The 111771-nt window shown below is 72.2% G+C and carries 112 protein-coding genes (1 of these 112 only partly in view); 58 read left to right on the forward strand and 54 right to left on the reverse strand.

Annotated elements, in window-relative coordinates:
• Positions 1–966, reverse strand: a 966-nt coding sequence (locus tag ADK55_RS30195; protein ID WP_053683184.1) for a DMT family transporter, incomplete at its 3' end; no start/stop codon positions are given.
• 74 nt (positions 967–1040) lie between these two features.
• Here ADK55_RS30195 and ADK55_RS30200 point away from each other — a divergent pair.
• On the forward strand, positions 1041–1940 hold the full coding sequence (locus tag ADK55_RS30200; RefSeq protein WP_053683186.1) for a LysR family transcriptional regulator: 900 nt from the start codon (positions 1041–1043) through the stop codon (positions 1938–1940).
• Positions 1941–1969: 29 nt separating this feature from the next.
• Here the strand turns inward: ADK55_RS30200 and ADK55_RS30205 are convergent, their stop codons facing one another.
• Entirely contained in the window at positions 1970–2428 is a 459-nt protein-coding gene (locus ADK55_RS30205; protein WP_107089351.1) for a pyridoxamine 5'-phosphate oxidase family protein, read from the reverse strand.
• A gap of 91 nt (positions 2429–2519) precedes the next feature.
• Between ADK55_RS30205 and ADK55_RS30210 the strand changes: the two genes are divergently transcribed.
• From ADK55_RS30210 to ADK55_RS30245, 8 genes are all read left to right on the forward strand, one after another.
• Complete coding sequence (locus ADK55_RS30210; protein WP_053683190.1) at positions 2520–3134, forward strand: cysteine hydrolase; 615 nt, start codon at positions 2520–2522, stop codon at positions 3132–3134.
• A 615-nt stretch (positions 3135–3749) separates the two neighbouring features.
• On the forward strand, positions 3750–4619 hold the full coding sequence (locus ADK55_RS30215; RefSeq protein ID WP_053683192.1) for a HipA family kinase: 870 nt from the start codon (positions 3750–3752) through the stop codon (positions 4617–4619).
• Positions 4616–4999 (forward strand): DUF3037 domain-containing protein, encoded by a 384-nt coding sequence (locus ADK55_RS30220; RefSeq protein ID WP_053683194.1) that lies wholly within the window; start codon positions 4616–4618, stop codon positions 4997–4999. Before ADK55_RS30215 ends, ADK55_RS30220 begins: the two co-directional genes overlap by 4 nt.
• A gap of 173 nt (positions 5000–5172) precedes the next feature.
• Positions 5173–5934, forward strand: a complete 762-nt coding sequence (gene fabG / locus ADK55_RS30225) for a 3-oxoacyl-ACP reductase FabG (protein WP_053683196.1) — start codon at positions 5173–5175, stop codon at positions 5932–5934.
• A 34-nt stretch (positions 5935–5968) separates the two neighbouring features.
• The gene (locus ADK55_RS30230) at positions 5969–6730 is read left to right on the forward strand and encodes an SDR family oxidoreductase (RefSeq protein ID WP_053683198.1); all 762 of its coding nucleotides are present in this window, start codon (positions 5969–5971) and stop codon (positions 6728–6730) included.
• 152 nt (positions 6731–6882) lie between these two features.
• The gene (locus tag ADK55_RS30235) at positions 6883–8466 is read left to right on the forward strand and encodes an ABC transporter substrate-binding protein (protein WP_053683201.1); all 1584 of its coding nucleotides are present in this window, start codon (positions 6883–6885) and stop codon (positions 8464–8466) included.
• Positions 8467–8577: 111 nt separating this feature from the next.
• On the forward strand, positions 8578–9246 hold the full coding sequence (locus ADK55_RS30240; RefSeq protein ID WP_053683420.1) for a uracil-DNA glycosylase: 669 nt from the start codon (positions 8578–8580) through the stop codon (positions 9244–9246).
• 97 nt (positions 9247–9343) lie between these two features.
• A complete protein-coding gene (locus tag ADK55_RS30245) occupies positions 9344–9892 on the forward strand; it encodes a hypothetical protein (RefSeq protein WP_199826665.1) in 549 nt (182 codons plus the stop codon).
• Between the two features lie 52 nt (positions 9893–9944).
• Here ADK55_RS30245 and ADK55_RS40240 read toward each other — a convergent pair whose 3' ends face one another.
• Together ADK55_RS40240 and ADK55_RS30255 are read right to left on the reverse strand one after the other, a co-directional pair.
• A complete protein-coding gene (locus ADK55_RS40240) occupies positions 9945–10328 on the reverse strand; it encodes a hypothetical protein (protein WP_234350320.1) in 384 nt (127 codons plus the stop codon).
• A 301-nt stretch (positions 10329–10629) separates the two neighbouring features.
• A complete protein-coding gene (locus ADK55_RS30255; RefSeq protein WP_053683205.1) occupies positions 10630–11151 on the reverse strand; it encodes a DinB family protein in 522 nt (173 codons plus the stop codon).
• 84 nt (positions 11152–11235) lie between these two features.
• Here ADK55_RS30255 and ADK55_RS30260 point away from each other — a divergent pair, with 84 nt between their 5' ends.
• Positions 11236–12141, forward strand: a complete 906-nt coding sequence (locus tag ADK55_RS30260; protein WP_053683207.1) for a Gfo/Idh/MocA family protein — start codon at positions 11236–11238, stop codon at positions 12139–12141.
• Here the strand turns inward: ADK55_RS30260 and lnt are convergent.
• The 4 genes from lnt to ADK55_RS30280 all read right to left on the reverse strand — a co-directional run bounded on the left by lnt (position 12086) and on the right by ADK55_RS30280 (position 16168).
• On the reverse strand, positions 12086–13630 hold the full coding sequence (gene lnt / locus ADK55_RS30265) for an apolipoprotein N-acyltransferase (RefSeq protein WP_053683208.1): 1545 nt from the start codon (positions 13628–13630) through the stop codon (positions 12086–12088). The two genes, ADK55_RS30260 and lnt, sit on opposite strands and share 56 nt — an antisense overlap.
• 54 nt (positions 13631–13684) lie before the next feature.
• Positions 13685–14152 (reverse strand): nuclear transport factor 2 family protein, encoded by a 468-nt coding sequence (locus ADK55_RS30270; protein ID WP_053683211.1) that lies wholly within the window; start codon positions 14150–14152, stop codon positions 13685–13687.
• Between the two features lie 360 nt (positions 14153–14512).
• Complete coding sequence (locus tag ADK55_RS30275) at positions 14513–15391, reverse strand: undecaprenyl-diphosphate phosphatase (RefSeq protein ID WP_053683213.1); 879 nt, start codon at positions 15389–15391, stop codon at positions 14513–14515.
• Positions 15392–15439: 48 nt separating this feature from the next.
• Positions 15440–16168: a TVP38/TMEM64 family protein gene (locus ADK55_RS30280; RefSeq protein WP_053683215.1), complete on the reverse strand. Its 729-nt coding sequence runs from the start codon at positions 16166–16168 to the stop codon at positions 15440–15442.
• Positions 16169–16782: 614 nt separating this feature from the next.
• Here ADK55_RS30280 and tuf point away from each other — a divergent pair.
• The 3 genes from tuf to ADK55_RS30295 all read left to right on the forward strand — a co-directional run bounded on the left by tuf (position 16783) and on the right by ADK55_RS30295 (position 19787).
• A complete protein-coding gene (gene tuf, locus ADK55_RS30285) occupies positions 16783–17961 on the forward strand; it encodes an elongation factor Tu (protein ID WP_053683217.1) in 1179 nt (392 codons plus the stop codon).
• A 102-nt stretch (positions 17962–18063) separates the two neighbouring features.
• Positions 18064–18912: a patatin-like phospholipase family protein gene (locus ADK55_RS30290; protein ID WP_053683219.1), complete on the forward strand. Its 849-nt coding sequence runs from the start codon at positions 18064–18066 to the stop codon at positions 18910–18912.
• A gap of 83 nt (positions 18913–18995) precedes the next feature.
• Positions 18996–19787: a spermidine synthase gene (locus ADK55_RS30295; protein WP_053683424.1), complete on the forward strand. Its 792-nt coding sequence runs from the start codon at positions 18996–18998 to the stop codon at positions 19785–19787.
• 25 nt (positions 19788–19812) lie between these two features.
• On the opposite strand, the gene ADK55_RS30300 is transcribed toward ADK55_RS30295, so the two are convergent.
• The gene (locus tag ADK55_RS30300; RefSeq protein WP_053683221.1) at positions 19813–21117 is read right to left on the reverse strand and encodes an MFS transporter; all 1305 of its coding nucleotides are present in this window, start codon (positions 21115–21117) and stop codon (positions 19813–19815) included.
• Positions 21118–21187: 70 nt separating this feature from the next.
• Complete coding sequence (locus tag ADK55_RS30305; protein ID WP_053683223.1) at positions 21188–22219, reverse strand: hypothetical protein; 1032 nt, start codon at positions 22217–22219, stop codon at positions 21188–21190.
• Positions 22220–22315: 96 nt separating this feature from the next.
• Here ADK55_RS30305 and ADK55_RS30310 point away from each other — a divergent pair, with 96 nt between their 5' ends.
• The 3 genes from ADK55_RS30310 to ADK55_RS30320 all read left to right on the forward strand — a co-directional run bounded on the left by ADK55_RS30310 (position 22316) and on the right by ADK55_RS30320 (position 26489).
• Positions 22316–22768, forward strand: coding sequence for a DUF4442 domain-containing protein (locus ADK55_RS30310; RefSeq protein ID WP_199826666.1), 453 nt, complete (start codon positions 22316–22318; stop codon positions 22766–22768).
• 430 nt (positions 22769–23198) lie between these two features.
• Positions 23199–25700: a glycoside hydrolase family 3 C-terminal domain-containing protein gene (locus ADK55_RS30315; protein WP_053683224.1), complete on the forward strand. Its 2502-nt coding sequence runs from the start codon at positions 23199–23201 to the stop codon at positions 25698–25700.
• A 57-nt stretch (positions 25701–25757) separates the two neighbouring features.
• The gene (locus ADK55_RS30320) at positions 25758–26489 is read left to right on the forward strand and encodes a DedA family protein (RefSeq protein WP_053683226.1); all 732 of its coding nucleotides are present in this window, start codon (positions 25758–25760) and stop codon (positions 26487–26489) included.
• Positions 26490–26555: 66 nt separating this feature from the next.
• On the opposite strand, the gene ADK55_RS30325 is transcribed toward ADK55_RS30320, so the two are convergent.
• The gene (locus ADK55_RS30325) at positions 26556–27101 is read right to left on the reverse strand and encodes a gamma carbonic anhydrase family protein (protein ID WP_053683228.1); all 546 of its coding nucleotides are present in this window, start codon (positions 27099–27101) and stop codon (positions 26556–26558) included.
• Between the two features lie 131 nt (positions 27102–27232).
• Between ADK55_RS30325 and ADK55_RS30330 the strand changes: the two genes are divergently transcribed.
• On the forward strand, positions 27233–27997 hold the full coding sequence (locus tag ADK55_RS30330) for an acyltransferase (protein WP_053683426.1): 765 nt from the start codon (positions 27233–27235) through the stop codon (positions 27995–27997).
• A 6-nt stretch (positions 27998–28003) separates the two neighbouring features.
• Here the strand turns inward: ADK55_RS30330 and ADK55_RS30335 are convergent, their stop codons facing one another.
• The gene (locus tag ADK55_RS30335; protein WP_053683230.1) at positions 28004–28870 is read right to left on the reverse strand and encodes a DMT family transporter; all 867 of its coding nucleotides are present in this window, start codon (positions 28868–28870) and stop codon (positions 28004–28006) included.
• Between the two features lie 110 nt (positions 28871–28980).
• Here ADK55_RS30335 and ADK55_RS30340 point away from each other — a divergent pair, with 110 nt between their 5' ends.
• A complete protein-coding gene (locus ADK55_RS30340) occupies positions 28981–29559 on the forward strand; it encodes a helix-turn-helix domain-containing protein (RefSeq protein ID WP_053683232.1) in 579 nt (192 codons plus the stop codon).
• 39 nt (positions 29560–29598) lie between these two features.
• On the opposite strand, the gene ADK55_RS30345 is transcribed toward ADK55_RS30340, so the two are convergent.
• On the reverse strand, positions 29599–30003 hold the full coding sequence (locus ADK55_RS30345; RefSeq protein WP_053683234.1) for a CoA-binding protein: 405 nt from the start codon (positions 30001–30003) through the stop codon (positions 29599–29601).
• A gap of 144 nt (positions 30004–30147) precedes the next feature.
• Here ADK55_RS30345 and ADK55_RS30350 point away from each other — a divergent pair, with 144 nt between their 5' ends.
• From ADK55_RS30350 to ADK55_RS30360, 3 genes are all read left to right on the forward strand, one after another.
• Positions 30148–30774, forward strand: a complete 627-nt coding sequence (locus ADK55_RS30350) for a YigZ family protein (RefSeq protein WP_053683236.1) — start codon at positions 30148–30150, stop codon at positions 30772–30774.
• A 118-nt stretch (positions 30775–30892) separates the two neighbouring features.
• Positions 30893–32062 carry an exonuclease SbcCD subunit D gene (locus ADK55_RS30355; RefSeq protein WP_053683238.1) on the forward strand — a complete coding sequence of 390 codons (1170 nt, stop codon included), beginning with the start codon at positions 30893–30895 and terminating at the stop codon, positions 32060–32062.
• Positions 32059–35070 (forward strand): AAA family ATPase, encoded by a 3012-nt coding sequence (locus tag ADK55_RS30360; RefSeq protein WP_053683240.1) that lies wholly within the window; start codon positions 32059–32061, stop codon positions 35068–35070. The genes ADK55_RS30355 and ADK55_RS30360 overlap by 4 nt, the downstream gene beginning before the upstream one ends.
• Here the strand turns inward: ADK55_RS30360 and ADK55_RS30365 are convergent.
• Entirely contained in the window at positions 35060–35506 is a 447-nt protein-coding gene (locus ADK55_RS30365; protein ID WP_053683242.1) for an Lrp/AsnC family transcriptional regulator, read from the reverse strand. The two genes, ADK55_RS30360 and ADK55_RS30365, sit on opposite strands and share 11 nt — an antisense overlap.
• Positions 35507–35600: 94 nt before the next feature.
• Here ADK55_RS30365 and ADK55_RS30370 point away from each other — a divergent pair, with 94 nt between their 5' ends.
• Positions 35601–36116, forward strand: coding sequence for a rhodanese-like domain-containing protein (locus tag ADK55_RS30370; RefSeq protein WP_053683244.1), 516 nt, complete (start codon positions 35601–35603; stop codon positions 36114–36116).
• A gap of 86 nt (positions 36117–36202) precedes the next feature.
• Here ADK55_RS30370 and ADK55_RS30375 read toward each other — a convergent pair whose 3' ends face one another.
• The 4 genes from ADK55_RS30375 to ADK55_RS30390 form a co-directional block, all read right to left on the reverse strand.
• The gene (locus ADK55_RS30375) at positions 36203–37909 is read right to left on the reverse strand and encodes a DUF885 domain-containing protein (RefSeq protein WP_053683246.1); all 1707 of its coding nucleotides are present in this window, start codon (positions 37907–37909) and stop codon (positions 36203–36205) included.
• A 146-nt stretch (positions 37910–38055) separates the two neighbouring features.
• On the reverse strand, positions 38056–39516 hold the full coding sequence (locus ADK55_RS30380; protein ID WP_053683248.1) for a GNAT family N-acetyltransferase: 1461 nt from the start codon (positions 39514–39516) through the stop codon (positions 38056–38058).
• A 120-nt stretch (positions 39517–39636) separates the two neighbouring features.
• Positions 39637–41235 (reverse strand): alkaline phosphatase D family protein, encoded by a 1599-nt coding sequence (locus ADK55_RS30385; RefSeq protein WP_199826667.1) that lies wholly within the window; start codon positions 41233–41235, stop codon positions 39637–39639.
• A 106-nt stretch (positions 41236–41341) separates the two neighbouring features.
• On the reverse strand, positions 41342–42241 hold the full coding sequence (locus ADK55_RS30390) for an alpha/beta fold hydrolase (RefSeq protein WP_078999582.1): 900 nt from the start codon (positions 42239–42241) through the stop codon (positions 41342–41344).
• Positions 42242–42595: 354 nt separating this feature from the next.
• Between ADK55_RS30390 and ADK55_RS30395 the strand changes: the two genes are divergently transcribed.
• Complete coding sequence (locus ADK55_RS30395) at positions 42596–43354, forward strand: GntR family transcriptional regulator (protein ID WP_053683251.1); 759 nt, start codon at positions 42596–42598, stop codon at positions 43352–43354.
• An 894-nt stretch (positions 43355–44248) separates the two neighbouring features.
• Here ADK55_RS30395 and ADK55_RS30400 read toward each other — a convergent pair.
• The 3 genes from ADK55_RS30400 to ADK55_RS30410 all read right to left on the reverse strand — a co-directional run bounded on the left by ADK55_RS30400 (position 44249) and on the right by ADK55_RS30410 (position 47338).
• Positions 44249–45406 (reverse strand): ROK family transcriptional regulator, encoded by a 1158-nt coding sequence (locus tag ADK55_RS30400; RefSeq protein ID WP_053683252.1) that lies wholly within the window; start codon positions 45404–45406, stop codon positions 44249–44251.
• 101 nt (positions 45407–45507) lie between these two features.
• A complete protein-coding gene (locus tag ADK55_RS30405; protein ID WP_053683255.1) occupies positions 45508–46158 on the reverse strand; it encodes a response regulator in 651 nt (216 codons plus the stop codon).
• A gap of 4 nt (positions 46159–46162) precedes the next feature.
• Positions 46163–47338, reverse strand: a complete 1176-nt coding sequence (locus ADK55_RS30410; RefSeq protein WP_053683257.1) for a sensor histidine kinase — start codon at positions 47336–47338, stop codon at positions 46163–46165.
• A 108-nt stretch (positions 47339–47446) separates the two neighbouring features.
• Between ADK55_RS30410 and ADK55_RS30415 the strand changes: the two genes are divergently transcribed.
• The 3 genes from ADK55_RS30415 to ADK55_RS30425 are packed head-to-tail and all read left to right on the forward strand — an operon-like array spanning position 47447 to position 49653.
• The gene (locus ADK55_RS30415) at positions 47447–48373 is read left to right on the forward strand and encodes an ATP-binding cassette domain-containing protein (RefSeq protein WP_053683259.1); all 927 of its coding nucleotides are present in this window, start codon (positions 47447–47449) and stop codon (positions 48371–48373) included.
• Positions 48374–48422: 49 nt separating this feature from the next.
• Positions 48423–49175, forward strand: coding sequence for an ABC transporter permease (locus tag ADK55_RS30420; protein ID WP_053683430.1), 753 nt, complete (start codon positions 48423–48425; stop codon positions 49173–49175).
• Between the two features lie 40 nt (positions 49176–49215).
• Positions 49216–49653, forward strand: coding sequence for a hypothetical protein (locus ADK55_RS30425; RefSeq protein WP_053683261.1), 438 nt, complete (start codon positions 49216–49218; stop codon positions 49651–49653).
• A gap of 291 nt (positions 49654–49944) precedes the next feature.
• Here ADK55_RS30425 and mug read toward each other — a convergent pair whose 3' ends face one another.
• The 5 genes from mug to ADK55_RS30450 all read right to left on the reverse strand — a co-directional run bounded on the left by mug (position 49945) and on the right by ADK55_RS30450 (position 55227).
• The gene (gene mug / locus ADK55_RS30430; RefSeq protein ID WP_053683264.1) at positions 49945–50484 is read right to left on the reverse strand and encodes a G/U mismatch-specific DNA glycosylase; all 540 of its coding nucleotides are present in this window, start codon (positions 50482–50484) and stop codon (positions 49945–49947) included.
• Complete coding sequence (gene purB / locus ADK55_RS30435; protein WP_053683266.1) at positions 50481–51914, reverse strand: adenylosuccinate lyase; 1434 nt, start codon at positions 51912–51914, stop codon at positions 50481–50483. Before purB ends, mug begins: the two co-directional genes overlap by 4 nt.
• Positions 51915–51985: 71 nt before the next feature.
• Positions 51986–52777 carry an SGNH/GDSL hydrolase family protein gene (locus tag ADK55_RS30440; RefSeq protein ID WP_053683268.1) on the reverse strand — a complete coding sequence of 264 codons (792 nt, stop codon included), beginning with the start codon at positions 52775–52777 and terminating at the stop codon, positions 51986–51988.
• Positions 52778–52870: 93 nt separating this feature from the next.
• A complete protein-coding gene (locus ADK55_RS30445) occupies positions 52871–53890 on the reverse strand; it encodes a hemolysin family protein (RefSeq protein WP_053683270.1) in 1020 nt (339 codons plus the stop codon).
• Positions 53887–55227: a hemolysin family protein gene (locus tag ADK55_RS30450; RefSeq protein ID WP_053683272.1), complete on the reverse strand. Its 1341-nt coding sequence runs from the start codon at positions 55225–55227 to the stop codon at positions 53887–53889. The genes ADK55_RS30445 and ADK55_RS30450 overlap by 4 nt, the downstream gene beginning before the upstream one ends.
• Before the next feature lie 200 nt (positions 55228–55427).
• On the opposite strand from ADK55_RS30450, the gene ADK55_RS30455 reads away from it, so the two are divergent.
• A complete protein-coding gene (locus ADK55_RS30455; RefSeq protein WP_053683274.1) occupies positions 55428–55862 on the forward strand; it encodes a GNAT family N-acetyltransferase in 435 nt (144 codons plus the stop codon).
• A 48-nt stretch (positions 55863–55910) separates the two neighbouring features.
• Here ADK55_RS30455 and ADK55_RS30460 read toward each other — a convergent pair whose 3' ends face one another.
• From ADK55_RS30460 to bioB, 4 genes are all read right to left on the reverse strand, one after another.
• On the reverse strand, positions 55911–56570 hold the full coding sequence (locus ADK55_RS30460) for a class I SAM-dependent methyltransferase (RefSeq protein ID WP_053683276.1): 660 nt from the start codon (positions 56568–56570) through the stop codon (positions 55911–55913).
• 251 nt (positions 56571–56821) lie between these two features.
• Positions 56822–57541 (reverse strand): dethiobiotin synthase, encoded by a 720-nt coding sequence (gene bioD, locus ADK55_RS30465; protein WP_053683278.1) that lies wholly within the window; start codon positions 57539–57541, stop codon positions 56822–56824.
• Positions 57542–57546: 5 nt separating this feature from the next.
• Entirely contained in the window at positions 57547–58890 is a 1344-nt protein-coding gene (locus ADK55_RS30470) for an adenosylmethionine--8-amino-7-oxononanoate transaminase (protein WP_053683280.1), read from the reverse strand.
• Positions 58883–60136, reverse strand: a complete 1254-nt coding sequence (gene bioB, locus ADK55_RS30475; protein WP_053683282.1) for a biotin synthase BioB — start codon at positions 60134–60136, stop codon at positions 58883–58885. Before bioB ends, ADK55_RS30470 begins: the two co-directional genes overlap by 8 nt.
• Before the next feature lie 155 nt (positions 60137–60291).
• Here bioB and ADK55_RS30480 point away from each other — a divergent pair, with 155 nt between their 5' ends.
• Entirely contained in the window at positions 60292–61464 is a 1173-nt protein-coding gene (locus tag ADK55_RS30480) for an 8-amino-7-oxononanoate synthase (protein WP_053683284.1), read from the forward strand.
• A 23-nt stretch (positions 61465–61487) separates the two neighbouring features.
• Here the strand turns inward: ADK55_RS30480 and ADK55_RS30485 are convergent, their stop codons facing one another.
• Together ADK55_RS30485 and ADK55_RS30490 are read right to left on the reverse strand one after the other, a co-directional pair.
• A complete protein-coding gene (locus ADK55_RS30485; RefSeq protein WP_053683286.1) occupies positions 61488–61709 on the reverse strand; it encodes a DUF397 domain-containing protein in 222 nt (73 codons plus the stop codon).
• 12 nt (positions 61710–61721) lie between these two features.
• Entirely contained in the window at positions 61722–62603 is an 882-nt protein-coding gene (locus ADK55_RS30490) for a helix-turn-helix domain-containing protein (protein WP_053683288.1), read from the reverse strand.
• Positions 62604–62800: 197 nt separating this feature from the next.
• Between ADK55_RS30490 and ADK55_RS30495 the strand changes: the two genes are divergently transcribed.
• Positions 62801–63250: an ATP-binding protein gene (locus tag ADK55_RS30495; RefSeq protein WP_053683289.1), complete on the forward strand. Its 450-nt coding sequence runs from the start codon at positions 62801–62803 to the stop codon at positions 63248–63250.
• A gap of 72 nt (positions 63251–63322) precedes the next feature.
• Here the strand turns inward: ADK55_RS30495 and ADK55_RS30500 are convergent, their stop codons facing one another.
• Entirely contained in the window at positions 63323–63715 is a 393-nt protein-coding gene (locus tag ADK55_RS30500) for a VOC family protein (RefSeq protein WP_053683291.1), read from the reverse strand.
• Between the two features lie 305 nt (positions 63716–64020).
• Between ADK55_RS30500 and ADK55_RS30505 the strand changes: the two genes are divergently transcribed.
• From ADK55_RS30505 to ADK55_RS30535, 7 genes are all read left to right on the forward strand, one after another.
• Positions 64021–64323, forward strand: a complete 303-nt coding sequence (locus ADK55_RS30505) for an urease subunit gamma (protein ID WP_053683293.1) — start codon at positions 64021–64023, stop codon at positions 64321–64323.
• Between the two features lie 14 nt (positions 64324–64337).
• Positions 64338–64649, forward strand: coding sequence for an urease subunit beta (locus tag ADK55_RS30510; protein WP_053683295.1), 312 nt, complete (start codon positions 64338–64340; stop codon positions 64647–64649).
• The gene (locus ADK55_RS30515) at positions 64642–66363 is read left to right on the forward strand and encodes an urease subunit alpha (protein WP_053683297.1); all 1722 of its coding nucleotides are present in this window, start codon (positions 64642–64644) and stop codon (positions 66361–66363) included. The genes ADK55_RS30510 and ADK55_RS30515 overlap by 8 nt, the downstream gene beginning before the upstream one ends.
• A 31-nt stretch (positions 66364–66394) precedes the next feature.
• Positions 66395–67069 (forward strand): urease accessory protein UreF, encoded by a 675-nt coding sequence (locus tag ADK55_RS30520; RefSeq protein WP_053683299.1) that lies wholly within the window; start codon positions 66395–66397, stop codon positions 67067–67069.
• A gap of 29 nt (positions 67070–67098) precedes the next feature.
• Positions 67099–67788 (forward strand): urease accessory protein UreG, encoded by a 690-nt coding sequence (gene ureG, locus ADK55_RS30525; RefSeq protein ID WP_053683302.1) that lies wholly within the window; start codon positions 67099–67101, stop codon positions 67786–67788.
• Positions 67785–68564, forward strand: coding sequence for an urease accessory protein UreD (locus tag ADK55_RS30530; RefSeq protein WP_053683304.1), 780 nt, complete (start codon positions 67785–67787; stop codon positions 68562–68564). The genes ureG and ADK55_RS30530 overlap by 4 nt, the downstream gene beginning before the upstream one ends.
• A gap of 194 nt (positions 68565–68758) precedes the next feature.
• Positions 68759–70432, forward strand: a complete 1674-nt coding sequence (locus ADK55_RS30535; protein WP_078999585.1) for an alpha/beta hydrolase — start codon at positions 68759–68761, stop codon at positions 70430–70432.
• A gap of 32 nt (positions 70433–70464) precedes the next feature.
• Here ADK55_RS30535 and ADK55_RS30540 read toward each other — a convergent pair whose 3' ends face one another.
• The 6 genes from ADK55_RS30540 to ADK55_RS30560 all read right to left on the reverse strand — a co-directional run bounded on the left by ADK55_RS30540 (position 70465) and on the right by ADK55_RS30560 (position 75796).
• Positions 70465–71190, reverse strand: coding sequence for a lysophospholipid acyltransferase family protein (locus ADK55_RS30540; protein ID WP_053683306.1), 726 nt, complete (start codon positions 71188–71190; stop codon positions 70465–70467).
• Positions 71191–71345: 155 nt separating this feature from the next.
• Positions 71346–71504 carry a hypothetical protein gene (locus tag ADK55_RS39340; protein WP_199826668.1) on the reverse strand — a complete coding sequence of 53 codons (159 nt, stop codon included), beginning with the start codon at positions 71502–71504 and terminating at the stop codon, positions 71346–71348.
• Between the two features lie 32 nt (positions 71505–71536).
• Positions 71537–72493 (reverse strand): cytochrome c oxidase assembly protein, encoded by a 957-nt coding sequence (locus ADK55_RS30545; RefSeq protein WP_053683308.1) that lies wholly within the window; start codon positions 72491–72493, stop codon positions 71537–71539.
• A 97-nt stretch (positions 72494–72590) separates the two neighbouring features.
• Positions 72591–73619 carry a 6-phosphofructokinase gene (locus ADK55_RS30550; protein WP_053683310.1) on the reverse strand — a complete coding sequence of 343 codons (1029 nt, stop codon included), beginning with the start codon at positions 73617–73619 and terminating at the stop codon, positions 72591–72593.
• A gap of 189 nt (positions 73620–73808) precedes the next feature.
• On the reverse strand, positions 73809–74537 hold the full coding sequence (locus ADK55_RS30555) for a type 1 glutamine amidotransferase (protein WP_053683312.1): 729 nt from the start codon (positions 74535–74537) through the stop codon (positions 73809–73811).
• Positions 74538–74557: 20 nt separating this feature from the next.
• Complete coding sequence (locus ADK55_RS30560) at positions 74558–75796, reverse strand: Mur ligase family protein (protein WP_053683314.1); 1239 nt, start codon at positions 75794–75796, stop codon at positions 74558–74560.
• Positions 75797–75919: 123 nt separating this feature from the next.
• Between ADK55_RS30560 and def the strand changes: the two genes are divergently transcribed.
• Positions 75920–76519, forward strand: a complete 600-nt coding sequence (gene def / locus ADK55_RS30565; RefSeq protein ID WP_053683433.1) for a peptide deformylase — start codon at positions 75920–75922, stop codon at positions 76517–76519.
• 36 nt (positions 76520–76555) lie between these two features.
• Here def and ADK55_RS30570 read toward each other — a convergent pair whose 3' ends face one another.
• Positions 76556–77200: a TetR family transcriptional regulator gene (locus tag ADK55_RS30570; RefSeq protein WP_053683316.1), complete on the reverse strand. Its 645-nt coding sequence runs from the start codon at positions 77198–77200 to the stop codon at positions 76556–76558.
• Between the two features lie 217 nt (positions 77201–77417).
• Between ADK55_RS30570 and ADK55_RS30575 the strand changes: the two genes are divergently transcribed.
• Entirely contained in the window at positions 77418–78647 is a 1230-nt protein-coding gene (locus ADK55_RS30575; protein ID WP_053683318.1) for an acyl-CoA dehydrogenase family protein, read from the forward strand.
• 99 nt (positions 78648–78746) lie between these two features.
• Here the strand turns inward: ADK55_RS30575 and ADK55_RS38090 are convergent, their stop codons facing one another.
• Both ADK55_RS38090 and ADK55_RS30585 read right to left on the reverse strand, forming a co-directional pair.
• Positions 78747–79397 (reverse strand): hypothetical protein, encoded by a 651-nt coding sequence (locus ADK55_RS38090; RefSeq protein ID WP_053683320.1) that lies wholly within the window; start codon positions 79395–79397, stop codon positions 78747–78749.
• Positions 79398–79465: 68 nt separating this feature from the next.
• A complete protein-coding gene (locus ADK55_RS30585) occupies positions 79466–79903 on the reverse strand; it encodes an Immediate-early protein 2 (protein WP_053683442.1) in 438 nt (145 codons plus the stop codon).
• A 156-nt stretch (positions 79904–80059) separates the two neighbouring features.
• Here ADK55_RS30585 and ADK55_RS30590 point away from each other — a divergent pair, with 156 nt between their 5' ends.
• A complete protein-coding gene (locus ADK55_RS30590) occupies positions 80060–80245 on the forward strand; it encodes a DUF5999 family protein (RefSeq protein ID WP_053683322.1) in 186 nt (61 codons plus the stop codon).
• A gap of 141 nt (positions 80246–80386) precedes the next feature.
• Here the strand turns inward: ADK55_RS30590 and ADK55_RS30595 are convergent, their stop codons facing one another.
• Both ADK55_RS30595 and ADK55_RS30600 read right to left on the reverse strand, forming a co-directional pair.
• Entirely contained in the window at positions 80387–82411 is a 2025-nt protein-coding gene (locus ADK55_RS30595; protein ID WP_053683324.1) for an ATP-binding protein, read from the reverse strand.
• Positions 82412–82576: 165 nt separating this feature from the next.
• Positions 82577–83542: a fibronectin type III domain-containing protein gene (locus ADK55_RS30600; RefSeq protein ID WP_053683326.1), complete on the reverse strand. Its 966-nt coding sequence runs from the start codon at positions 83540–83542 to the stop codon at positions 82577–82579.
• Positions 83543–83768: 226 nt separating this feature from the next.
• Here ADK55_RS30600 and ADK55_RS30605 point away from each other — a divergent pair, with 226 nt between their 5' ends.
• From ADK55_RS30605 to ADK55_RS30635, 7 genes are all read left to right on the forward strand, one after another.
• Positions 83769–85382: an ABC transporter substrate-binding protein gene (locus ADK55_RS30605; protein ID WP_053683328.1), complete on the forward strand. Its 1614-nt coding sequence runs from the start codon at positions 83769–83771 to the stop codon at positions 85380–85382.
• Between the two features lie 109 nt (positions 85383–85491).
• The gene (locus ADK55_RS30610; protein ID WP_078999598.1) at positions 85492–86448 is read left to right on the forward strand and encodes an ABC transporter permease; all 957 of its coding nucleotides are present in this window, start codon (positions 85492–85494) and stop codon (positions 86446–86448) included.
• Entirely contained in the window at positions 86441–87307 is an 867-nt protein-coding gene (locus ADK55_RS30615) for an ABC transporter permease (RefSeq protein WP_053683330.1), read from the forward strand. Before ADK55_RS30610 ends, ADK55_RS30615 begins: the two co-directional genes overlap by 8 nt.
• A 95-nt stretch (positions 87308–87402) precedes the next feature.
• Positions 87403–88428 carry an ABC transporter ATP-binding protein gene (locus ADK55_RS30620; protein ID WP_053683446.1) on the forward strand — a complete coding sequence of 342 codons (1026 nt, stop codon included), beginning with the start codon at positions 87403–87405 and terminating at the stop codon, positions 88426–88428.
• Positions 88421–89080, forward strand: coding sequence for an ABC transporter ATP-binding protein (locus ADK55_RS30625; protein WP_053683332.1), 660 nt, complete (start codon positions 88421–88423; stop codon positions 89078–89080). Before ADK55_RS30620 ends, ADK55_RS30625 begins: the two co-directional genes overlap by 8 nt.
• A gap of 98 nt (positions 89081–89178) precedes the next feature.
• Positions 89179–89373, forward strand: coding sequence for a hypothetical protein (locus ADK55_RS30630; protein WP_053683334.1), 195 nt, complete (start codon positions 89179–89181; stop codon positions 89371–89373).
• A 173-nt stretch (positions 89374–89546) separates the two neighbouring features.
• Positions 89547–91115, forward strand: a complete 1569-nt coding sequence (locus ADK55_RS30635) for a hypothetical protein (protein ID WP_053683336.1) — start codon at positions 89547–89549, stop codon at positions 91113–91115.
• Between the two features lie 83 nt (positions 91116–91198).
• Here the strand turns inward: ADK55_RS30635 and ADK55_RS30640 are convergent, their stop codons facing one another.
• Both ADK55_RS30640 and ADK55_RS30645 read right to left on the reverse strand, forming a co-directional pair.
• Positions 91199–91852: a cytochrome b/b6 domain-containing protein gene (locus tag ADK55_RS30640; protein ID WP_053683338.1), complete on the reverse strand. Its 654-nt coding sequence runs from the start codon at positions 91850–91852 to the stop codon at positions 91199–91201.
• 1 nt (position 91853) lies between these two features.
• Positions 91854–92519: a molybdopterin-dependent oxidoreductase gene (locus ADK55_RS30645; protein ID WP_078999590.1), complete on the reverse strand. Its 666-nt coding sequence runs from the start codon at positions 92517–92519 to the stop codon at positions 91854–91856.
• 370 nt (positions 92520–92889) lie between these two features.
• Here ADK55_RS30645 and ADK55_RS30650 point away from each other — a divergent pair, with 370 nt between their 5' ends.
• From ADK55_RS30650 to ADK55_RS30660, 3 genes are all read left to right on the forward strand, one after another.
• Positions 92890–94413 carry an aldehyde dehydrogenase family protein gene (locus ADK55_RS30650; RefSeq protein WP_053683340.1) on the forward strand — a complete coding sequence of 508 codons (1524 nt, stop codon included), beginning with the start codon at positions 92890–92892 and terminating at the stop codon, positions 94411–94413.
• Between the two features lie 296 nt (positions 94414–94709).
• Positions 94710–96767, forward strand: coding sequence for a discoidin domain-containing protein (locus tag ADK55_RS30655; RefSeq protein ID WP_199826669.1), 2058 nt, complete (start codon positions 94710–94712; stop codon positions 96765–96767).
• A gap of 106 nt (positions 96768–96873) precedes the next feature.
• On the forward strand, positions 96874–97482 hold the full coding sequence (locus ADK55_RS30660; protein ID WP_053683342.1) for a TetR/AcrR family transcriptional regulator: 609 nt from the start codon (positions 96874–96876) through the stop codon (positions 97480–97482).
• 95 nt (positions 97483–97577) lie between these two features.
• Here ADK55_RS30660 and ADK55_RS30665 read toward each other — a convergent pair whose 3' ends face one another.
• Positions 97578–98852, reverse strand: a complete 1275-nt coding sequence (locus tag ADK55_RS30665; RefSeq protein ID WP_053683344.1) for a GAF domain-containing protein — start codon at positions 98850–98852, stop codon at positions 97578–97580.
• 126 nt (positions 98853–98978) lie between these two features.
• Complete coding sequence (locus ADK55_RS30670; protein ID WP_053683345.1) at positions 98979–99176, reverse strand: hypothetical protein; 198 nt, start codon at positions 99174–99176, stop codon at positions 98979–98981.
• Between the two features lie 120 nt (positions 99177–99296).
• On the opposite strand from ADK55_RS30670, the gene ADK55_RS30675 reads away from it, so the two are divergent.
• Positions 99297–99479, forward strand: coding sequence for a hypothetical protein (locus tag ADK55_RS30675; RefSeq protein ID WP_053683347.1), 183 nt, complete (start codon positions 99297–99299; stop codon positions 99477–99479).
• 205 nt (positions 99480–99684) lie between these two features.
• Here the strand turns inward: ADK55_RS30675 and ADK55_RS30680 are convergent, their stop codons facing one another.
• On the reverse strand, positions 99685–100482 hold the full coding sequence (locus ADK55_RS30680; RefSeq protein WP_053683349.1) for a hypothetical protein: 798 nt from the start codon (positions 100480–100482) through the stop codon (positions 99685–99687).
• Positions 100483–100624: 142 nt separating this feature from the next.
• Between ADK55_RS30680 and ADK55_RS30685 the strand changes: the two genes are divergently transcribed.
• Positions 100625–101539: an oxygenase MpaB family protein gene (locus ADK55_RS30685; protein ID WP_053683351.1), complete on the forward strand. Its 915-nt coding sequence runs from the start codon at positions 100625–100627 to the stop codon at positions 101537–101539.
• Between the two features lie 65 nt (positions 101540–101604).
• On the opposite strand, the gene ADK55_RS30690 is transcribed toward ADK55_RS30685, so the two are convergent.
• Positions 101605–102204 (reverse strand): class I SAM-dependent methyltransferase, encoded by a 600-nt coding sequence (locus ADK55_RS30690; RefSeq protein WP_053683352.1) that lies wholly within the window; start codon positions 102202–102204, stop codon positions 101605–101607.
• Positions 102205–102362: 158 nt separating this feature from the next.
• Here ADK55_RS30690 and ADK55_RS30695 point away from each other — a divergent pair, with 158 nt between their 5' ends.
• From ADK55_RS30695 to ADK55_RS30715, 5 genes are all read left to right on the forward strand, one after another.
• Complete coding sequence (locus ADK55_RS30695) at positions 102363–103142, forward strand: MHYT domain-containing protein (protein ID WP_053683452.1); 780 nt, start codon at positions 102363–102365, stop codon at positions 103140–103142.
• A 172-nt stretch (positions 103143–103314) separates the two neighbouring features.
• Positions 103315–105951, forward strand: coding sequence for an ATP-binding protein (locus ADK55_RS30700; RefSeq protein WP_053683355.1), 2637 nt, complete (start codon positions 103315–103317; stop codon positions 105949–105951).
• Complete coding sequence (locus tag ADK55_RS30705; RefSeq protein ID WP_053683360.1) at positions 105951–106406, forward strand: roadblock/LC7 domain-containing protein; 456 nt, start codon at positions 105951–105953, stop codon at positions 106404–106406. Before ADK55_RS30700 ends, ADK55_RS30705 begins: the two co-directional genes overlap by 1 nt.
• A complete protein-coding gene (locus tag ADK55_RS30710) occupies positions 106403–106807 on the forward strand; it encodes a DUF742 domain-containing protein (protein WP_053683362.1) in 405 nt (134 codons plus the stop codon). The genes ADK55_RS30705 and ADK55_RS30710 overlap by 4 nt, the downstream gene beginning before the upstream one ends.
• Entirely contained in the window at positions 106807–107460 is a 654-nt protein-coding gene (locus ADK55_RS30715; RefSeq protein ID WP_053683364.1) for a GTP-binding protein, read from the forward strand. Before ADK55_RS30710 ends, ADK55_RS30715 begins: the two co-directional genes overlap by 1 nt.
• A gap of 38 nt (positions 107461–107498) precedes the next feature.
• Here the strand turns inward: ADK55_RS30715 and ADK55_RS30720 are convergent, their stop codons facing one another.
• Positions 107499–107936: a PPOX class F420-dependent oxidoreductase gene (locus ADK55_RS30720; RefSeq protein ID WP_053683365.1), complete on the reverse strand. Its 438-nt coding sequence runs from the start codon at positions 107934–107936 to the stop codon at positions 107499–107501.
• A gap of 106 nt (positions 107937–108042) precedes the next feature.
• On the opposite strand from ADK55_RS30720, the gene ADK55_RS30725 reads away from it, so the two are divergent.
• A complete protein-coding gene (locus ADK55_RS30725) occupies positions 108043–108441 on the forward strand; it encodes a roadblock/LC7 domain-containing protein (RefSeq protein ID WP_053683454.1) in 399 nt (132 codons plus the stop codon).
• A 230-nt stretch (positions 108442–108671) separates the two neighbouring features.
• Complete coding sequence (locus tag ADK55_RS30730) at positions 108672–109523, forward strand: DUF6397 family protein (RefSeq protein WP_159041603.1); 852 nt, start codon at positions 108672–108674, stop codon at positions 109521–109523.
• Here the strand turns inward: ADK55_RS30730 and ADK55_RS30735 are convergent.
• The 3 genes from ADK55_RS30735 to ADK55_RS30745 form a co-directional block, all read right to left on the reverse strand.
• The gene (locus ADK55_RS30735) at positions 109487–109888 is read right to left on the reverse strand and encodes a YchJ family protein (RefSeq protein WP_053683370.1); all 402 of its coding nucleotides are present in this window, start codon (positions 109886–109888) and stop codon (positions 109487–109489) included. The two genes, ADK55_RS30730 and ADK55_RS30735, sit on opposite strands and share 37 nt — an antisense overlap.
• 80 nt (positions 109889–109968) lie before the next feature.
• Positions 109969–110847, reverse strand: a complete 879-nt coding sequence (locus ADK55_RS30740) for an acyl-CoA thioesterase (protein ID WP_053683456.1) — start codon at positions 110845–110847, stop codon at positions 109969–109971.
• A 70-nt stretch (positions 110848–110917) separates the two neighbouring features.
• Positions 110918–111771, reverse strand: the 3' end of a protein-coding gene (locus tag ADK55_RS30745) for a DEAD/DEAH box helicase (protein WP_053683458.1). 1666 nt of this gene lie beyond the right edge of the window; only the last 854 of its 2520 coding nucleotides appear in the window; its start codon lies beyond the right edge, outside the window — the gene reads right to left on this strand; its stop codon occupies positions 110918–110920.

Below are 111771 nucleotides of genomic sequence, written 5' to 3' on the forward strand. Positions count from 1 at the left end.
GAGGGCCGCGCCGGCCAGGACGATGGCCGCGCCGACCGGGGTGTTCCAGTGGAGCTGCTCGCCCAGGACCAGGACGCCCGCCGTGGTGGCGATGACGGGGATGAAGTAGGTGACCATCTGTGCGGTGGTCGGGCCGACCTCCGTCACCAGTCCGTACTGCATCTGCAGGGCCAATCCGGTGCCGAGGGCGCCCAGGGCGATCACCGACAGGGTCGGCCAGAGCGGGAACGAGTGCGGCGCCGAAGTGAACAGGGCGCTGACCAGCAGCAGTTGGACCGTCGAGATGCCGAGCTGCGCGCCGGTCAGGGCCACCGGCGAGCCGGGAGTGCCGGCCAGCGTGCGGCGGACGTAGATCCAGCCGATCGGGTAGCAGAGCGAGGCCAGCAGGGCGAGCGCGGTGCCCGTGGCGTCGACCCCCGAGAAGCCCTGCCAGGCTCCGAGGACGGTGAGCACGCCGAGGAAGCCGAGGCCAAGGCCGGCGAACCGGCGGCGGGTGGGGCGGTCCTCGGACAGGGCGACCAGGGAGAGGGCCATGCCCCACAGGGGGGAGGTCGCGTTGCAGATGCCGGCCAGGCTGGAGGGGATGCTCAGCTCGGCGTACGCGAAGAGCGAGAACGGCGCGGCGTTGAGCAGGAGCGCCGCCACCGTCAGGTGGGCCCAGGTCCGCCGGCCCCGGGGGAGCCGCTCGCGGCGCAGCAACAGGACCGTGAGCAGCGCGAGGGCGCCGAAGGCGACCCGACCGAGAGCGACCTGGAACGGGGCGTAGGCCTCCGTGCCCACCTTGATCAGCAGGAAGCTGAAGCCCCAGATCACCGAGAGGACGGCGAACCGGATCCGCCAGTCGAGGCCGCCCCTGCGAGCGTCGGGCGGTGCGGCGACGGTCGCGGCGGCGGTGATCGGCAGGGGATCGGGGAGGGAGTCGGGGAGAGCCTCGGCGGCCGGTCTCGGGGTGGTGGGTGCGCTCATGGGGTTTACTCTGTGGCGTCCGACGCATTAGAACAAGCGAGAATGTGTGGGGCTCTCGTCGTAGCATTGCTTACATGTTGAACCTGGAGCGCCTGCGCACCCTCGATGCCTTCGCCCGCCACGGCTCGGTCGGCGGCGCGGCGGACGGGCTGCACGTCACCACCTCCGCGGTCTCCCAGCAGATGGCCAAGTTGGAGCGGGAGGTGGGCCAGCCGCTGCTGGCCAAGAACGGGCGCGGAGTCCGGCTGACCGATGCCGGGCGTCTGCTCGCCGACCACGCGGCCCGGATCCTCTCCCAGGTCGAACTCGCCCAGGCCGAGGTCGAGGCCCAACGTGGATGTGCGGTAGGGGAGTTGCAGATCGGCGCCTTTCCGACCGCCATGCGCGGACTGCTGCCCGGGGCGCTGACGGCGCTGCGCACGGGACACCCCGATCTCCGCACTCGAGTGCGGGAGCAGGAGCCGGGGGAGAGCATGGCCGCAGTGGTGCGCGGTGATCTCGACCTGGCCCTGGCCATCGACTGGCACAACAAGCGGATGCCGGTGCCCGTCGAGCTCACCCGCTGCCATCTGCTGGAGGACTCCGTCGACATCGCGGTGCCGGCCGGTCACCGGCACGCCGGGCGGTCCCTGGTTTCACTGGCCGACTTCGCCGACGAGGAGTGGATCTCCTGGAACGAGGGCCAGTTCTGTCACGAGTGGCTGGTGTTCACCCTGCGCGGCATCGGCATCGAGCCCCGCATCGCGCACATCGCCGAGGAGCACCACACCCAACTGGCCTTCGTCGAAGCGGGACTTGGCGTGTGCGTGACCCCCCGGCTGGGGCGTGGGCCCGTCCCGTCCGGGGTGCGACTGCTGCCGGTGAGCGACGCCGTCCGCCGGCACGTGTACGTCGTCTGGCGGGCGGACGCCGACCGGCGGCCCTCCGTCCGGGCCGCCGTCGACGCCCTCAAGGCGACCGCCTCGACGCTGTAGGACCGCCGCCTGGGGCCCGGGGCATGGCTCTAGAGCTTGCGGAAGTCCCACGAGACGATCGACTCCGGGGTGAGTCGTATCCAGGCGTGGCGCCCGTCGTGCGGCATCTCCTCGATCCCGAAGTTCTTCACCGGGAAGAGGCGTTCGGCCTCCGCCAGCTCCGGGCACGGCTCTCCCGTGCGGGGAGCCTCGCCCACGAAGACCGCGCTGCCGGACAGTTCGACCCCGCGCAGTTCGTCGTACGCCTCGCCCGCGTCCACGACCACCGAGATCCGGGGGTCCTCGCGCAGGTCGGACCAGCGGCGGCTGCGCGTGATCGAGTACAGCCACAGCGAACTCCCGTCCCAGACGAACCACAGGGCCCCGACGTGGGGGCGTCCGTCCGGGGAGACGGTGGCCACCCGGCAGGTGCGCTGCTCGCGCAGGAACGCGTCCACCTCCTCGTCGGTCATCATGATGCGGCGGCCCCGCCGTTGCGTCCGGTCCACGCGTGCCTCGTCCATCCGTCCCGCGCCCCTTCACATCTGACTGTGTGTCAGGAATCATGCGGGCTCTTCGGCCGTCACGCCAGGGGGAGCCATGCCGGAACTCGATCCCGCCACCACCGCGCTGCTCACCGTCGAATGCCAGAACGGCGTCGTCGGCGAGGAGAGCGCCCTGCCCGAACTGGCCAAGGAAGCCCGCGACTCGGGGATGCTGGATCGGGTGGCCGCGCTGGTCGACGCCGCCCGGGGAGCGGGCGTACAGGTGCTGCACGCCGTCGCGGAGCGGCGGCCGGACGGACTCGGCGCCAACGCCAACGCGCGGCTCTTCCGGGCCGCCGGCAAGCTCCCGGTGCGCCAACTCAGCGGGAGCCGCGCGGTCGAGGTCGCCGCCCCCATCGTGGTGGCCGAGCGGGACCTGGTCGTGCGCCGGCTCCACGGCCTCTCCCCGATGGCCGGCACCGACCTGGACGCCCTGCTGCGCAACCTCGGTGTCCGCACCCTCGTCGTCACCGGAGTCTCCTCGAACATCGCGATCCCCAACACCGTCTTCGACGCCGTGAACCTCGGCTACCGGGTGGTGGTCCCGTCCGACGCGATCACCGGGGTACCCGCGGCGTACACCGCCGAGGTGATCCGCAACGCGCTGGCGCTGGTCGCCACCATCACCACGACGCGGGAGTTGCTCGACGGGTGGGCCGTGCCGCGGTGACCCCCGCAACCTCGCCGGACGCTGTCCGGAGTGATCGCGACCCGCCACGTCGCGCCCCTGCGTGAGGATGGCTCGCCGCCGGGACTGGTCGACGACCTCGGCACCCGTGTCACGCAGGTCGGGCCCTCGGGCCCACACGGCCGGACCTCCCCGCAGCCTCCCCGTACGGCCCCGCGAGCCCCGCCCCGACCGGAGTTCGAGCAGCACATCCGCGACGAAGGCCGGATTCCGGATGGAGTGCACCCTGAGGCTCCGCTCCATGCCCCAAGGCGCACTGCGGGACTGCTGGGTGGGATCGCTGCTGCCGCACGAGCTGTGAGACATCCCCCGACAGGCAGGCCGGTGTCACGTACAGCGGGTACGCCCGGCCCCGCGGCGCGCGGGCCGGGGCGTCCGCGACCGCCTCCACACGCGCGACCACCATGCTCACTCCGTGCCGGAGGCAGGCAGCATCGGGCGCCGGGCCATCGCCGGTCTGCCGGGGAGCCGGGGGAGCGAGGTCTCCGGCTCGAACGCCCGGATTGTTCCCGGGGCTGACCGACGGTCCGACCGGGCTGGGCAGCCGTTCGGGAAAACCTTGGATCGTGCAGCGCGTTCGCCCGTTAGCCTGGGAAAATGCTCACAGAAGTGATCGCGACCCGTTACGTCACGCCCCTGCGTGAGGGCGGCTCGCTGCCGGGGATCGTCGAGGCCGACGATCTCGGCACCTACGTCATGAAGTTCACCGGGGCCGGCCAGGGGCGCAAGACCCTGGTCGCCGAGGTCGTCTGCGGCCGACTGGCCCAGCGGCTGGGCCTGCGGGTCCCGCGCCTGGTGCAGATGCAGCTCGACCCCGTCATCGGGCTCGGCGAGCCCGACCAGGAGGTTCAGGAGCTGCTGAAGGCCAGCGGCGGATTGAACCTCGGGATGGACTACCTGCCCGGCTCGATCGGCTTCGACCCGCTCGCGTACCAGGTGGACCCCGTCGAGGCCGGACGCGTGGTCTGGTTCGACGCCCTCATCAACAACGTCGACCGTTCCTGGCGCAACCCGAACCTTCTCGTCTGGCACGGCGACCTGTGGCTCATCGACCACGGCGCCACCATGATCTGGCAGCACAACTGGCCGACCGCGGCGACCGCCGCCGCCAAGTCCTACAACGCCTCCGACCACGTCCTGGCCCCCGTCGGACCCGACATCGCGGCCGCCGCCGCGGAGCTCGCGCCGCTGGTGACGAGGGAGCTGCTCGACGAGGTGACCGCGGACGTGCCGGACGAGTGGCTGGTCGACGAGCCCGGTTTCGACTCCACGGACGCCGTGCGACGCGCCTATGTGGACGCGTTGCTGCCGCGGGCGGCCGGCATCCACGAGAGGATCACCATGGAGGCCGAGGTCCGGCCGAGGTCGGGTCCGCCCGGGTGGCTGGCCGAGCGCCTCGCACCGCCGCGCGCCAAGACCGAGCCCGACGAGAAGAAGCCCGACGAGAAGAAGAGCGACAGCGAGTGATCAAGCGGGACGTGTTCGAGTACGCGCTGGTGCGTGTGGTGCCCCGGATGGAGCGCGGCGAGTGTTTCAACGCCGGCGTGATCGTCTACTGCCGGGCGCACTCCTACGTCGCCGCGCGCACCCACCTCGACGAGGGCAAGTTGCTCGCCCTCGACCCAGAGGCCGACGTGAGCGGTGTACGGGCCGCGCTGCTCGGGGTCGAGGGGCTGTGCGCGGGCGGCGAGTCGGCCGGTCAGGCGGCGGGCGACGAGCCCGGCCGCAGGTTCCGCTGGCTGATCGCGCCGCGCAGCACCGTGGTGCAGCCGGGCCCGGTACACACCGGCCTGACGGCCGACCCGGAGGCCGAGGTGGAACGGCTGCTGGAGCTGCTGGTGCGCTGAGCGCGGCGGACCCTCCGGGGATCGGCGCGCGACCCGGGGGCCCTGCGGGCCGGCGCCGTTGACACCGGGTGCCAGGGCTCCTAGCGTCTGTCCAGCCGAAGCTACTAAGCGGTTGCTCACCCATGAGGGGCCGCGTCGGCGCACCGAGGATTCCAAGCGCGAGGAGATCCAGCATGTCCACCACCGAGCAGCGCGTCGCGATCGTGACCGGGGCGGCCCGGGGCATCGGCGCGGCCACCGCCGTACGCCTGGCCGCCGAAGGCCGTGCGGTCGCCGTACTCGACCTGGACGAGGCGGCCTGCAAGGACACCGTCGAGGCGATCACGGCGGCCGGCGGCAGGGCCGTCGCCATCGGCTGCGACGTCTCCGACAGCGCGCAGGTGGAGGCGGCCGTCGAGCGCGTGGCGAGCACGCTCGGCGCCCCGACCATCCTGGTCAACAACGCGGGCGTGCTCCGCGACAACCTGCTCTTCAAGATGAGCGCCACCGACTGGGACACGGTCATGAACGTGCACCTGCGGGGCGCCTTCCTGATGGCGCGGGCCTGTCAGAAGTACATGGTGGAGGCCAAGTTCGGCCGCGTCGTGAACCTTTCCAGCAGCTCCGCCCTCGGCAACCGCGGCCAGGCCAACTACTCCGCCGCGAAGGCCGGTCTGCAGGGCTTCACCAAGACCCTGGCCATCGAGCTCGGGAAGTTCGGCGTGACCGCCAACGCCGTCGCCCCCGGCTTCATCGCCACGGAGATGACCGCTCAGACGGCCGCCCGGGTCGGCATGGGCTTCGAGGACTTCCAGGCCGCCGCCGCCACCCAGATCCCGGTGCAGCGCGTCGGCAACCCGGACGACATCGCCAACGCCATCGCCTTCTTCACGGGCGACGCGGCCGGCTTCGTCTCCGGGCAGGTCCTGTACGTGGCCGGCGGCCCGCTCAACTGACGCGCGGCGACGAACGAGAGGCAGGGCGTACGGCATGACGTACAGCGGCAACGACAGCGGCAAGGTCGCACTGATCACCGGGGCGAGCCGGGGCATCGGCTACGGCATCGCGGAGGCACTGGTCGCCCGGGGCGATCGGGTGTGCATCACCGGGCGCAACGAGGACACCCTCAAGGAGGCCGTCGAGCGGCTCGGGGCGGACCGGGTGCTCGGAGTCGCCGGGAAGGCGCACGACGAGGCCCACCAGGCCGTCGCCGTGGAGCGGACGATGGAGGCCTTCGGCCGGGTCGACTTCCTGGTCAACAACGCCGGCACCAACCCGGTCTTCGGGCCGATCGCGGACCTGGACCTGGGCGTCGCGCGCAAGGTCTTCGAGACGAACGTGATCTCGGCGCTCGGTTTCGCGCAGCGGACCTGGCACGCCTGGCAGAAGGACAACGGCGGGGCGATCGTGAACATCGCCTCCATCGCCGGCGTCTCCGCCTCGCCCTTCATCGGCGCGTACGGAATGAGCAAGGCCGCGATGGTCAACCTCACCCTCCAGCTCGCGCACGAGATGGCGCCGGGCGTGCGGGTCAACGCCATCGCCCCCGCGGTGGTGAAGACGAAGTTCGCGCAGGCGCTCTACGAAGGTCGTGAGCAGGAGGCCGCGGCGGCCTATCCGCTCGGCCGCCTCGGGGTCCCGGAGGACATCGGGGGTGCCGCGGCCTTTCTTACATCTGCACAAGCGGAATGGATCACGGGACAAACTCTGGTCGTCGACGGGGGAATGTTCCTCAATGCCGGGGTGCACTGACCGATAACCGGACGCATTTGCCTCCCAGGGGGAGGCAAATGCGTACCTAATACGCACGTAATCGGTCAAGTGCCTCACGAAACCTGCCCATTGGATTTGTGAGGCACTGCGGTAGGGTCTGCCGCACCCCTGGCTGATCGAGGAGCGTGCGCGTGTTCAACCGGACCAGATGCCTGCAGATCACTGCGGCCCTTGCGTCCATATCCCTGCTCGCCGGATGCGGTCTGCTTTCCGACGACAGCGGCGACGACAAGAAGCGGATCGTCGTCGGTACGATGAGCCAGCCGAGCACCCTCGACCCCGCCGCGGCATGGGACGGCTCCTGGGAGCTGTACCGGAACATCTACCAGACGCTCCTGGCGTTCCCGACGGGCTCCACCCAGCCCCAGCCGGACGCCGCCCAGGCCTGCGAGTTCACCGACTCCCGCAACGAGTCCTACCGCTGCACCCTGAAGAAGGGCCTCAAGTTCTCCAACGGGGAACCGCTGGACGCCAAGGCCGTCAAGCACTCCCTCGACCGGATCCGGACGATCAACTCCCAGGTCGGTCCGAAGGACCTCTTCGGCAGCCTGGACAAGATCGAGACCCCGGACGCGGCGACGGTCGTCTTCCACCTGAACACCCCGGACGCGACCTTCCCGTACGTCCTCGGCTCGCCGGCCGCCTCGCTCGTCCCGCCCAAGGAGTACCCGGCGGACAAGGTGCGCGAGGAGGGCAAGACGATCGGCTCCGGCCCCTACGTCCTCGACTCGTACACCGAGGGCAGCGAAGCGGTCCTCAGCCGCAACGCGAGCTACACGGGGTTCGCCAACCGTCGCAACGACGGGGTGACCATCCGTTACTTCGCGGACTCCAAGAAGCTGGTCGCGGCACTCAAGTCCAAGGAGATCGACGCCACCTACCGAGGCCTCTCCGCCGCGGAGGTCAAGGACCTGCAGACGCCCGCGTCCCACGACGCCGGCGTCCAGGTCGTCGAGAACGTCGGCGCCGAGATCCGTTACCTCGTCTTCAACCCCAAGGACCAGCAGGTCGCCAAGCTGCCGGTGCGCCAGGCCATCGCCCAGGTCATCGACCGGGGAGCGCTCGTGGCCAAGGTCTACCAGGGCACGGCCGAGCCGCTGTACTCGATGGTTCCCAAGGGCACCGTCGCCCACCGGACGCCGTTCTACGACCTGTACGGCCACTCGGACGTCGAGAAGGCGAAGAAGATCCTCCGGGAAGCCGGGATCACCCAGAAGGTCGAGCTGACCTTCTGGTACACGACCGACCGGTACGGCCCCTCCACCGCCGAGGAGTTCACCGAGATCAAGCGGCAGCTCGAAGAGAGCGACCTCTTCAAGATCAACCTGCGTGGCCAGCCCTGGAAGGCCTTCCAGGCGGGCTACAAGAAGGGCGAGTACCCGGTCTTCGGCCGAGGCTGGTTCCCCGACTTCCCGGACCCGGACAACTTCATCGCCCCGTTCGTCGGCAAGCAGAACGCGGTCGGCACCCCGTACGAGCCCGCGCGCATCATGACCGAGCTGCTGCCCAATTCCCGCCGCGAGAGCGACCGGGCCGCCGGCGTCAAGGAGTTCGAGGAGGCCCAGCAGATCTTCGCCCAGGACGTCCGGCTGCTGCCGCTGTGGCAGGGCAAGCTGTACGTCGGCGCACGCGAGGACATCGCCGGCGCCGAGCGGGCCCTCGACCCGCAGACCGTCATGCAGATGTGGGAGTTCTACCGCAAGACCAGCTGGTAGCGGGCAGGGCGGGCAGCCGGACGACGCGTTGTCAGTGGCTCCCGGTAGGTTCTGGGCAGTTGCACCGCGCAGTTGCTCGATCCTGTACCGGAGGTTGTAGACGTGACCCAGATGCTGCCCGAGTCCTGGCTCCCCGCTGTCGGCGGGGAGCTGGACCAGCCCTACTTCAAAGAGCTCACCGAGTTCGTCGAGAAGGAGCGGGCGAACGGGCCGGTCTACCCGCCCCGCGACCAGGTCTTCGCGGCCCTGGAGGCCACGCCGTTCGACAAGGTGAAGGTCCTGGTCCTCGGCCAGGACCCCTACCACGGCGCCGGCCAGGGACACGGCCTGTGCTTCTCCGTGCGGCCCGGGGTCAAGACCCCGCCCTCGCTGCGCAACATCTACAAGGAGATGAAGGAGGAGCTCGGTCTCCCCGTCCCGGACAACGGGTACCTGATGCCGTGGGCCGAGCAGGGCGTCCTGCTGCTCAACGCGGTGCTCACCGTCCGCGAGGCCGAAGCCAACTCGCACAAGGGCAAGGGTTGGGAGAAGTTCACCGACGCGGTGATCAAGGCCGTCTCCGCGCGTCCCGACCCGGTCGTCTTCGTGCTCTGGGGCGCGTACGCCCAGAAGAAGATCCCGCTGATCGACGAGGCCCGGCACGTGATCGTCAAGGGCGCCCACCCGTCGCCGTTGTCGGCCAAGAAGTTCTTCGGATCCCGCCCCTTCACGCAGATCAACGAAGCCGTCGCCGCCCAGGGGCATGAGCCGATCGACTGGCGTATCCCGGACCTTGGCTGACGCCACACCCCGCCTGGGCGTCGCAGGCGCCGCCTGCGGTTAGCGTCGTGACGATCAGACCGGAGAGCAGGTCTGGCAGAGCCAGCCGGAGGCCGCGTTGACGGAGCAGCAGGAGGCGTCCGAGGACGCCGTCATGACCAGGATCGGCCAGGCCGTCATCCTGCTGCACGCCGGGGACCGCGAGGAGGCCCGCAACCGCCTGGGGGAGATCTGGTCCGAGATCGGCGAGGCGGGGCCCCCGCTCCACCGGTGCACCCTCGCGCACTACATGGCCGACGCGCAGGACGACCCGGCCGACGAACTGGCCTGGGACCTGCGGGCACTGACCGCCGCCGACGGGCCGACCGCCGCCGACGGTCCGACGGCGGGCCCACCGGGCGCCCGGTCCCCGCGCGGTGCCCGCGACCCGCATCCGGCGGTCCGGGTGTTCTACCCGTCGCTGCACCTCAACCTGGCCGCCGACTACGTGAAACTGCGTCGACCGGAGGCGGCCCGGGTCCACCTCGCCCGGGCCCGGGCGGCCACCGGCGCGCTCGCCGACGACGGGTACGGCGACCGGGTCCGGGCCGCCATCGCCCGGCTGGAGCTGCGGCTCGCGACGGATCCGGGCGAGCGGCCCCGCCCCTTCCCGGAGCAGTCTCCGTAGGCTCCCGGGGCCCGGGAGGCGTCACGGGGTGCGGGAGGCCGTACGGGGGCCCTCAGCCGCCCTGGACGCCCGCGCAGATCCGGGCCTCCGGGCTGTCGGGGTGCCAGCGCCCGTGGCGACGGCCCATGGCGCACACGTCCGCCGGGCGTACCGGCAACTCCCGCATCAGCTCCCGCGGCGCCTTCGCGTCGGGCCGGGGTCGGTGCGTACGGTCCCCCGGACGGCCGTCGCCGTGCCCCGAGGGATGCTCGCCCCGCCGGCGGGGCTCCGGGATGTCCGGGACCGGCGGCGTGGCCCGATCGGGCCCCGCGGGCGTACGAGGCGCCCTCGGCGGCTCGCCCCGGCTGCCGGTCGTCGAAGCGGTCGCGGCCGCCGGATGCCCAGGCTCCCGGGGGACCGCCCGCAGCGCCTCCAGGGCGGGCGCCTGGACGACCACCGGGAGGGCTCCCGGCCCGCCGCGCGGCACGTGCCGCGGCGGCAACCCCGCGGGGGGCACCGCCGCGGGCTGTGCCGGAGCCGGGGTCACATTCACGCAGCCGGAGACAGCCGAGACGGCACAGGCCACTCCGAGCAGTAGTTTTGTCGTGGTTCGGGTTGGATGCACTCGCGCAACTCTGCTGTGCGAGGACCCGGTTGCGAAAACCCTGGGGCGATATTGCCCCCGCACGGGTGACGACCGCCCGTCGGCGCGCCGCCGGTTGACGGCCGGAGCGCGATCCGGGCGGAGACCGGGCCCGCTACTCGCCCGTGGCGCCGTCGATGTGCTCGCGCAGCAGGTCCGCGTGACCGTTGTGGCGGGCGTACTCCTCGATCATGTGGGTGTACACCCAGCGCAGGCTGAACACCTCGCCCCGGCGGTGACTCTCGGGTCGCGAGACCAGATCCAGGGAACGACCCTGCACGGACTGCCGCGCCAGCTCGATCTCGGTCCGCCACACCCGCTCGGAGTCGCTCCAGGTGTCCTTGGAGGTGAACCGGAAGTCGCCGTCCACGTTGTCCGGCGTCGAGTACAGGTCGGGGAGCTCCTCGCCGAGCATGATCTCGCGGAACCAGTAGCGTTCGACCTCGGCCATGTGCCGGACGAGGCCCAACAGGCTGAGTTCGGACGGCGCGAGCGCGTTGCGGCGCAGTTGCTCGTCCCCGAGTCCCTCGCACTTCCAGGCCAATGTGGAGCGGTGGTAGTCGAGCCAGCCGTCCAACATGTCCCGCTCGTTCGCGGTGGTGGAGGGTTCGGGGCGGTGGGATCCGGAGTTGGTCATGTGCCCCATCCTCAGCGACCGCAGCCCCTGTCACCAGGGATTAAGCTGCGAGCGTCCCACAAGGAACGAACCTGGAGGCTCCCGGTGAAGGTTGGCGTCATCGGACTCGGCGACATCGCCCGCAAGGCGTATCTGCCCGTCCTCACCGCCCGTCCGGGAGTGGAGCTGCACCTGCAGACCCGCACCCCCGCCACGCTGGAGCGGATCGGCGCGATCCACCACGTCCCGGCCGAGCGCCGGCACACCACGCTCGACGCCCTGCTCTCCGCCGGCCTCGACGCGGCCTTCGTGCACGCCCCGACCGAGGCCCACCCGCAGATCGTGGCGCGTCTGCTGGAGGCGGGCGTGCCCACCTACGTGGACAAGCCCCTGGCCTACGAGTTCGAGGACTCGCGGCGGCTGGTCGAACTGGCCGAGGAGCGCGGGACCTCCCTCGCCGTGGGCTTCAACCGGCGCCACGCGCCCGGGTACGCGCAGTGCGTCGACCACCCGCGCGATCTGATCGTCATGCAGAAGAACAGGGTCGGGCTGCCCGAGGACCCGAGGACGCTGGTCCTGGACGACTTCATCCACGTCGTCGACACCCTGCGGTTCCTGCTGCCCGGGGACGCCGACCACGTCGACGTCCGGGCCGTGGTGCGCGAGGGGCTGATGCACCAGGTGGTACTCCAGATGTCCGGCGAGGGGTTCACCGCCCTCGGCATCATGAACCGGCTGTCCGGGTCCACCGAGGAGATCCTGGAGGTCTCCGGACAGGACACCAAGCGGCAGGTCGTCAACCTCGCCGAGATCATCGACCACAAGGGCCAGCCGACCGTGCGCAGGCGCGGCGACTGGGTGCCGGTCGCCCGCCAGCGGGGCATCGAACAGGTGGTGGACGCCTTCCTGGAAGCCGTCGAGGCCGGCACGACGCTGAGCGCCCGGGACGCCCTCCTCACCCACGAGCTGTGTGAACGGGTGGTGCGCTCGGCTCTGGAGCAGGCTTCCTGAGCGAAGGCCTCCACCGGGCCGCGCAGAACGCGGCCAGAGCGGCGAGGGCCGCGCCCACCGGCCAGTCCCCGAAGCGGACGTACAGCGTCGAGCCGGTGGCCAGCGGCACGGCGTACACGTGGGCGGAGCTCGCCGAGGTGGCGAGGGACGGGCCGACCCGCTCACCGGCAGGGCCGTGCACCTCGCTGATGCCGGTGAGGGTGGCGTGCACCACCGGGCGGCCGGTCTCGGCGGCGCGCAGGGCGGCGAGCGAGGCGTGCTGGGCCGGCGCCCAGCTGTCCTGGAAGCTGCTCGTCGCGGACTGCGCGACGAGCACGGCGGCCCCGCCACGCGTCAGGTGCCGGCTCATGTCGGGGAACGCGGACTCGAAACAGACCAGCGGACCGAGCAGCAGCCCGGGCCGGCCCGGCAGCGGCATCAGCACGGGGGAGTCGCCCCGCACCCGGTCCTCGCCCGCCGCCTTGCCCACCGAGGTGGCCCAGCCGAACAGTGACCGGGCGGGCACGTACTCGCCGAAGGGAACCAGCCGCATCTTGTCGTACCGGTCGCCGGTCGGACCCTGGGGCCCTATCAGGACGGAACTCTTGCGGATCCCGGCGCTGTCGCCCCGCCGCGCGTCCACGTTCACCAGCAGGGGAGCCCCCACCTCGGCGGACAGTGTCGTCAACCGCCGTTCCAGGTCCGGGCGGGCCTCCAGATCCGCGCCGACGCTGCTCTCGCCCCACACCACCAGGTCGGGGCGTTGGCCCGCCAGGGTCCGGGTCAGCCGCTCCCCGACGTCGAACCGGCGCTCGGCGCTGTCCGGACCGTCCGCGACGACCCCCGGCTGGACCACGGCCACGCGCAGCGCGCCGGTCGCCTCCGGGCGCGGCACCCACAGCCACACCACCCCGGTGAGCACCGCACAGCCGGTCACCCCGGCCACCGCCGGGACCCGCGCCCCGGGCACCGCCAGCAACAGCACCAGCGCGCAGTTCACCGCCACCACCAGCAGGCTCACCAGCCACACCCCGCCCACGGAAGCGAGCAGGAGCGCCGACGGCACCTGCCACTGACTCGCCCCGAGCAGCCCCCACGGCCCGCCCAGGCCCTGCCAGGACCGGACCAACTCCGACAGCAGCCAACCCGCCGGTACGAGGACCAGCGCGGCCGCCGCACGACCGGCGGCCGGCACCCCGCCGAGCAGTTCCCGCACCAGCAGTGCCCAGGGGACCCACAGCAGCCCCAGCAGCGCGGCCACCGCGACCAGGAACACGTGCATGCTCGGCAGCAGCCAGTGGTGCACGGCGAAGATGAACCCGGCGCCGCCGAGCCACCCCTCCAGGGCCGCGCGCCGCCCCGTGGGGGCGGACCTCAGCAACAGCATCCAGGGCACGAGGGCGACATAGGCGAACCACCAGAGCCCGGGCGAGGGGAAGGCGAGGGCGGGCAGCGCTCCGGCGGCGACGGCTGCCGCCGCCCGCCACCACCGGTTCGACCTCGAGATCATGACGCGCCTCCGCCTCCAGTGTGGAACGGCCGGGCCGGATCAGCCCGGCCAGGGCTACGCGGACAGGTGCCGCCACTTCTCGTGCACGGTGACCGAGGTGAGCCGCCAGCCGTCCGCGGTCCGGGCCAGCGCGAACGCGTACCGCCCGGCGGCGACGAAATTGGGGGAGGTGAGCGTCCCGTCGAACTCCTCCCCGGCCAGCCGCATCGGGTTGAGGAAGTCCGCCCGCACCCGCGCCGAGTCCCCGGGCGAACCGCCCAGGTCCTCCAGCCGGATCAGCCGGTTGACGATCAGGTGCTGGCGCACCGGGAACAGCAGCATCGTCCGCGCGAGCCATTCGGCCACCTCGCCGGCGGGCCCCTCCACCCCGCCGGCCGAGCTGTAGTCGGCCCGCCCGGTCGGTGTGAACAGGGCGCGGTAGGCGTCCCAGTCACCGTCGTCGACGGCTGCCGCGTACCCCGAGACCACCTCGTCGATGGCCAGCCTGTCCATTACCGTCCCGAGGTCCACACGCTGCGTCATCGGGACAGTCTGGGGGCGTACGCCCGCGAGGCCAAGGGGCGTGCGCGGACCGGGCCCCCACGCACGCGATCAATGACCGGAATGAGCCTCCCGCGGTCGGACCACGACCAGGAACGCGTCACTGTCCAGGTCCATCACGACCTCGGCCGGCACGCCCTCGCGCAATCGCTGCGCCGCGTACTCCTCGGCGGGCCAGCTTCCCCGCGGACTTCCGGCCGGAAAACGCTCCAACACCACACGACCCATGGGACACCCCCTGCTGCTTGCCTTCAGGTCTCTTCAGGCACAACGACGCGGAAGCCGCCCGGGAACGTTCCCGAGCGGCCTCCGGTTCACGCGAAGCGGTGAGCGTGCCGCGCGCTACGAGCCGGACTCGCCCGCGTGCGGGCTCAGCACGTCCGTGCCGATCAGCGCGAACAGCAGGATGCCCAGGGCGATCCGGTAGATCACGAACGGCATGAAGCTCTTGGTGGAGATGAACTTCATGAACCAGGCGATCACGACGTAGCCCACGAAGAATGCGATGACCGTCGCGAAGATCGTCGGACCCCAGGAGATGTGCCCCGGGGTCTCCATCACGTCCTTGATCTCGAACGCCCCGGAGGCCAGCACGGCCGGGATGGCGAGAAGGAAGGAGTAGCGGGCCGCCGCCTCGCGCGTGAAGCCCAGGAGCAGACCGCCGGAGATCGTCGCGCCGGAACGCGAGACGCCGGGGATCAGGGCCATCGCCTGGCAGACACCGAAGATCAGACCGTCCTTGACGCCCAGCTCCTGGAGCGTCTTGCGCGCCTTGACGACACGGTGCTTCCCGCCCTGCTCGTCGCGCGAGGCCAGCCAGTCGGCATAGCCGAGCACGATGCCCATCACGATCAGGGTGGTGGCGGTCAGTCGCAGGTCGCGGGCCGGACCCACGATCGCGTCCTTGAAGACGAGGCCGAGGACACCGATCGGAATCGATCCGACGATCACCAGCCAGCCCATCTTCGCGTCCTGCTCGGAGCGGAGGGCCTTGGTGTAGAGGGAACGGAACCACGTGGAGATGATCCGCGCGATGTCCTTGCGGAAGTAGATCAGAACGGCGGCCTCGGTGCCGATCTGGGTGATGGCGGTGAAGGCCGCCCCCGGGTCGTGCCAGCCGGCGAAAGCCGCGGTCAGCCTGAGGTGGGCACTGGAGGAGATCGGGAGGAACTCCGTAAGCCCCTGGACGAGACCGAGGATTAGGGATTCGAACCAGCTCATGTCGGGGTGCGCTCGTCCTTGTGATCGTCGGGCAGTTCGGGTCCGATGCTAGGGCCCGTGGGGGGCGCCGCTGACCACAGGGGGGTGGTGGGGCGCCGGCTCGTACGCCGGGCCGTGTACGACGGGGGGTGCCAGACGGTGCCGCTTGCGCCAGGCGACGGCCGCCGCGACGACCCCGGAGACCGCGATGAAGCCGAACGACGCGAGGAACGCGGGCGAACCCGGGGACGAGGCGCTGGCCCCCGCGATCACGTACGCGGCGGTGTTCGGGACCGTGCCGAGGGCCGTCGCCGCCAGGAACGGCAGCCAGCCACAACGGGAGACCGCGGCGCAGTAGTTGGCCGCGGCGAAGGGCACCCCGGGGAAGATCCGGATCGCCAGCATGGAACGGAACCCGTGCCGGCTCAACTGTCCGTCGGCCGCCTGCAACCAGCGGCCGCGCAACAGCGGACGCAAAGCCCCCTGCCCCATCACCCGCCCCAGAGCGAAGGCGACGCCGGCCCCGAGCACCGTGCCACCCACCGCCGCCACCAGGCCGAACGGGGTTCCGAAGACCGCCCCCGCGGCGAGGTTCAGCAGCGGGCGCGGCACGAACGCCGCCGTGCACAACCCGTACACCGCCGCGAACAGCGACACCGCCACACCCACCGGGAGCGCCGGCGGCCACCCTTCCGAGAGGAGGCGCTGGGGCTCGTACAGCAGCACGCACACGCCCGCCGCGACGAGCAGCAGGACGAGCACGGACAGCCGGGTCCACGGCGCGAGGAGGAGGGACATCCCGGGAGACTAACCGACACATGCGGCGTCGCGCCGTAATCCGGACCTCATGCGGTCGAACGACCGGCGACCTCCGAACGTGCCCCGCGCCCGCCCGCGGACGCGGTTCGCGCCGCCCGGCAGAGGGTGCGTCGTGGACGTCGAGCAGGTCGGTCGTGCGACGGGCCCGCGCCGAGGGCGGCGAGCCCGTCCGCGCGGATCAGCGCACCCGACGCCGCGTACCGGCCCGAGCAGTGACCAAGGACACTGCGAGACCCACCGGGACCGGCCGCCCCTCCCCGCCGCCGGGTCGCCGGCCCCTCGCGGACAGTGAGCGCCCTGGGCGGTCGGTGAACCGGCCGAGTCGGCAAGAACCCCCGACCGCGCGGAAATTGGTTCGACGCCGGCCCGATCGCACGGCAGGATCGACGACATGTCCAGGCACGCCTTCCTCGCAGCGCCGTCCGCAGTCGCGGACACGCCGAAGGCTGCCTTCCTCGTGGAGGATCTCGCCCTCGTCGCATTCGACGGCGCACGAAGCTGACCCTTCCCGGATCGTCCGGCGGACCCCACAGGGGGAGGGTCGGTTCGCTCCAGGGGTCCCGCTCCAGTTTCGGAACACACGGGAAGACATCATGGCCAAGACGGCCTTCGTGCGCACCAAGCCGCACCTCAACATCGGCACCATGGGACACGTCGACCACGGGAAGACGACCCTCACCGCCGCCATCACCAAGGTCCTCGCCGAGCGCGGCGGCGCCTCCTTCGTCCCGTTCGACCGCATCGACCGGGCCCCCGAGGAGGCCCGGCGCGGCATCACCATCAACCTCACGCACGTCGAGTACGAGACCGACACCCGGCACTACGCCCACGTCGACATGCCCGGTCACGCCGACTACGTCAAGAACATGGTCACGGGCGCGGCCCAGCTCGACGGGGCGATCCTCGTCGTGTCCGCGCTCGACGGCGTCATGCCACAGACGGCCGAGCACGTACTGCTGGCCCGCCAAGTGGGCGTGAACCACATCGTGGTGGCCCTCAACAAGGCCGACGCCGGGGACCCCGAGCTCACCGACCTGGTGGAGCTGGAGGTCCGCGAACTGCTGACCGCGCACGGCTACGGCGGCGACACCGCCCCGGTCGTCCGGGTCTCCGGGCTCGGGGCGCTGGAGGGGGACCCGCGCTGGACCGGGGCGATCGAGGCGCTGCTGGACGCCGTGGACACGTATGTGCCGATGCCGGTGCGCTACACGGACGCCCCGTTCCTGCTGCCGGTGGAGAACGTGCTGACCATCACCGGGCGCGGGACCGTCGTGACCGGCGCCGTCGAGCGGGGCTCGATCCGGCTCGGCGAGCGGGTGAGCGTGCTCGGCGGGGACGGCGAGCCGGTCGAGACGGTGGTGACCGGGCTGGAGACCTTCGGCCGGCCGATGGAGTCCGCCGAGGCCGGGGACAACGTCGCGCTCCTGTTGCGCGGCGTGCCGCGCGACGGGGTCCGGCGCGGGCACGTGGTCGCTGCGCCCGGGAGCGTGGAGCCGAGCCGCCGTTTCACCGCGCGGGTGTACGTGCTCTCCGCGCGGGAGGGCGGCCGTACGACGGCGCTCGCGTCCGGGTACCGGCCGCAGTTCTACATCCGCACCGCCGACGTGGTCGGGGACGTGGACCTGGGCGAGGCGGCCGTCGTCCGACCCGGGGAGACGGTCACCATGACCGTGGAGCTCGGGCGGGACGTGCCGCTGGAGACCGGCCTCGGCTTCGCGATCCGCGAGGGCGGGCGCACGGTCGGCGCCGGGACGGTGACCGCCGTCCTCTGAGCCGATCCTCGGTGTCGCCCGGATCGGGGCCCGCCGTGGTGGCGGCGGTCGGCTTCGGCCAGACTGCCGTCATCACGGGACACGACCGAGGGGCGGGCGGCGATGAGCGGCGAAACGGCACTGGTGCTGGGCGGCGGGGGGCTCACCGGGATCGGCTGGGAGAGCGGGATCCTGTACGGGCTCGCCCGTGCGGGCATCGACCTGGGCGACGCCGAACTCGTCGTCGGCACCTCGGCCGGCTCGGTGGTGGGCGCGCAACTCACCTCCGGGCTGCTGACCCCCCGGGAGCTGTACGAACGTCAGCTGGGCGACGCCTCGGGCGAGACGGTGGCGCGGCTCGGCGCGGGGCTCGTCGCGCGGTACGCCGTCGCGATGGCCCGCTCGCGGGACGCCGCCGGCTACCGCAGGCGCGTCGGCGCCTACGCCCTGGCCGCCGCCGGGACGGCATCGGAGACGGAGCGCCGCGAGGTTCTCAAGGCCCGACTGGTCTCGCGGGAGTGGCCCGAGCGGAGGTTCGTCGTCACCGCCGTGGACACCCTGAGCGGGGAACTCACCGCCTTCGACCGCACGGGCGGGGCCGGGCTGCTGGACGCCGTCTCGGCGAGTTGCGCCGTGCCGGGGGTGTGGCCGCCGGTGACCGTGGGCGGGCGACGGTTCATGGACGGCGGTGTCCGCTCCGCCACCAACGCCGACCTGGCGGCGGGATACGCCCGGGTGGTGATCCTCGCGCCCATGAGTCTGGGCACCGGCATGATCCCCTCGCCCGCCACGCAGGCGGCCCGGTTGCGGGCGGCCGGGGCCCGGGTGCTGCTGATCACCCCGTCCCAGGTGGCGCGCAAGGCCTTCGGGCGCAACGTGCTGGACCCCGCCCGGCGGGACCCGGCGGCGCGGGCGGGGCTGGCACAGGCGGCCGATCACGTGGCCGAGGCGACGGCCGTCTGGGCGACCTGACGGCGCGGCGGCCCGACAATGGTGGGGTGGACGACGAACAGATCCCGGTGATCCGGGACGTGGGCCAGGGCACGGCCAAGCTGATGCCGGACGTGGACCGGGAACGGGCCTGGCTGCTGACCGTCAACGGGGCACCACAGTCGTACGTGGACCTGGACGCGCCGGAGCACCTGGAGTTCGAGTACGTGCGTCGGCTGGCCCACGTACTCGACTGCGCGGCCGAGCCCGGGGCCCCGCTCGACCTGCTGCACCTGGGAGGGGGCGCGCTGACCCTGCCGCGCTACGCCGCCGCGACCCGGCCCGGCTCCCGACAGCAGGTGGTGGAGTTCGACGCGGAACTGGTGGACATGGTGGCGCGGCACCTGCCGCTGGCGGAGGGCGCCGGCGTCACGGTGCACGCGGCCGACGCCCGGGCCTGGTTGGGCGGTGCCCCCGGCGCGAGCGTGGACGTCCTGGTCGCGGACGTGTTCGGGGGCGCGCGGGTGCCGGCCCAGCTGACCTCGGTGGAGTACGCGCGGGAGGCGGCCCGGGTGCTCAGGCCCGGCGGGCTGTACGCGGCGAACCTGGCCGACGGGGCGCCCTTCGGGTTCCTGCGGGCGCAGCTGGCGAACTTCGGGGCGGTGTTCGGGGAACTGGCGCTGATCGCGGAGCCGGGCGTGCTGCGGGGACGGCGCTTCGGGAACGCGGTGCTCGTGGCGTCGGACCGGGAGATCCCGGTGGCGGCGCTGGCCCGGCGCTGCGCGGCCGACGCGTTCGCGGCGCGGGTGGAGGACGGGGAGGCGTTGGCCCGGTTCATGCGGGGGGCGCTGCCGGTGGGGGACGCGCAGGCGGTCGCCTCGCCGGAGCCGCCGACGGGGGCGTTCAGCGTCGACTAGGTCGTGGCTCTCGGGTGAGGGCGGGTCAGCCCAGGGGGAGCGTGGCCGGGGCGGGCGGCGCCGCGTGGACGTCGGGGGCTTCCTTCGCGGACTTGCGGGTCATCCGGCGGACGTCCGGGACGAGCAGGACCAGCCCGGTGACCAGGATCACGAGGGCCGCGCACCCCCACAGGGCGGAGGTGCGGCCGACGGCCGATTCGACGGGGCCGGCCAGGGCGGTGGCGAGCGGCAGCATCGACACCGAGCCGAACCAGTCGTAGGCGGACACCCGGGAGAACTTCTCCTCCGGGATCTCCTGGTGCATGGTCGTCATCCAGCTGACGCCGAACACCTCGATCGCCAGGCCGCTCACGAGCATCACGAGGCACAGGGCCCACACGGGAAGCGGTACCGCCAGTCCGGCGGAGGGCAGGGCCAGCGGGAACACGCACAGGGTGCCGACCAGCAGCAACCGTCGGGGTTTCCACGCCATCATGAGGAAGGCGCCGGCGATGGTGCCCACGCCGAAGAAGGCCAGGGCGAGGCCCCAGGGGGCCGCCCCGCCGAGTCGGTCCCGCGCGACCAACGGCCCGTACACGGCCTCGGCGGCGCCGACGACGGCGACGACCACGGAGAACTGGAGCACGATGCTCCACAGCCACGGGCGGGCCTTGAACTCCACCCAGCCCTCGCGCAGGTCGGACAGCAGCCCGCCGCCGGGGACCCGGTCGGGGATGTGACCGACGTCGAGGAAGGCGCGCAGGGCGCCGGCGACGGCGAAGGCCGCCGCGTCGACGGCGAGCACCCAGCCCGGGCCCATGGCGGCGATCAGGGCGCCGCCGAGGGCCGCGCCGCCGATGCCGGCGCCGTTCATGGCCATCCGGAAGAGCGCGAAGGCCCGATTGGCGTGCGGGCCGGACACGGTGGAGAGCAGCATGCCCTCGGCGGCCGGATTGAAGAACGCGGTACCCGTGCCGCAGAGCGCGGTGAGCAGCATCATCTGCCACAACCGCGGGTGCCCGGTGAGGACGATCACGGCGAACGCGGCTTGGGACACGCAGTTCAGGGCGTTCGCCCCGACCATCACCCGGTGGCGGGGCAGCCGGTCGGCGATGGCTCCGCCGATGAGCAGGAACAGGACGAGCGGCAGGGTGCGCGCCGCCGCGACGAGTCCGACGTCACCCGGGGACCCGCCGGTCTGGATGACCGCGAAGGAGGCCGCGATGAGCGCTCCGTGGCTGCCGAGGTTCGTGACGACCGCCGCGGCCGTCAGGAGGCTGTAGTTGCGGCCCGCCCATTCGGGGCGTCGGCGTGCGGACAGCGGGGCGGGATCGGCGGGGGGAGTGCTCACCCACGGACTATCCCTGCCCGGGGCCGGGATTCCAAACGAAATTCCGGCCCCGGGCAGGGGGCTGCGAAGATCAGCTCGCGTTGAGGCGGACGGAGCTGAGGATCTTCTCGTACGTCTCCTGGCTGACCTCGCCGGGAACCCCGGCCGCGCTGTAGAGGACCCAGGTCGCGAAGTCGTTCTTGGCGTTCTTGAAGCTGAAGGCGATGCTCTTGCCGTCCGAGGAGCACTTGTTCTCCTTCGGCAGGCCGGTCACCGAGGCGGTCGCCATGTGCCCCTTGAGACCGGAGGAGGTGGTGTACTCCTTGGGCTCCGTGACCTTGGTGGTGCCCTTCGGTCCCTTCTGCGCGTATCCGGCGAAGACCCAGTTGCCGGCCTCGGTGCGCGCCGCCTCGGCGGTGTCCTTCGCTCCCTGGCCGCCCTTGGTGCCGGTGCCGCCGAGCGACGTGGTCTCCTCGCTGCCGTTCTTGTCGGAGTCGACCTTGCACCAGTCCTGCTTGAGGTACGCCGGCGCGGACATCATGACGATCGGCGAGCCGTCGCCCTTGGCCTCGTCCTCGAAGCCGATCGACATGCCGGAGCTCAGCACCTCCCAGTCCGGCGGGACGTCGAAGGCGGTGCCGTGCTTCGGGTTGACGACGACCTTCCAACCGGGGATCACCGGCTTCAGGTCACCACCGGCGCGCGGGTTCCCGGTGGGGGTGGCCGGGGCGGCCGAGCTCGCGGCGGGGGACGAGGCGGCGACGACGGGCTTGTCGTCGGCCTGGTCGCTCTTCTTGTCCCGGGTGAGGACGAAGGTGCCGGTGACGGCGGCCGTGACGACGACCGCCGCGGCCGCGACGATGGCCACGGTCTTCGTGGAGAAGCGGGTTCCGCCGCCCTGGGGTGTCTGCGGGGGCTGCTGTCCCCACGGCTGTACGGGAGGGGGCGTCTGGTAGCCCGGCTGGGGATAGCCGTAGCCGGGCGGCTGCTGCTCGCCGAACCCCTGCTGCGGCGGCTGCTGCTGGTACGGGTTCGGCGTTCCCGGCTGCTGCTGGTACGGGTTCTGTTGCGCGTCCTGGGGGTCGTTCTCTCCCCCGGGCGGCTGCTGCTGTCCTGGCCACATGGCCGGTAACGATAGTGGGAGCGGGTGTCGGGAGCCACGGCCGCCCCCGGGGGAGGTCTGGCCAACCGCATCTACTCGTGGGTAACATCGCGTTCCATGAGCGCAGAACAGATGAACGTGGGCGAACTGCTCGCCGCGACGGTACCGATGGCCCGCACCCTCAACCTCCAGTTCCTGGAGACCACTCCGGAGCGCGCGGTCGTCCGCCTGCCGGACCAGCCCGACTACCACAACCACGTGGGCGGCCCGCACGCCGGCGCCATGTTCACGCTGGCCGAGTCCGCGAGCGGCGCCATCGTCCTGGCCGCCTTCAGCGACCAGCTCTCGCGCGCGGTACCGCTCGCCGTCAAGGCGGAGATCGGCTACAAGAAGCTCGCCAAGGGCGTCGTCACCGCCACCGCCACGCTCGGCCGCCCGGCCGCCGAGGTCATCGCCGAGCTGGACGCCGGCGGTCGCCCCGAGTTCCCCGTCACCATCGCCATCCAGCGCGAGGACGAGGCCGTGACGGGTGAGATGACCGTCGTCTGGACGCTGCGCCCCAACGCGTAGCACGCGGCGCGTCAGGGAGGCTCTCCCTGGGCCTTCGGGGGGAAGCCCAGGGAGTTTCCGGGCGACCGGCGGGGCAGGGTTCCGTCAGGCCGCCGGCTCAGCCGGCCTCGCCCCGGCGCGGCGCGCCTCGGCCCACGGGCCTACCGCCCGAGCCGGTGGATGACCTTCCCGGCACGGGGCTCCGCTCCCCGCGCCGCGTAGAAGTCCAACGCCGCCGGGTTGTCGGTATCGGCCGCCCACTCCACCCGCGAGCAACCGGCCTCGGACGCCGCTGCCTTCAGCGCAGGGGCTGCCGCAGCCGCCGCAGGGCTGAACCTCGGCGTCGCGGTGGCGCGTCCGGGCGAACCCGCCGGCGCCCCGGCGCACAGTGGGCGCGGGAGCGGTCCGGCGCGGGCCGCTCCCGCCGATGCCGACGCCGCAGGGAGCGCCCATGAGCGAGGCCGTGTCCAGACGTTCCGCGGTGCGTTTGCTCGGCGCCCTGGGCGCCACGCTCGCCACCGCCGGTTGCGTGGCCGCCGTACCGCCAGGGGCCGCGCCCCGCAAGGCGTCCCCCGCGGCGGGACCCGCCGGGCAGCCGGCCGGCACGGCCCGGATCGACGCCCTGCTGGGCCGGCTCACCCTCGACGAGAAGACCGCCCTGCTGCACGGGGCCCCGGACCCCGCCCCGCTCGGCCAGGCCGGCCACGTGCCCGGCGTTCCCCGGCTCGGCGTCCCGGCCCTGCGGCTCGCCGACGGACCCGCCGGCGTCCGCGTCGCCGCACGCGCCACCGCGCTGCCCGCGCCCGTGCTGCTGGCCTCCGCCTTCGACCCGGCGCTCGCCCGGGAGTACGGACGGGTCCTGGGCCGCGAGGGCCGGGCGCTGGGGCAGGACGTCCTGCTCGCCCCCATGGTCAACCTGATCCGCACCCCGTTCGCCGGACGCAACTTCGAGACCTTCGCCGAGGACCCCAGGCTCACGGCCGACCTGGTCGCCGAACTCGTGCGGGGGATCCAGGACGAGGGAATGATCGCCACCGTCAAGCACTTCGCGCTCAACAACCAGGAACGCGGTCGCGACACCATCGACGTCGTCGTCTCCGAACAGACCCTGCACGAGACCGAACTGAGGGGATTCGAGGCCGCGGTCGCCGCCGGTGTCGGCGCCGTGATGGGCGCGTACAACAAGGTCAACGGGACCTATGCCTGCGAGAACAAGGCGCTCCTGGACGAACTGCTGCGCGGCCGCTGGGGGTTCGACGGCTGGGTGGTCTCCGACTGGGGCGCCACCCACGGCACCGTCGCTTCCGTCAACGCCGGCCTCGACATGGAGATGCCCGGTGGCACCCACTACGGCGCCCCGCTGCGCGAGGCGGTGCGCGGTGGCTCGGTCTCACAGGACACCGTGGACCTGGCCGTACGCCGGATCCTGACCACCATGGACCGATTCGGGCTGCTCGCCGAACATCCCGTCGCCCGCCCCACCCGCGACGCCTCCGCCGGGGCCCGGTTCGCCCGCAAGGTGGCCACCGCCGGGGCGGTTCTGCTGCGCAACGAACACGGCACCCTGCCGCTGACCGGGGCGGCGGCCCGCTCGATCGCCGTGATCGGCCCGACCGGCCAGGTGCCGTTCGTCGGCGGCGGCGGCAGCGCCCACGTGGTCCCCGACGCGGCCGAGGCCCCGCTCACCGCCATCAAGCGGCGCGCCGGGAACGGGGCGAGCGTCCGTCACGTGCTCGGCGAGGACGTGTACGGCCGGGCGCTCCCGCCCACCCTGCTGACGCCGCCCGCCGATCTGGACGACCGCAGCGTGGACGCCGGCCGCCGCTGGAGCCACGAGGGAACGTTCACCCTGGCCGCGGACGACGAGTGGACGCTGATCGTCCACTACGCCGGGAAGCGGCCGGTCGTACGCCTCGACGGGGAGGACCTGTTCCCCGTACGCCAGGGCGTCGCCGAGTACTTCGCGGGCGGGCTCCTGGGGGCGGCCCCCGACGGGCTGACCGTCCGGCGCCACACCCGCGCCCTCAAGGCCGGCGTCCACCGCCTCGCGGTCACCGCGGACGGCGGGGACAAGGGCCTGCGCTTCCGGCTGCGGCACATCACCCGCGCCGGCAGGGCCGCCGACGTCGCCGAGGCCGTCAAGGCCGCCGAAGAGGCCCACAGCGTGGTGCTGTTCGCATACGAGGACGCCACCGAGGGCCGCGACCGCACCTCCCTCGCGCTGCCGGGCGGACAGGCCGCGCTGATCGAGGCCGTCACCGCCGTCAACCCGCGGACCACCGTGGTCCTCAACACCTCCTCCAGCACCACCATGCCCTGGCTCGCGCGGACCGGGGCGGTCCTCCAGATGTACTACCCGGGGCAGGAGGGGGCCGGAGCGACCGCAGACCTGCTCTTCGGGGACGTCGACCCGGGCGGCCGGCTGACGCAGACCTTCCCGGTCGAGGAGCGGGCGACCCCGGTCGGCGGGGACCCGCAGCGCTACCCCGGCGTCGGCGGCCGGCAGGAGTACACCGAGGGCGTGCACGTCGGCCACCGCTGGTACGACGCGCAGAAGGTGGAGCCGCTGTTCCCCTTCGGGCACGGGCTCTCGTACACGACGTGGGCGTACGAGAAGCTCGCCGTGCGAGCGGAGCGCGGCGGGCTGCGCGTGGAGTTCACGGTCCGCAACACCGGACCCCGCAAGGGCGTGGAGGTGGCGCAGGTGTACCTCGGGCCGGCCGGCTCGCTGCGATTGGACCAGCCGGTGCGCGTGTTGGCCGGGTACCGGCGGCTGACCCTGGCCCCGGGGCAGGCGCAGCGGGTCACCGTCGACATCGACGCCCGGACGCTGTCGTCGTGGGACCCGGACCAGCACACCTGGGTGGTGGGTTCAGGCCCGCGTGAGGTGTTCGCGGGCCGTTCCTCGCGTGAACTGCCACTGAGGGCGAGGGCCGTCGTGGCGAGCCGATAGGCTGCCCGTTCGGCGTGTCACAGGGGGCGCGCCGAAGATGATCTGGAGGACGTACCGGTGCACATCCAGGAATGGCTGGAGACGATTCCGGCGGTCAGCGTCTATCTCCTGGTGGGGCTGGTCATCGGACTGGAGAGCCTGGGCATCCCACTGCCCGGGGAGATCATCCTGGTCAGTTCGGCCCTGTTGGCCTCGCAGCACGGCGACATCAACCCGGTGGTGCTGGGGCTCTGCGCGATCACCGGGGCCATCGTGGGCGACTCCATCGGCTACGCCATCGGCCGGCGCGGCGGAAAGCCGCTGCTGGAGAAGCTCGGCCGGCGCTTCCCGAAGCACTTCGGGCCGGAACACGTGGCACTGGCGGAACGCTCCTTCGACAAGTGGGGCATGTGGGCCGTCTTCTTCGGCCGGTTCGTGGCGCTGCTGCGGATCTTCGCCGGACCGCTGGCGGGCGTGCTGCGCATGCCGTACTGGCGCTTCCTCGTCGCGAACATCCTGGGCGGCATCCTCTGGGCCGGCGGCACCACCGCCGTCATCTACTCCGTCGGGATCGTCGCCGAGCCGTGGCTGAAGCGGTTCTCCTGGCTGGCCCTGGCGGCGGCCCTGCTCTTCGGGCTGGCGGTGACGCTGGTGGTGCGCGGCCGGATGAAGAAGGCGGCGGCGCAGCTGCGGGAGACGGAGTCGGACGTACCCGCCGGGCGGACGCCCGCGGCCCGGTCCTCCGAGTCGACCGAGCCGTCGGCGGCGCCGGCGTCCTCGGCGCCGACCTCGGCGAGGGCGTCGGACTGACGCCCCGACCCGCCGGCGGCCCGCGTCCGCCGGCCCGCCGACGGGCGGTGGGCCGGCGGAACCGCGTCAGGCGTCGGGGGTCACCGAGGCGCGGTGCTGCTTGGCCAGTTCCGTGTACATCAGGGCGTTGACCTTGATCCCCTCGCGCTCCTCCTCCGTGAGCTCGCGCCGCACCTTGGCCGGCACGCCCGCGACCAGGGAGCCCGGCGGGACCACCATCCCCTGCGGGACCAGTGCCTGCGCGGCCACCAGCGAACCGGCGCCGATCACCGCGCCGTTCAGCACGGTGGCGCCCATGCCGATGAGGCAGTCGTCCTCGACGGTGCAGCCGTGCACCACCGCGTTGTGGCCGATGGAGACGCGCGCGCCGATGGAGACCGGGAAGCCGGGGTCCACGTGGATCGTGCAGTTGTCCTGCACGTTGCTGTCGGCGCCGAGCGCGATCGGGCCGCAGTCCGCGCGCAGCACCGCCGAGTACCAGACGCTCGCGCCCGCGGCGAGGGTCACGTCGCCGATCACCGCCGAGGTGGGCGCCGTGAAGGCGGTGGGATCGATGACCGGCTGCCGTCCGCCCACACCCGCGACGAGTGCCTGGGCCGCCTGCTGCGTCATGTTCTCTTCCCTCTGTTCCGTGGTCCGCTGTCTGCCGCGCTGACAGCACGGTAGGCCACCTCCCTCGGAGGCCCCGGGATGGGGTGAAGATCACGGCGCGGTACCGGCGGCCGGCACGCTACGGTGACCGGGTGCCGAAGAACCAGAACACGTTCTCATCCCTGCGGCGTCGGGTGGTCAACCGCGCCGTCCACGCGGGCTGGCGCTGGATGCAGCGTGCCGGCGCCGTCACCGCCGAGACCCCGGGACGGCTGCGCTTCGACGCCATCGGGCCCGCCACCCGCCTCGCCTTCCCGCAAGGCACGATCTTCGGCGAACCCTGGATCAGGCTCGGAGACCACTGCATCATCGCCGAACAGGTCACCCTGACCGCCGGGATGATGCCCGACCTCGACCTCGGCCCGGACCCGATGCTCGTCCTCGGCAACGGCGTGGTCCTCGGCCGGGGCAGCCACGTCATCGCCGACACCCGGATCACCATCGGCGACGACACCTTCTGCGGGCCCGGCGTCTACATCACCTCCACCAACCACAGCTACGACGACCCGCACGAACCCGTGGGCAAGCAGTGGCCGCGCAGCGCCCCGGTGGAGATCGGCCCGGGCTGCTGGCTCGGGACGGGCGCGGTGATCCTTCCCGGCGCCCGGCTGGGCCGCAACGTGGTGGTGGCCGCGGGGGCCGTCGTACGCGGTGAGGTACCCGACCACGCGGTGGTGGCGGGGGCGCCGGCGCGGATCGTGCGGCGCTGGGAGCCGGAGACGGGCTGGCAGCCGCCGCTGCGCACACCCACGCCGGTGCCGATAGCGGACGGGGTCACCCCCGGGCAGTTGCGGGCACTGGCCGAACTGGCGGAGGCGGAGCAGCGCACCTCCGAGATCGCGGGCGACCCGGCGTAGCGGGCGCTACCCGGCGGCCAGCAGGACGGTACCCGCCAGGGCCAGTCCGGCGCCCGCCGCCTGTACGGTCCGCAGCCGCTCCTTGAGCATCACGAACGCGGCCAGCGCGGTGATCACCGGGTAGAGCGAGGAAAGCACGGCGGCCACGGTGACCGGGCCGCTCTGCGCGGCGACGGAGTACGTGCCGTTCGCCGCTACGTCCGCGAGGCCGACGAAGGCCAGCGCCGGCAGCAGTCCCCACAGGATCGCGCGCCCGCCGTCCGCCGGAAGGGCGGGGGCGCCGCGCCGGGTCCGGACCCACAGGGCCGCGCCGCCGGCGGCCACGTTCGTCACCCGCTGGACGAAGAGGGCCAGGAACAGGCCGGTGAGGGTGGTGGAGGCGTGCGAGATCAGGGCCATCACCGCGCCGAACCCGAAGGCCGCCACCAGGGTGAGCACGACGGCCCGGCGCTGTACGGGTGCTCCCCGCAGCTCGGGGCCGCCGGCGAGGACGATGCCCCCGACGGCCACGGCGATCCCGGCGAACTGGCCGAGCCCGGGCCGCTCGCCCAGCGCCAGCCCGGCCCCGACCGGCACGATCACGCCGAGCGAACCCAGCGGGGACACCACGCCCATCGGTCCGAGCGCCAGCGCCTCGTAGAAGGCGAGCATCGCCAGGGGGCCGACCAGTCCGGCGCCGACGGCGAACCACAGCTGGGGCCCGGCCTCGTGCCAGGCGCCGGTGCCGAGGACCACCGCGCCCAGCACGACGACGGCGACGAGCTGCGAGACCACGACCACCGTGAGCGCCGGCAGGCGACGGGTCAGCAGCCCGCCGCCGAAGTCGGCGAGGCCCCACAGCACGGCTGTGGCCAGGGCGAACAGGGTGGTCATGGCAGGACCTCGCAGTACAGTGCATTGAACGGTGAAGTACCGCGCACCATAGTCCATTCCATTGGACTCTGTCAGTCAGAATATTGGACCACGAGTGTGGGGGCGATACGTTGTCGGACCTAGAGGAGCTCACCCAGGCCCTCGCGCGGAACCTCAGGCGATGGCGCGGTGAGCGGGGCTTCACCCTGGAGGCGCTGGCGGCCCGGGCCGGGGTCAGCCGCGGGATGATCATCCAGATCGAGCAGGCCCGGACGAACCCCAGCGTCGGCACCACGGTCAAACTGGCCGACGCGCTCGGCGTCAGCATCACGACCCTGCTCGACCGCGACCGCAGTCCGCAGGTGCAGGTGGTACTGCCGGGGCAGGGGGTGCGGATGTGGTCCACCGAGGGCGGCAGCGGCGCCACCATGCTGCTCGGCGACGACCGGCGCGGGCCGCTGGAGGTCTGGACCTACCTCCTGGAACCCGGCGAGGGCACCGACTCCGACGCCCACCCGTCGGGGACCCTGGAGATGCTCCACGTCACGGCGGGCACCCTCACCCTCCTCGTCGACGGGGAGGCGTACACGGTGCCCGCGGGAGGGGCCGTCTCCTTCGAGGGGAACGTCCCGCACACCTACCGCAACGACGGGACCGAGCCCATGGAGATGACCATGGCGGTCTCGATCCCGCCGGTGACCGGGCCGTGAGGGCTCACGTGCGGTGAACGCGGCCGGCCGGTCGGGCGGTCAGAGCGCCGGGATCTCGATCGCCGGGCAGCGGTCCATGACCATGTCCAGACCGGCCTCGCGGGTACGGGCGCAGGCCTCCTCGTCGATCACGTCCAGTTGGAACCAGACGGCCTCCGCCCCGACCGCCACGGCCTCGTCGGCCACGGCGCCGGCGAGGGCGCTGTTCACGAAGACGTCGACCACGTCGACCTTGAACGGGATCTCGCGGAGCGAGGCGTAACCCCGCTCGCCGTGCACCGTCTCCGCCTTGGGGTGTACGGGGATCACGCGCTTGCCGTACCGCTGGAGCACGCGGGCCACCCCGTAAGCCGCCCGGTCCTCGTTGTTGGACAGGCCCACCACGGCCCAGGTGTCACCGAGTTCGGTGAGGATCTTGCGGATGGTCGCGGGGTCGCCGTACACGTGTGCCGCCTCCTGCTGCTCCGGTGCTGCGCGCGGCCCGGCCCGATGCCGGCCCGCACGTCGATCAACCGCCGGGACGCGTGTCCGATTCCCGGGCCCGGCGGGCGGCCGGAGAGACCCTTGGCCACGGCTTAGGGTGGGACGGTGACGGCAGACCAGTACGTGACGGTGGCCCGCGAGGGCGTGCACGAGTCCGAGATCAACCGCTCGCGGTTCCTGTGCTCGCTCGCCCCGGCCGCGACCGAGCGGGAGGCGCAGGCGTTCATCGCGCGCATCCGCAAGGAGCACCCCACCGCCTCGCACAACTGCCACGCCTACGTGATCGGCGCCGACGCCTCCGTCCAGAAGGCGAGCGACGACGGGGAACCCGGCGGCACCGCCGGAGTCCCCATGCTCCAGATGCTCACCCGACGCGACATCCGCTACGCGGTCGCCGTCGTCACCCGCTACTACGGCGGCGTGAAACTCGGCGCCGGCGGCCTCATCCGCGCCTACGGCGGAGTCGTCGGCGAGGCGCTCGACGCCCTCGGCACCGTGACCCGCAGGCGCTACCGCCTGGCCACCGTCACCGTCGACCACCAGCGCGCCGGCAAGACCCAGAACGACCTCCGCTCCACCGGTCGCACCGTGGTCGACCTGCGCTACGGAACCGCGGTGGAGATCGAGGTCGCGATCCCCGAGGCCGACCTGCCCGCGTTCGAGGCCTGGCTCGCCGACAGCACCGCGGGCAGCGCCACCCTCACCCTGGGCGGGGAGACGTACGCCCCCTGACTGCGGGACGCGGGCGCCCCGAACACGTCCTTCGCGGGCCCGGTGACCGGTTAGCGTAGAGGGGGCACAGGGCCAGAGGACGACCAGGGGGAGACGGCATGCGCGGCGGGGCCGGCGAGTGAAGTTCCTGCACACCTCCGACTGGCACCTCGGACGCTCCTTCCACCGCGTGAACATGCTCGGAGCCCAGGCCGCCTTCATCGACCACCTCGTCGCGACCGTCGAGGAGCACGAGGTCGACGCCGTCCTCGTCGCCGGCGACATCTACGACCGGGCCGTGCCCCCGCTGCCCGCCGTCGAACTGTACGACCGGGCCCTGCACCGGCTCGCCGCACTCGGCGTACCGACCGTGATGATCTCCGGGAACCACGACTCCGCCCGCCGCCTCGGAGTCGGCGCCGGGCTGATCGACCGGGCCGGGATCTTCCTGCGGACCGACCCGGCGGGCTGCGCCGACCCCGTGGTGCTGTCGGACGCACACGGCGACGTGGCGCTGTACGGACTGCCCTATCTCGAACCGGCGCTGGTGAAGGACACCCTGGGAGCGGACCGGGTCGGTCACGAGGCGGTGCTGGGCGCGGCGATGCGCCGGATCCGGGCCGACCTGGCCGCCCGGGCACCCGGCACCCGCTCGATCGTCCTCTCCCACGCCTTCGTCACCGGGGGGACGGCCAGCGACAGCGAGCGCGACATCACCGTCGGAGGGGTCGAGGCCGTGCCCGCCGACGTCTTCGCCGGGGTGGACTACGCCGCACTCGGCCACCTCCACGGCTGCCAGACCATCAACGAACGGGTCCGCTACTCGGGTTCCCCGCTGGCCTACTCCTTCTCCGAGGCCGACCACCGCAAGACCATGTGGCTGATCGACCTCGGCGCGGGCGGCGAACTGACGAGCGCGGAACGGATCGAGAACCCCGTCCCGCGCCCCCTCGCCCGGATCCGCGGCCGACTGGACGACCTGCTCGCGGACTCCGCGCTCACCCGGCACGAGAACTCCTGGATCGAGGCCACCCTCACCGACCCCGCCCGGCCCGAGGACCCCATGGCGCGCCTCGCCGCCCGCTTCCCGCACACCCTCAGCCTCGCCTTCGACCCCGACGGCCGCGAGGAGGACGGCGGGATCTCCTACGCCCAACGGCTCAAGGGCCGCAGCGATCAGGAGATCGCCGAGGACTTCGTCGCCCACGTGCGCGGCGGCGGATCCGCCGACGAGGCCGAACGGGTCGTGCTCCAAGGCGCCTTCGACGACGTACGGGCCCAGGCCCGGCACGAGGAGACCGCCCGATGAGGCTGCACCGGCTCAAGGTCACCGCCTTCGGCCCCTTCGCGGAACCCCAGGAGATCGACTTCGACGCCCTCTCCGGCGCCGGCGTCTTCCTCCTGCACGGCCCCACCGGAGCGGGCAAGACCTCCGTCCTCGACGCGGTCTGCTACGCCCTCTACGCCTCCGTGCCCGGCGTCCGCCAGAACCCGGGGAACAGCCTGCGCAGCGACCACGCGGCCCCCGAGACCCCCACTGAGGTCACCCTCGAACTCACCGCGGGCGGACGCCGTCTGGAGATCACCCGGCGGCCCGAACAGGACCGGCCGAAGAAACGCGGCACGGGCACGACCAAGGACAAGGCGCAGAGTTGGCTGCGCGAGTACGACGGCGAGAACTGGACCGCGCTGAGCCGCTCCCACCAGGAGATCGGCGAGGAGGTCGAACAACTCCTCGGCATGAGCCGCGACCAGTTCTGTCAGGTGGTGCTGTTGCCGCAGGGGGAGTTCGCCCAGTTCCTGCGGGCCGGCGCCGAGGCCCGCGGCCGACTGCTCGGGCGGCTCTTCGACACCCGCCGCTTCGCCGCCGTCGAGACGCTGCTCGCGGAACGCCGCCGGGCCGCCGAGGCCAAGGTGCGCGCCGGTGACGAGAAGGTCCTCCACACCGCCCAACGTCTCGCCCAGGCCGCCGGGGACTGCGCCGACCTGCGCTCCTGGCCGCTGCCCCGCCACCAGCCCGGCGACCCCGGCCTCGCCGAGGCGATCCGGGCCTGGGCGGCCGTCGCACGGTGCGCCGCCCGGGAACGGCTGACCGTGGCCGAGTACGCGCTGGCCGCCGTCGAAAGCCGGTACGCCGCCGCCCGGCGGGCCGCCGAGGACGCCCGGGAACTCGACCGGCTCCAGCGCCGGCACGCCGAGACCACCCGCCGGGCCGCCCTGTTCGCCGAGGCCGCACCCGAACGGGAGCGGGTCCGGGCCCTCCTGGACCGGGCCCGTCGGGGTGCCCTCGTCGCCCCCGCCCTGGAACTGCGCGGAGCCGCGGCCGGCGCCCACCTGACCGCCGCCCACGCGGAATCCCTCGCCCGCGCCGAACTCCCCCCGGCCCTCGCCGAGGCCGGCACGGAACAACTCGCCACCGTCGAGCAGCGGTTGCGCGAGGAACTCGGCGCGGTCGGCGCCGCCCAACGCGCCGAGCAGCGCAGCGCCGAGATCGGTCGCGAACGCGCCACTCTCGACCGGGAGTCCCGGGACGCCGACGAGCAACACCAGGAATCCGCCGAGTGGCTCGCCCGCTGGGACGCCACCCGGACCGCGCTGGTCGCCCGCGCCGACGCCGCCCAACAGGCCGCCACCCTCGCCGAACAGCTCGCGGGCCGCCTGGAGCCCGCCCGGATGCACCTGAGCGCCGCCCGGCGACGTGACGCCCTCGCCGCCGACGCCGAAGCCGCCTCGGGCGACCTGCTGGCCGTACGCGAGGAGTCCACCGCAGCCCGGGAACGTTGGCTGGAGCTGAAGGAGACCCGACTGCGCGGGATCGCCGCCGAACTCGCCGCGGCGCTGGTGGCGGGGGAGCCCTGCACGGTGTGCGGATCGGCGGAGCACCCCGAGCCGGCCCGCCCCGCGCCCGGGCACGTCGACCGGGCCGCCGAGGACGCCGCCCACGCCCGCTTCGAGCAGGCCGAGGAACGCAGGGCCACCGTCGAGCGGAGACTGGCCGCCGTGCGGGAGGCCGAGTCCGAGGCCGCCGCCGCGGCCGGGGACGCCACCACCGCCGAACTGCTCGCGCGGAGCGCCGACCTGAGCTCCCGGCACGCGGCCGCCCACGCCGACGCCGCCGGACTGCACGCCGCCCGCGAGCGCCTCGCACGCGCCGAGCAGGAGCACGCCGCGCGCAGCGCCGACCGGCTCGACGCCGAGCGCCGGGCCGCCGCACGCGCCTCCCGCCGCGAGGCCCTCGAACGGGAACAGGCCTCCCTGGAAGCCGAACTGGTCCTCGTACGGGGCGACGCGCCCAGCGTCGCGGCCCGCGCCCGGATCCTGGAGGACCGGATCCGGATGGTCACCGGCGCCGCCGCGTCCCTGCGCCGCGCCGAGACGACCGCCGCCCGCCTTAAGGAGGCCGACGACCAACTCGCCGACGCCGCCTTCAAGGCCGGCTTCGACACCACCGACGCGGCGGCCGACGCCGTACTCCCCGAGTACGAACGCACCGCGCTCCAGCACCGGCTGGACTCCTGGCAGGCCGAGGAGGCCATGCTCGCCGACCGCCGCGGCGAGAGCGAGACCGCCGCCGCGGCGACCCTGCCGCCCGCCGACCCGCACACCGCCGAGGCACACGCGGACACGGCCGCCGCGAGGCTGCGCACGGCCGGCTCCGCCGTCGACGCCGCCCGGGTGCGCTGCGCCGAACTGGACCGGCTCTCCCGGCAGGCCGAGCAGGAACTGCGGGCCCTGGGCCCGCTGCGCGAGGCCTACGACCGGGTGGCCCGGCTCGCCGGACTCACCGCGGGCACCTCCGCCGACAACGAGCGCAAGATGCGGCTGGAGTCGTACGTCCTGGCCGCCCGACTGGAGCAGGTCGCCGCGGCCGCGACGGTGCGGCTGCTGCGCATGTCCGGCGGCCGTTACACGCTCGTCCACTCCGACGCGAGGGCGAGCGGCCGGGGCCGCTCCGGCCTGGGGCTCCACGTGGTGGACGCCTGGACCGGCATCGAGCGGGACACCGCCACCCTGTCCGGAGGCGAGACCTTCTTCGCCTCGCTCGCGCTCGCCCTCGGGCTGGCCGACGTGGTCACCGACGAGACCGGCGGGATGCGCCTCGACACCCTGTTCATCGACGAGGGGTTCGGCAGCCTCGACGACCAGGCCCTGGACGAGGTCCTCGACGTGCTGGACTCGCTGCGCGAGCGGGACCGCAGCGTCGGGATCGTGAGCCACGTCGCCGATCTGCGGACCCGGGTCCAGGCCCAGCTGGAGATCGTCAAGCAGCGCGGCGGCTCGATCGTGCGCCACCGTACCGGCGGTCTCAGGGGCTGAGGGGCCGCCGCGACAGCGGGGACGAGTACACGATGCTCGTGGTGACGGACCCGAGCCCCGATATCCGGCCGGTGATCTCCTCCAGGTGCCGCATGGAGCGCGCGGCCACCTTGAGCACGAAACAGTCGTCGCCCGTGACGTGGTGGGCCTCCAGGATGTCCGGTGTGGCCTCCAGAAGATCGTTGAACGGCTTGTAGTTGCCGTGCGGATAGCGCAGCCGAACCAGGGCGAGCACGGGTTTGCCCAGTTTCTCGGGATCCACCACGGCCGTGTACCCGGTGATCACGCCCGCCTCCTCCAGCCGACGCACCCGCTCGGTGACGGCGCTCGCGGACATGGACACCGCCCGCGCGAGCTCGGCGAAACCGGCCCGTCCGTTCTCTTGCAGGGCCGCCAGGATGCGCCAGTCGGTGGCGTCGGGGGAATAGTCGGTCATCCCGCAGATGTAGCAGGACAATCCCCGGCGATACAAGAGGAAGGCCGGGGGAACTGCCTTCCGACGCTGATCGGCAGGTCATAGATTCCAGACCATGACGACGACACGGAACACCGCGGCCACCCCCGCCACCACCCACCCCGTGCTCCGGGTCCCCCCGGCGAGCCCGGCCGCGGCGGCCGCCTACTTCGCGGCGAGCCTCGCCTTCCACGCGGACGTCTCCGACGTCGCCGCCGCGGTCAGGGCCCACCGCGAGGAGGGCGCCGCACTCGGCTTCCAACTGATCGACTCCCGCTCCACCGAGGCCTGGGACCAGGCCCACGTGCCCGGCGCGATCCACCTGCCCACCGCGCTCATCCCCGGGCAGGCCGACCAGCTCCTGGACAAGGACGTCCCGGTGGTCACCTACTGCTGGGGCCCCGGCTGCAACGGAGCCACCCGGTCCGCCCTGGCGCTCGCCGAACGCGGCTACCGGGTCAAGGAGATGCTCGGCGGCATCGAGTACTGGATCCGCGAGGGCTTCGAGGTCGAGACCTGGGAGGGGAACCGGCAGCGCGCCGAGGCCGACCCGCTGACCGCGCCCACGGACTCCGACGACTGCGGCTGCTGACCTCGCCCGTGCGCACCGACGCGACGACGGGCCGCTCACCCGCGCAGGGGTGGGCGGCCCGTCGTCATCCGTGGGCCGCGGCCGGATCAGAGCTTCGAGAGCTCGTCCACCAGGTCGTCCAGCCCCAGCGAACCCTGCGACAGCGCCGCCATGTGCCACGCCTTCAGGTCGAAGGACTCGCCGTGCGTGGCGCGGGCGTTGTCCCGGCCCAGCAGCCAGGCGCGCTCGCCCAGCTTGTAGCCGATGGCCTGGCCCGGCATCGACAGGTAGCGGGTCAGCTCGCTCTCGACGAAGTCGCCCGGCCGACCGCTGTGCAGGCCGAAGAACTCCTGCGCCAGCTCCACCGTCCACCGCTCGCCCGGGTGGAACGGCGAGTCCGCCGGGATGTCCAACTCCAGGTGCATGCCGATGTCCACGATGACGCGCGCGGCGCGCATCATCTGGCAGTCCAGGTAACCGAGCCGCTGCTCGGCGTCCTTCAGGTACCCGAGCTCGTCCATCAGCCGCTCGGCGTACAGGGCCCAGCCCTCGGCGTTGGCGCTCACCAGACCGACGCTCGCCTGGTAGCGGGACAGCTGGTCCGCGACGTGCGTCCACTGCGCCAACTGGAGGTGGTGACCCGGAACCCCTTCGTGGTACCAGGTCGAGACCAGGTCGTACACCGGGAAGCGGGTCTGGCCCATCGTCGGCAACCAGGTGCGCCCCGGACGGGAGAAGTCCTCCGACGGGTTGGTGTAGTACGGGGCCGCCGCGCCGCCCGGCGGGGCGATCATCGACTCCACCTTCTTGACCCGCTCGGCGAGTTCGAAGTGGGTGCCGTCGAGGTTCTCGATGGCCTCGTCCATGAGGCCCTGCAACCAGGCACGGACCTCGTCGACGCCCTCGATGTGCGTGCCGTGCTCGTCCAGGTGCCGCAGCGCGTCCCACGGGTTCGAGCCCGGCAGGATCTTGTCCGCCTCGGCCTTCATCTCGGCGAGCAGTCGGTGGTACTCCGACCAGCCGTAGGCGTAGGCCTCGTCCAGGTCCAGGTCCGTGCCGTTGAAGTACCGGGACCAGCGCGCGTAGCGCTCGCGGCCCACGGTGTCCGGGGCGTCCGCGACGGCGGGTGCGTACACCTCGCTCATCCAGTCGCGCAGTGCGACGACGGCGGTCGTGGCGGCCGCGGCCGCCTCGTCCAGCTCGGCGCGCAGGGAGTCCGGGCCGTCCGCCGCGAACTTCCCGAAGAAGTCGCGCTCGCCGTCGCCGGCCTGACCGGCCCAGGTGGTGAGCTGGCCGATGAAGGTGGCGGTGGGGCGCGGACCCCCGTACAGGCCCCGGTCCAGGCCCAGTCGCAGGCTCTCGCGGTAGCCGGCGAAGGCGGCCGGGACCGCCCGCAGCCGTTCGGCGATGGCCGCCCAGTCCTCCGCCGTGTCGGCCGGGGTCAGCGTGAAGATCTCGCGGACCGAATGCGCGGGGGAGTGGAGGTTGCTGACCGCGCGGAGGTCCTCGTCGGCCTCGTACACGCCGAGTTCCGCGGTGAGGCGCTCGCGCAGCAGGCGCGCGCAGCGGCGCTCGGCGTCGGTGTCGGCGCCGGGCAGCAGCTCGGCGGCGTCGAGCCGGTCGAGGGTGGTGCGGGCCAGCTCGGCGACGGCCGCGCGACCGGCCGGGGAGAAGTCCGGGAGCCGGCGGGAACTCTCGGCGACGCCGAGGTAGGTACCGGTGATCGGGTCGATGGCGATGAGGTCGTCTACGTACGCGTCGGCGACCTGGCGGGGCAGCCGGCGGGCGCGGTCACTGTGGAGGGTCTCAGACATACGGCCATCTTCGTATGTGAGACGCCCTCCCGTCATCGGAGTTCGCTCTCGGCCTGCGGGCCTCTCGACCCGAGCGTTTCCCGGGAGGTCCGTACGCGACCGGGGGCCGCCCGCACCCGGCGAACGGCCCTCGGTATCGCGTGTCTTCAGCCCTGGAGCCGCCGGGTCTCGTACGCGTGCCGCTCGCGCGGGGCCTCGTGGGAGGACGACCGGGAGCCGACGCGGGCGGCGTCCAGCCGGGCAGTGATCACCAGGGTGCCCTCCTCGATCTGGTAGTCGAGGGGCAGCCCGAGACCGCGCATGGCCGCGACCATGCCGGTGTTGGAGGCCTGGGTGACGGCGTACACGCTGTCGCAGCCGGCCTCCACGGCCATCGACAGCAGGCGGCGCAGCAGCTCCGAGCCGATGCCTCGGCGCTGCCAGTCGTCCTCGATGAGCAGCGCCACCTCGGTCTCGTCGCCGTCCCACAACAGGTGGCCGAGGGCGACGAGCTTCCCGGACGCGGTCGTCGCGGCCAACGTGCGACCGAACCGGGGACTCAGCAGGTGGCCGAGGTAGCGATCGGCGTCGCCGACCGGACCGTGGTAGCGAAGGCCCAGCGTGCGCTCGGAGCAACGGTCGTGCATCGCGCGGGCGGCGGCCAGATCGGAGCCGTCGGCCCGCCGCACGGTGATCTCGTTGCCCTCCGGCAACGTCAGCACGTCCTGGCTGCGCGGGACGCGCGGCCCGAGCCGGGCGTCGAGTTCCACCAGTGCCCGGGCGCGGGCGAACTCGGTCGGGGTGAAGGGAAGGTAAGGGCGCTCCACGGTGATCGCGCCGCCCGAAGGGTCGCGCAGCCGCATGACCGTGGCCTCCAGGACCCCTTCGACGGGGGCGTCCGCGCCGGCGTTGGGGCGGCCGGAGAGCGTGGTCGCGGGGATCGAGTGGATCGTGCAGCGGCCGAGCAGTTGGCGCAGGGCGAGCGGCAGCTCGGCGGCGTCCAGCGCGGTGCGGGTGGCGAGTCCGAGCACCCGGGTCGGGGTGTCGACCAGGTCGTGGGCGTCGGCGCGCTCGATCCAGGTGCTGTGCCCGCCGGCCCCGGCGATGGCCCGGGTCAGGTCCGCGGAGGGCAGCCGCTGCGGGGCGCGCAGCAGGAACTCGTCGACCGTGCCGCCCTCGGGGAGGGGGTGGGTCTGCAACGTCAGGATGTCCACGCCGCTGCGGGCGAGCGCGGTGCAGATCGCTGCCAGGCTGCCGGGTTCGTCACGCACCGTCGTGCGCATCCGCCACAGGGCGGGGGTCGCCTTCGGGTCGGCGGGGGAACCGGCGCTCTCCCCGGCGGGTGTGGCATGCGGCGCCGATGCCGCGGCCGGATCGGAGGGCGCGGAGTTTCCCGGAGGGGGCGCATGACTGTGGCGGCGTGCCCACCAGGTGTGGAAGGCGGCCGTGACCAGGAGCGCGATGGCCGAGGCGACCAGCAGGATCGGGCCCCTGGGGCCGTGCACCACGAGATTGGCGATGCCGTCGGCCACCGCGACGGCGCAGAAGAGGGCGGCGAGTTCGACGACGTCACGGCGCCAGTGGTGGCGGTGGGGACGCTGGGCGGAGGCAACATTACGGTCAGTCATGCACACCACTGTGGCGCAGGGGTGTTGCGTGATCACGAACGATCTGTGACCGACTGGTTAAGTGTCGATCCGCTCGGTCTGCCATGTTTCGAGGGGTTTCGGCCGTTGTTTCCGGCGAGGTCACGACTGCCCCACGCGCCCCGGTCGGAGCGTCCTGGTGAAGAGCACCCGACCTCCCTGCTGCCGCAGGCGCACGGTGAGCTCCCCGCTGTCCCCGTCGATGTCGACCTCGCCGTAGTAGGGCGGGTTCTCGGCCGGGGACATGTTGGCCACCGAGGCCGACCGAACGTATGCGGTCCGAGCCCCGAAGGTCGCGTCGAGGCGGCCCGCAGGGAAGGCGCCCGCACCGATCGGGCCGGAGACGAACTCCCAGAACGGCGCGAAGTCCGTGAAGGCGGCCCGCTCGGGCGCGTAGTGGTTGGCGGCCGTGTAGTGAACGTCGGCCGTGAGCCAGACGGTGCCGGTGATGCGTCGGTGCTTGATGTGACGCAGGAGTTCGGCGATCTGGAGCTCCCGACCGAGCGGGGCGCCCGGATCACCCTGGGCGACGGCCTCGAAGTCGGTGGCCCCGTCGGCGACGACGATGCCCAGCGGCATGTCCGAGGCGATCACCTTCCACGTCGCGCGCGAGCGCGAGAGCTCGCGCTTGAGCCAGCCCAGCTGTTCCGGACCGAGAATGCCGATCGGGTCGACGGTCTGGGTGTCGGGGGAATTGGGGTTCCGATAGGTCCGCATGTCGAGGACGAACACGTCCAACAGCGGCCCGTGCCGCATCACCCGGTACATCCGCCCCTCGACACCACCACCGCGCAGATCACTGACCGGGAAATACTCCCCGAAGGCCTGACGGGCCCGACCGGCGAGGGTGTCGACGTCCTTGACGGTGTACCGGGGATCCTCGATCCGCTGCCCCGGATACCAGTTGTTGCGCACCTCGTGGTCGTCCCACTGGACCAGCACCGGGACCTGGGCGTTGAAGTCGCGGAGGTTGCGATCGAGCAGGTTGTAGCGGAAGTTCCCGCGGAACTCCGCCAGGGTCTCCGCGACCTTCGACTTCTCCTCGCTGGTGACGTTGCGCCAGACCGTCCCGTCGGGCCGGGGCACGGCGGCCTGGAGGGGACCGTCGGCGTAGATCGTGTCGCCGCTGAAGAGGAAGAAGTCCGGGTCCCGCAGCCGCATCTCGTCGAAGACGCGGTACCCGCCGACCTCGGGATTGATGCCCCAGCCCTGCCCCGCGAGGTCACCGGACCACAGGAAGCGCACGTCGTGGCGGCGGGACACCGGCGTGGTGCGGAACGTGCCGTGCACCGGCTCGCCGGTCCGGCGGGGATCGCCGGGGTCCGCGAGCACGATCCGGTAGTGGATCTGCCGGCCGGGCGGCAGATCGCGCAGGGTGACGGTGCCGGTGAAGTCGGTGGCGGGACCGAGGAACACCCCGCCGTGGCGGCGCACACCGTACCGGAACGACTCGCTCGGAGAGGTCTCGACCCACATCCGCGCGGCACGGTCGGAGCGCGTCCAGACGGTGGCCGAATGGGCGGTGATCTCCCCGGACTGGGTGCCCCAGAGGGCGTTCGGGCGGCCGGAGAGGACGAGCGCGGGAGCCCGGCGCGGGGCGGCGAACGCCGGCGACGCGAAGGCCCCGGACAGGACGAGCCCGGCCGGAACGGCGAGCGAACTGCCGAGCAGGGAACGTCGGGTGTGCGGCAGGGGTGCCATCGGTGCGTCTCCAGGGACCGGCGGGGGCGGGCCGGACCAGTGTGTCGCCGCACACCGGCCCGGCCGCGTCGCCCACGCGAACCGCGGATGAACAGCCGCCGGCCGCTCACACCGCCCGCTGCTCCCCGCTCCACGCCGTCGCGTCCGGTATCGGGCCCGCCGTACCGCTCGACGCCCGGCGCGCCGTGTCGAGGATGACCCGGGAGACGAGAGCGGGGTCGTCGTTCATCGGGACGTGCCCACAGCCCGGGAGCCGAACCAGCCGGGCGGCCGGGATCACGCGCTTGGCACGCACCCCCTGCCGCCGCAGGAGGAGCCGGTCGCTGCCGCCCCAGGCGATGGTGACCGGCAGACCCGGCACGTCGTCGGTGAAGAGTACGGATCCGCCCGCCGCCAGGGTCTTCTCGAAGCCGGTGGCGTCGCGCAGGGCGAGGGTCTCGGCCACCACCGCCTCGGGAGAACGCCGGGCCGGGCGGGCGTAGATGGTCCCCGTCAGCGCGGCCCGCCCCGCCCCGCTGCGCGAGAGCCGCTCCAGCGTGGGCCGCGGCAGCGCCCTCGCGCCGACGCGCATCGACCGCAGGGCCGCGAAGGCGTACCGGCGCTCGGACTGCGACCAGAACCCGGCGGGGGACAGGGCGGTCACCGACCGCACGAGGTGCGTGCGCGCCATTTCGAGCGCGAGCAGCCCGCCGAGGGAGTTCCCCGCGACGTGCGGACGCTCCACGCCCAGTGCCGCGCAGAGCGCGCCGAGGGCCGGGGCGACGGTGGACAGGTCGTACGGGACGTCCGCGGGCAGCGGATCGGAGGCGCCGAAGCCCGGCAGGTCGACCGCGATGACCTCGTGCTCGGCGGCCAGGATGTCGATCACCGGGTGCCAGGCCTGGAGGTGGTGGCCGATGCCGTGGAGCAGGAGGAGCGGCTCGCCGGCGCCCTTGCGCTCGTAGGCGACGGTGGCGGGACGGGGGCCGAGCGGAGAATCGATCGTGAACGAGACCGTGGCGGTCATGCTGCTCCTCGTCGGGCTGGACGCGTGTGAGACAGGCTGTCAGTAATGACTACCGTTCAGTAGCTTCCGCCGGCAAGTCCCCTCCGGGGATCGGGCGTTGAAATCCCCCGGACGTGCGGGGTCGCGGTGGTCGCCGGAGCGGCCGTGGTCCGGGAGCGCGAACATCCCGTGAACGGGTTGCTACATATGCCCGATCTGCCCGACAAAGCGGCGAGGATTGGTCTTGACCAAGGTGGTGTGCCGTCCTATCGTCGCAGGGATAGTGCAGGAACCTTTAATAAACAAGGGCGCGGAACTGCGGTGCGGAACTGCCGCTGGGACACGGCGATTGCATCGATTGCAGGAGGAGTCAGGGTGGGGACCACGCAGCTCGAATCGGTGCCGGAGCCGAAGTACTGGCACCTCAAGACCGTCCTCAGCGAAGCGCTCGACCGGGACTTCGCCGTCGGCGAGATCCTTCCGAACGAGCGCGACCTCGCCGCACGCTTCGGAGTCGCCCGCGCCACCCTGCGGCAGGCTCTGGAACAGCTCGAACTCGAAGGCCGTCTGCAGCGCCGGCGCGGTGTCGGCACCACCGTCGCCCCGCCGCGCGTCGGCGTCGCCGTCGGCGACACCGGCCACAGCTGGCCCGGCGAGAGCGGCGACGGCTGGGAGGCCACGGACGCGGTCGAGGCCGTGCCGCCGGCCGCCGTACTGAAGCTCCTCGGTCCCGACTTCGCCGCCGACCAGCCCGTACACATCGTGCGCCGGACCAGGGTCACCCAGGGGCAGGCTCTGGCCGCCGAGCTGCTGTACGTGCCGGCCCAGTCCGTGCCCGGACTCTCCGCCATCGACGCCCCGGCCGGACCCGCCCGCGCCCGCGCCGTGATGCGGGAACTCCAGCGGCTCGAGCTCGACGGCCAGGACCGCTCCGTGGAGCTCGGCTCCGCCCGCGCCGACGATGCCAAGGAACTCGACCGGCTGCCCGGCGCCCCGGTGCTGCTGGTGACCACGCGCTACATCACCGCCGGCGGCACGGCCGCCGTCGCGGTGGCCACCTACCGTGCCGACACCTGCCGCCTGACCTTCGGCGACTCGGGAGTCGAGATCACCGAAACCCGCGCCGCGTCCTGACCCGCAAAGCTTCTCCCGGGACGAGGACCGCCCCGGGCCGCCTGGCAGGATCGCGCCTGGACGCCTGGCGGGATCGCCCCGGGACGCCCGGCCTGCCTGCGGGGCGGCGTGCTTCTCCCGACATGGTGGGCCCTTTCGCACGGGGTACACAGGTCGTACGCGGTACGCAGGTCGCACGATGTACGTACGTCGCGCGGGGCACGTAGGTCGTGCGGGGCACGTAGGTCACGCGATGCGCGCCCGTCGTGCGGGGCACGTACGTCGTACGGGGCGCACCCGTTGTGCGGGGCACCTAGGTCGCGCGATGCGCACCCTTCGTACGAGGCAGATACGCCGCACGCACGCACGACTATGGCCCGGGGAGCCTGCGCGCCGGGCCGTTCTCGTCTCTCGGGCGTTTTCCCCGGCGCAAGTGGGTTGAGGGTTCCGGCGGTGGCAGCGGTGGCGGCATTGGCGGCCTCAGGAGCTTCCGGGCGCCTCGGCATCCCTGGCGCGCCGGGTGCGGCCGAGAACGGGGCCCTGCTGTCGCCGTGGACCGGACTGCCGCCCGGAGCCGTGTTGTCTCGGCCGGTCGGATAGCGGGTCGCTCGGCCAGCCAGCCAGCCAGCCAGCCAGCCAGTCGGTCGGTCGGTCGGTCGATCGCTCGGCGAGCCGGCCGGTCGGGCAGCAGCCGGCCAGGGCAGGGTCCCGGGCCGGAGTCACCCCGCGCCCCGCAGTGGTGCGCAAGGCAGCTGCGCGCAAGGCAGCGGCGCAGAAGCGAACGCCGAGCCGCCCGGCGTGCACGCGGTATCGCCCCAACACATGCTCGGATCGGGGCGAGGCGGAACGCCCCAAGGGGCCGGGGTGCCCGCCCGAGGGCGGGTCACCGCGCTGCCCGGGTCGACATCGCCGGTGTCAGCTGCGCCGGGCCGTCACCGTTTTCTCCACCGCGAACAGCTCCTCCTCGACGTGGTCCAATGCCAGCCGCAGCGCCCCGGTGGCCACCGCCGCCTCGCCGAGCAGAGACTGCACCACCCGAGGCGGGCGCAGGCAGTACCGCTCCAGCTCCCGGCGCAAGGGCTCCAGGACCCCGTCCAGCCCGGCAGCCCAACCGCCCACCACCACCAGTTCCGGATCCATCGCCAGAACCAGCGCGGCCACGTCGTGCACCAGCCGCTGGAGGAACCGTTCCACGGCGGCGACCGCCCGGGAGTCCCCCCGCCTGGCCATCGCGAAAACCTCGGCCACGGCCGGCTCGTCGAGCGGGTGCAGCGGTTCGCCGGTGGTCGACAGCAGCTTCTCCGGTGTGACCTCCCGCCCCAGCAGGTGCAACGCGCCGATCTCGCCGGCCGCTCCGCCGTAGCCACGGTGCAGTCGGCCGCCGATCAGCGAACCGGCGCCGGGGCTGAGGCCCGCCATCACGAACACCATGTCGTCCGTGTCCCGCGCCGCACCCTTCCAGTGCTCCGCGACCGCCGCGGCGTTGGCATCGTTCTCCACCTGTACCGGGCAGCGGAACGAGCGCCGCAACCTCTCGCCGAGCGGCAGCCCGGTCCATCCCGGCAGGGCGGTCCCGAGGCGGACCGTCCCGTCAGCCTCCACGATTCCGGGACTGCCCACGCCGACGGCCCGCAAGGAGTCCCGTGGCACACAGGAGCGCCGCAGCAGATCGGCCACCGCCGACCGGACCCGTTCCAGCCGCTCATCGGCCGAAGCGGACTCGGTGACGTCCTTGGTGCCCGCGCCGATCACCCGCCCGTCGAGGCCGGACAGCAGGACGGCGATCCGGTGCGAACCGATCTCGATGCCGAGCAGATGTCCCGCCTCGGTCCGGAAACGGAACCGTCTGGCCGGCCGTCCCTGTCGACGCGCGCCCTCCTCGGCTTCGGCCTCCACCACGAGCCCCGTGCCGATCAGCCCCTCCACCACACCCTCCACGGTCGGCCGGGAGAGTCCGGTGACCCGTGTGAGGTCGGTGAGGGTCGGCGATTCGGCCGCGCGCAGAGCCCGCAGCACCACCGCCGAATTGATCCGTCGGAGCAGAGAGGGGTCCCCGCCGGTCAGCTGCCCCAACGTGTGTCCTCCCAGCTAGCGGCCCTGTCAGCCGGATCGTACTGCGCACTCGCCGCAACGGCGAGAAGTGGCCCCCCATCGGCCGGAATCAGCCCCTCCCGTCAAGCCGGGGCGACGAATCCGGACTCGTAGGCGGTGATGACCGCCTGGGTCCGGTCGCGTGCGCCCAGCTTCGCCAAGATCGCACTGACGTGGGACTTCACGGTCTCCGTGCCGATGATCAGCTCCGCCGCGATCTCCACATTGGTCAAGCCGCGGGCCATCAACCGGAGCACCGCCTCCTCTCGCTCGGTCAGCGCGGCCCGTTCCAACACCGCCCGCGCCTTGTGATTTCCGTACTCCGCCGCCAGGGCTCGCACGGCGGCCGGGAAGAGCAGCGTCTCGCCCTCCGCGACGAGTCGGACCGCGTGCACGATCTCCGAGGGTCGGGCCCGCTTCAGCAGGAAGCCGTCAGCTCCGGCCCGCAGAGCCTGGTAGACGTACTCGTCGTTCTCGAACGTCGTCACCACGAGGATCTTCGGCGGTGAGTCCACGGACCGGAGAACCGCCCGCGTCGCCTCGATCCCGTCCAGCAACGGCATTCGCACGTCCATGGCGACCACGTCCGGTCGCAGCTGCCGGACGAGCGGAACCACGGAGGCCCCGTCGGCCGCCTCGCCCACCACAGTGATGTCGGGCTGTGCTTCCAAGACGGCGCGCAGACCCGCGCGCACCAGGGGTTCGTCATCGACGAGCAGTACGGTAACCGGCATTCGATCAGCGTATTCGGTCCAGCGGAAGGCGGGCGAACACTCTCCAACCACCTTCGTACGGACCGGTTTCGGCCTCCCCGCCGAGGAGCGCGGCCCTCTCCCGCATCCCGCGCAGACCGCTCCCGCCACCCGGCATGAAGGTAGGCCGTTCCGACAGCGGGTTCGTCACCTCCAGGTCCAGTCGGTCGGTGGTCATCTCGACCCGCACCCTCACGGGCACGGGACCGCAGTGCCGCAGCACATTCGTCAGCGCCTCCTGGAGAATCCGGTAACCCTCCCGGGTGACGGGACCGGGCAGTTTCTCCAGTGCCCCCGTCAGCCGGGCGTCCACCGCCGCACCCGAAGCACGGGCCGACTCCAGCAAGCGGTCCGCCTCCGCCAACGTCGGCCGCTGAGAGGGCGGCTGGGCGGACTCGCGCAACACCAGGAGCACCCGCTCCAGATCCTCCAGCGCGGCCCGGCCCGTCTCCTCGATGGCGTGGAGAGCCCGATCGGTGAAGTCCGGGTCGCCGGCTGCCCGTGCGGCCCCCGCTTGCATGACCGCCACGGTCAGGGCGTGGCCGATGGAGTCGTGCAGTTCCCTCGCGATGCGGGTCCGTTCCAACAACTGCTCGGTCCGGGCCTCCAGCGCGGAGAGGCGCTCGGCCGCCGAAGGCCCCAGCAACCGACGGGCGATCGAGGTGATCATCTCCCCGAGCAGCACCACCACGACGATGAGTACGATCAACGGCACCGGGGCGAGCAGCGCGGCCATCCAGCGCGTCGGGGTGAACGGCACGGTCGGATTCGCGGACAACCGCTGCCCGAGCGCGGTCGCGATCAACTCGACCGCCATCAACGGAAGCACGACGGTCGCGAACATGGCGACACCGGCGACCACGAGACGTATCTCCAGCCACAACAGGGTCCGCCACCGGTCTCCCCACCGTGCCGACGGCGCGGTACCGATGACGCTGTCGGGGGAGCCGCGGTCATGCGGGGTCAGCAGGAACTGCGCCTGTAGTCCCTCGGCCAGCCTCACCCACGGCACGAACCCGAACGGTATGACGATCAACAACGGCATCCACGGCCAACGGGGGTTGACGAACATCCAGATGGCGAGCAGAAGCAGCGGTACGCACAGATGCAGCCAGCGGGAGTAGGTCACCGGTCGCAGCGGTGCGCGGAGCAGTCGGTACATGGCTCCATCGTGGCAGCGCGAAGGTCATCTCCGTCTCCCCCACGTGGGGGAGACGCCACCCTCGCATGGGGGAGGGAACGGTGTGGGGCCGGCGGTGAATCTTGAGGCATGAACCGCGAACCGAACCGCATCGAGATCCGCGAACTGACCAAGGACTACGGCACCACACGAGTCGTGGACCACCTCACCTTCGATGTCCTGCCCGGCCGGGTCACCGGTTTCCTGGGCCCCAACGGAGCCGGGAAGTCGACGACCATGCGCCTGCTGCTCGGGCTCGACCGGCCCACGGCCGGCACCGCCACCATCGGCGGGATCCGGTTCGCCGACCTGAGAGACCCGCTGCGCCAGGTCGGCGCTCTACTGGATCCGCAGGCAGCCCACGGAGGACGCACCGCCCGGGACCACCTCCTCGCGCTCGCCGTCAGCAACGGCATCGCGGCAGCGCGGGTGGACACGGTGTTGGAGCGGGCCGGGCTCGCCTCGGTGGCCCGGCACCGGGTCAAGACGTTCTCCCTGGGCATGCGCCAGCGGCTGGGCGTGGCCGCCGCGCTGCTGGGCGATCCGGGGGTCCTCCTGCTCGACGAGCCGACCAACGGCCTCGACCCGGAGGGCATCATCTGGATCCGCGAGCTGATGCGCTCTCTCGCCGCCGATGGCCGCACCGTCCTGGTCTCCAGCCACCTCATGGCCGAGACCGCCTCGTTTGTCGACCACCTGGTCGTCGTCGGGCAGGGCGCGTTGTTGGCCGACCTGTCGATGAAGGACTTCATCGACTCCCGCAGCACCCCCAGGGCAAGACTGCGGACTTCCGACCCCGATCGGCTGCGAGCGGCGCTGGCCCGTGAGGGTTTCGAGCCGGTCAACGCCGCGGACGGGTGCTGGACGGTCGACGGCATACGTGCCGAGCAGATCGGGAGCCTCGCCGCCCGCGAGGGGGTACCCCTGCTCGAACTCGCGGATGAGCGAGCCTCCTTGGAACAGGCCTATCTGGAGCTCACGGCCGCCCGCGCCCAGTTCTCGGCGACCCTCGTCTGAGGATCGCCCGCCCCCAATACCATCCTTGATGGAGATCGGAGCGCATGTCATGACCGCCGCTGCCTTGCCCAACATCCGTGTTCTGCACTCGGAATGGATCAAGATACGTTCCTCCCGAGCGGCCATCGGCTCGCTGACCGCGGTCTTCCTCGCCACGGCCGGCATCACGGCGCTCACCGCCGCCGCGATCGGAACGGCCGAAGAGGGAGCCATGGGCGACGACCGGCTGCTCGGTGCCTTCTACGGAGTCAACTTCGGTCAGATAGCCGCCATTGCCTTCGGGACCACGGTCTTCGCCGGGGAGTTTCGCAACGGAGCCCTGAGGGTCTCGCTCACGGCCGTGCCCAACCGGACCCGCCTTTATCTCTCCAAGGTGGCCATGATCGCCGGACTCGGGTTCCTCATCGGCCAGATCACCGGCGTCGTCACCTTCGTCGCCGGACAGGCCTTCATGGGGAAGTACGCCTTGGGGCTGGGTGACCCGGGCGTGCTGAGGGCCGTGTTCGGGAGCGGGGTCTACCTGACGCTCATGGCGCTTCTCGCGGCCGGACTGACCGCGCTGGTGCGCAGTGGCACGCTCGTGATGAGCCTGCTCATACCGTTTGTGCTGATCCTGCCCTTCGTGGTCGGTCAGGTGGCGGGAGGAGCGGGGCAGTTCATGCCGGACCGTGCCGGTCAGATGGTCATGCGGGCGGCGACGGACGGCTCACTCGGTCCCTGGACCGGCCTGGGGGTGGCCACGCTGTGGTCGCTGCTGGCCCTGGCCGGAGGCTGGCTCGCGGTGAGCCGTCGGGCAGCATGACGCCAGGCCAGTTGTCAGTGCCTCCCGAGATACTGACGGCATGACCACGGCAGAGCATCTCGATACGATCGACCGGCTCCGGGGACAGCCCTTTCCCACCGATCCGGTCCGGTTCGACAGGCACGGCAGTGGCCCGAGCCATCATCTGGTCCAACTCGCGGAGACCCGGGACTTCTGGGAGGACGACGGGTCGGCTCGGATCGAGGCGGGTGACCAGATCAGCGCCGAGTACGGCGCCCTGGTGCAGGTCTTGACCGGCCGCTGGGGGACACCGCAGGTGTTCACTCTGGACGGGACGATGCGGCGGGGTCTCGACGGGGAGTCGATACCGGAGCCGTGGGACAAGCTCGCCAACGACGCCGATCACGTTCACCTCTGGCGGGCGGGCGACCGGTGGCTCGTGGTCTACGCGGCCCGCAGAGCGACCGAGGACCCCTTCAGGTTGATGGCCGTGGTCACTGTGGTCGACCCGCCGTAGGGGTGATGCGAGACCGGGACACCCGAGACCTGGTTGCCGGGTCGGGGACTGGTGAGGGAGCGGGCCCTGAGAACTCCCCGGCTACTCCACCGTGCCGGACGGCGTCACCGTCGCTGCCGGACGCGCATCGACCCGGCCGCGCATCGACCCGGACACGGATCGGCCTGGCCCGACCGACCTCGAACGCGGACCCGGCCCGACCCCGGACCAAGCCGGACCGACCCGAACGCGGCCCCAGCCCGGCCCGATCCGACCCCGACCCGGACCCGGACCCGGATTCGCGAGGCTCGGTCAGGGGGTTTCGGTGGCGGCGCGGAGTCGGGCGTACTCCTGGGCCATGGACTCGGCGGTCCAGTGGGCGTTGAGGCCGCTGGGGTTGGGCAGGGCCCAGATGCGGGTGTCGCCGATGGTCCGGTCCTGGGGGCCGATCCGGGCCTTCCTCTCGCCGAAGGCCGTGCGGTAGGCGGTCACACCGACCACGGCCAGCCACTGCGGCCGCAGGAGCTCCACCTTGGCCGTCAGGATCCGACCGCCCTCACGGAACTCCTCGGCGTCCAGCTCGTCGGCGCGGGCCGTGGCACGGGCCACCACGTTCGTGATGCCGAGCCGGTAGGTCAGCAGCTCCTCCTGCTCGGCCGGGGCCAGCCGGCGCGGGGTGAAGCCCGACAGGTGAAGGACCGGCCAGAACCGGTTGCCGGGGCGGGCGAAGTGGTGGCCCGTGGCGGCGGAGAGGAGACCGGGATTGATCCCGCAGAACAGCACACGCAGACCGCCCGCGACCACGTCCGGGAGGACGCGGTCGCGGGCGGCGGCAAGCTCGTCGGGGGTCAGAGGATCGACCCCGGCGCGTACCCGGCGGCCTCCGGGTGCTGCTTGGAAATGGCCTCGACGCGGGAGACCACCGTCGCGACCTGGTCGCCGGCCGCACCCGTGAAGGACAGCTTGTCGGCCATCAGGGCGTCGAGCTGAGCGCGGTCCAGAGGCATCCGCTCGTCGGCGGCCAGCTTGTCCAGCAGTTCGTTGCGCTCGGCGCCCTGCTCGCGCATGGCGAGCGCGGAGGCGACCGCGTGCTCCTTGATGACCTCGTGTGCGGCCTCGCGGCCCACTCCGGCCCGCACCGCGCCCATGAGCACCTTGGTGGTGGCGAGGAAGGGCAGGTAACGGTCGAGTTCACGGGCGACGACCGCCGGGAAGGCGCCGAACTCGTCGAGGACGGTCAGGAAGGTCTCCAGCAGACCGTCGAACGCGAAGAACGCGTCCGGCAGGGCCACGCGGCGAACGACGGAGCAGGAGACGTCGCCCTCATTCCACTGGTCGCCGGCCAGCTCGCCGGTCATCGAGGCGTAGCCGCGCAGGATGACCATCAGGCCGTTCACGCGCTCGCAGGAGCGGGTGTTCATCTTGTGAGGCATCGCGGAAGAGCCGACCTGACCGGGCTTGAAGCCCTCGGTCACCAGCTCGTGGCCGGCCATCAGTCGGATGGTCTTGGCGATCGAGGACGGGGCGGCGGCCAACTGCACCAGGGCGGTGACCACGTCGTAGTCGAGCGAGCGCGGGTAGACCTGGCCGACGGAGGTGAAGGCCTGGGCGAAGCCGAGGTGGGCGGCGATGCGCTGCTCCAGGTCGGCGAGCTTCACGGTGTCGCCGCCGAGCAGGTCGAGCATGTCCTGGGAGGTGCCGACCGGGCCCTTGATCCCGCGGAGCGGGTAGCGCTCCAGGAGGTTCTCCAGGCGGTCGTAGGCGACCAGCAGCTCGTCGGCCGCGGTGGCGAAGCGCTTGCCCAGGGTGGTGGCCTGTGCGGCGACGTTGTGGGAGCGGCCGGCCATGACCAGCTCGGCGTGTTCCGCGGCCAGCTTGGCGAGGCGGGCGAGCACGGCGACCGTGCGGTCACGGGACAGTTCCAGCGAGAGCCGGATCTGGAGCTGCTCGACGTTCTCGGTGAGGTCGCGAGAGGTCATGCCCTTGTGGACGTGCTCGTGACCGGCGAGGGCGTTGAACTCCTCGATGCGGGCCTTCACGTCGTGCCGGGTGACCTTCTCGCGCTCGGCGATGGAGGCGAGGTCGACCGTCTCCAGAACGCGCTCGTAGTCGGCGAGGGCGGCGTCCGGAACCTCGATACCGAGGTCCTTCTGGGCGCGCAGCACGGCGAGCCACAGCCGCCGCTCCAGCGTCACCTTGTACTCGGGGGACCACAGGACGGCGAGCTCCGCGGAGGCGTAGCGGCCGGCCAGGACATTGGGGATGCGGGGCTTGGCTGTCACGTGGAGTGATTCTACTTGGGCCGCCGCTGTGCGTTTACGCAGGTAGGGGACCCACCTCGGATTGTGCCTTGCTACGAGAGCCGATCCGTGGCCGAGGGCGTGTACGGCAGCAGCTCTCCGCGCTTCGCCGCCCGCCCGTCGCCCGACGAGCGGCCGGTCAGTCGGCGCCCGATCCAGGGCAGCAGGTGCTGCCGGGCGAACCGGAGGTCCTCGGTCCTGCGAGCCGGCCAGCTCGCCGCGGTCGAGGGAGCGAGATCGGCCCGCCACTCGTCCTCGGGCGGCAATCCCAGGCTCTGCCAGACGGCCTCCGCCACCCGGCGGTGCCCCTCGGCCGTCAGGTGCAGCCGGTCGACGTCCCACATGCGCGGGTCCGCGAGCACGGGCGCCCCGTACAGGTCCACCAGCAGCGCGTCGTGCCGCGTGGCGAGCTCGTCGAGGATGGCGAAGAGCTCCTCCATGCGGGGGCGGAAACGATCCATCACCGGCCCGTTGCGCCCCGGCGAACGCATCAGGACCAGCGTCTTGCAGGAGGGGGCCAGCAGTTCCACGGCCTCCTCCAGGTGTCCCCGTACCCGGCCCATGTCGACCTTGGGTCGCAGCGCGTCGTTCAGGCCGCCCACGAGCGTCACCACGTCGGCGCCCATCGCCGCCGCCATGGGCGCCTGTTCTCCGGCGATCTGGCCGATCAGCTTCCCGCGGACCGCGAGGTTCGCGTAGCGGAAGTCCGGCTCGCGGGTCGCGAGGCGTGCGGCGAGCAGATCGGCCCAGCCGCGGTAGGAGCCGTCCGGGAGCAGGTCGGACATGCCCTCGGTGAAGGAGTCACCGATCGCGACGAAACTGGTGTAAGACGCATTCATCTCCATGGCGGGAGCGATGATACCGCGCGGTATGCCGGCCCCGTTCGGTCGGGGGCCGTACGGGGCACGGGATCCCGGGACACGGGCATCAGACGCCGGTCACGTGGACGCCGGCCTGCCGAACAGCTCGCGCAGCACGTCCTCCATCGTGACCAGGCCCGTCATGACGCCGTCCTTGCCGAGCACCGCCGCCAGGTGGGTGCGGCTGCGCCGCATGGCGGTCAGCACGTCGTCCAGTGGGGTCTCCGCCCGCACCTGGGCGATCGGGCGCAGCTCGGACAGCGGGAAGGGGGCGTCCCGCTCGGCCACGTCCAGCGCGTCCTTGACGTGCAGGTAGCCGAGGATTCGATGCTCCGCGTCGATCACGGGGAAGCGGGAGTAACCGGACTCGGCGGACAACCGTTCCAGGCCCGCCGCGGAGATGCCCTCGCGCGCCGGGACCACCCGGTCCGACGGCAGCACCACATCGGTGACCGGGCGACGGCCCAGTTCCAGGGCGTCGTGCAGTCGCTCGCTCGCGCGGCCGTCGATCAGTCCGGCGTCGCTGGAGTCCTTGACCATGCGGGCCAGCTCGTCGTCCGAGAAGGTCGCCGCGACCTCGTCCTTCACGTCCACCCGCAGCAGGCGCAGCAGGGCGTTCGCGAAGGCGTTGATCGCGAAGATCACCGGTCGGAGGGCCTTCGCCAGGGTCACCAGCGGCGGCCCCAGCAGCAACGCGGTGCGCACCGGCTCGGAGAGTGCCACGTTCTTCGGCAGCATCTCGCCGAACAGCATGTGCAGGTACGTCGCCAGGGACAGCGCCACCACGAACGAGATCGTGTGGGTCAGCCCGGCCGGTACCCCGACCAGGTCGAACAGCGGCGTCAGCAGGTGGGCGATGGCGGGCTCGGCCACCACGCCCAGCACCAGGGTGCACAGCGTGATGCCCAGTTGCGCCGCCGCCATCAGTGCCGACAGGTGTTCCAGGCCCCACACCACGGCGCGGGCGCGCCGGTCGCCCTGCTCGGCGTACGGCTCGATCTGACTGCGCCGGACCGAGATCAGTGCGAACTCCGCGCCGACGAAGAAGGCGTTCACGACCAGCGTCGCCAGGCCGATCAACAACTGGATGGCGGTCATCGGGTCTCCTCCGCACCGTCGTTGTCGGCGGACTCGACCGGCGTGTGCAGGAGCACCCGCGCGGCCCGACGTCCGCTCGCGTCCACCACGTCGAGCCGCCAGCCGTCCAGTTCCATGCTGTCGCCGACGGCGGGGATCCGGCCCAACTCGGTGGCCACGAGACCGGCCAGCGTCTCGTACGGGCCGTCCGGCACCCGCAGTCCGATCCGCCGGAGCTGGTCGGTGCGGGCGGCGCCGTCGGCCGAGTACAGGGCCCGTCCCGAGGCGTCCGTGCCGGCCGGGGCCAGGTCCGGGGTCTCGTGCGGGTCGTGCTCGTCGCGGACCTCGCCCACGACCTCCTCGACGATGTCCTCCAGCGTCGCCACACCGGCCGTGCCGCCGTACTCGTCGATGACCACGGCCATCGTCTGCCGGCCCGACAGCCGGTCCAGCAACCGGTCCACGGTCAGGGACTCGGGGACCAGCAGCGGCTCGCGCAGCAGGCGCTCCACCGGGTACCGGTGTCGCTCCTCGGCGGGCAGCGCCAGTACGTCCTTGATGTGCACCGTGCCGACGACGGTGTCGAGGCTGCCCCGGTAGACGGGGAAACGCGACAGGCCGGTGGCCAGGGTGGCGTTCGCCACGTCCTCGGCGGTGGTCTGCACGTCGAGGGCGGTGACCTGGACGCGCGGGGTCATGACGTTCTCCGCGGTCAGGTCGGCCAGGTTCAGGGTCCGCACGAACAGCTCGGCGGTGTCCTTCTCCAGCGAGCCGGCCTTCGCGGAGTGCCGGGCCAGGGCGACGAGTTCCTGAGGGCTGCGTGCCGAGGCCAGTTCCTCGGCCGGCTCCAGGCCGAATCGGCGGACGAGGTGGTTCGCGGTGGTGTTCAGATGGCTGATCAGCGGCTTGAAGGTACGGCTGAAGACCCGCTGCGTGGTGGCCACGCGCTTGGCGATGGCGAGCGGCGAGGAGATGGCCCAGTTCTTGGGCACCAGTTCGCCGACGACCATCAGGACGACGGTCGACAGGACGGTGCCCACGATCAGGGCGGCGGAGGAGGCTGTCGCGGCCGACAGGCCCATGGCCTCGAAGGGGCCCTGGAGCATGGCCGAGATCGAGGGTTTGGAGAGCATGCCGATGACCAGACCGGTCACGGTGATGCCGAGTTGGGCGCCGGAGAGCTGGAAGGTCAGACTCCGGACGGCTGTCAGGGCGCTGTCGGCCCCGCGTTCGCCGCGTTCGACGGCGCGTTCGAGCTCACTGCGCTCGACCGTCGTCAACGAGAACTCGGCCGCGACGAAGACTCCGCAGGCCAGGCAGAGCAGCAGCGCCACGATGAGCAGGAGCACTTCGGTCATCGGTCGGTCACCTCCGTTCCATGATCAGACAGGAGGAGAGGGGTCGCGCGATGTGCCGGTACCGGGGGCTCGCCCATGGACGGACGCTCACACCTTTCTTTCAGGTCGTTCGAGCGGAACACTTGACCACATGGTAAAGGAAAGGCAAAGAGGGGGATCGTACTTTTGGTGCCCGTTCCTCGGGTGATGGGATCCCGAGCATGGACGATCTTCACATCGGACCCGCCTCCCCGCCAGACCTCGCCGAGGTACTGGCCTTCTGGAAGACGGCCGCCGAAGGGACAAGCATCTCCGACGACCTCGCCGGAATCGAGCTGCTCCACGCCCGTGACCCGCACGCCCTCCTCCTCGCCCGCCGCGACGGCGGGCTCGTCGGCACGGTCATCGCCGGCTTCGACGGATGGCGCTGCCACCTGTACCGACTCGCCGTCCACCCCGGACACCGCCGGCAGGGCATCGGCGCGGCGTTGCTCGCCGCCGCAGAGGAGCGGTTCGTCGCCCTGGGCGGGCGGCGCGCGGACGCGATGGTGCTCGATCGCAACGAGCGGGCGCACGGGGCCTGGGACGCGGCCGGATACCACCCCGAGGACCACTGGACCCGCTGGGTCAAGCCGCTCGACCACCGATCCGCATAGCGGTCGGCGACCGGCACGGGACCCGAAGAGACGCCCGGTCCTCGGCTCCTAGTCCTCCACGCGACGGGCCGAGCCGATGACGCAGTACGAGGTGGGGAGCGCCGGGCCGCGTTCCGGCAGCCGGAACGCGCGGTGCGAGACGATCCGGAAACCGGCCGCCTCGATCGCGGCGAGCGGGTCACGGGCCGTGTGACAGCCGCCGAAGAGCCGGGGCCAGACGGTCCGGTCCAGCGTCCGTTGGACGGCGGCCATGCCGGGGCCGGGCGCCAGACCGTGTTCGAAGAAGCGCAACTCGGCGTCGGGGCGAAGCACCCGGTGCAGTTCCGCGAGGGCGCGGGGGAGGCTGCGTACGGTGCACAACACCAAGGAGGCCACGGCCACGTCGAAGGCCTCGCTCTTGACCGGCAGCGCCTCGGCGACGCCGGGCACGAGGTCCACCGGGACCTCGGCGCGCCGCGCGGCCGCCGCCGCGAGTCGGCGCAGGGAGCGCTCCGGTTCGACGGCGACCACCTCGGAGACGGCCCGGGGGTAGTGCGCGAAGTTGAGGCCGTTGCCGGCGCCGATCTCGATGACACGACCGGACACACCGTGCAGCAGTTCCTCGCGGAGCGGGCCGATGCCGCCGCGGGTCTCGGCGGCGGTGCTGAGGCGGGCGTAGAAACGGGCGAAGTGCGGGTGGTGGACCGGGTCGGAGGATCGGCGGGGCATGGCGGGCCTCCAAGCGGGGGTGGCGGCTGGTGCGGGTGCCCTGCCGGGCTGTTCCCCGCCTCGGAGGGCCGCGAAACCGCGCGGGCGCACAGTCGTCCGGGGGAGCACGGCCGAACGCCCGCCGCCGCGCGGCCGCGCGCCGCCTTCCCGCGTCATGCCCCCACGCCGCGACGGGAGCCGCCGGTCCATCCGCCTCGGGCGCCGGAACGACCGGCGCCTCGGGCTCCCGCGCGACCAGCGCCGGTCGGCGGTCAGGGCTGCCAGGTCCGCAGGAACTCCGGTTCCGACCAGGTGCCGTGGAGCATCGGCCCCAGCCACGTGGGGGCCGCCGTACGGAACTCGGCCGGGGCCAACGCGCCCGAGCCCTGCGGGACGGCGCCCATCAGGGGGACACCCGCGGACTTCGGCAGGTCGGCGAGGTTGCACCGCGAGGCCAGGTCCGGATCGGCGGGCCAACTGCCGACCACCACGCCCCACGGGGTCAACGACCGGGCCCGCAGGGCCTCGGCGGTGAGGGTGGTGGCGTTCAGCGTGCCGAGCCCCGCCGGGGCGACGATCAGCACGGGGGCGTCGAGCAGGCGGGCCGCGTCGGCCAGGGTGTTGCCCTCCTCGTCGAAGCGGACCAGCAGCCCACCCGCCCCCTCGACCAGGACCAGGTCGTGGGAGAGGTCGAGCCGGTGCGCGGCCTCGGCGACGGCTCGTGGCGAGACCGGGGTGAGCCCCGAGCGCCGGGCCGCCGTGTCGGGCGCCAGGGGCTCGGGATAGCGGGCCAGTTCCTCGGCGGTCACGGACGGACCGGCCAGCCGGGCGACTTCCGCAGCGTCGCCCGGTTCGTCCGGACCGACGCCGGTCTGGGCCGGCTTGAGCACCGCCACGGTCAGGCCGGCGGCCGTCGCGGCCGTCGCTATGGCGGCGGTCGTCACCGTCTTGCCGATTTCCGTACCGGTGCCGGAGATCATCAGGATCGTCATGTGGGTCAGCCCTCCCGGGCCGCTGCGCACACCGCACGGCAGATGCGCGCCACGTCGGCGTCGCCCGTCACGAACGGAGGCATCGTGTAGATCAGATCGCGGAACGGGCGCAGCCAGACCCCTTCCCGGACGGCCGCCCGGGTGGCGGCGGCCATGTCCACGGGGTGGTCGAGCTGGATCACGCCGATCGCGCCGAGGACCCGGACGTCCTGTACGCCGGGAAGCGCCCCGGCCGGTTCCAGGCCCGCCACGAGGCCGGCTTCGAGGCGCTTGATCTCCCGTTGCCAGTCCTGGCTCAGCAGCAGGTCGATCGAGGCGTTCGCCACCGCCGTCGCGAGCGGGTTGCCCATGAACGTCGGCCCGTGGGCCAGCACGGGCACCTCGCCGCGGGAGATCCCGTCGGCCACCCGCTCGGTGCAGAGCGTCGCGGAGAGGGTGACGTATCCGCCGGTCAGGGCCTTGCCCAGGCACATCACGTCCGGGGTGATCCCGGCGTGTTCCGCCGCGAACAGCGCGCCCGTGCGGCCGAAGCCGGTGGCGATCTCGTCCAGGACGAGGAGGACGTCGTACTCGTCGCACAGGTCCCGGAGCACGGCGAGGTAGCCCGGGTTGTGGAACCGCATCCCGCCCGCGCCCTGGACCACGGGCTCCACGATCACGGCCGCCAGCTCGTCGGCGTGCGCCGCGATCAGGGAGCGCAGGTGGGCCACGTACGAGGGGTCCACCGGCACGTCGAACCCGGCCGGAGGGGCGTCCGCGAACAGTTGCCGCGGCAGTTGCCCCGACCACAGCTCGTGCATTCCGCCCTCGGGGTCGCAGACGGCCATCGGCTGCCAGGTGTCCCCGTGGTAGCCGCCCCGCCAGGTGAGCAGGCGGGTCTTGCCGGGCCGGCCGACGGAGCGCCAGTACTGGAGGCACATCTTCACGGCGACCTCGACGGCGACCGAACCCGAGTCGGCCAGGAACACGTGCTCCAGGCCGGCCGGGGTGATCTCGACGAGCCTCGTCGCGAGACGGACGGCGGGCTCGTGGGTGAGCCCGCCGAACATGACGTGCGACATCCGACCCAACTGGGCGGTCACGGCCTCGTTCAGCACCGGGTGGTTGTAGCCGTGGACGGCCGACCACCAGGAGGACATGCCGTCGACCAGCTCCTCGTGCCCCTCCGAGGGGGTCGCGAGCCGCAGCCGGACACCCGAAGCGGAGGCGACGACCAGCGGATCCTGCCTGCCGGGCATCGGGCCGTACGGGTGCCAGACGTGCTGCCGGTCCAACGCGACCAGGTCGGCCGGCGGCAGCGCGTCCGGCGGGTCTTGCCGATCGTCCGGCGGGAGGTGCTGATCAGGCATTGGGGGCGATGTCCGTCCCCGCGCCACGTCGACGCACCGACACCAGGTCCGAGCGCACCTCACCGGGCTCCACCCGGGCGCGGGAGGCAGCCGCCGGTTCGGCGTGCCCCGAGCAGCCGCCGCACGCCGAACCGCAGCCCGCCGCCTCGGCGGAGTCCGCGGTCCCGGAAGGGCCACAGAGCGATGCGCCGCCGCCGTGCGAACCGCAGCCCCCGGCCGCGGCGGGCGCCGCCGCCGCGTCGGCGCGGTGCGTGGGCAGGGTCGTCGTACCGGCGCCCTCCACCTCGAAACCGGCGTCCGCGATCATGTCCAGGTCGGCCTGACCGGCCTGGCCCTCACTGGTCAGGTAGTCGCCGAGGAAGATCGAGTTGACCAGGTGCAGGGCCAGCGGCTGCATGGAGCGCAGGTGCACCTCGCGCCCGCCCGCGAGCCGGACCTCGACGTCGGGGCAGACGAACCGCACCATCGCCAGGATCCGGAGGCAGCGCTGCGGGGTGAGGTTCCACTCCTTGGCCAGCGGCGTGCCCTCGAAGGGGATCAGGAAGTTGACCGGCACCGAGTCCGGGTCCAGCTCGCGCAGCGAGTAGACGACGTCGACGAGGTCCTCGTCGCTCTCGCCCATGCCCGCGATCAGGCCGGAGCAGGCGGACAAGCCGGCGGCGTGCGCCTTCTGCACCGTGTCGACGCGGTCCGCGTACGTGTGGGTCTTGGTGATCTGGCCGTACGTGGCCTCGGAGGTGTTGAGGTTGTGGTTGTAGGCATCCGCACCCGCGTCCTTCAGACGCTCCGCCTGACCGTCCGAGAGCAGACCCAGGCAGGCACAGACCTCGATGCCCTCGTTCTGCTCCTTGATCGCCTCGATCGTCTTGCCGACCCGGTCGACGTCACGGTCCGTCGGACCGCGTCCGCTCGCCACCAGGCAGACCCGCTTGGCCCCGCCCGCGACGCCGGCCGCGGCGGCCTGGGAGGCCTCCTCGGGTTTCAGCCACGTGTACTTGAGGATCTCCGCCTTCGAACCCAGGCGCTGGGAACAGTACGAGCAGTCCTCCGGGCAGAGGCCCGACTTCAGGTTGACCAGGTAGTTCAGCTTCACGCGACGGCCGAACCACTGGCGGCGTACCTTGCCGGCCGCGGTCACCACGTCGAGCAGTTCGTCGTCCGAGGTCGCCAGTACGGCGAGCGCCTCTTCGCGGGTCGGCAGCTCGCGCCGCAGCCCCTTGTCCACCAGGGTGTTCAGCAGGTCCATGACGCTGATCCTGGCCCACACCGGTACTCCCGGCCAAGGAGAGATCAGACAACATGGCCAGATCGGAGTGTGTGGATCGCCACATCTACCCCTTGAGCGGCGGCGGCTAGGGTCGAGCAGATCTGTCGACAGCCGACAAAACGCGAGGACCGCCGATGACCGAGCACACCCCGGAGCCCGAGGACGTCTTCGCCTGGATCGACGGCGAGGAGCGGGCACGTGAGCAGGCAGGACTGGTGCGGACCCTGCGCCCGAGGCCGTCCGACTCGCCGCTCCTGGACCTCGCCGGCAACGACTACCTGGGTCTCTCCCGGCATCCCGAGACGATCCGCGGCGCGCGGGAGGCGGCCGAGCGCTGGGGCGGGGGAGCCACTGGATCACGCCTGGTGACGGGTACGACCGAGCTTCATGCCCGGCTCGAGGAGGAGCTGGCGGCCTTCTGCGGGTTCGAGGCGGCACTGGTCCTCTCCTCCGGGTACGCGGCCAACCTGGCGGCGGTCACCGCCCTCAGCGACCGGGACACGCTCGTCGTCTCCGACGCGGGGAACCACGCCTCGATCGTCGACGGCTGCCGCCTCTCGCGAGCCCGGATCGCGGTCACCCCGCACGGCGACGCGGACATCGCGCGCAAGACGCTCGCCGGGCACGAGGGCCGTGCCCTGCTGGTCAGCGACTCGGTCTTCTCCGTGGACGGGGACGCCGCCCCGCTCCGCGCGTACGCGGCGGCCTGCCGCGACGAGGGCGCGGCACTGGTCGTGGACGACGCCCACGGGCTCGGTGTCCTGGGCGAGGGCGGCCGGGGCGCGCTGCACGCCGTCGGGTTGGCGGGCGCGCCCGGCGTGGTCGCGACGATGACCCTGTCGAAGTCCCTCGGCAGCCAGGGCGGGGTCGTGCTCGGCCCGGCGAAGGTGATCCGACACCTGATCAACACGGCCCGGACCTTCATCTTCGACACCGGGCTGGCTCCGGCCGCGGCGGGCGCGGCGCTCGCGAGCCTGCGTCTGCTCCAGCGGGAACCGGAGCGCGCGGACCGGGTGCGGGAGGTGGCCACCGCGCTGTACGGGCGGCTCACCGCGTCCGGCCTGGCCGCGGCCAGGCCGGACGCGGCCGTGGTGTCGGTGCGGGCCCCGTCGGCCTCGGCGGCACTGCGCTGGGCCACCGACTGCCGTGAGGCGGGACTGTTCGTGGGGTGCTTCCGGCCGCCGTCCGTACCGGACGGCATCTCCCGGCTGCGGCTGACCGCCCGGGCGAATCTCACGGGGGAGGAGATCGACCGGGCCGTCGAGGTGATCCTTCGTACCGCTCCCGCCGGAGCCGCGGGCCTGTAGTGCGGGAGCGATCCGTACGGGCGTCAGACGTGTGCGTCCGCCCGTACGGATGCGAGGAAGCCCTGCCAGGCCGGCCCGGTGAAGAGCACGGCCGGGCCGTCCGTCCGTTTGGAGTCACGGACGGCCAGCAGGCCGCCACCGAGGACAGCCGCTTCCACGCAGTTGTTCATTCCGGTGCTGCGGCTGCTCCGCCGCCACCGCGCGCTGATCAGAAGTCCGCTGGTGGATAAGGGGGTTGCGGACACGGGGGTGCCTCCTTACGCGTCGTCAGCGATGGAGCTGATGAGATCCGACGAGTCCTGCGGCGGGAGGGCGTGCGCCTGGATGGTGCGGAACGCGGCGCTGTACGCCTCGAGGTCTTCCTTCCGCTCCAGATAGAGGCTACTCGTCAAATGGTCGAGGACCACCACATCCAGATCGGCGATGCTCGGAAATGAGAAGATGACGAACGGTCCGGTAAGGCCGAGATGCCCCCCCACGCTGAACGGTAGTACCTGGAGCCGCACTTGGGGCAACAGAGCCACCTCCACCAAATGTCGCAGCTGCTCCTCCATCACCCCCGGCCCCCCGATCTGGCGCCGCAGCACCGCCTCGTCCAGTACGGCGCTCAGCTGGAGCGGCGGATCGGCCCGCAACACCGACTGCCGGGCCAGCCGTACGTCGACCAGCGCGTCCACCTTCGGCTCGGGCAGCCCGCCCAGGGCCGCCCTGGTCACGGCGCGTGCGTATCCGGGCGTCTGCAACAGACCCGGAACCACGGAGAGTTCCACCGTCCGGGCGGCGCGGGCGCCGGCCTCCAGGCTGATGAAGTCCCGGTACTCCTGCGGCAACAGCCCCCGATAGTCGTGCCACCACTGCCGGCCGCGCGCGGCGTCGCCCGCTCCCGAGCCCGCCGCCGAGGCCCCGAGGGCCTCCAACAGGGCCCGCTGCTGCGTGCTGACCACATCACCGTAGGCGTCGAGCAGCAGCCGGATGTCCGCTGTCTTCGCGCCACTGCGACCCGTCTCGATGCGGCTGATTTTCGACTGATGCCATCCCACGATCCGGGCCGCCTCACCGCTGGTGAGTCCGGACCGGTCACGGAGCGCACGCAGTTCCTCGCCGAGCTTGCGTCGGCGCACCGCGGGACCGTGCTGCATACCCGCTCTCCTTCCACCGGCACAGCTCGCACCAGTCTGCCGTCCGAATACGCTCTTGCGTAGCAGAGTTCACCGCATTGAGCGACAGATATATGCATATCTTGGGAGATCGGCAGAAACGGCGGCACGATGGGTGACACTCTGGCGCTCAGCGTAGATCCGGGACGGTTACGCCCCGGTGGGAAAGGGACGTCGCCATGGCAGATCACCAGGAAGCATCCGTCACTCTGCCGAGCGACCCGGCCTCGGTCGCCGCTGCCCGCCGGTACGTCGCGGAGGTGCTCGGCGACTGGGGACTGCCCGACGAATCCGAGACGGCCGACACCGTGCGGCTGATCGTTTCGGAACTCGCGACCAACGCGGTCCAGCACACGCGCGGTCAGTCGCCCACGTTCACCGTCGACGTCCGGCTGGAGCGCGGTGAATGGCTGCGCGTCGGCGTGACGGACAGTCACCCGCGCCATCCCCGGCGGCTCCCCGCGGCGGTCCAGCAGGACAACGGGCGGGGCATGGTCATCATCCGCTGGCTGGCCGCCGAGGCGGGCGGGCGGCTGTCGGTCACCCCGACCGAGGACGGTGGCAAGACCGTGTGGATCGCGCTGCCGTGGACCGTGGTCGCCGCGACGACGGCCCCCACCGGCTGCTGACGCGACCGGCCCGCGGGCCGGGGAGGCGGCGAGCCGAGGGCCCCGCGGGGCGGGGCCCCGCGACGACCCGACTCAGGAGCCGGCGCGCTCCTCGGCGCTGCGCTCGATGCACAGTTCGTTCCCCTCGGGGTCGGCGAGCACGACCCAGCCGAGGACCCCGTCCTCGTCCCGCCGGTCGTCCACGATCCGCGCCCCGAGCCCGGTCAGCCGCGCGACGGTCTCGTCGCGCGTCCCGGTGGGCGGCTGGATGTCCAGGTGGACCCGGTTCTTCACGGACTTGGCGTCCGGCACGCGGATGAACAGCAGACCCGGTACACCGGGCTGTCCCGGCTCCAGCAGGATCTCGTCGTCGCCCTCCACGTCGTCCGGATGGATCGGGTAACCGGTCACGGCCGACCAGAACTCGGCGATTTTGTAGGGGTCGAGGGCGTCGAAGGTGATGTGGCGGACCGGGTTGAGAAACATGACTCTCCTCGAAGGAAGCTTCCGTATACGGAACCTGGCGGAGGCGCCGCGCCGGGCGAACCGGGTGCCTCCACGAAACGTGCGTTAACGCGGCGGAAAACTACGGACCCTAGCGTGGGCGTCCGCGGCCTTCCGTCAATGATCACCCATGCGCCGGCAAAGCGACGGTGATCGGAACGGAAAGCCTCCCTCTGCGTTGGACAAGACACGCTTGGCACGGAAATGCCCAGGTCAACAAAGTGTTGACGGCCGATAGGGTCGCGTCGGCGCGGCGTTGATCTTGTCCCGGAAGCATGGTGATACGAGTGCAATTGACACCGCACGAGCAGGAGAGACTGCTCATCCACGTGGCGGCGGACGTGGCCGAGAAGCGGAGGGCGCGCGGGGTGCGCCTCAACCACCCCGAGGCGGTGGCCCTCATCACCTCGCACATCCTCGAAGGCGCCCGGGACGGGCGGACGGTGGCCGAGCTGATGGCCTCCGGCCGTACCGTGCTGGCGCGCGAGGAGGTCATGGAGGGGATCCCCGAGATGATCCACGACGTGCAGGTCGAGGCGACCTTCCCGGACGGCACCAAGCTCGTCACCGTCCACGACCCGATCGTCTGAGGAGGAGTCCCCGCATGATCCCCGGCGAAATCCGCTTCGGGGACGGTCCGGTGCGCCTCAACGAGGGCCGTGCCGTCACCCGTCTCACCGTGCTCAACGCCGCCGACCGACCCGTTCAGGTCGGCTCGCACTACCACTTCGCCGAGGTCAATCCGGGCCTCGACTTCGACCGCTCCGCCGCCCGCGGGCTCCGCCTCAACATCGCCGCCGGTACCGCGGTCCGCTTCGAGCCGGGCATCCCGGTCGCGGTGGAACTCGTACCGCTGGGCGGACTGCGGACCGTGCCGGGGCTGCGCGGGGAGACCGGGGGACCCCTCGATGGCTGAGCTGTCACGCCAGGTGTACGCCGACCTGTTCGGGCCGACGGCGGGTGACCGGATCCGGCTCGCCGACACCGACCTCTTCGTGGAGATCGAGGAGGACCTGAGCGGCGGACCCGGTCGCTCCGGTGACGAGGCCGTGTTCGGCGGCGGCAAGGTCATCCGCGAATCCATGGGCCAGGCGCGCACCACGCGCGCCGAGGGCGCCCCGGACACGGTGATCACCGGCGTCGTCGTCCTCGACCACTGGGGCATCGTCAAGGCCGACCTGGGCATCCGGGACGGCCGGATCTGCGGCATCGGCAAGGCCGGCAACCCCGACACCATGGACGGGGTGGACCCCGCCCTCGTCATCGGCCCCGAGACCGAGATCATCGCGGGCAACGGGAAGATCGTCACGGCCGGCGCCATCGACGCCCACGTCCACTTCATCTCCCCGACGGTCATCGACGAGGCCCTCGCCTCCGGCATCACCACCCTCGTCGGCGGCGGAACCGGACCCGCCGAGGGCTCCAAGGCCACCACCGTCACGCCCGGACCCTGGCACCTGGCGCGGATGTTCGCGGCGCTGGAGGCCTACCCCGTCAACATCGGCCTGCTCGGCAAGGGCAACACCATGTCCCGCGAGGCCATGTACTCCCAACTGCGCGGCGGAGCCCTGGGATTCAAGATCCACGAGGACTGGGGGGCGACCCCCGCCGCCATCGACGCCTGCCTGGGAGTCTGTGAGGAGACCGGCGCCCAGGTGGCCATCCACACCGACACGCTCAACGAGGCCGGGTTCGTCGCGGACACCCTCGCCGCCATCGCCGGCCGCACCATCCACTCGTACCACACCGAGGGCGCGGGCGGCGGGCACGCACCCGACATCATCACCGTGGTGTCCGAGCCGAACATACTGCCCAGCTCCACCAACCCGACCCGGCCGCACACCGTCAACACCGTCGAGGAACACCTCGACATGCTCATGGTCTGCCACCACCTCAACCCGGCGGTACCCGAGGACCTCGCCTTCGCCGAATCGCGGATCAGACCCTCGACCATCGCCGCCGAGGACGTCCTGCACGACCTCGGGGCCATCTCCATCATCTCCTCCGACTCCCAGGCCATGGGCCGCGTCGGCGAGGTGATCATGCGCACCTGGCAGACCGCCCACGTGATGAAGAAACGGCGGGGATTCCTGCCCGGCGACGGACCGGCCGACAACCACCGCGCCCGCCGCTACGTCGCCAAGTACACGATCAACCCGGCCGTGGCCCAGGGCCTCGCCCGCGAGATCGGCTCGGTGGAACCCGGCAAGCTGGCCGACCTGGTGCTGTGGCAGCCGGCCTTCTTCGGCGTCAAGCCCGAACTGGTCATCAAGGGCGGCCAGATCGCCTACGCGCAGATGGGCGACGCCAACGCCTCCATCCCCACCCCCCAGCCGGTGCTGCCCCGCCCCATGTTCGGCCATCTCGGGCGGGCCCCCGCCCTGAACTCCCTGAACTTCACCGCGCAGGCCGCGCTGGACGACGGACTGCCCGAACGGCTCGGACTCGGCAAGCGGTTCACGGCCATCGAGAGCACCCGCAAGGTGACGAAGGCCGACATGCGCAACAACGACGCCATGCCGAGGGTCGAGGTGGACGCCGACACCTTCACCGTCAGCATCGACGGGGAGGTCGTGGAGCCGGCGCCCGCGACGGAACTGCCCATGGCCCAGCGATACTTCCTCTTCTGATGCGCGCCCGCCCGACCGGGGGCCGCACCCGATGAGCCTCGCCGCGCTGCTCGTCCTCGCGGACGGCCGCTTCCCCGCCGGAGGGCACGCCCACTCCGGCGGGGCGGAGGCCGCCTGCAAGGCGGGCCGGATCCACGACGCAGCCACCCTCGCCGACTTCTGCCGCGGCCGGCTGCACACCTCCGGGCTCGTCGCCGCCGGGCTCGCGGCCGCCGCCGCCCTCGGACTCGACCCCGTCGAACTCGACGCCGCCGCCGACGCCCGCACCCCCTCGCCCGCACTGCGCACCGCCGCGCGCAGGCTCGGCAGGCAACTGCTGAGGGCCGCCCGCGCGACCTGGCCGGCCGGCGAACTGGACGCCCTGGCCGCCGCCTTCCCGCGCGGCGCCCACCAGCCCGTGGTCCTCGGCGTCACCGCCCGGGCGGCCGGACTCGGGCCTTCGGACGCCGCGCACGTGGCCGCGTACGAGAGCGTCAGCGGGCCCGCCACCGCGACCGTGCGCCTGCTCGGCCTCGACCCCTTCGAGGCGAGCGCCGTACTGGCCCGACTCGCACCCGAGCTCGACGCCGTGTCCGCGCGGGCCACCGAGGCGGCCCGGCGCGCCCGCGACGAGGGAACGGGAGCACTGCCCGCAGCCTCCTCGCCGCTGCTGGACATCTCGGCCCAGGTCCATGCCGCCTGGCCGGTACGGCTCTTCGCGTCCTGACCAGCCTCCCCACACCCCCAGGAGAACCCGTGCACCTCGACCACGCCGTGACCTACCCCCACCGCCACACCCACGGCGCCGACCCCGTCCGCGGGGACGGCACCCGCCGCGCCCTGCGCCTCGGCCTCGGCGGGCCCGTCGGCTCCGGCAAGACCGCCACCGTCGCCGCGCTGTGCCGGGCGCTGCGCGCGGAGCTGTCCATGGCCGTCGTCACCAACGACATTTACACCCGCGAGGACGCCGAGTTCCTGCTCCGCGAGGCCGTCCTGCCGCCCGAGCGGATCGCCGCCGTCGAGACGGGCGCCTGCCCGCACACCGCCATCCGCGACGACATCTCCGCCAACCTGGAAGCCGTGGAGGAACTGGAGGAGACCGTCGGCCCGCTCGACCTGATCCTCGTCGAGTCCGGGGGCGACAACCTCACCGCCACCTTCTCCCGAGGCCTGGTCGACGCCCAGATCTTCGTCATCGACGTGGCCGGGGGTGACGACATCCCGCGCAAGGGCGGCCCCGGAGTCACCACCGCCGACCTGCTCATCGTCAACAAGACCGACCTCGCCCCCCACGTCGGCTCCGACCTGGAGCGGATGGCTCGGGACGCCGCCGAACAACGAGGTGAACTTCCCGTCGCCTTCCAGTCCCTGCGCGGGCCCGAGGGAGTCGCCCCAGTGGCCGACTGGGTGCGCGAGCGGATCGCCGCCTGGACGGCCGTACGGTGACCGGCGCCCCGGCGGTACCCGCCCTCGGGCTGCGCGCCACCGCCCGGATCGGCGCCGTCCGTGACGGGCGCGGCGGCACCGCGCTGCCCCTGCTCGCCGGGGAGGGACCGCTCGCGCTGCGCCGCGTGCGGGGCGTTGCCGCCGAGGCCGAGGTGATGCTGGTCGGCGCCATGAGCGCCCCGCTCGGCGGCGACCACCTCACCGTCGAGGCGAGCGTCGGGCCGGGCGCCCGGCTGGGGCTCCGCTCGGCGGCGGCCACCCTGGCGCTGCCCGGCCGGGGCGGGGAACCCGCGCGGTACGACGTACGGCTGACCCTCGCGGAGGAGGCGCGGGTGCGGTGGCTGCCCGAGCCGCTCGTGTCCGTGCGCGGCAGTGACCTGCGGGTCACCACCCGCGTCGAACTGGCCTCCACCGCACGGCTGCTGCTGCGCGAGGAGCAGGTGCTCGGCCGCAGCGGGGAGGTCCCGGGCCTGCTGCGCAGCCGGCTGACCGTCGACCGGGCCGGCCGGCCGCTGCTGGATCAGGAGGTGGCCTGCGGCCCGGGAGCACCCGGCGGCTGGGACGGTCCGGCCGGACTCGCGGGCCACCGGGCACTGGGTCAACTGCTGATCGTGGATCCCGGGTTCGAGCGGACGCCGCCCGCCGCCGCCGTGCTCGGCGAGTTCGCGGTGGTGACTCCGTTGCCGGGGCCGGCCGTGTTGGTGACGGCCCTCGCCCCGGACGCGCTCCGGCTGCGGGAACTCCTCGACGCGGCCCGCGTGACGTACGGCTGGTGACGGGAGGGCGGAGCCGGGGCGAACCGGACACCGCTCAGCGGTACACGCCTTTCCGGTTATCGGGTTGGCAAAGAACCGACCCGCGCACTGTTGCCCGGTGCTGGTCAGGCGAAAGGATCCCCCTGCACGCCGACGACCGAAACAGACCGAACCCGGCCGCCCACGGCGGCACATGACGCAGGGGGAACAACCACGTGATACGCACCGCGGCGCTGGGCAGCGCCGCCACACTGATCACCGGAACGCTGGCGGCGAGCCTGCTGCTGGCGCCGTCCGCGACCGCGGCCACCGCCGGCCGCGACGGCGGCGGGCACGCCGAGGCGATCGGCGTCCAGATCGCCGCCGCCCGCGCCGCCCGCACGGGGATCGAGTGGAAGGACTGTCCCGCCGACTGGGGCTTCGAGAAGCCGATCCAGTGCGGCTGGGTCAAGGTCCCGCTCGACTACGCCAAGCCGTTCGGCAAGACCATCGAGCTCGCGGTCGACCGGATCGGCAGCACCGGCACGAAGGAGGAGCGCCAGGGCGCCCTCGTCTACAACCCCGGCGGTCCCGGCGGTTCCGGCATGCGCTTCCCGCGCCGGGTCACCACCAAGAGCCCGCTGTGGGTCAACACCTCCAAGGCGTACGACTTCGTGGGCTTCGACCCCCGCGGCGTCGGCCACTCCGCGCCGATCTCCTGCATCGACCCGCAGGAGTTCGTCAAGGCCCCCAAGGCCGACCCGGTCCCGTCCAACGAGGCCGACAAGCGCGCCCAGCGCAAGCTCGCCGCCGAGTACGCGGACGGCTGCAAGGAGCGCAGCGGCGAGATGCTGCCGCACATGACCACGCCGAACACCGCTCGCGACCTGGACGTCATCCGGGCCGCCCTCGGCGAGAAGAAGCTGAACTACCTCGGCGTCTCCTACGGCACCTACCTCGGCGGGGTCTACGCGACCCTGTTCCCGAACCACGTGCGCCGCATGATCGTCGACAGTGTGGTCGACCCGGCCGTCGACAACATCTGGTACGAGGCCAACCTCGGCCAGGACGTGGCCTTCCAGACCCGGTGGAACGACTGGCAGGACTGGGTCGCCAAGAACGACTCCGTCTTCCACATCGGCAACACCCGGGCCAAGGTCGAGGCGAAGTACCAGGAACTGCGCGCCGCCGCCAAGGCGAACCCGATCGGCGGGGTCGTCGGCCCGGCCGAGCTCATCGGCTTCTTCCAGGGCGCCCCGTACTACGACTCCTCCTGGGTGCCCGTCGCCCAGACCTGGAGCAAGTACATCGCCGGTGACACCCAGGCGCTGGTCGACGCCATCGCCCCGGACATGTCCGACCTCGCCGGCAACGCGGCCTCCGAGAACAGCAACGCCGTCTACACCGCGGTCGAGTGCGCCGACGCCAAGTGGCCGACCAGCTGGGCCAAGTGGGACCGGGACAACACCAAGCTCCACAAGAAGTACCCCTTCCTGACCTGGTCCAACGCGTGGATGAACCTCCCCTGCGCGACCTGGAAGTCCAAGCAGAGCAACCCGATCGAGGTCGGCGCGAGCGCCAAGCGCGGTCTGCCGCCGGTCCTGATCGTCCAGTCCGAGCGTGACGCGGCCACCCCGTACGAGGGTGCGGTCTCCCTGCACCGCAAGCTCGGCGGCTCGCGCCTGATCACCGAGCAGAACGCGGGCTCGCACGGTGTCACCAGCCTGGTGAACCCCTGCATCAACACCCGCGTGGACACCTACCTGCTCACGGGCAAGGTCGACGCCAAGGACGTGAAGTGCGGACCGCACGCCACGCCCGTCGCCCCGGCCCCGGCCGCCGCGAAGTCCCTCGCCAAGACCCCTGGTGCGGACTTCCCGGCGCGTGAGGAGCTCCCCGCCGTCCGCTAGTCGCGGCCGGTGACGGAGGTTCCACGATCAGATCACGGAGAAGGCCTGGCGCGTCCTGCGCGCCGGGCCTTCTTCCGTGCTTCCTCCTCCTCGGCCTTCACCTCGCCGGCGTACCGGTCGACGTACTCCTGGCCGGAGAGGCCCAGCACCGCGTACATGATCTCGTCGGTGACGGCCCGCAGCACGGCCCGCTCGGACTCCATTCCGGCGTACCGCGAGAACTCCATCGGCTCGCCGAAGCGGATCGTGACGCGCCGGATCTTCGGGATCCGCTGCCCGGGCGGCTGGATCTCGAAGGTGCCGACCATCGCGCAGGGCACCACCGGCACCCCGGCACCCAGTGCCATCGCGGCCACTCCGACCTTGCCCTTGTACAGCCGTCCGTCGTGCGAGCGGGTGCCCTCCGGGTAGATGCCGAGCAGCTCGCCCTTGGCCAGCACTCCGAGGCCCTCGCGCAGGGCCGCCTGTCCGGCGTCCTTGCCGGAGCGGTCCACCGGGATCTGTCCGGCGCTGCGGAAGAAGGCGGCGGTCAGCCGGCCCTTGACCCCGGGGCCCGTGAAGTACTCGGCCTTGGCGAGGAAGGTGATGCGCCGCTTGAGGATCGCGGGCATCAGGAAGTGGTCCGAGAAGGAGAGGTGGTTGCCCGCGATGATCGCGGCGCCCTCCGCGGGGATGTTCTCCAGCCCCTCGATCCGCGGTCTGAACAGCAGCCTCAGCAGCGGACCGAGGAACACGTGCTTGAGCAAGTGGTAGAACACCAGGCAGCTCCCGTCGATGCCCCGTTGTCACCGCCATGGTACGGACAGTCAGCCCTGAGGCAGAGGGGGCGGGAGGGGGGAGCTTCGACGGGGGCGTCGGCCAACGCACCGGCGCGGCGCCGGACGGGCACGCCGCGGGAGGCGCGCGGCGGGGCTCAGGCGCTGCGGGAGGCGGCCATGGCGACGGTCAGCAGCCCCAGCACCACCCAGGCGAACCACAGCCAGCCGTTGCTGCCGATGGTGGCGGAGTAGGCGCCGATCGCCACCAGGGCGGCGAAGGTCATGACGGCCATCGTCTTCACGGATCCGGTCATGCCCCATGGTGGCGCCAGAAGTCGTGATCGCGCTACCGGCCACGCGCTTGGAGCGAGGCGAGATACGAGTTGTACGCCTCCAGCTCCTGGTCACCGTTGCGGTCCTCCGCCCGGTCGGACCGCTTCGCGGCCCGCTGCTCGGAGTGGTACCACTGATAGACCAGTGCGATCAGCACGAGCACGGACGGGATCTCGCTGAAGGCCCAGGCGATGCCGCCGCCCCACTGCTGGTCGAGCAGCGCGTCGATGCCGAGGGAGGCCGGCGGGTCCGCGTACGTCTTGATCATCGGCTCGCTCGCCATCATCAGGGCGATGCCGAAGAAGGCGTGGAAGGGCATGCCGGAGAAGAGTTCCAACATGCGCATCACGTAGCCGGGGCGGTGCGGGCCCGGGTCCACGCCCATGATCGGCCAGAAGAAGATCACGCCGACGGCGAGGAAGTGCACCATCATCGCGATGTGCCCGGTCCTGGACTCCATCAGGAAGTCGAAGAGCGGCGTGAAGTACAGCCCGTAGAGGCTGGCGATGAACATCGGGATGGTGAAGGCGGGGTGCGTGATCACCTTCATGTAGCGGCTGTGCAGGAGCATCAGCAGCAGCTCGCGCGGACCCTTGGTGCCGCGCGGGGCCGGCGGCAGCGCGCGCAGCGCCAGCGTCATGGGGGCGCCCAGCAGCAGCAGGATCGGGGTGATCATGCTGATCACCATGTGCTGGACCATGTGCACGCTGAACATGACCATGCCGTAGTCGTTGAGCTTGGTGCACATCACCAGGATCACGGTCAGTACGCCGACGGTGAAGGCGATCGTGCGGCCCAACGGCCAGTCGTCCCCGCGTCGCCGCAGTCGCAGCACCCCCCACCCGTACAGGGCGAGCCCCAACAGCGAGCCGAACAGGAAGAAGGCGTCGAAGGAGAACTCCAGACCCCGTCCGAGAGTGAAGGGCGGCAGGTCCATGTTCATGTCCATGCCGTGCCCGCTGTGATCCATCTGTTCACTCCCTCGACCCGTGATGCCCCACCACAGTAGTGCCGCCCCCGAACGCCGAAGCGTCCGGGGGCGGTGTCGTGTCAGAAGGGGGGAAACATCACAGAACGGTCTCCGCCTCTTCATAGCGCTCGGCCGGGACCGTCTTGAGGGTCTGCACGGCGTCCGCGAGCGGCACCATCACGATGTCGGTGCCGCGCAGCGCGGTCAGCATGCCGAACTCGCCCCGGTGCGCGGCCTCCACCGCGTGCCAACCGAAGCGGGTGGCGAGGACCCGGTCGTACGCGGTGGGCGTGCCGCCGCGCTGGACGTGGCCCAGGATCACCGGTCGGGCCTCCTTGCCGAGGCGCTCCTCCAACTCCACGGCCAGCCGGTTGCCGATCCCGGCGAACCGCTCGTGGCCGTAGATGTCGGTGCCACCGGCCTCGACGGCCATCGAGCCGCCCTCTACGGGCTTCGCGCCCTCGGCGACCACGACGATCGCGAACCGCTTGCCGGCGGAGAACCGCTCGCCGACGATCGCGGTCAGCTCGTCGATGTCGAAGGGGCGCTCCGGGACGACGATCGCGTGGGCGCCGGCCGCCATGCCCGAGTGCAGGGCGATCCATCCGGTGTGCCGGCCCATGACCTCGACGACCATCACGCGCTGGTGGGACTCGGCGGTGGTCTTCAGCCGGTCCAGGGCCTCGGTGGCCACGCCGACGGCGGTGTCGAAGCCGAAGGTGACGTCGGTCGACGCGATGTCGTTGTCGATGGTCTTCGGGACGCCGACGATCGGCAGGCCGCCCTGCGACAGCAGGTTCGCGGCCTTCAGGGTGCCCTCGCCGCCGATCGGGATGACGGCGTCCAGGCCGAGGTCCGCGAGGTGACCGCGCGCCCGCTCCACGCCGTCGCGCAGGTGCGCGGGCTGGACCCGGGAGGAGCCGAGGATCGTGCCGCCGCGCGCCAGGATGCCGCTCACGGCGTCGAGGTCGAGCTTGCGGTAGTCGCACTCCAGGAGGCCGCGCCAGCCGTCGAGGAAGCCGATCACCTCGTCGCCGTGGTCGACGACGGCGCGGTGCACGACGGAGCGGATGACGGCATTGAGGCCGGGGCAGTCGCCTCCGGAAGTGAGCACACCAATGCGCATGGCAGGAAGAACCTTTGCAACGTGGGCCGACGACCGGACCACGTCGTCCGGTTGGAACTACCTGTCACCCTACAAGCGGATCCCCGATGGACTGAACCATCCTCCACATGCTGGGCGGACCCGCGGTACGAACGCACGTCGGCCCGGACCCCCTGGGGAATCCGGGCCGTACGGGACGTGGCGCGCGGGTTACGCGGGCTGCGTGGCCGCCGCGATGCGCTCGTTGCGCAGCGCCTCGTACCAGCGGTCGTCTATGGCCGGCAGCGCGTTCACGTCGAGGGCCAGCTTGAGCAGCAGGTCCGCGATCAGCGGGTTGCGGGCCATCACGGGGCCGTGCATGTACGTGCCGAAGACGGTGTCGTTGTACGCGCCCTCCGTGCCGTCCCCGGAGCCGTTGCCGCGACCCAGCCGGGTGCGGGCGAAGGGCTTGGCGGAGGGGCCGAGGTGGGTGACGCCCTGGTGGTTCTCGAAGCCCGTCAGCGGGGGCAGACCCAGCCGCGGGTCGATGTCCGCGAGGACGTCGCCGACGCACCGCTCGCCCTCGCCGCGCACGGTGACCACGTCCAGCAGACCGAGGCCCTGCTGGCGCTCGCCCATGTCGTTGACGAACTCGGTGCCGAGGATCTGGTACCCGGCGCAGACCGAGAAGACGATCGCCCCGTTCGAGACGGCGCGCTCCAGACCGCCGTCGCGCACCAGGCGCTCCGCGGCCAGTCGCTGCGGGCGGTCCTCACCGCCGCCGATCAGGTAGATGTCGCCCGAGGTGGGGATGGGCTGGTCGCTGCGCACGTCCACGCGCTGCACGTCCAGGCCGCGCTGGCGCGCCCGGCGCTCCACCACGAGGGCGTTGCCCTGGTCTCCGTACGTGCTGAGCAGGTCGGGGTAGACCCAGACCAGACGCAGGCTGTTGTCGCTCATGCTCTTGTCCTCTGTGGGTACTAGTTGCCGACGCGGCGGCGCACGTCCTGGAAGGCGGTGTAGTTGGCGATCAGCTCGATCTGTCCGGGCGGAGCCAACTGGACGGCCTCGTCGAGGGTCTCGCAGACACGGAAGTCCAGGCCCGCGACCTCCAGGCGGACCGCGAGGTCCAGCTTGCGGTCGCCGATCACGAAGATCGGGTGACCGGCCAGCCGGGGGTAGTCGACGTCCCACAGCCAGGAGGTGTCGGTGCCGTCGGCGCCGCGCGCGTTCACCGACAGGATCACCGGGGTGGGCGGCGGGTCGATCAGCGAGAACGTCTCCAGCCAGCCCGCCGGGTTCTTGGCGAGCAGCAGCCGCAGCTCGCGGCCCATGAAGTTGACCACGTCGTAGCGGCCGGCCACGGCCTGCACCTGGTACATCCGCTCCAGCGCGACCTGCGGCGGGACGCCGAACACGGCGGCCACGGCGGCCGAGGTGGCGGCGTTCGCCTTGTTGGCGCGGCCGGGCAGCTGGAGGTGGATCGGCCAGGCGCTGCCGTGCGGGTCGAGCACGTGGTCACCGGAGAGCACCCAGCTCGGGGTGGGACGCCGGAAACCGCACTCGCCGCAGAACCAGTCGTCGCCCGGGCGCTGCATGACGCCACCGCAGGAGGGGCACGACCAGGCGTCGTCCTTCCACTCCTGGCCGGCGGCCACCCACACGACGTTCTGCGAGGACGAGGCCGACCACACGATCAGCGGGTCGTCGCAGTTCGCCACGATGACGGCCTTGGAGCCCGAGAGCCCCTCGCGCCACTTCTCCGCGAGCATGCGGGTCTCGGCGGCGCGGTCCAGCTGGTCGCGGGAGAGGTTCAGCAGGGCGATCACCTTGGGCGTGACGTCCCGGGCCACTCCGGCCAGGTACTTCTCGTCGACCTCGATGACGCCGTACTTGGCGTCCGAGCCGCCGGCGAGCGCCGAGGTGATGCCGGCCGGCATGTTCGCGCCGAGCGCGTTCGAGACGACCGGACCGCTGGCCCGCAGGGCCTCCGCGATCAGTCGGGTCGTCGTGGTCTTGCCGTTCGTCGCGGAGACGAGGACGACATCGAGATGCTGCGCCAGCGCGCCGAGGAGATCGGGGTCGAGCCTGAGTGCGACCTTGCCACCGATCACCGATCCGCTTCCGCGTCCCGCGGCCCGCGACACCGCCGCCGCGGCCTTGCCCGCCGTCACGGCCAGCTTGGCCCGCGGCGAAAGCGGCTCCGTGTTGCCTGCCATCGTCCCTTGTCCTCCTTGCGTCGGTCGGCCCCAGCCTATCCAGTACCTGCCGGAGCCTTGACCGCGGCGCCCCCGAGACGTCGCGGATCTCCTCATATGTTCGCCCGTCGTACCCTTACCGCCATGCGACAGCGCCCCATTCCCGGCACCACCGGACACGTCCGCCCCATGAGCCTGCTGGGCGATCCGGTGCTCCACTCGGCCTGCGCGGAGGTCACCGAATTCGGGCCGCCGCTCCACCGGCTGATCGAGGACATGTTCGCGACGATGTACGCCGCCGAGGGCGTCGGCCTGGCCGCCAACCAGATCGGCGTGGGCCGGCGGGTGTTCGTGTACGACTGCCCCGACGACGAGGACGTCCGCCACGTCGGGCACATCGTCAACCCGCGGCTGGTCACGGCCGACGGGGACGGGTTCCGCGGCCCCGAGGGCTGCCTCTCGCTGCCCGGCCTGGAGGCCGGCACGGTCCGCTTCGACCGCGCGGTCGTCGAGGGGTTCACCTCCGACGGCGCGCCCCTTCGGGTCGAGGGGACCGGGTTCTTCGCGCGCTGCCTCCAGCACGAGTGCGACCACCTCGACGGCACGGTCTACGCGGCCCGGGTCACCGGGTGGCGCCGAACCAGGCTGCTGCGGGCGATCCGCCGTACGCCGTGGGGCGCGCGGGGAATCGCCCGGCTGGGCGAGCGGAGCCGACCCGCGGACGCGGGCGAGGGCCGGGGGTAGGCCCGGGTCGGTCCGGTCGGCGGCCCGCCCGGCCGGTCAGAAGCCGGGGCCGTCCGCCCGGTTGCCGGCGGTCGCCAGCCGGCCCCACAGGAGGTCGGTGAGGGCCGTGACCAACTCCGCCCGTTCGCAGGGGCGTTCGCCGAGCCACCAGTCCCCGGCGGCGTGCATCATGCCGACGATGCCGTGGCCCCAGACCCGGGCGAGGCGCTCGCCGCCGGGGCCGAGGTCGACGCGTTCGCCGATGACCTGGGCCAGTTCCTCGCCCAGCCGGCGCAGCAGGGGGGCCGAGTGGAGGCCGACGTCGAAGCCGCGCTCGGCGGTGTGCGAGTCCTCGGCGGGGTGCATCAGGAAGCGGTACACCTGAGGGCGGGCCTCGATCGCGACGAGGTAGGTGTCCAGGGTGGCCTCGACCCGGCGGCGGCGCTCGGCCGGGGCGTCGAGCGCGGCCCGCAGTGAGTCGAGCAGCGCGTCGGTGTGCCGGACGGCGAGGGCCTGGTAGAGCCCCGCCTTGTCGCCGAAGTGCCGGTACAGGATGGGCTTGGTGATGCCCGCCTCGGCCGCGATGGCGTTCATGGAGGCCTTCGGGCCGTCCCTGAGCACGACCCGGTCGGCGGCTTCGAGCAACTCCCGGCGCCGGCGTTCGGCCGCTCCCGGTTCGCCGGCCTGCTGAGTGGTCTCCATGACGTGTTTCTCTCCCCGCCCTTGCGATGTGCGTGACGCCCACGCAACGTAACACCCCACACGCCCCGTCGATCGACTCGACGGCCGCCCTCCGGGCCGAACGGGCCCCGCTTGACACTGCTTACCCGTCGGTAACAGACTGTGGCCCTCGATGTGGTTACCGCTGGTAACCACCCGGGGTGGGCAACCGTACGTGCATGAGACAGCTGGAGGGGACATGGCGGAGTTCACCATGGAGCTCAACGACGACCAGAAGCAGGTCCGGGACTGGATCCACGGCTTCGCCGCCGACGTGATCCGGCCCGCCGCCGCGGAATGGGACGAGCGCGAAGAGACTCCGTGGCCCGTCATCCAGGAGGCCGCCAAGCTCGGCATCTACTCCGTCGACTTCTACGCGCAGCAGTTCTTCGACCCCACCGGCCTCGGCATCCCGATGGCCATGGAAGAGCTCTTCTGGGGTGACGCGGGCATCGCGCTGTCCATCGTCGGCACCGGCCTCGCCGCCATCGGCGTCGTCGCCAACGGCACCGAGGAGCAGATCGGCACCTGGATCCCGCAGATGTACGGCGACCAGAACGACGTGAAGGTCGCGGCCTTCTGCTCCTCCGAACCGGACGCGGGATCGGACGTCGGGGCGATGCGCACCCGCGCGGTCTACGACGAGGCGAAGGACGAGTGGGTGCTCAACGGCACCAAGACCTGGGCGACCAACGGCGGCATCGCCAACGTCCACATCGTCGTCGCCGTGGTCGACCCCGAGCTCGGCACCAAGGGGCACGCCTCCTTCATCGTGCCGCCGAACACCCCCGGCCTGTCACAGGGCCAGAAGTTCAAGAAGCACGGCATCCGCGCCTCGCACACCGCCGAGGTGGTGTTGGAGGACTGCCGCGTCCCGGGATCCTGCCTCCTCGGCGGCAAGGAGAAGCTCGACGAGCGGCTCGCCCGTGCCCGCGAGCGGGCCAGGGCCGGCGGCGGCGAGCGCGTGAAGAACGCCGCCATGGCCACCTTCGAGGCCTCCCGCCCGGCGGTGGGCGCGATGGCCGTGGGCACGGCCCGCGCGGCCTACGAAGTGGCCCTGGACTACGCCAAGACCCGGACCCAGTTCGGTCGGCCGATCATCGACAACCAGGGCGTGGCCTTCCAACTCGCCGACATGCGGACGCAGATCGACGCGGCCCGGCTGATGGTGTGGCGGGCCTCCTGGATGGCGACAGCGGGCAAGCCCTTCACCGCCGCGGAGGGGTCCATGTCGAAGCTGTTCGCGAGCGAGGTCGCCAAGAAGGTCACCGCCCAGGCGGTCCAGATCCTCGGCGGCAACGGGTTCACCCGCGAATACCCGGTGGAGCGCATGCACCGGGACAGCGCGATCTACACGATTTTCGAGGGCACGAGCGAGATCCAGCGCCTGGTGATCGCCCGCACGATCTCGGGGATGCCGATCCGCTAGGTCGGCTCTCTCGTCCCAGCCGCCTCCCGTCACCGGGAACGACCGTGCCCCGGCGTGCCCATGGCCCGCCGGGGCACGGTCATGTCGATCGGACGCCGGTCAGCCCCCGGCAACGGCGATGACGATGAGCGTCGCGTAGGACAGCAGGGTCAGGGCCATCGGCACCGAGACGACCAGCGCCTGCGGACGCCGACGCAGCTGCCTGCCCGGGTCCAGCGGCGCGCGGAAGCCGCCCTGCGGGGCGGGGAGCTTGGCGAACGTCGACCGCGGGCCCAGGTTGCGCAGCACCGTGATCGGGGTGAGGAGCAGGGACATCGGCCCCCACCAGCCCTGCCAGAGCGTCTTCGCGGACATGTCCCGGACGGTCGCGGTCCCGCAGTCACGGCAGAAGGGTCCCTGCACGCTCAGCGAGCGCATCATCAGGACCATGCCCTGGTGGCCCCGGACGGTCGCCTGCGCCGCCGGCTGGGCCCCGCACAGCCGGCAGCCGTGGCCGCCCTGCTGCGGTGCCTGGTGGCCCGGGTAGGGGGAGGGGGCGTCCTGTCCGGGCACGCCCGCGGCGAACGGGTTGCCGTGTCCCGCCGGCTGCGGCGCGCCGGCGCCGGGCTGCTGCTGCGCGTACGGGTTGCCGTGCCCCGCCGGCTGCTGCTGCGGCGGCTGCGCGTACGGGTTCCCGTGGCCGGGCGGCTGCGCGTACGGGTTGTGCTGGTGCTGCGGGACCGAGCCCTGCTGCGGTGGTGGAGTGGCCACTTTGGTCCCCTTGGAGGAGTCGGTTGGATCACCGGGCGCGGTGATCCAAGGCACCCTAACGGGATTCATCATGTCCCCAACAACCGATCGAGGGCCCGGCCGAAGAGGAAGCGGCCCGCCGCCGCGACGAGCGGGTCGAAGGGGCGCCCCAGCCCGCGCAGGCTCAGTTCCTCGCGCCAGTGGACCTGCGCTCCGGAAGGGAAGTGGGGCCGAACCTCGATCTCCGCCCAGCCCCGGACCACCCGACCCTGTTTCACGAGGCGCACCAGCCCCGCGGCGGCCCCCGCCGGAGGCCTCCAGAGGGTGACTTCCATGGGGTCGTCGAATGTGAGCCTTCCCACGCCCGTCCGCGCCGTGAACAGCGTTCCGACGCGCGTCGGCGGCGCCGTCTCGACGGTCGTCCGGGTGAAGGGGACCTCTGCGCCGTGGCGCTCCCATTCCGTCAGCCGGAGCCAGGCCTCGGAGGGCGGGAGGGTCGTCGTGCGAACGAGCCGGATAGCGGGCATGAGCGCATCGTAATCGGGCATACACACCCTGAACTGGACCCCCGATATGGGTTCCGTCCGGGGGCGGCGATCAGCAATACTCACCGCCACCGTGGATCGCGGATTCGACCGGGTGACCACCGGCCCTCCCGCCCCACTCTGCGAGGAGATGCGCCGATGTGCTCCCACCAGCCCCCCTGCCCGACCGCCGACAGCGCCGATCACGACGCCGCCCACACCGTGGCCTTCCACCCCGAACAGGGCTGGAGCCTGCTCTGCAACGGTGCCGTGGTCTTCGACGACACAGGTGAACTGCTCCCCGACGGCCGCACGGTGGAACCCCGCCGACCGGCCCTTGTCTGAGCGAGGAGGCAGCATGCGCCAGCAGCTGATCCGCAAGCCCGTCCCCAAGCCCGCACCCCGAGACCTGGACCTCCGTACACCGTCGGGCAGACCCCTCCCGTACTGACGGGAGCCCCGGAGACACGCGCCACCTGCTGAGGGTCAGCCGGTGGCCGCCGCCGTGCCGCCCAGGAACGCCGTCTCGTACGCCGCGTCCCCGATCGCCGCGCGGGCACGCCGCTCGCCCTCGTCCCGCAGGGCCGTCAACGCGGGCGAGCCACCCATCTGAGGTCGCCCCACCGTGCGCCACCAGGCGTGCCCGGTGCCCAGCAGCCGCGCCGCCAGTTCCCCGTCGCCGAGGCCCGCCACCGCCGCCGCGAGCAGGTCCAGGCCGAGCGCGATGCCGAACCGGTCGCCCAGCAGTCGCTTGCCCGACAGCATGGCCCTGGCGTGGCGGGCCGCCTCCCCGTGGTGCCCGAGGCCCAGCGCGGACATGGCCAGGATGTAGTCCGCGTAGGCCCGCAACCAGCGTTCGCCCAGTTCCGCGCACGCCTCGCGCAGGCCCCGCGCCTCCTCGGCGGCCTCCTCGAAGCGTTCCAGGTCGCACAGCGCGAAGCCGGTGGCCAGCCGGCACAGCAGCCAGCCCGGACCACTGGAGCGCCCGCCGTGTCCCGCCCGCGCCCTGGGGCCGGCCAGCGTGAGGGCCCGCACCGAGTCGCCGGGCATCATCACCGCCACGGCGTGCAGGTAGGCGGCCCGCAACTCGCGCTCCGGGTCGGCCAGTCGGTCCGCCGAGCGGGTGCACTCCTCACCGAGCCCGCGGGCCGCGTCCAGGTCGCCTTGGAGCAGCACCGTCAGGCCGAGCGCCCACAGCGCCTGCGTGTACCCGGCGCCCGTGCGCGGGCCCGAGCGCAGGGACCGCTCCAGGAAGGCGCGACCCTCATGGACGTGCCCGCACGCGAACCAGAAGAACCAGAGCGCCCCGGCCATCTCCTGGGCGGCCGCCGGCTCGCACCCCAGCAACTGTTCCAGCGCCGTGCGCAGTTGCGGGTGTTCGGCGGTCATCCTGCGGTACCAGTCCACCTGGCCCGGCCCCATCCACCCCCGGTCGGCGGCCTGGGCGAGCGCGAGGTACCAGTGCGCGTGCCGGTCGGCGACCGTGCGCACCTCGCCCAGCTCCGTCAACCAGTCGTGTCCGTACTCGCGGATCGTGTCCAGCATCCGGTAGCGGATCCCCGTCCCGCGCTCCTCGGTGCGCCGGACCACGGACTTGGCCACGAGGCCCGCCAGGACCCGCTCGACCCGGGAGGCGGGCAGCGGGCCGCCCGCGCAGACCGCCCGGGCGGCGGCCACGTCGAAGTCCCCGGTGAACACCGACAGGCGGGCCCACAGCAGTCGTTCGACCGGCTCGCACAGCTCGTGGCTCCAGCCGATCGTGGTCCGCATCGTCCGGTGCCGGGGGAGCAGGGCGTCGTCGGAGTCGGCCAGCACGTCGAATCGCGCGCCCAGCCGCTGTGCCATCTGTTCGAGGGTCCACGACCGCAGCCGCGCGCCCGCCAGTTCGAGCGCGAGCGGGATCCCGTCGAGCCGGCGGCACACCTCGGCGGCGATCGTCGCCCGCCCGGGGTCGTCGAAGGCGGCGGCGGCCGGCGGGGACGCGGCGACGGCCCGCCGGCGGAAGAGGGCGAGGGCGTCGCTGTCCGGCCCCTCGAAGGGCAGCGGCCGCACCTCGACGAGCTGTTCCCCGGGGCTGCCGAGCGGTTCGCGCGAGGTGGTCAACACCGTCAGGTCCGGTGCGGACTGCAGGAGTTCCCCCACGAGGTGCCGGCAGGCCGCGATCAGGTGCTCGCAGGTGTCGAGGACCAGGAGGAGCTTCTTGTCCGCCATCCAGGCGCACAGTTCCTCGTCCAGCGACCGGGCGGAGTGGTCCGCGAGGCCGACGGTGTGGGCCACCGTCGCGGTGAGCAGGTCGGGGTCGCGCAAGGGCGAGAGTTCGACCCACCAGACCCCGTCGGGTCGTTCGGGCCCGGACGCGGCGGCGGCGCGCAGGGCGAGCCGGGTCTTGCCGACCCCGCCCACCCCGGTCAGCGTGATCAGTCGCCGGCCCGGCAACAGGTGCTCCAGGTGGGCGAGTTCACGTTCCCGTCCGACGAAGCCCGGCGACTGCGGCGGCAGGTTTCCCGGCACTGGACCAGCGCCCGGCCCGGGGTGGCCGCCTGCGGAAACTGGCTGACTGTTGTTGAACGAGTACTCACCGAACACGGATGTATTGTGCGTGATCTCGTGTGGCGACAGGGGCGTTCGGTCAGATCGCCGCATGTTCCACCGTGCGAGGCGCACGGGTGCGGACCCTCACCGGGCGAGGACCACGCGGGTCTCCGCGGTGAACGCCCCCCAGTTGCCGTCGGGCAGTCGCGCGCGCAGTTTCACGGCCCACACGGTGCCGGCCGGCTCGGTCACCGTGAGCCGGTGCTCCACCCTTCCGGTGCCGGACGGGAGCGCCGCGCCGGCCCCGAACTGGATGACGGTGACGGGCCGGTCGTTGACGTAGAGCTGGTACTCGTCGGTGCGGCGACCGGTGGCCGGGGCGGTCCAGGACAGGTCGACCAGCCCGGGGGAGGCGGTCGCCGTGAGCCCGCCCGGCGCGGTGTCCGGGCCCTGCCCGGGATCGGGCGGCGTGGTCAGTTCCACCGTCGGGCCGTCGGGGGAGGTGTTGTCGGCGCCGTCCCGGGCGCGGACGGTGAAGCTGTAGCGGGTGCCCGGCTGGAGTCCGGTCACGGTGGTGGCGCTCTCTCCGGCGCCGGCCGTGTGGACGCGTACGCCGCCCTGGTGGACGTCGTACGCGGTGACGCCCGTGTCGTCCGTCGCCGCCGTCCAGCTCAGCCGGGCCGCTCGGGGGCCTTCGGCGCGGCCCGTGGTGGTGGGCGGCGCCGAGGGGGCCCGCCGGTCCTCGGCCTTCGCCGCGGGTGTGGTCGCCCGGGCGGGCTCGCTGAGCGCGGAGCGGTTGCCGGCGGCGTCCCGGGCCCGAACCGTGAACGTGTAGGAGGTCACCGGGGCGAGGCCCGTGACGTCCACCATCGTCTTGTCGGCCGGGAGTTCGCGGACCAGGTGGTCGCCCTGAAAGACCTGATAGCCGGTCACCCCCTCGCTGTCCGGGGCCGCTCGCCACATGACGTGCACCGAGGTGGCGCTGCCGGCCTGTGCGGTGAGCTCCGCCGGGGCGTGCGGGGGGTCGGTGTCGCCGTCCGGGGCGCACGCCGTGGCGAGTGCCAGGCAGAGGCAGAGCGCGGGGACGGCGCTTCGCGCGGAGTGTCGCAAGGAGGTGCCTTCCGCCGCTTCCTCGTAAAGGTCTAGACATATATGGCACGCCCGGCGGGGGGCGGGCAAGACCTCGGCGGTCCCGCCGGGGGTTGGGTGCGTAACGGAAGCCGGCCGGGCGGCCGGTTTCGTCTCTCCCCGCCCCATCTGGCATTATTGCGATCTCTTTGCAATAAGAGATGATCTTAAACAGTAAGAAAAGCAGGTATACGGGGATGTGGATCGCATGACGGCCCGGTCGGTACGAGCAGTGGCCGCCACGACGCTCGCCGCCACGCTCCTCACGGGCGCGGCAGCCTGCTCGGCGCCCTCGTCGGGAGGCGACCCGGGCCGCGCGGCGGATACCGCCGTCGTCGGCATCGCGACCGAACCGGAGAGCCTCAGCCCCCTCCTCGGGTACGGCAAGGACGGCAACTCCAAGATCTTCGACGGACTGCTCACGCACGACGCGAACATGAGGCTGCGGCCCGCCCTGGCCGAGGCCCTGCCCGAGGTCTCCGCCCACGGACGCACCTACACGTACCGGCTCCGCCAGGGCGTGAAGTTCAGCGACGGACATCCCTTCGGCGCCAAGGACGTCGTCTTCACCTACCGGACGATCCTGGACGCGAAGACCAACAACGCCTCCAAGACCGAACTCGACGCGATCCAAGGCGTGCACGCCCGGGGCGACGACACCGTCGTCTTCACCCTGAAGTACCCCTACGCGCCGTTCGCCGAGCGGACCGTGCTGCCGATCGCGCCCGAGCACATCGCGGGCCGGCAGGACGTCAACAGCGGCGACTTCACCACCCGGCCCGTAGGCACCGGCCCCTACGTCCTCACCGGCTGGTCCAGGGGCGAGAAGATCGGCTTCAAGGCCAACCCGACCTACTGGGGCGGCGAGCCCGCCGTGAAGAAGTTCACCATGGTCGTCATCAAGGACGACGACGTGCGCGCCACCCGGCTGCGCTCCGGCGAACTCGACGGCGCGATCCTCCCGCCCGCCCTGGCCAAGGCCCTCGCCGGGAAGGGCGGGGCCAAGGGCACGGCGCGCACCCTCCACGCGGCCAAGACCTTCGACTACCGCAACGTCACCCTCCCCACCGCCCACGCCGTCACCGGTGACACGGCCGTCCGCCGGGCGCTGGACCTCGCCGTCGACCGCACGACCATGGTCGACAAGCTCCTGGAGGGCGCGGGCAAGCCCGCCTACGGGCCGGTCCCCACCGACAGCCCCTGGTTCACGGCCGGCACGGAACGGGCGTACGACCTCGACCAGGCGAAGCGGATCCTCGACGAGGCCGGTTGGAAGACCGCGGACGACGGCATCCGCACCAAGGACGCCATCCGCGCGTCCTTCCCGCTCTGGTACACCTCCGGCGACAAGATCCGCCAGGACCACGCACTCGCCTTCGCCTCCGACGCCAGGAAGGCCGGCATCGAGGTCAAGACCGAGGCCGGTACCTGGGAGGTCATCGAACCCCGGATGAAGACCGACGCCGTCCTCGCCGGCGGCGGCTCCCCGGCCGACCCCGACTTCGACCAGTACCTGCTGCTCCACTCCACACTGGCCGGCGACGGCTTCAACAACATGGCCCGGTACGACAACAAGACCGTCGACCAGGCGCTCCTCGACGGCCGCGAGAGCGGCGACCCGGCCGCGCGCAAGGCCGCGTACGACACCGTGCAGCGGGAACTGCTCGCGAACCCCGGATACGTCTTCCTCACCCACATCGACCACCTGTACGTGGTCGACGACAAGTGGGAGGGGCTCACCACCCAGGTCGAGCCGCACGACCACGGCCTCGGCGCCGGCCCCTGGTGGAACATCGAGAACTGGAAGCCGAAGCGGAAATGAACCCGACGACGTGACCTCCCGTTGTGAACCCGACGACGTGACCTGCCGCAGTGAACCCGACGACGTGACCCCCCGCTCCTCCCGCGTCCCCTGGGGGCCGATGGCGCGCATGGCCGGCCGGCGCACCCTGTTCGCCGGCCCCGTCCTGCTCACCGTCACCTTCGGGGTGTTCGCCGTCGCCGCGATGTCCCCCTTCGACCCCGTCAAGGCGTACGCCGGCACGGCCGGCCTCACCGCCTCGCAGGCCGAACTCGACCAACTGCGCGCCAACCTCGACGTCGACCAGCCGCTGGTCGCACGCTGGTGGGAGTGGCTCACCTCCGCCCTCACCGGAGACCTCGGAACCTCCTCCGTCATGCGCCAACCGGTCGGCGACGTCCTCACCGAACGGGTCGGCTGGTCGGCGCTGCTCGCCCTCTGCGCCTTCGCGCTGGCCGTGCTCGCCGGTACGGCCCTCGGGGTCCTCGCGGCCCGGCGACAGGGCGGCCCGCTCGACCGCGCCGTCTCCGCGCTCGCCTACACCCTGGAAGCGGCCCCGGTCTTCTGGCTGGGCCTGCTGGCCATCTGGTTCTTCTCCGTTCAGCTCGGTGTCCTGCCCTCCGGCGGCCTCACGGACGCCTCCGACGACGTGGTCAGCCCCGGCCAGGTCACGTCCCACCTGGTGCTGCCGGCGCTCGTCCTGGGGATCTCCCAACTGCCCTGGTTCTTCCTGTACGTACGCCAGGGCGTGGCCGACGCCCTGGACGAGGACCCCGTGCGCGGGGCCCGGGCCCGAGGCGTGGCCGAGCGACGGATCCTGATCGGGCACGCGCTGCGTTCCGGGATGCTCCCGATGCTGACCTTGATCGGATCACGGGTGCCCGAACTGATCACCGGGGCGCTGCTGGTGGAGACCGTGTTCAGCTGGCCCGGCGTCGCGGCGGCCACCGTGCAGGCCGCCACCTCCGTCGACTTCCCACTTCTCGCCGCCCTCACGGTGTCGGCCACCGCGGCCGTGCTCGCCGGGAACCTGCTGTCCGATCTGCTGTACGGACTCGCCGACCCCAGGGTGGGCTTCGATGGCTGACACCATCTGGCGCGCCCCCGGCCGCGCCCACCGCCCCACGCGCCGACCGCGCGTGCGCGCCTGCGCCCTGACCATGGCCGTGATCGCCTTGGCGGTCCTGCTCGTCCCACCGCTGGCACACCTCGACCAACAGGCCGTGGACCTGTCGGCGAAGCTCCTGCCACCCTCCTGGGAACACCCCTTCGGAACCGACGACGTGGGCCGCGACCTGCTGCTGCGCTGCGTCTACGGGCTGCGGGTGTCCCTGCTGGTCGGCCTGGTGGCGGCGCTCGTCGCCACGGTGATCGGTACCGCCGTCGGCGCGGCGGCCGGCGCGTGGGGAGGCTGGACCGACCGGCTCGTGATGCGGGTCGTCGACGCCCTGTCCTCGATCCCGCACCTGCTGCTCGGCATCTTCATCGTGGCGATGTTCCGTCCCGGGGTGTGGCCGGTGGTCGTCTCGGTGGCCCTGACCCATTGGCTGTCCACCGCCCGGATCGTCCGGGCCGAGGTCCTGTCACTGCGGTCGCGGCCCTTCGTGGACGCCGCCGTCTCGGGCGGCGCCTCACGGTGGCGGGTCGCGGTCCGCCACCTGGTCCCCGGAGTCATGCCCCAGGCGGGGCTCGCCGCCGTGCTGATGATCCCGCACGCGATGTGGCACGAGTCGGCGCTGTCCTTCCTCGGGCTCGGACTCCCCTCCCACCAGGCCAGTCTGGGCACCCTCGTACAGACCGCACGGGGCTCGCTCCTCGTGGGGGCCTGGTGGCCCACCCTCTTCCCGGGCCTGCTGCTGATCGTCCCGACCCTGGCCATCGCCGGCCTCGCGGCCGCCTGGCGCGACCGCCTCAACCCCCGCCGCCGCTCGGAGCCGACCCTGTGACCGTGGAGCCGCCCCCGACCCCCGCCGGCCGCGCCGAGACCCCCGCGACGGGGCTCCGACGCGAACCCGCGGAACCGGCCCTGCGCGTGGAACGGATGGAACCGGTCCTGCGCGTGGAACGGATGTCCGTGCGCTTTCGCATGCGCGGAGAACGCCACGTCGAGGCCGTCACCGACGCCGGCTTCGCCCTGGCCGCCGGCGAGTGCCTCGCCCTCGTCGGCGAGAGCGGGTGCGGCAAGTCCGTCCTCGCCGCCGCCCTCCTCGGCCTGCTGCCCGGCAACGCCGAGACCGCCGGGTCGGCCCTCCTCGCGGACGGGCTCGACCTCCTCGCCGCCGACGAGGCCACCTTGGCCCGGACCGTCCGAGGGCGCCGCATCGGACTCGTCCCGCAGAGCCCCGCGTCCCACCTCACCCCGGTCCGCACCATCCGGTCCCACCTGGAGGAGACCGTTCGGGAACTCACCGATCCTCCAGGGGCGTGCGAGCCTTCCGGGCCTTCCGGGAGGGCCGAGCCTTCCGGGCCTTCCGGCGGGCGGATCCCGGGCGCGGGCCGGCGGGTGCGGCGGGCGCGACTGCGCGCCGCCGCGGAGGCGGCGGCCGCCCGGGCGGCCTTCCCCGCCTCCCACCTCGATCGCCACCCGCACGAACTCTCCGGCGGCCTCGCCCAGCGCGCCGCCACCGCCCTCGCCCTCGTCGGGGACGCCCCGCTGCTGCTCGCCGACGAGCCGACCACCGGCCTCGACCGGGACCTCGTCCACCGCACCGTGGATGAGCTGCGGGCCCACACCCGCGAAGCCGGCCGGGCCCTGCTGATGATCACCCACGACCTGGCCGCCGCCGAACGGATCGCCGACACAGTCGCCGTCATGTACGCCGGGCGCATCGTGGAAACCGCCCCCGCGGCCGTCTTCTTCGGCCCGGCCGGCCCCCGACACCCCTACGCGCGCGGGCTCCTCGACGCCCTCCCCGAACGGGCCTTCGCCCCCATCCCCGGCGCCCCGCCCGAACTCGGCGCACTGCCGCCCGGCTGCGCCTTCGCCGACCGCTGCGCACAGGCCGACGCGATCTGTCGGACCCGGCGCCCCCCGCTCACCGAAGGGGTGGCCTGCCACCATGCTTGAGCTCCGCGGCATCACCGCCGGCTACGAACGGGGCGCCCCCGTCGTGCGGGACGCCCACCTCGTCCTTCAGGCCGGCGAGTCGCTCGGACTGCTCGGCCCCAGCGGCTGCGGCAAGTCCACCCTGGCCAGGGTGGCCGCCCTGCTGCACCGGCCCGAGCACGGCACCGTGGTGCTCGCGGGCAGCACCGTGACCGGCTTCCGGCACCGGGCCCCACGCGCCCTGCGCGTCCGGGTCGGTGTCGTCTTCCAGCAGCCCCGGCTGTCCGTCGACCCCCGCCTCACGCTGCGCGACCTCGTCGCGGAACCCCTCCGGGCCACGGGACGACGCGGGGAAGCGGCCTCGGTCGTACCGGAGTTGACGCAGCGTGTCGGAATCGGCGCGGATCTGCTCACGCGCCGCCCCCACGAGGTGAGTGACGGACAACTGCAACGCGCCTGTCTGGCACGCGCCCTGGTGCTGCGGCCGAGCCTGCTGGTCTGCGACGAGATGACCGCCATGCTCGACGCCTCCACGACAGCCGCGTTGGTCGCGGTGGTCGAGGAGTACCGGGCGCAGACCGGCGCGGCGCTGCTCGCGGTGGGCCACGATCCGATCCTGCTCGGCCGCTGGTGCGACCGTACGACCCACTGGAACGAGATCGTCAAGAACTGAGCATCCGTCACGGACGGTCAACACCCGTACGGCGTACACGTCTTTCGCCCGAAGGGCCCCCTCGCTGCGCCACCATGGCGGCGCCCAAGGAGGTTCCGATGGTGATTTCCCTCTCCGTGATCGTCCTGCTCCTCGTCCTCGCGTGGATCTTCCTGCGTGGCGGCGGGCTCAAGTTCTCCCACGCCCTCGTCTGCGCCCTGCTCGGTTTCCAACTCGCGAGCAGCAGCATCGCCATGACCATCCACGACGGACTCGCGGCCACCGCGAACCTCGTGTCCGGCCTCAACCCTTAGGGAGTGTTCCGCCGATCAGGCCGGCCCCGGACGGGCGCGCTTGATCGACTGTTGCGCCTTCGTGAATCATCCGGCTCTTCCATGGACTCCTCGGGCAGTGCGATCTAGCGTCTGGCGGCGGCGCGATGTGAGACGCAATGTCAACAAAACTGAAGACCATGGAGGAAGTCCGGATGTTCCGAAGAGCGCTGAACTGCGCGGTGGTACCGGCTCTCGCCGCGTTCGTGGCGATGTACGGCATCTCACCGGCCCAGGCCGAGGAGATACCCAAGGCCCCCGGCCACCGCCTGATCAGCCACTACGACGGCGCCCCCGCCGCCGCCGTCCCGCTGCCGGGCGAAGCCCCGCCACAGCACCCCTACCTCGCGCCCAACGGCCGCAGCGGCATGCACTCCGACGCCGCGGGCAGCGCCACCTCGCCCTGGTCCGGGCCGCTGGGCAGGAACCCGCAGGTCACCAGCGAGAAGATCGCCGCCCTCGGCGGCGAATGCGCCACCGCCACCTTCGACTCGGCCGGCCGGATCGTCACCGTCTGCGGCACCTTCTCCGGGTTCAAGGTCAAGCTCCTCGACCCCCGCACGCTCGCCACGCTCGCGGAACACCAACTCCCACAGCGCTCCTCGACGGTCGAGGCGATCACCTCACTCGACTTCGCGAAGATCTTCAAGGACACCTCGGGCGGCGCCTACTTCTACCTGGACAACCAGGACCGGGCGGTGCTGGCCGACTCCCGCCAGCACATCCTGCGCCTCGCCCACTCGCAGAACCCGGACGGCACCTGGAAGTTCACGGTCGACAACGACTGGGACCTCACCGGCCAGGTCCCGCACGACTGTGTCAGCTGGACCAACCTGTGGCCCAGCGGCACCTGTGACCCGGTCACCTCGGTCATGCCCGACTGGAACGGCCGCATCTGGTGGGTCACCCGCCAGGGCCGCGTCGGCACCGTGGACCCGGCGACCTCGGTGATCCGCTCCGTCCGGCTCGACGGCGAGGAGATCCAGAACTCCTTCTCCGTCGCCGAGGACGGGGTCTCCATCGTCACCGACCACGCCCTGTACAGCTTCGCCACCACCGCCGACGGCACCCCGCGCGCGCAGTGGCGCCAGACCTACGACCGGGGCACGGGCACCAAGCCGGGCTCCGTGAACCAGGGTTCGGGCACCACCCCGGACCTCTTCGGCGACGGGTACGTGGCGATCACCGACAACTCCGACGACCGGATGAACGTGCTCGTCTACAAGCGGGGCGTGGACGTACCCGCCGACCGGCGGCTCGTGTGCAAGGTCCCGGTGTTCGGATCGGGGGCCTCGACCACCGACAACTCCCTGATCACCTGGGGCAACAGCATCGTCGTCGAGAACAACTACGGCTACGAGAACCCCACCACCCTGCTGCTCGGCAAGTCCGTCGTCGGCGGTGTCAGCCGCATCGACGTGCGCGCCGACGGCAGCGGCTGCGACACGGTGTGGCAGAGCGCGATCCGCTCGCCCTCCGTCGTCCCGAAGCTCTCCACCGCGAACGGGTTGCTCTACTTCTACGAGAAGGAGCCCAACGCCTGGGGCATCGACGCCTGGTACCTCACCGCGGTGGACTTCCGCACCGGTGAGCGGCGCTGGCGACAGCTGACCGGCACCGGCGCGCTGTACGACAACAACTGGGCGCCGATCACCCTCGGCCCCGACGGCACCGCGTACGTCGGCGTGTTCAACGGCATCGTGGCGGTCCGCGACGGCGGCTGACGCCGCGGGTCTGACGCCCGGGCGTCTGACATCCGGGCGTCTGAGGCCGGGGGACTGACGGGTGGCGCCGACCGCGCCGCCCGTCAGTCGTCCTGCCTCCACAGCGGGTGCTCGCGCGCGGCCCAGTCCCGATCCACCGAGCCCGTGCGCAGCCCGCGCCGGGCCTCGGGATCACCCAGCGCCTTGCCGATGTGCCCGGCGAGGACGATGCCGAGGGCCAGGGCGAGCCAGTCGTGCACGAAGGTCGCTCCCGTCCGCCAGACGAGGGGGGCCAGACCGGTGGCCCACATCAGCAGCCCGGTGCCGAGCATCACCGTCACCGCGCCGCCCAACCAGCCCGCGTACACCTTCTGACCGGCGTTGAACTTCCCGGCCGGCCGGGCACCGTGCCGGTCCCTGCGCAACACGGTGCGCAACCACACCCTGTCGTGCGGCCCGAACCGGTTGAGCCGGCGGAGATCGGCACGGAACGCCCGGGAGACCAGGCCGAGCAGGAACGGGACGACGAGCAGCAGACCGGACCACACATGGACGGTCACGACGAGGTGGCGCCGCCCGACGAGTTCGGCGAGGGGCGGCACGTAGAGGCAACCCGCCGACACCACGCAGATCCCCATCAGCGTGGCCGTGGCCCGGTGCACCAGACGTTGGGGGCGACCGAACCGGCGCACGCGGGCATCCCGCCGGGGCGCCGGCCGCGCATCGGGCGTAGGGCGTGACCCGGGCGTGGGCCGCATCTCAGACGGTGGGGGCATCATCGCGTCCGTTCGACGTGCCGACCCAGGCGTCGACGTCGTAGCCGAGCCGCTCCCAGTAACCGGGCTCCACGTCCCGGGTGACGGTGATGCCGGAGAGCCACTTCGCCGACTTGTAGAAGTACATCGGGGCCACGTACAGCCGCACGGGCCCACCATGCGCGTGGGACAGCGGCTCGTCCCGCATCCGCAGGGCCACCATGACGTCGGCCCGACGGGCCTGGGAAAGGGTCAGGCTCTCGGTGTACGTGCCGTCGAAGCAGCTGAACCGGATGGCCCGTCCCTCGGGCCGCACCCCGGCGGCGTCCAGCAGCCGGAAGACCGGCACGCCCTCGAAGGGCGTGCCGGGTACGCGCCAGCCGGTGACGCACTGGACGTCGCGGACGACCCGGGTCTGCGGCAGCCGCCGGAGCGCGTCGAGGTCGTACGTTCCCGGTCGCTCGACGAGCCCGTCCACCCGCAGCCGATAGTCCGCGGGGGAGCGCTCCGGGACAGAGGCGGCCACCGAGTAGTAGCGGAACCCGCCGCCGTTGGGCAGCAGCCCGGTCAGCCCGGTCGGATCCTTGCCGGCGGCGGCGCCGAGCGCCCTTTCGAGGCCCCGTTGCAGGTGGGGCGCGGCCACCAGCCCGGCCGCGCCGAGCCCGAGCATGCCCAGGACCAGACGCCGACCGACCGGGGCGCCGACCAGGTCGGGATCCGCCGGATCACGCGGGTCAGGACCCGTCGGATCATGCCGCTCGACCGGCCGCTCGGCGGGCTCCGGCCCCTCCGAGGGGCCACGCCGATCCGAGGGACCACGCCGTTTCGACGGCTCCGGCCGCCCCGCTGACTCCCGCTCCGTGCTCACACGTCGATTCGACCACCGCCGGCGACCCGACGCCAAGGGGAGAGGGGCGTCCGTCAGACTTCCGTCACACCTGGCGGCGGCAGCTCGTGCAACGTGTCCGCAACCTGGCCGCTCCTAGCCTCCTTGCGAGTGCCGGCCGACGGCGGCCGGCGCCCGGCAAGGGGAGGTTTCCATGGCCCGTTTCGCTGCGCCCGGTACCGAGGGCGCGCTGATGTCGTACGCGTCCCGCTACGACCACTACATCGGTGGCACGTACACGGCTCCCGTTCGGGGCCGGTACTTCGACAACCCCTCCCCGGTGACCGGCGCGCCCTTCACGGAGATCGCCCGGGGTACCGCCGAGGACGTGGAGCTGGCCCTGGACGCCGCGCACGCCGCCGCGCCCGCCTGGGGACGTACCTCGGTCACGGAGCGGGCCTCCATCCTGCTGCGCATCGCGGACCGGATGGAGGAGAACCTCCAGGCCCTGGCGGTCGCGGAGACCTGGGAGAACGGCAAGCCGATACGGGAGACCCTCGCGGCGGACCTGCCACTGGCGATCGACCAGTTCCGCTACTTCGCGGGCGCGCTGCGGGCCCAGGAGGGGGCGCTCAGCCAGATCGACGACGACACGGTCGCCTACCACTTCCACGAGCCGCTGGGCGTGGTCGGCCAGATCATCCCGTGGAACTTCCCGATCCTGATGGCGGTGTGGAAGCTGGCGCCGGCGCTGGCCGCCGGGAACACGGTGGTGCTCAAGCCGGCCGAGCAGACCCCGGCCTCGGTGCACTACTGGCTCGGCCTGGTCGAGGACCTGCTCCCGCCGGGCGTGGTCAACATCGTGAACGGCTTCGGCGAGGAGGCCGGCAAGCCGCTGGCCTCCAGCCCGCGCGTGGCGAAGATCGCCTTCACCGGGGAGACCTCCACCGGGCGGCTGATCATGCAGTACGCGGCGGAGCACCTCAAGCCCGTCACCCTCGAACTCGGCGGCAAGAGCCCCAACCTCTTCTTCGACGACATCTGGTCGACCGACGACGATCTGCGGGACAAGGCGCTGGAGGGCTTCACCATGTTCGCCCTCAACCAGGGCGAGGTGTGCACCAGCCCCTCGCGCGCCCTGATCGAGCGCGGTCGGTACGGCGACTTCCTCGACGCCGCCGTCGCCCGCACCGAACTGATCGTGCCGGGACACCCGCTGGACACCGACACGATGATCGGTGCCCAGGCCTCGGAGGAGCAGCTGAAGAAGGTCCTGTCGTACGTGGAGATCGGAGTGAAGGAGGGCGCCAAGGTCCTCACGGGCGGGCAGCGCATCGAGCACGGCGGCGACCTCGCGGGCGGCTTCTACGTACAGCCGACGATCTTCGAGGGGGACAACCGGATGCGGATCTTCCAGGAGGAGATCTTCGGCCCCGTGGTGTCGGTGACCTCCTTCGACGACTTCGACGACGCCGTCCGCATCGCCAACGACACGGCCTACGGCCTCGGCGCCGGCGTCTGGACCCGGGACATCAACACGGCCTACCGCGCGGGCCGCGCCATCCAGGCGGGCCGGGTCTGGACGAACTGCTACCACGCCTACCCCGCCCACGCGGCGTTCGGCGGCTACAAGCAGTCCGGCATCGGCCGCGAGACCCACAAGATGATGCTGGAGCACTACCAGCAGACGAAGAACATGCTGGTCAGCTACTCCCCGAAGCGGCTCGGCTTCTTCTAGTCGCCGGTCGTGCGCGTTTGGCGCGCTCCTGTGGCGGGTCGAGGGTCGAGGGTGTCGAGGGACGCGGTCGAACGGAACGTGATTCCTTCCAGGTTACCGTGGGTACGATCGATCCGACGGTCCATCAGGTCAACTGTCCCGGACCCTTGACTCCGGTTGTCGGAGTCGGGATTCTCGACACAATGTTTGCGCGGGACATGACAAGCAGCTGGTCGGGGATCGTGCGGTGCACGCCCCGGCCGGCCGTGTGACTGGACCGCGCCCTCCGCCGACGACCGTGGACGTGAGTGGTGGCCATGAACCGATCCCCGCACAGCAGACGCAAACCGATCGCGGTGCTGTCACTGCTCCTCGCCATGCTGGCCATGGCGCTCGGCCCCACCTCGGGGGCCGCGGCCGACACCGGGTGGTGGAACCCCACCGCGCGGCCCGGGCCGGACTCCCAGATCAACGTCACCGGCGAACCCTTCAAGGGAACCGACGCCCAGGGCAACGTACGGGGCTTCGTCGACGCCCACGACCACCTGATGTCCAACGAGGGCTTCGGCGGTCGGCTCATCTGCGGCAAGCCCTTCTCGGAGGCGGGGATCGCGGACGCGCTCAAGGACTGTCCCGAGCACTACCCCGACGGCACGCTCGCGATCTTCGACTTCATCACCAAGGGCGGTGACGGCAAGCACGACCCCGACGGCTGGCCGACCTTCAAGGACTGGCCCGCGCACGACTCGCTGACCCACCAGCAGAACTACTACGCCTGGGTCGAACGTGCCTGGCGCGGCGGACAGCGGGTCCTCGTCAACGACCTCGTCACCAACGGGGTCATCTGCTCGGTCTACTTCTTCAAGGACCGCGGCTGCGACGAGATGACCGCGATCCGGCTGGAAGCCCAGAAGACCTACGACATGCAGGCCTACATCGACAAGATGTACGGCGGACCGGGCAAGGGCTGGTTCCGCATCGTCACCGACTCCAACCAGGCCCGCGAGGTCATCCAGCAGGGCAAACTCGCCGTCGTCCTGGGCGTGGAGACCTCCGAGCCCTTCGGCTGCAAGCAGATCCTCGACATCTCGCAGTGCAGCAAGGCGGACATCGACCGCGGGCTCGACGAACTGCACCAACTCGGCGTGCGCAGCATGTTCCTGTGCCACAAGTTCGACAACGCCCTCTGCGGGGTCCGCTTCGACCAGGGAGCCCTCGGCACCGCGATCAACGTGGGCCAGTTCCTGTCCACCGGCACCTTCTGGAAGACGGAGGAGTGCAAGGGCCCGCAGCACGACAACCCCATCGGACTCGCGCCGGCGGCCGAAGCCGAGAAGAAGCTCCCGGCGGGCGTCAGCGTTCCGTCCTACGCCGCCGGCGCGCAGTGCAACACCCGCGGCCTCACCGACCTCGGCGAGTACGCGGTGCGCGGCATGATGAAACGCAAGATGATGCTCGAAGTCGACCACATGAGCGTCAAGGCCGCCGGACGGGCCTTCGACATCCTGGAGTCCGAGTCCTACCCCGGCGTGCTCTCCTCGCACAGCTGGATGGACCTGGACTGGACCGAACGCCTCTACAAGCTCGGCGGTTTCGCCGCCCAGTACATGAACGGCGCCGAGGGATTCAGCGCCGAGGCCAAGCGCACCGACGCCCTGCGCGACAAGTACAACGTGGGCTACGGCTACGGCACCGACATGAACGGGGTCGGCGGCTGGCCCGGCCCGCGTGGCGCCGACACCCCCAACCCGGTGCGCTACCCGTTCCGCAGCACCGACGGCGGCTCCGTCATCGACAAGCAGACCACCGGACAGCGCACCTGGGACCTCAACACCGACGGCGCCTCCCACTACGGCCTGGTCCCCGACTGGATCGAGGACATCCGCAACGTCGGCGGCCAGGGAGTGGTCGACGACATGTTCCGCGGAGCGGAGTCGTACCTGCGCACCTGGGGTGGATCCGAGCGCCACAAGGCGGGCGTCAACCTCGCGTCGGGGGCGGCCACCTCGGCCAGCACCTCCGAGTGGAACCCGTTCGTCAGCTACGCCCCCGACCGGGCCGTGGACGGCAACCGCGGCACCCGCTGGGCGAGCGACTGGAGCGACGACCAGTGGCTGCGCATCGACCTGGGAACCACCGGCCTGGTCAAGCGCGTCACCCTGGACTGGGAACGCGCGTACGCCAGGTCGTACGCCATCGAGGTCTCCACGGACGGGGTGAACTGGCGGACGGTCTGGTCGACCACCGCCGGTGACGGTGGCCTGGACACCGCCCAGTTCGCCGGGGTCTCCGCACGCCACATCCGTGTCCACGGACAAGGACGCGGCACCCAGTGGGGCTACTCCCTCCACGAGGTGGGCGTCTACAGCAGCTGACGGCCCTGCCTGCGAGTCGGCCGGGGCGGTCGGATCGGGTTTCCCGAGCCGGCCGCCCCGGCCTTCCGCGCTTCGACGGGGCGCGGAGGAACGAAGGGAACAGCACATGGCCCGGATGCCCTTGGCCGACCGCCGCCGGCAGCTGACGGAGGCGGCGATCCGCGCGATGGCCCGCGACGGCGTCCCCAGGACGACCACGCGGTCCATCGTCGCCGAGGCGGGTGTGTCGCTGAGCGTCTTCCATTACTGCTTCGACTCCAAGCAGGCGCTGCTCGAATCCGTCATCGAGACGATCACCGCCCATTACGTGGGCGTGGTGAAGGACGCCATCCGGCCGAGGGCCACGCTCCGGGAGACCATCCGCGCCGGTTTCCAGGCCTACTGGGACCATGTCGCGGCCCACCCCGAGGAGCACATGCTCACCTACGAACTGACGCAGTACGCCTTGCGCCAGCCCGGCTTCGAGCACCTGGCGCGGCGCCAGTACGAGCTGTACTCCGAGACGTACTGCGCGCTCATCGAACAGCTCCGCGGCGTGATGACCTTCGAACTCAGCGTCCCCGACACCGTACTGGCCCGCTACCTGGCCGCCATGACGGACGGGGTCACCCTCAATCACCTCGTCCTCGGCAACGACCGGGTCGCGGCCGAGATTCTCGACATGATCAGCGATCACGTGGCCGGGCTCATTCGCGAGGAAGCCCCCGCCGTCTGAGGAGGCCCGCGGCGTCTGCGGTGGGCCGGGACGTCTGCGGTGGGCCGGGACGGCACGCGGCGATCGTCGGTCCGGGGGCGGCGACGGCGGTCGCGTCAGCGGGCGGGTCGGTCGGCCGACAGCTCGCGGTCGAGGGAGCGTACACGGGCCAGTGCCGCGGGGCGCCCCTCCGCGGGCAGCGCGCCGGCCAGCGCCCGCCACACCCCCGGATCGTCCGCGCCCCACGGCCGGCACACCCAGTCGCCCAGCAGCCCGGCGTCGGCCCGCGCGATCACCGCGGCCCGCGCCTGGTCCTCGATCCGGCGGCGCAACCGTACGATCCCGGGCGCCGTCGAGGCGGGCAGCAGCGGGCCCGGATACCCGGTGAGGGCCGCGGAGACGGCGCCCGACGCGAGGTGCCGGGCCACGGCGGCGAAGTCGGCTTCCAGCGGGGCGGCCGTGCGATAGGGCCGCGAGAGGATGTTCCCCGGGCCCAACAGGCCGCGCAGCCGGGAGATCTCCGCCCGCAGCGTGACCGCCGAAACCGACTCGTCCTCGTAGAGGTCGATCGCCAACTCCTCGCCCGAGAGCCCCTCCGGATGGTGGGCGAGCAGGGCCATGATCTCGCTGTGCCGTCGCCCGAGCGTGACCTCCCGACCGCCGCTCACCCACAGTGCCTCGTCCCGGCCGAGCGCGGCGAGGCCGTCCGGGACGTGATCGCGCGACGGCTCCGGTTCCAGCAGGGCCAATTGGGCCTCTGCGGCCCGCGCCACCGCGCGCACGAACGCCAGCGAATGAGGATGGGCCAGCCCGTCGCCCCCGGTGATGTCGACCGCGCCGAGCAACCGCCCGGTACGCGGATCGCGGACCGGAGCGGCCGCACAGGTCCACGGATGGACCCGGCGGCTGAAGTGCTCGGCCCCGAAGACCTGCACGGCCTCGCCGACGGCCACCGCGGTGCCGGGGGCGTTGGTTCCCATCACCGTCTCCGCCCACCGCGCGCCCGGTACGAAGCCGAGCCGTTCGGCCCGCCGCAGGGTGTCCGACGCCCCCTCCACCCAGAGCAGGCTGCCCCGCGCGTCGCACACCGCCAACAGGTGCGCCCCGTGCGCGGCGAACGCCCCGACGAGGTCCCGGAACACCGGCAGCACCCGGGCCAGCGGATGCTGCTCGCGGTAGGACCGCAGCTCCGCCTCCGCCAACTCCACCCGGGCCGAGCACTCCGGGTTCACCCGCGCCCGCGCGCACCGGCGCCACGATCCGGCGATCACCGCCCGGACCGGGGCCTCCACCCGCCCGTCCCTGGTGAACACGTCATGGGCCCGACGCAGTACCCGCGTGCGCTCGACGGGATCGGCTCCGCCCGGCAGCGCCACCGACGGATCGCCCATGTCACCCTCCCGTGGTGCCGCGTAACCCGGAGCGCCCCCATCGTCGTACCGGTTCCGCACCACGACAAGCGTCGCGCCGGCCGTCCCGTGACCGAACCCCACCCACGCTTCCCCCGCGCGGCCCTCCTAGGGGGTCTCCTCCGGGTCCAGCGCCGTGAGGGCCGGCGCCGGGTCCGGGGCCGACGGGCCCGCCGGAACCCACAGGGGTCTGCTCCAGGTCGCCGGTTCCGGCGGCCCGAGGCGCAAGGCGTCGCGACCGGCGGGACTCAGACCCGGAAGCGACAGCCAGAAGGCCGCCGAGGTCACCCCGAGCCCACCGCTCACGGAGTGCGATCGGGCGGTGACCGGAGCCCCTTCCGCAGGGCGGCGAAGCGGTCGGGAACGCTGGGCGGGAGCGGGGCGTTGAGCGGGGTAGTGGCCGACAGCAGGAGGAGGTGTCCGCAGATGTCCACAGGCGGAAAGGTGGCCGTGGCCGGAGTGGTGGCAGCCATCGTGCTGTTCGCGACGGTCGGGTTCTGGCCGGGTCTCCTGGTGTTGATCGGGGTGCCCACCCTCGCGTACTTCCTGTTGGACCCCTCCCAGCGGCGCCGGCTGCGGGGCGTGTCCAGAAAGCAGATCGGCCGCTGACGGCGGCGCAGGTGCGGGCGGTGGCCGGGCACTGAGGCCTGCGGTCGCCGACGCGGTGGCAGGCCGCTCGGCGGCCCGCCCCGGGCCGCGCGGAGCAGTCAGTCGGCCCGGGGTGGTCGGCCGGCCCGGCGAGGGGCCGGCCGCTCCGGCGATCTCGGTGCCTCGCCGCTGGGTTCTCCGACCAGAGGCCGTCCTCAGGCCGTCCTCAGGCCGGCCGCGTCGCGACGCGGTCCAGCATTGCCAGCAAGTCCGGCAGCTCAGGCACTTCGGGCCGCTCCGGGTGCACACCCCGCGGCACCGCGAGGACCTCACCCGGCTCCTCGTCCAGCAGGACGAAGGCCGCGCCGTCCGTGCGACCGACCAGTGACCAGCCGGGGCCGTCCGCCCGGAGCGTGCGCGCGTCCTCGGTCGCGAAGCTGGAACGCACCCGCCCGGGCGGTGGCGGCTCGTCCGCGTATCCGGCCGCCTCCTTGAGCGCCCGCGCCAGTCCCGGATGCGCGGCGGCCGCCGCACCGCCGTCCGTCGCGACGCGCTCGGACCAGTCCGCCCACTCCCGGGCGATCTGGTCCGCCCCCATGCGCCGCTGTACCGGACCCCAGGTGTCCGCCGACGGAGGCGCCAGCGGCACCCGGCCGGTGCCGTCGGCGCCCTGCTCCGGATCGTGCGGTTCCGGGACGCCCGGCGCGGAGACCGTCAGTTCCAGCGGCCAGCCGGCCAGCGACACCACGATCGTCCGCTCCTCCGGGGACAGGTCGTACTCCATGCCGCAGTCCCAGGAGGCGATGGCCGCGGCGACGAGCGAGACGTCGCTCACCACGACCGTCCAGCGGGCGCCTTCCTCGTCCTGGCCCAGCACCAGCCCGTACCCGTCCGCGACCGGCCGCACGCCCAGCAGCGCGCAGGCCTCCGGGAAGTCGTCGCCCATGATGCCCGGGAACTGCGTGGGGGTCAGCAGCACGGCGGTGAGCACGTACAGCGAGCCCCCGTCATCCTCTTCGGACACGTGGCCTCCTCCCGTTGCGGTCGCTCTCTCGTCGGCGCACCTTAACCAGCGGGTAACTCGCCCGTCGAGAGCCTGCGGACGTCGATTTTCAAGCCCGCTACCTGCACGTAGAGTTGAGCACCCGCCACAGAAAGGGACTCCGGTGCAGCGTTACGACCGGCTGAGGGAGATCCTCCGGCTCGATCCCGACGAGGATTTCCTCGCCATCTACCGGCTGACCGCCACCTACGAATTCCCCTGGGACGTCACCCGCGCCCTTGAGTTGGCCCTCTTCAGGACGTACGCGGTCCCGAGCATCGGCCGGCTGCTCGCCGAGACCGCCGAGTTCACCGATCGCGCGCAGAAGCGCTACGACGACACGGCGCTGCTGCTCGACGCGGTCGTGGAGCACGGATTCGAGAGCGATACCGCGCGCACCGCGATCCGCCGCGTCAACCAGATGCACCGCAGCTACGACATCTCCGAGGAGGACATGCGGTACGTCCTGTGCACCTTCGTGGTGATTCCGGCGCGCTGGATCGACTCCTACGGCTGGCGGCCCCTGACCCACCACGAGCGCCGCGCCTTCGCGCGCTACTACGCCACCCTCGGCCGCCACATGGGCATCACGGACATTCCGGGTTCCTTCGAGGAGTTCGAAGCCTGCCTGAACGCCTACGAGAAGGCTCACTTCGGGTGGGACGAGGGCGGGCGCGAGGTGGCCGACGCCACCCTCGACCTGATGGCCTCGTGGTACCCGGCGCCACTGGCCCCCGCCGTGCGCGGAGCCGGCGTCGCGCTGCTCGACGACGCGTTGCTGAACGCGTTCCGGTACGAGACCCCGCGCCCCGCGGTCCGGCGGCTGGTCCGCGGGGCGCTGCGGCTGCGCGGGCGCGCGGTGCGGCTGCTGCCGCCGCGCCGGGCACCGCACCACGCCCGCCAGAACCGGGAGATCAAGGGCTACCCGAACGGGTACGACGTCGGTGAGCTCGGCACCTTCCCGGTGCCCGGGCGGGGCGGCTGTCCCGTACCGCATCTGCGCCGCCCCGCCGGAGCGGACGCCCCGCCGCCCGCGTAGCGCCCTGGGTGCTCCGCGCGCCCGGGGCGGTGGCTCCGTACCCGGCGCGCGGGGGAAGCGGTCGCTCAGGGGCGGTGCGTCGCGAGCACCAGGAAGCGGTGGTCCTCGTCGGCGTACGAGGTCATCTCCCAGCCCGAAGCCGACAGCAGCGGGCCGAGGTTGTGCTCGGCCCGCAGGTCGTCCGGGGTGAGTTCGCGACCGTGGCGCGCGGCGAGGGCGGCCCGCCCGATCGGGTGGAAGAGCGCGAGGTGACCGTCGGGGCGGACCACGCGGGCGAGCTCGCGCAGGTTCGACCCGGGGTCGGGCAGGTGCGCGATCAACCCCGCCGCGAACACGGCGTCCAGTACCCCGTCCCGCAGGGGCAGCCGGGCCACGTCCGCCAGCAGCAGGGCGCCGTCGGCCTCTCGGCCGGCCTGTCGCGCGGCGGCCAGCATCTGCGGGGTGAGGTCGGCGCCGAGCACCGTTCCCGAGGGGCCGACGGCCGCCCGCAGGGCCGTCAGGGCGCGCCCGGTACCGCAGCCCGCGTCCAGGACCCGGTCTCCGGGGCGCAGACCGAACTCGCCCACGGCGGCCGCGAAGGCGGGCCCGTCCGCCGGGAACTTGCGGTCCCAGTCGGCGGCGCGCGCCCCGAAGAACTCCTGCACGTGTGTGTGGTCTTCGCTCATGCGCCCATGATCCCTCACCGGCCTCCCTGCGGTGCGTGTGCAAGGTGGCACGTGGTGTGATCGAACGCGAACGTAGCTCTGTCATATTTCAGCAGTTACAGCGGCTTTCGAAATGCACACCTTGTTCGTGGCCTCACCCGGACTAGCGTCCGGTGGCCATGGGACACCTGGACCACGCCGCCTACGGCTGGCTGACACCCGCGCTGTCATACGTGATGGCATCGATCGGCGCCGCCCTCGGCCTGCGCTGCACCGTCCGCGCGCTCGCCGCGACCGGATCCGCCCGCCGCAACTGGCTCCTCACCGCGGCGTCCGCCCTCGGCACCGGCATCTGGACGATGCACTTCGTCGCGATGCTCGGCTTCGACGTCACCGGCACCGAGATCCACTACGACGTCCCGCTGACCATCCTCAGCCTCCTGGTGGCCGTACTGGTCGTCGGGGCCGGCGTCTTCGCCGTCGGGTACGGCAGGAACCGGCGTCGGTCCCTGGCCATCGGTGGACTCACCACCGGCCTCGGCGTCGCGAGCATGCACTACCTGGGAATGGCGGCCCTGCGGCTGCACGGTGAGGTCTCCTACGACCCGCCCGTCGTCGGACTGTCGGTCGTCGTCGCCGTCATCGCGGCCACCGTCGCGCTGTGGGCCGCGCTCAACATCACGTCCCCGATGGCCGTGGCCGGCGCCTCGCTCGTCATGGGCGCCGCGGTCAGCAGCATGCACTACACGGGCATGGCCGCCGTCGCGGTCCGCGTCGCGCCCTCGGACGTGGCCCTGCCCGGCGCCACGGCGATGCAGTTCATCTTCCCGCTCGCCGTCGGGCTCGGTTCCTACCTCTTCATCACCGCCGCCTTCGTGGCACTGTCCCCGACCGCGGACGAACGGGCGGCGTCGGCAGCCGCCCGGAACCTGGGGGAGAGCGTCGCGCCCGCGCACTGAGCACCGGGCCGCGCACGTCCGTGCGCCCCCGCCCCCCATCGCACCGCGCACGCCGGACGCTCCGCACACCTCCCACACACCGCGAGCCCCCACCCGAGAACCCGCCACCGCATCCCCGTATCCGCCCCCACCGCCACCCCGCCCAGCCCGTACCGCCCGGAACGAGGAGCCCATGCGCACACCCCGCAAGAAACCGGAAGCAGCGGCGCCGGGGCCGCCCGGGCCCCCGGCGCGCGGCCGGCGGGCGCACGCGGGGCAGCCCGCGGAGGAACCCGAGGAGAGAACACCCCCTCGACCCGCCGCCGTGGCCGGCTCCGGCGGGAGACCCCGGATACGACTGCGCCCCCGGACCGTCCGGGCCAAGATCGTCTCCCTGTTGATGGTCCCGGTGGTCTCGCTGCTCGCGCTCTGGGCCTTCGCCACGGTCAGCACCGCGCAGGACCTCGCCCGGCTCAGCCGTGTCCAGCGGGTCGAGCGGGAGATCGGCGCCCCCGTGTCCGCCGCGCTCGCCGAGGTGCAGGCCGAACGGCGGGCCGCGGCGCGGTTTCTGGCCGACCCCGCCGCCGGCGAGCGGGCCGCCGCCCTCGAACAGCAGGCCCGGCGCACCGACGACGCCGTGCGCCGGCTGCGGCTCGGCGACCGGAACACCGTCGCCGACTCCGGCGACTACCGCACCGACGTCGTGGTCCGGCTCGGTGGTTTCGTGGCCGCCGCCGAGGGGCTCGGTTCCGCGCGCAAGGACATCGTCGGCCGGCGGACGACCGCGGACGCCGCCTACGAGACGTACACCCGTGTCGCCGACGCCGCGCTCGCCGTCGGCGGGGCCCTGTCCGGTGCGCAGGACGCCGAACTCGGCCCGGACGCCCGGGTTCTGCTGGAGTTCGCCGAAGCCGGGGAACTGCTGTCGCGGGAGGACGCGTTGCTCACCGTGCCGGGGCCGCGCAACGCCGAAACGCTCCGCCGGCTGACCGGCGTCGTGGAGACCCGCCGCGCGCTGCTCGCGGACGCCGCCCGGGACCTGCCGAGCGAGGAACGGACCGCGTGGGAGTCCGTGTCCAAGAGCGCCACGCACGCCGAACTCATCGCGGCGGAGGACCGGGCGCTCACAGCGGCCGCGGGTACGGGATCCGCTACGGGTACGGGATCCGGCGCCGGTTCCGGCGCGGTCAAGCCCGCCGGGTGGGACGGTGCTTTCAGCGGTGTCAGTACCTCGATCAGGCAGACCGAGGCCGCCGCGCGCGCCGAAGTCACCGACCGCTCCGACCCGTTCACGCGCGTGGCGCTCAGCGGGGCCGGCGCGGCCGTCGTCCTCGGCCTGGCCGCCGTCATCGCCTCCCTGGTCATCTCCGTACGGATCGGCCGCGCACTGGTGGTGGAACTGGTCTCGTTGCGCAACACCGCCCTGGAGATCGCGCGTCGCAAACTCCCGCACGCCATGGAGCGACTGCGGGCCGGCCAAGACGTCGACATCGAGGCCGAGACCTCGGCCGGGCCGCCCGCCGAGGACGAGATCGCCCAGGTGGGGGAGGCTCTCTCCACCGTGCACCGGGCCGCTCTGAGCGCCGCCGTCGAGCGCGCCGAACTCGCCGGCGGGGTGAGCGGTGTCTTCGTCAACCTCGCCCGCCGCAGCCAGGTCCTGGTGCACAGGCAGTTGACCCTGCTCGACTCCATGGAACGCCGCTCGGACGACCCGGGCGAACTCGACGACCTCTTCCGCCTCGACCACCTGACCACGCGCATGCGTCGGCACGCGGAAAGCCTGATCATCCTGTCGGGAGCCGCCCCGGGGCGCGCGTGGCGCATGCCGATCCCCCTGACCAACGTCGTGCGCGCCGCCGTCTCCGAGATCGAGGACTACCCGCGCGTCGAGGTTCGCGGGCTCGCGGAGGCGGCCGTGGCAGGCGGCGCGGTGGCCGACCTCACCCATCTCCTCGCCGAACTCATCGAGAACGCGACCCAGTTCTCCCCGCCGCACACCAAGGTCCGGGTCAGTGGCGAGCCGGTGGGCGCCGGTTATGTCCTGGAGGTGGAGGACCGCGGGCTCGGCATGGGCCGCGAGGCGCTGCACGACGCCAATCGCCGGATCGAGCAGTCCGAGGCGCTCGACCTGTTCGACAGCGACCGCCTCGGACTGTTCGTGGTCAGCCGGCTCGCTGCCCGACAGGGCGTGCGGGTCCACCTGCGCCCGTCACCGTACGGGGGCACCACAGCCGTGGTGCTGCTGCCGAACTCCCTGCTCCAGGGGCCCGTCACGGCGGCCTCGGACGACCCCGCGGAGGTGGCGGCGCCGTCCCCGGTCGCCGTGGGAGCCGTTTCCGGTGGCGAGGCGCCCCACCCCGGAGGCGGCCGTGTGGAAGCCTCCGTCGGGCCCGTTCGAGAGGGGTCCCGCGCCGGCGTCGTACGGGAGGAGGGCGGGGCGTCGGCTCGGCCCGATGCCCTACCGGAGCCCGAGGGGGACGACCCCGCTCCGGACTCCGCGGTCGAGCCCCTGGAACCGCGCCCCGCCGCTGTAGCCCCCCTGCGGCCGCGCGGTCCCGGCGGCACGGCGGCCCGTACGCACGCACCCGCCGCCGGTCCGGCGGGCGCCGCCTCGGTGACCGAACTGCCGCGCAGGGTCCGCCAGGCCAGCCTGGTGCCCCAACTGCGCGAGGTCCCCGAACCCGAGGATCCGGCGGACGCGGGCCCGTCCGGTGCCCCGCCGGACCGCAGCCCCGAGCAGGCCAGGGATCGGATGGCCGCCTATCGGGCCGGTTGGGCCCGGGGCGCCGGGGAGAACTCCGCCCACGCAGGCAGCGAAGGAGAAGTGTGATGATCGAACACCAGCTGATCGGGCTCGACGAGGCTGGCGGGATCTCTCAGGCGGCCGGCGGGTTGGACTGGCTCCTGGACGACCTCGTGACGCGCGTCCGCGAGGTCCGACACGCGGTGGTCCTGTCCAACGACGGTCTGGCGGTGGGATCCTCCAGCCGGCTCAGCCGGGAGGACGCCGAGCACCTGGCCGCCGTGGCCAGCGGCTTCCACAGCCTGGCCAAGGGAGCGGGCCGGCACTTCCGCGCCGGGGGCGTGCGCCAGACGATGGTGGAGATGGACGAGGGGTTCCTCTTCGTCGCCGCCGCGGGCGACGGCTCCTGCCTGGCCGTCCTCAGCGCCGGGGGCGCCGACATCGGGCTCATCGCCTACGAGATGGCCCGGCTGGTCAAGCGGGTCGGCGAGCACCTGGACGCCCCCTCACGGTTCGCGGCGCACCCGCCGGCCGCAGGGTGAGCGCGGCCGTCAGACCGGTGAACGGCCAGTGGTTCGACACCGAGGCGGGGCCGCTCGTCCGGCCTTACGCCATGACCGGCGGACGCACCAAACCGGGACCGCACGGCGTCCGCTTCGACCTGATCGCACTGGTCGCCGTGGCGGACCCCGAGGGCGGCGACGAGGCGACCGAGTCCCTGTGGGGACCCGAACACCGTGCGCTGCTCGGATTGTGCCGCGACGAGACCCAGTCGGTGGCGGAACTCGCCGCCGACGCGGACCTGCCCGTGGGTGTGGTGCGGGTGTTGCTGGGCGACCTGCTGGAGGCCGGGCACGTCAAGGTCAGCCGCCCGGTACCGCCCGCGCAACTGCCCGACGAGCGGATTCTGCGTGAAGTCATCGAAGGATTGCGAGCGCTGTGATGGGACTGCACCACAACGGATCCACCGGGTCCGGTCCGGAAGTGGAAGAGGACGAGGAAGTGGCGGCGCTCGCGCTGAAGATCCTCGTGGCGGGTGGCTTCGGCGTCGGGAAGACCACGCTGGTGGGCGCGGTCAGCGAGATCCGACCACTGCGCACGGAGGAACCGCTCAGCGAGGCGGGCCAACTCGTCGACGACACCGGAGGCGTCGATCGGAAGACCACCACGACGGTGGCCATGGACTTCGGGCGCATCACCATCCGCTCGGGCCTGTCGCTGTACCTGTTCGGCACGCCGGGACAGGACCGGTTCTGGTTCCTGTGGGACGAGATGTCGCAAGGAGCCCTCGGAGCGGTGGTGTTGGCCGACACGCGCAGGCTGGAGGACTGCTTCCCGGCCGTGGACTACTTCGAGCACCGCCGCATCCCGTTCGTCGTGGCCGTCAACTGCTTCACGAACGCGCGGCGTTACGCCTCGAACGAGGTGGCGCGGGCCTTGGACCTGGAACAGGGCACGCCCGTGGTGCTGTGCGACGCCCGGGACAAGGACTCGGGGAAGGAAGTGCTGATCAGACTGGTCGAGTATGCCGGGCGGATGCACACCGCCCGGCTGCTCGCGTCGGTGGGTTCGGGTACGCAGGCCGGGCCGGAGTGACGGACGTGGGCGGCGTGCGGATGTCGACGGGCGCCGGCTCAGACCGCCACGTCGGCCATCGCGATCACCTTGTCGATGGTCACGCGAACGAGGAGTTCCCCGTCGACCGCGTTGCGCCGACCGAAGGCCTCGGCGCGCTCCTCGCCCATGTACCGACCCCCGATCCTCGTCGCCCAGGTCAGCATCTCCTCCTCGTGGCCGGTGTACTCGACGAGCTCGGCGCGGCCCTGGAGGACGACGTAGGAGAAGGGCGGCCGGTCGTCGTCCACGCAGAGGGCGACCCGCCCGTCCCGGGCCAGATTCCGACCCTTGACGGTGTCACGACCGGTGTTGAACACGAAGGCGTCACCATCGAGAACGAACCAGATGGGGGCGATGTGCGGGCTCCCGTCCGCACGGACGGTGGAGAGCTTCCCGGTGCGGGTGGAATGCGAGACGAACGCCCGCCATTCCTCTTCAGTCATCTTCTTCGTCATGGGTCCATCCTCCTTGCCGGAAAGCCGCTGGTGGGGAAGGCTGGCGGCACGACCAAGCGGGGTGGGACGCGGCCACGTCGGCCGCGTCGACGGGGAGGGGCTGGAAATGGCACTGGACAAGCAGCTCGATTGGCTACTGGACGACCTGACGCGCAGGGTCCCGCAGGTCCGGCACGCCGTGGTGCTGTCGAACGACGGGCTGGTGACCGGGGCGAGCGCCGGGCTGGCACGGGAGGACGCGGAGCATCTCGCCGCCGTCGCGGCCGGGTTGCAGAGCCTGGCCAAGGGGTCCGGACGGCACTTCCGGGCGGGCGAGGTGCGCCAGACGATGGTCGAGTTCGACGAGGGGTTCCTGTTCGTCGTCGCGGCGGGCTCGGGTAGCTGTCTGTGCGCGCTCAGCGCGGCCGAGGCGGACATCGTGCAGGTCGCGTACGAGATGACCCTGATGGTGAACCGGGTGGGCGAACACCTGGGCGTCGCGGAACGACGCATCACGGGGGGCTGAGAACGGCCTGGACCGCGAGCCGGATCGGACCCGGGCCGGGACTCGGATCGGACCCGGATCGCCCCGTCCAACGGCCGGACCAACGGCCGGACCAACGGCCGGACCAGGGGCTGGACCAGGAGTTCGGGGCCGCGACCGAGAGTTATCCACAGGCCTCGCCGCGTCCGTCGCGCTGAGTTACGGTCTTCACACAGAGTGATCGCCACTCGTGGGGGGAGACCGTGATGAGGATGGAAACGCAGGACCGTGCGGTGACGGTACCGGACGAGCGGGAATCGGGTCCGCGAGCACCGGCCGGGCCGGCACCGGGCGTGTCTTCGGAGGTGCTGGTCGGCGGTGTCAGGGCCGCGCGAGAGCTGGGCCTGGGACGGGGCGAGTTGGCCCGGGCCGTACAGCTGGGACTGGTGCGCGCCGGGCGTCGGGCGCCGAGCGGGGCCGCACGGTTCACGCGGGCCGAGTTGGAGCGGGTGACGGCGGCCGAGGGCTTTCCGGAAGTCCTGCGCGCGCGGGTCGAGACCGTGGCCGGCGCCGACGCCGGGGCCGAGGTGCTCGGTGTGGGGCCGAGCCGGTTCACCCGGCTCGCGCGCTGTGGGCACATCATCCCGATCGGCTACCGGATCAACCGCTACCGCGCCGTCGTGTGGCTCTACCTGGCCGCCGAACTGCGGGCGTTCGCCGTCCGGGACGCCGGCATGTTGCGAGGGACGGCGTCCCCGGAGGATCGGGAGCTGGTCGCGGCCAAAGGTGACCTGCGCCCGCGCAAATGGCGTGAGCGGCATGTGGAGTTGCTGCTGAGACGCACCACCGACCCCTGGGAGCGGGCTGCCGTGCTCGCGTCCGTCCTCCCGACGGACGCGGTGCGGGAGGTGGTGCCCGATCCGGCCGAACGCATCGTGCTCGCGGCTTTGGCACCGTCTCCGCCCTACGGCCACCCGAGGGTCCCGGCGGCCGCCGTCGTGGCGGAGTCGCTGCTGAGGGCACGGCCGCCGGACGAGATCCGGTGGTACCGCGCCGGCCTGGACTTCGCCCTGACCGGCGCTCGGGGTCAGTCGAAGTCCACCGGGGAGAGGGGGCCGACGTAGACCCAGGCCCCCTCCTCGCGGGAGAAGCCGCTGTGCTCGTGCAGGGACCCGGTGTGCCGGCCCTCTCGGTAGTGCGCCCGGAACTCCACCGCGCCCTGCGTCTCGAACATGCCGCCGCGTTCGGTGGCGAGGATCTCCAGACGTTCCCAGCGCTGCCCGGGATCCAGTTCGAGCCGGTCCGGGCGGGTGGACGGGTGCCAGGAACGGAGCAGGTAGGCGGTGTCACCGACCGCGAAGGCGCTGAAGCGAGAACGCATCAGCAGCACCGCGGTGGGCGCCTGCCGCTCACCGGAGTGGAAGCGGCCGCAGCACTCCGGGTAGGTGGCGGGCAACCCGCAGGGACAGGGGAGGACCGGGGTTGACATGGGCGTGCTCAGCTCTTCGTGGACGGGCCGGACGACTTCGTGGACGGGTTGGGCGACCGCGTGGACGGGTCGGGCGACTGCTACTTCTTGGGGGCGTACGGGCGGAAGAGACCTTCCTGGACCACGGAGACCAGCAGCCTGCCCTCCAAGTCGTAGATACGACCGCGAGCCAGGCCCCGACCGCCGTGCGCGATGGGGGACTCCTGGTCGTACAGGAACCACTCGTCGGCCCGGAACGGCCGGTGGAACCACATGGCGTGGTCCAGCGAGGCCATGTCGAAGCCGCGCATGCCCCACAGGGGCTCCACCGGGATGCGCACGGCATCGAGGAGGGTCATGTCACTGGCGTAGGTGAGGGCGCAGGTGTGCACGAGCGGATCGTCGCCGAGCGGGCCGACCGCCCGCATCCACACCGCGCTGCGCGGGTCGGCGTCCTTCAGCTCCCCGGGAGTCCATCGGAGCCGGTCCACGTAGCGGATGTCGAAAGGCTGGCGGCGGGCCATCCGCTCCAGGGCCTCGGGCAGGGCCCCCAGATGCTCGCGGATCTCCTCCGCGACCGTCGGAAGCGTGTCCGGGTGCGGGAAGTCGAGGCGAGGGGGCAGCTGGTGCTCGATGCTGCCCTCCTCCGGATGATGGAAGGAGGCGGTCAGATTGAAGATGGTCTTGCCCTGCTGGACCGCGGTGACACGACGCGTCGTGAAGGAACGCCCGTCACGCACCCGTTCCACCTGGTACACGATGGGCACCCCGGGGATGCCGGGGCGCAGGAAGTACGCGTGCAGCGAGTGGACCGGGCGGTCCGTCTCGGTCGTGCGGCCCGCGGCCACCAGTGCCTGGCCGGCGACCTGCCCGCCGAAGACGCGCTGGAGGGATTCCTGGGGGCTCGCGCCCCGGAAGATGTTGACCTCGATCTGCTCCAGATCGAGCAGATCGACCAGTCTCTCGGCGGGGTTCGTCATCAGGGGTTCTCCACTGTCGTGTCCGGCGGAATCGGCGGGCCCGGCGACGCCGGCGGCCTGCGGGGACGGATCAGAGGCCGAGCTCACCGACCGCGGTGACCCGGATGACCGCCCGGCCCTCCTCGTCGGAGGCCGCGAGGTCGACCTCGGCGCTGATGCCCCAACCATGGTCACCGGCGGGGTCGGCGAAGGCCTGGCGGACGCGCCACAGGCCGTGCTCCGCGTCCTCCTCGATCTGCAGCAGCTTCGGGCCGCGCGCGTCGGGGCCGGTGCCCAGGTCGTCGTACTCGTCCCAGTAGCCGTCCAGGGCCTCGCCCCAGGCATCGGCGTCCCAGCCGGACTCCCCGTCAAGCTCGCCGAGCACGTTGACGTGGTCCAGGGCGGCCAGCTCGACGCGACGGAACATGGCGTTGCGGACCAGGACACGGAAGGCGCGGGCGTTCGCGGTGACCGGCTTGACCTGGTCGGCCTTCTCCTGGGCCTGCTCCGCCGTCTCCACCTCGGGGTTCGCCAACTGCTCCCACTCGTCGAGCAGACTGGAGTCGACCTGGCGGACCAGCTCGCCCAGCCAGGCGATGAGGTCCTGGAGGTCCTCGGACTTGAGGTCGTCCGGGATGGTGTGGTCCAGGGCCTTGTACGCGCTCGCCAGGTAGCGCAGGACGATGCCCTCGGTACGGGCCAGCTCGTAGTAGGAGGTGAACTCCGTGAAGGTCATCGCCCGCTCGTACATGTCACGGATGATCGACTTCGGCGAGACGGGGTGGTCGCGTACCCACGGGTGGCTCTTGCTGTACACGTCGTAGGCGTGCAGGAGGAGCTCTTCGAGGGGCTTGGGATAGGTGACGTCCTGGAGCCGTTCCATCCGCTCCTCGTACTCGATCCCGTCGGCCTTCATCGCGCCCACGGCCATGCCGCGTTCCTTGT

Source organism: Streptomyces sp. WM4235 (assembly GCF_001279725.1).
Classification (GTDB): Bacteria; Actinomycetota; Actinomycetes; order Streptomycetales; family Streptomycetaceae; genus Streptomyces.

What these genes read in the sequence shown, in the direction of transcription:
- ADK55_RS30280 (WP_053683215.1), bottom strand. Translation starts at nt 16,168, where the DNA reads ATGTCCCTCCTCCTCGCGCCGTGGACCCGGCTGTCCGTGCTCGTCCTG.
- ADK55_RS30650 (WP_053683340.1), top strand. Translation starts at nt 92,890, where the DNA reads ATGGCCCGTTTCGCTGCGCCCGGTACCGAGGGCGCGCTGATGTCGTAC.
- ADK55_RS30375 (WP_053683246.1), bottom strand. Translation starts at nt 37,909, where the DNA reads ATGTCTGAGACCCTCCACAGTGACCGCGCCCGCCGGCTGCCCCGCCAG.
- ADK55_RS30240 (WP_053683420.1), top strand. Translation starts at nt 8,578, where the DNA reads ATGCTGCCCGAGTCCTGGCTCCCCGCTGTCGGCGGGGAGCTGGACCAG.
- ADK55_RS30445 (WP_053683270.1), bottom strand. Translation starts at nt 53,890, where the DNA reads ATGACCGCCATCCAGTTGTTGATCGGCCTGGCGACGCTGGTCGTGAAC.
- ADK55_RS30365 (WP_053683242.1), bottom strand. Translation starts at nt 35,506, where the DNA reads ATGACCGACTATTCCCCCGACGCCACCGACTGGCGCATCCTGGCGGCC.
- ADK55_RS30230 (WP_053683198.1), top strand. Translation starts at nt 5,969, where the DNA reads ATGACGTACAGCGGCAACGACAGCGGCAAGGTCGCACTGATCACCGGG.
- ADK55_RS30585 (WP_053683442.1), bottom strand. Translation starts at nt 79,903, where the DNA reads ATGCCCGCTATCCGGCTCGTTCGCACGACGACCCTCCCGCCCTCCGAG.
- ADK55_RS30290 (WP_053683219.1), top strand. Translation starts at nt 18,064, where the DNA reads ATGAGCGGCGAAACGGCACTGGTGCTGGGCGGCGGGGGGCTCACCGGG.
- ADK55_RS30630 (WP_053683334.1), top strand. Translation starts at nt 89,179, where the DNA reads ATGGTGATTTCCCTCTCCGTGATCGTCCTGCTCCTCGTCCTCGCGTGG.
- ADK55_RS30305 (WP_053683223.1), bottom strand. Translation starts at nt 22,219, where the DNA reads ATGTGGCCAGGACAGCAGCAGCCGCCCGGGGGAGAGAACGACCCCCAG.
- ADK55_RS30415 (WP_053683259.1), top strand. Translation starts at nt 47,447, where the DNA reads ATGAACCGCGAACCGAACCGCATCGAGATCCGCGAACTGACCAAGGAC.
- ADK55_RS30500 (WP_053683291.1), bottom strand. Translation starts at nt 63,715, where the DNA reads ATGTTTCTCAACCCGGTCCGCCACATCACCTTCGACGCCCTCGACCCC.
- ADK55_RS30655 (WP_199826669.1), top strand. Translation starts at nt 94,710, where the DNA reads ATGAACCGATCCCCGCACAGCAGACGCAAACCGATCGCGGTGCTGTCA.
- ADK55_RS30510 (WP_053683295.1), top strand. Translation starts at nt 64,338, where the DNA reads ATGATCCCCGGCGAAATCCGCTTCGGGGACGGTCCGGTGCGCCTCAAC.
- fabG (WP_053683196.1), top strand. Translation starts at nt 5,173, where the DNA reads ATGTCCACCACCGAGCAGCGCGTCGCGATCGTGACCGGGGCGGCCCGG.
- lnt (WP_053683208.1), bottom strand. Translation starts at nt 13,630, where the DNA reads ATGATCTCGAGGTCGAACCGGTGGTGGCGGGCGGCGGCAGCCGTCGCC.
- ADK55_RS30660 (WP_053683342.1), top strand. Translation starts at nt 96,874, where the DNA reads ATGGCCCGGATGCCCTTGGCCGACCGCCGCCGGCAGCTGACGGAGGCG.
- ADK55_RS30570 (WP_053683316.1), bottom strand. Translation starts at nt 77,200, where the DNA reads ATGGAGACCACTCAGCAGGCCGGCGAACCGGGAGCGGCCGAACGCCGG.
- ADK55_RS30520 (WP_053683299.1), top strand. Translation starts at nt 66,395, where the DNA reads ATGAGCCTCGCCGCGCTGCTCGTCCTCGCGGACGGCCGCTTCCCCGCC.
- ADK55_RS30275 (WP_053683213.1), bottom strand. Translation starts at nt 15,391, where the DNA reads ATGAGCTGGTTCGAATCCCTAATCCTCGGTCTCGTCCAGGGGCTTACG.
- ADK55_RS30460 (WP_053683276.1), bottom strand. Translation starts at nt 56,570, where the DNA reads ATGCCCCGCCGATCCTCCGACCCGGTCCACCACCCGCACTTCGCCCGT.
- ADK55_RS30215 (WP_053683192.1), top strand. Translation starts at nt 3,750, where the DNA reads ATGCTCACAGAAGTGATCGCGACCCGTTACGTCACGCCCCTGCGTGAG.
- ADK55_RS30455 (WP_053683274.1), top strand. Translation starts at nt 55,428, where the DNA reads ATGGACGATCTTCACATCGGACCCGCCTCCCCGCCAGACCTCGCCGAG.
- ADK55_RS30665 (WP_053683344.1), bottom strand. Translation starts at nt 98,852, where the DNA reads ATGGGCGATCCGTCGGTGGCGCTGCCGGGCGGAGCCGATCCCGTCGAG.
- bioD (WP_053683278.1), bottom strand. Translation starts at nt 57,541, where the DNA reads ATGACGATCCTGATGATCTCCGGCACCGGTACGGAAATCGGCAAGACG.
- ADK55_RS30690 (WP_053683352.1), bottom strand. Translation starts at nt 102,204, where the DNA reads ATGAGCGAAGACCACACACACGTGCAGGAGTTCTTCGGGGCGCGCGCC.
- ADK55_RS30490 (WP_053683288.1), bottom strand. Translation starts at nt 62,603, where the DNA reads ATGCAGCACGGTCCCGCGGTGCGCCGACGCAAGCTCGGCGAGGAACTG.
- ADK55_RS30735 (WP_053683370.1), bottom strand. Translation starts at nt 109,888, where the DNA reads ATGTCAACCCCGGTCCTCCCCTGTCCCTGCGGGTTGCCCGCCACCTAC.
- ADK55_RS30550 (WP_053683310.1), bottom strand. Translation starts at nt 73,619, where the DNA reads ATGCGCATTGGTGTGCTCACTTCCGGAGGCGACTGCCCCGGCCTCAAT.
- ADK55_RS39340 (WP_199826668.1), bottom strand. Translation starts at nt 71,504, where the DNA reads ATGACCGGATCCGTGAAGACGATGGCCGTCATGACCTTCGCCGCCCTG.
- ADK55_RS30700 (WP_053683355.1), top strand. Translation starts at nt 103,315, where the DNA reads ATGCGCACACCCCGCAAGAAACCGGAAGCAGCGGCGCCGGGGCCGCCC.
- bioB (WP_053683282.1), bottom strand. Translation starts at nt 60,136, where the DNA reads ATGGACCTGCTGAACACCCTGGTGGACAAGGGGCTGCGGCGCGAGCTG.
- ADK55_RS30315 (WP_053683224.1), top strand. Translation starts at nt 23,199, where the DNA reads ATGAGCGAGGCCGTGTCCAGACGTTCCGCGGTGCGTTTGCTCGGCGCC.
- ADK55_RS30515 (WP_053683297.1), top strand. Translation starts at nt 64,642, where the DNA reads ATGGCTGAGCTGTCACGCCAGGTGTACGCCGACCTGTTCGGGCCGACG.
- ADK55_RS30255 (WP_053683205.1), bottom strand. Translation starts at nt 11,151, where the DNA reads ATGACCAACTCCGGATCCCACCGCCCCGAACCCTCCACCACCGCGAAC.
- ADK55_RS30555 (WP_053683312.1), bottom strand. Translation starts at nt 74,537, where the DNA reads ATGAGCGACAACAGCCTGCGTCTGGTCTGGGTCTACCCCGACCTGCTC.
- ADK55_RS30470 (WP_053683280.1), bottom strand. Translation starts at nt 58,890, where the DNA reads ATGCCTGATCAGCACCTCCCGCCGGACGATCGGCAAGACCCGCCGGAC.
- ADK55_RS30310 (WP_199826666.1), top strand. Translation starts at nt 22,316, where the DNA reads ATGAGCGCAGAACAGATGAACGTGGGCGAACTGCTCGCCGCGACGGTA.
- ADK55_RS30730 (WP_159041603.1), top strand. Translation starts at nt 108,672, where the DNA reads ATGGAAACGCAGGACCGTGCGGTGACGGTACCGGACGAGCGGGAATCG.
- ADK55_RS30740 (WP_053683456.1), bottom strand. Translation starts at nt 110,847, where the DNA reads ATGACGAACCCCGCCGAGAGACTGGTCGATCTGCTCGATCTGGAGCAG.
- ADK55_RS30325 (WP_053683228.1), bottom strand. Translation starts at nt 27,101, where the DNA reads ATGACGCAGCAGGCGGCCCAGGCACTCGTCGCGGGTGTGGGCGGACGG.
- ADK55_RS30675 (WP_053683347.1), top strand. Translation starts at nt 99,297, where the DNA reads ATGTCCACAGGCGGAAAGGTGGCCGTGGCCGGAGTGGTGGCAGCCATC.
- ADK55_RS30410 (WP_053683257.1), bottom strand. Translation starts at nt 47,338, where the DNA reads ATGTACCGACTGCTCCGCGCACCGCTGCGACCGGTGACCTACTCCCGC.
- ADK55_RS30390 (WP_078999582.1), bottom strand. Translation starts at nt 42,241, where the DNA reads ATGACCGCCACGGTCTCGTTCACGATCGATTCTCCGCTCGGCCCCCGT.
- ADK55_RS30715 (WP_053683364.1), top strand. Translation starts at nt 106,807, where the DNA reads ATGGGACTGCACCACAACGGATCCACCGGGTCCGGTCCGGAAGTGGAA.
- ADK55_RS30420 (WP_053683430.1), top strand. Translation starts at nt 48,423, where the DNA reads ATGACCGCCGCTGCCTTGCCCAACATCCGTGTTCTGCACTCGGAATGG.
- ADK55_RS30545 (WP_053683308.1), bottom strand. Translation starts at nt 72,493, where the DNA reads ATGGATCACAGCGGGCACGGCATGGACATGAACATGGACCTGCCGCCC.
- ADK55_RS30295 (WP_053683424.1), top strand. Translation starts at nt 18,996, where the DNA reads ATGCCGGACGTGGACCGGGAACGGGCCTGGCTGCTGACCGTCAACGGG.
- ADK55_RS30210 (WP_053683190.1), top strand. Translation starts at nt 2,520, where the DNA reads ATGCCGGAACTCGATCCCGCCACCACCGCGCTGCTCACCGTCGAATGC.
- ADK55_RS30495 (WP_053683289.1), top strand. Translation starts at nt 62,801, where the DNA reads ATGGCAGATCACCAGGAAGCATCCGTCACTCTGCCGAGCGACCCGGCC.
- ADK55_RS30615 (WP_053683330.1), top strand. Translation starts at nt 86,441, where the DNA reads ATGGCTGACACCATCTGGCGCGCCCCCGGCCGCGCCCACCGCCCCACG.
- ADK55_RS30370 (WP_053683244.1), top strand. Translation starts at nt 35,601, where the DNA reads ATGACGACGACACGGAACACCGCGGCCACCCCCGCCACCACCCACCCC.
- ADK55_RS30695 (WP_053683452.1), top strand. Translation starts at nt 102,363, where the DNA reads ATGGGACACCTGGACCACGCCGCCTACGGCTGGCTGACACCCGCGCTG.
- ADK55_RS30560 (WP_053683314.1), bottom strand. Translation starts at nt 75,796, where the DNA reads ATGGCAGGCAACACGGAGCCGCTTTCGCCGCGGGCCAAGCTGGCCGTG.
- ADK55_RS30425 (WP_053683261.1), top strand. Translation starts at nt 49,216, where the DNA reads ATGACCACGGCAGAGCATCTCGATACGATCGACCGGCTCCGGGGACAG.
- ADK55_RS30590 (WP_053683322.1), top strand. Translation starts at nt 80,060, where the DNA reads ATGTGCTCCCACCAGCCCCCCTGCCCGACCGCCGACAGCGCCGATCAC.
- tuf (WP_053683217.1), top strand. Translation starts at nt 16,783, where the DNA reads ATGGCCAAGACGGCCTTCGTGCGCACCAAGCCGCACCTCAACATCGGC.
- ADK55_RS30270 (WP_053683211.1), bottom strand. Translation starts at nt 14,152, where the DNA reads ATGACGCAGCGTGTGGACCTCGGGACGGTAATGGACAGGCTGGCCATC.
- ADK55_RS30640 (WP_053683338.1), bottom strand. Translation starts at nt 91,852, where the DNA reads ATGCGGCCCACGCCCGGGTCACGCCCTACGCCCGATGCGCGGCCGGCG.
- ADK55_RS30645 (WP_078999590.1), bottom strand. Translation starts at nt 92,519, where the DNA reads ATGCTCGGGCTCGGCGCGGCCGGGCTGGTGGCCGCGCCCCACCTGCAA.
- ADK55_RS30385 (WP_199826667.1), bottom strand. Translation starts at nt 41,235, where the DNA reads ATGGCACCCCTGCCGCACACCCGACGTTCCCTGCTCGGCAGTTCGCTC.
- ADK55_RS30335 (WP_053683230.1), bottom strand. Translation starts at nt 28,870, where the DNA reads ATGACCACCCTGTTCGCCCTGGCCACAGCCGTGCTGTGGGGCCTCGCC.
- ADK55_RS30380 (WP_053683248.1), bottom strand. Translation starts at nt 39,516, where the DNA reads ATGACTGACCGTAATGTTGCCTCCGCCCAGCGTCCCCACCGCCACCAC.
- ADK55_RS30605 (WP_053683328.1), top strand. Translation starts at nt 83,769, where the DNA reads ATGACGGCCCGGTCGGTACGAGCAGTGGCCGCCACGACGCTCGCCGCC.
- ADK55_RS30405 (WP_053683255.1), bottom strand. Translation starts at nt 46,158, where the DNA reads ATGCCGGTTACCGTACTGCTCGTCGATGACGAACCCCTGGTGCGCGCG.
- ADK55_RS30480 (WP_053683284.1), top strand. Translation starts at nt 60,292, where the DNA reads ATGACCGAGCACACCCCGGAGCCCGAGGACGTCTTCGCCTGGATCGAC.
- ADK55_RS30450 (WP_053683272.1), bottom strand. Translation starts at nt 55,227, where the DNA reads ATGACCGAAGTGCTCCTGCTCATCGTGGCGCTGCTGCTCTGCCTGGCC.
- ADK55_RS30620 (WP_053683446.1), top strand. Translation starts at nt 87,403, where the DNA reads ATGGAACCGGTCCTGCGCGTGGAACGGATGTCCGTGCGCTTTCGCATG.
- ADK55_RS30440 (WP_053683268.1), bottom strand. Translation starts at nt 52,777, where the DNA reads ATGGAGATGAATGCGTCTTACACCAGTTTCGTCGCGATCGGTGACTCC.
- ADK55_RS30575 (WP_053683318.1), top strand. Translation starts at nt 77,418, where the DNA reads ATGGCGGAGTTCACCATGGAGCTCAACGACGACCAGAAGCAGGTCCGG.
- ADK55_RS30705 (WP_053683360.1), top strand. Translation starts at nt 105,951, where the DNA reads ATGATCGAACACCAGCTGATCGGGCTCGACGAGGCTGGCGGGATCTCT.
- def (WP_053683433.1), top strand. Translation starts at nt 75,920, where the DNA reads ATGCGACAGCGCCCCATTCCCGGCACCACCGGACACGTCCGCCCCATG.
- ADK55_RS30720 (WP_053683365.1), bottom strand. Translation starts at nt 107,936, where the DNA reads ATGACGAAGAAGATGACTGAAGAGGAATGGCGGGCGTTCGTCTCGCAT.
- ADK55_RS30635 (WP_053683336.1), top strand. Translation starts at nt 89,547, where the DNA reads ATGTTCCGAAGAGCGCTGAACTGCGCGGTGGTACCGGCTCTCGCCGCG.
- ADK55_RS30200 (WP_053683186.1), top strand. Translation starts at nt 1,041, where the DNA reads ATGTTGAACCTGGAGCGCCTGCGCACCCTCGATGCCTTCGCCCGCCAC.
- ADK55_RS30610 (WP_078999598.1), top strand. Translation starts at nt 85,492, where the DNA reads ATGGCCGGCCGGCGCACCCTGTTCGCCGGCCCCGTCCTGCTCACCGTC.
- ADK55_RS30625 (WP_053683332.1), top strand. Translation starts at nt 88,421, where the DNA reads ATGCTTGAGCTCCGCGGCATCACCGCCGGCTACGAACGGGGCGCCCCC.
- ADK55_RS30360 (WP_053683240.1), top strand. Translation starts at nt 32,059, where the DNA reads ATGAGGCTGCACCGGCTCAAGGTCACCGCCTTCGGCCCCTTCGCGGAA.
- ADK55_RS30725 (WP_053683454.1), top strand. Translation starts at nt 108,043, where the DNA reads ATGGCACTGGACAAGCAGCTCGATTGGCTACTGGACGACCTGACGCGC.